The sequence below is a fragment of the Streptomyces sp. NPDC031445 genome, from assembly GCF_055581365.1.
Genome location: NZ_JBVIJO010000012.1, coordinates 57,120 through 172,462 on the forward strand (window position 1 = coordinate 57,120; position 115,343 = coordinate 172,462).

79 protein-coding genes (1 of these 79 only partly in view) are annotated in these 115,343 nt (G+C 72.3%); 40 read left to right on the forward strand and 39 right to left on the reverse strand.

The features are described 5' to 3' along the window. Positions 1-29: 29 nt before the first annotated feature. The 5 genes from ACZ5DC_RS28410 to ACZ5DC_RS28430 all read left to right on the forward strand — a co-directional run bounded on the left by ACZ5DC_RS28410 (position 30) and on the right by ACZ5DC_RS28430 (position 4,623). Entirely contained in the window at positions 30-1,004 is a 975-nt protein-coding gene (locus ACZ5DC_RS28410; protein WP_468657289.1) for a 2-hydroxyacid dehydrogenase, read from the forward strand. A gap of 4 nt (positions 1,005-1,008) precedes the next feature. After that, positions 1,009-1,965 (forward strand): hypothetical protein, encoded by a 957-nt coding sequence (locus tag ACZ5DC_RS28415; RefSeq protein ID WP_468657291.1) that lies wholly within the window; start codon positions 1,009-1,011, stop codon positions 1,963-1,965. Then, positions 1,962-2,798: a prephenate dehydratase gene (locus ACZ5DC_RS28420; RefSeq protein WP_468657293.1), complete on the forward strand. Its 837-nt coding sequence runs from the start codon at positions 1,962-1,964 to the stop codon at positions 2,796-2,798. Before ACZ5DC_RS28415 ends, ACZ5DC_RS28420 begins: the two co-directional genes overlap by 4 nt. A 246-nt stretch (positions 2,799-3,044) precedes the next feature. Beyond that, the gene (locus tag ACZ5DC_RS28425) at positions 3,045-3,695 is read left to right on the forward strand and encodes an HAD-IA family hydrolase (protein ID WP_468657295.1); all 651 of its coding nucleotides are present in this window, start codon (positions 3,045-3,047) and stop codon (positions 3,693-3,695) included. 10 nt (positions 3,696-3,705) lie between these two features. After that, complete coding sequence (locus ACZ5DC_RS28430; RefSeq protein ID WP_468657297.1) at positions 3,706-4,623, forward strand: TIGR03619 family F420-dependent LLM class oxidoreductase; 918 nt, start codon at positions 3,706-3,708, stop codon at positions 4,621-4,623. 16 nt (positions 4,624-4,639) lie between these two features. Here the strand turns inward: ACZ5DC_RS28430 and ACZ5DC_RS28435 are convergent, their stop codons facing one another. From ACZ5DC_RS28435 to ACZ5DC_RS28445, 3 genes are all read right to left on the reverse strand, one after another. Beyond that, positions 4,640-5,089 (reverse strand): hypothetical protein, encoded by a 450-nt coding sequence (locus ACZ5DC_RS28435; protein ID WP_468657299.1) that lies wholly within the window; start codon positions 5,087-5,089, stop codon positions 4,640-4,642. A 180-nt stretch (positions 5,090-5,269) separates the two neighbouring features. After that, on the reverse strand, positions 5,270-8,926 hold the full coding sequence (locus ACZ5DC_RS28440; protein ID WP_468657301.1) for a S8 family serine peptidase: 3,657 nt from the start codon (positions 8,924-8,926) through the stop codon (positions 5,270-5,272). A 572-nt stretch (positions 8,927-9,498) separates the two neighbouring features. Next, on the reverse strand, positions 9,499-9,987 hold the full coding sequence (locus ACZ5DC_RS28445; protein ID WP_468657670.1) for a TetR/AcrR family transcriptional regulator: 489 nt from the start codon (positions 9,985-9,987) through the stop codon (positions 9,499-9,501). Positions 9,988-10,223: 236 nt separating this feature from the next. Here ACZ5DC_RS28445 and ACZ5DC_RS28450 point away from each other — a divergent pair, with 236 nt between their 5' ends. Then, positions 10,224-11,765 (forward strand): MDR family MFS transporter, encoded by a 1,542-nt coding sequence (locus ACZ5DC_RS28450; protein WP_468657303.1) that lies wholly within the window; start codon positions 10,224-10,226, stop codon positions 11,763-11,765. A gap of 92 nt (positions 11,766-11,857) precedes the next feature. Here the strand turns inward: ACZ5DC_RS28450 and ACZ5DC_RS28455 are convergent, their stop codons facing one another. The 3 genes from ACZ5DC_RS28455 to ACZ5DC_RS28465 all read right to left on the reverse strand — a co-directional run bounded on the left by ACZ5DC_RS28455 (position 11,858) and on the right by ACZ5DC_RS28465 (position 17,121). After that, positions 11,858-12,346 (reverse strand): SRPBCC family protein, encoded by a 489-nt coding sequence (locus tag ACZ5DC_RS28455; protein WP_468657305.1) that lies wholly within the window; start codon positions 12,344-12,346, stop codon positions 11,858-11,860. 160 nt (positions 12,347-12,506) lie between these two features. Beyond that, positions 12,507-15,299: an ATP-binding protein gene (locus ACZ5DC_RS28460; RefSeq protein ID WP_468657307.1), complete on the reverse strand. Its 2,793-nt coding sequence runs from the start codon at positions 15,297-15,299 to the stop codon at positions 12,507-12,509. Positions 15,300-15,606: 307 nt separating this feature from the next. Further along, positions 15,607-17,121: a GMC family oxidoreductase gene (locus ACZ5DC_RS28465; protein WP_468657309.1), complete on the reverse strand. Its 1,515-nt coding sequence runs from the start codon at positions 17,119-17,121 to the stop codon at positions 15,607-15,609. Positions 17,122-17,294: 173 nt separating this feature from the next. Between ACZ5DC_RS28465 and ACZ5DC_RS28470 the strand changes: the two genes are divergently transcribed. Beyond that, positions 17,295-18,095: a GNAT family N-acetyltransferase gene (locus ACZ5DC_RS28470; RefSeq protein WP_468657311.1), complete on the forward strand. Its 801-nt coding sequence runs from the start codon at positions 17,295-17,297 to the stop codon at positions 18,093-18,095. A gap of 261 nt (positions 18,096-18,356) precedes the next feature. Beyond that, positions 18,357-19,250 (forward strand): Bax inhibitor-1/YccA family membrane protein, encoded by an 894-nt coding sequence (locus ACZ5DC_RS28475; RefSeq protein ID WP_468657313.1) that lies wholly within the window; start codon positions 18,357-18,359, stop codon positions 19,248-19,250. On the opposite strand, the gene ACZ5DC_RS28480 is transcribed toward ACZ5DC_RS28475, so the two are convergent. Together ACZ5DC_RS28480 and ACZ5DC_RS28485 are read right to left on the reverse strand one after the other, a co-directional pair. Continuing rightward, the gene (locus ACZ5DC_RS28480) at positions 19,244-19,957 is read right to left on the reverse strand and encodes a hypothetical protein (RefSeq protein ID WP_468657315.1); all 714 of its coding nucleotides are present in this window, start codon (positions 19,955-19,957) and stop codon (positions 19,244-19,246) included. The two genes, ACZ5DC_RS28475 and ACZ5DC_RS28480, sit on opposite strands and share 7 nt — an antisense overlap. Beyond that, the gene (locus tag ACZ5DC_RS28485; protein ID WP_468657317.1) at positions 19,954-20,544 is read right to left on the reverse strand and encodes a TetR/AcrR family transcriptional regulator; all 591 of its coding nucleotides are present in this window, start codon (positions 20,542-20,544) and stop codon (positions 19,954-19,956) included. Before ACZ5DC_RS28485 ends, ACZ5DC_RS28480 begins: the two co-directional genes overlap by 4 nt. 283 nt (positions 20,545-20,827) lie before the next feature. Here ACZ5DC_RS28485 and ACZ5DC_RS28490 point away from each other — a divergent pair, with 283 nt between their 5' ends. Together ACZ5DC_RS28490 and ACZ5DC_RS28495 are read left to right on the forward strand one after the other, a co-directional pair. Beyond that, positions 20,828-21,226: a hypothetical protein gene (locus ACZ5DC_RS28490; RefSeq protein WP_468657319.1), complete on the forward strand. Its 399-nt coding sequence runs from the start codon at positions 20,828-20,830 to the stop codon at positions 21,224-21,226. 188 nt (positions 21,227-21,414) lie between these two features. Continuing rightward, entirely contained in the window at positions 21,415-21,780 is a 366-nt protein-coding gene (locus tag ACZ5DC_RS28495; RefSeq protein ID WP_468657321.1) for a hypothetical protein, read from the forward strand. A gap of 408 nt (positions 21,781-22,188) precedes the next feature. On the opposite strand, the gene ACZ5DC_RS28500 is transcribed toward ACZ5DC_RS28495, so the two are convergent. The 6 genes from ACZ5DC_RS28500 to ACZ5DC_RS28525 form a co-directional block, all read right to left on the reverse strand. After that, positions 22,189-23,070: a helix-turn-helix domain-containing protein gene (locus ACZ5DC_RS28500; protein WP_468657323.1), complete on the reverse strand. Its 882-nt coding sequence runs from the start codon at positions 23,068-23,070 to the stop codon at positions 22,189-22,191. 135 nt (positions 23,071-23,205) lie between these two features. Further along, on the reverse strand, positions 23,206-24,066 hold the full coding sequence (locus ACZ5DC_RS28505) for an alpha/beta fold hydrolase (RefSeq protein WP_468657325.1): 861 nt from the start codon (positions 24,064-24,066) through the stop codon (positions 23,206-23,208). A gap of 330 nt (positions 24,067-24,396) precedes the next feature. Further along, entirely contained in the window at positions 24,397-25,155 is a 759-nt protein-coding gene (locus ACZ5DC_RS28510) for a creatininase family protein (protein ID WP_366755360.1), read from the reverse strand. A 65-nt stretch (positions 25,156-25,220) separates the two neighbouring features. Further along, the gene (locus tag ACZ5DC_RS28515; RefSeq protein WP_468657327.1) at positions 25,221-26,285 is read right to left on the reverse strand and encodes an alpha/beta fold hydrolase; all 1,065 of its coding nucleotides are present in this window, start codon (positions 26,283-26,285) and stop codon (positions 25,221-25,223) included. A 449-nt stretch (positions 26,286-26,734) separates the two neighbouring features. Beyond that, a complete protein-coding gene (locus ACZ5DC_RS28520) occupies positions 26,735-29,503 on the reverse strand; it encodes a helix-turn-helix transcriptional regulator (RefSeq protein WP_468657672.1) in 2,769 nt (922 codons plus the stop codon). 256 nt (positions 29,504-29,759) lie between these two features. Further along, positions 29,760-30,248 carry a TetR family transcriptional regulator gene (locus ACZ5DC_RS28525; protein ID WP_366753399.1) on the reverse strand — a complete coding sequence of 163 codons (489 nt, stop codon included), beginning with the start codon at positions 30,246-30,248 and terminating at the stop codon, positions 29,760-29,762. Between the two features lie 195 nt (positions 30,249-30,443). Here ACZ5DC_RS28525 and ACZ5DC_RS28530 point away from each other — a divergent pair, with 195 nt between their 5' ends. Beyond that, positions 30,444-31,886: an aldehyde dehydrogenase gene (locus ACZ5DC_RS28530; RefSeq protein WP_468657329.1), complete on the forward strand. Its 1,443-nt coding sequence runs from the start codon at positions 30,444-30,446 to the stop codon at positions 31,884-31,886. Between the two features lie 228 nt (positions 31,887-32,114). Here ACZ5DC_RS28530 and rpmF read toward each other — a convergent pair whose 3' ends face one another. Next, positions 32,115-32,288 carry a 50S ribosomal protein L32 gene (rpmF, locus tag ACZ5DC_RS28535; RefSeq protein WP_225812071.1) on the reverse strand — a complete coding sequence of 58 codons (174 nt, stop codon included), beginning with the start codon at positions 32,286-32,288 and terminating at the stop codon, positions 32,115-32,117. Positions 32,289-32,935: 647 nt separating this feature from the next. On the opposite strand from rpmF, the gene ACZ5DC_RS28540 reads away from it, so the two are divergent. From ACZ5DC_RS28540 to ACZ5DC_RS28565, 6 genes are all read left to right on the forward strand, one after another. Then, positions 32,936-33,871, forward strand: coding sequence for an SDR family NAD(P)-dependent oxidoreductase (locus ACZ5DC_RS28540; RefSeq protein ID WP_468657331.1), 936 nt, complete (start codon positions 32,936-32,938; stop codon positions 33,869-33,871). A gap of 82 nt (positions 33,872-33,953) precedes the next feature. Then, positions 33,954-34,664, forward strand: a complete 711-nt coding sequence (locus ACZ5DC_RS28545) for an alpha/beta hydrolase (RefSeq protein ID WP_468657333.1) — start codon at positions 33,954-33,956, stop codon at positions 34,662-34,664. 56 nt (positions 34,665-34,720) lie between these two features. After that, positions 34,721-35,353, forward strand: coding sequence for a TetR/AcrR family transcriptional regulator (locus ACZ5DC_RS28550; protein WP_468657335.1), 633 nt, complete (start codon positions 34,721-34,723; stop codon positions 35,351-35,353). Positions 35,354-35,522: 169 nt separating this feature from the next. Continuing rightward, positions 35,523-36,563 (forward strand): alpha/beta fold hydrolase, encoded by a 1,041-nt coding sequence (locus tag ACZ5DC_RS28555; protein ID WP_468657337.1) that lies wholly within the window; start codon positions 35,523-35,525, stop codon positions 36,561-36,563. Between the two features lie 112 nt (positions 36,564-36,675). Further along, entirely contained in the window at positions 36,676-36,873 is a 198-nt protein-coding gene (locus tag ACZ5DC_RS28560; protein ID WP_366753266.1) for a hypothetical protein, read from the forward strand. Between the two features lie 338 nt (positions 36,874-37,211). Continuing rightward, a complete protein-coding gene (locus ACZ5DC_RS28565) occupies positions 37,212-40,001 on the forward strand; it encodes a helix-turn-helix transcriptional regulator (protein ID WP_468657339.1) in 2,790 nt (929 codons plus the stop codon). A gap of 26 nt (positions 40,002-40,027) precedes the next feature. Here the strand turns inward: ACZ5DC_RS28565 and ACZ5DC_RS28570 are convergent, their stop codons facing one another. Then, complete coding sequence (locus tag ACZ5DC_RS28570) at positions 40,028-41,452, reverse strand: hypothetical protein (protein WP_468657341.1); 1,425 nt, start codon at positions 41,450-41,452, stop codon at positions 40,028-40,030. Between the two features lie 205 nt (positions 41,453-41,657). Between ACZ5DC_RS28570 and ACZ5DC_RS28575 the strand changes: the two genes are divergently transcribed. The 4 genes from ACZ5DC_RS28575 to ACZ5DC_RS28590 are packed head-to-tail and all read left to right on the forward strand — an operon-like array spanning position 41,658 to position 48,581. Then, complete coding sequence (locus ACZ5DC_RS28575; RefSeq protein WP_468657343.1) at positions 41,658-43,529, forward strand: RNase A-like domain-containing protein; 1,872 nt, start codon at positions 41,658-41,660, stop codon at positions 43,527-43,529. Between the two features lie 2 nt (positions 43,530-43,531). Next, on the forward strand, positions 43,532-43,816 hold the full coding sequence (locus ACZ5DC_RS28580; RefSeq protein WP_468657345.1) for a contact-dependent growth inhibition system immunity protein: 285 nt from the start codon (positions 43,532-43,534) through the stop codon (positions 43,814-43,816). A 55-nt stretch (positions 43,817-43,871) separates the two neighbouring features. Beyond that, positions 43,872-44,165 (forward strand): WXG100 family type VII secretion target, encoded by a 294-nt coding sequence (locus tag ACZ5DC_RS28585; RefSeq protein ID WP_030646291.1) that lies wholly within the window; start codon positions 43,872-43,874, stop codon positions 44,163-44,165. Positions 44,166-44,201: 36 nt separating this feature from the next. Beyond that, positions 44,202-48,581 (forward strand): FtsK/SpoIIIE domain-containing protein, encoded by a 4,380-nt coding sequence (locus tag ACZ5DC_RS28590; RefSeq protein WP_468657347.1) that lies wholly within the window; start codon positions 44,202-44,204, stop codon positions 48,579-48,581. 973 nt (positions 48,582-49,554) lie between these two features. Here ACZ5DC_RS28590 and ACZ5DC_RS28595 read toward each other — a convergent pair. Then, positions 49,555-50,223: a hypothetical protein gene (locus ACZ5DC_RS28595; RefSeq protein WP_468657349.1), complete on the reverse strand. Its 669-nt coding sequence runs from the start codon at positions 50,221-50,223 to the stop codon at positions 49,555-49,557. A 150-nt stretch (positions 50,224-50,373) separates the two neighbouring features. Here ACZ5DC_RS28595 and ACZ5DC_RS28600 point away from each other — a divergent pair, with 150 nt between their 5' ends. The 4 genes from ACZ5DC_RS28600 (at position 50,374) to ACZ5DC_RS28615 (ending at position 53,444) form a co-directional block, all read left to right on the forward strand. Next, positions 50,374-50,670, forward strand: coding sequence for a hypothetical protein (locus ACZ5DC_RS28600; RefSeq protein ID WP_468657351.1), 297 nt, complete (start codon positions 50,374-50,376; stop codon positions 50,668-50,670). 10 nt (positions 50,671-50,680) lie between these two features. After that, a complete protein-coding gene (locus ACZ5DC_RS28605) occupies positions 50,681-51,313 on the forward strand; it encodes a hypothetical protein (RefSeq protein WP_468657353.1) in 633 nt (210 codons plus the stop codon). A gap of 158 nt (positions 51,314-51,471) precedes the next feature. Next, positions 51,472-52,935, forward strand: a complete 1,464-nt coding sequence (locus tag ACZ5DC_RS28610) for a catalase (RefSeq protein ID WP_468657355.1) — start codon at positions 51,472-51,474, stop codon at positions 52,933-52,935. A 122-nt stretch (positions 52,936-53,057) separates the two neighbouring features. Then, positions 53,058-53,444 (forward strand): ankyrin repeat domain-containing protein, encoded by a 387-nt coding sequence (locus ACZ5DC_RS28615; RefSeq protein ID WP_468657357.1) that lies wholly within the window; start codon positions 53,058-53,060, stop codon positions 53,442-53,444. Between the two features lie 70 nt (positions 53,445-53,514). On the opposite strand, the gene ACZ5DC_RS28620 is transcribed toward ACZ5DC_RS28615, so the two are convergent. Then, positions 53,515-53,874, reverse strand: a complete 360-nt coding sequence (locus ACZ5DC_RS28620; protein ID WP_468657359.1) for a hypothetical protein — start codon at positions 53,872-53,874, stop codon at positions 53,515-53,517. Between the two features lie 185 nt (positions 53,875-54,059). Continuing rightward, complete coding sequence (locus ACZ5DC_RS28625) at positions 54,060-55,031, reverse strand: Lrp/AsnC family transcriptional regulator (RefSeq protein ID WP_468657361.1); 972 nt, start codon at positions 55,029-55,031, stop codon at positions 54,060-54,062. A gap of 176 nt (positions 55,032-55,207) precedes the next feature. On the opposite strand from ACZ5DC_RS28625, the gene ACZ5DC_RS28630 reads away from it, so the two are divergent. The 3 genes from ACZ5DC_RS28630 to ACZ5DC_RS28640 all read left to right on the forward strand — a co-directional run bounded on the left by ACZ5DC_RS28630 (position 55,208) and on the right by ACZ5DC_RS28640 (position 57,273). Next, the gene (locus tag ACZ5DC_RS28630; protein ID WP_468657363.1) at positions 55,208-55,798 is read left to right on the forward strand and encodes an NADPH-dependent FMN reductase; all 591 of its coding nucleotides are present in this window, start codon (positions 55,208-55,210) and stop codon (positions 55,796-55,798) included. Between the two features lie 32 nt (positions 55,799-55,830). Further along, positions 55,831-56,715 carry an MBL fold metallo-hydrolase gene (locus ACZ5DC_RS28635; RefSeq protein WP_468657365.1) on the forward strand — a complete coding sequence of 295 codons (885 nt, stop codon included), beginning with the start codon at positions 55,831-55,833 and terminating at the stop codon, positions 56,713-56,715. A 129-nt stretch (positions 56,716-56,844) separates the two neighbouring features. Continuing rightward, a complete protein-coding gene (locus ACZ5DC_RS28640; protein ID WP_468657367.1) occupies positions 56,845-57,273 on the forward strand; it encodes an organic hydroperoxide resistance protein in 429 nt (142 codons plus the stop codon). A 454-nt stretch (positions 57,274-57,727) separates the two neighbouring features. Here ACZ5DC_RS28640 and ACZ5DC_RS28645 read toward each other — a convergent pair whose 3' ends face one another. Beyond that, positions 57,728-58,594, reverse strand: coding sequence for an SGNH/GDSL hydrolase family protein (locus ACZ5DC_RS28645; RefSeq protein WP_468657674.1), 867 nt, complete (start codon positions 58,592-58,594; stop codon positions 57,728-57,730). 337 nt (positions 58,595-58,931) lie between these two features. After that, positions 58,932-59,483 (reverse strand): hypothetical protein, encoded by a 552-nt coding sequence (locus ACZ5DC_RS28650; RefSeq protein ID WP_468657369.1) that lies wholly within the window; start codon positions 59,481-59,483, stop codon positions 58,932-58,934. A 441-nt stretch (positions 59,484-59,924) separates the two neighbouring features. Between ACZ5DC_RS28650 and ACZ5DC_RS28655 the strand changes: the two genes are divergently transcribed. The 3 genes from ACZ5DC_RS28655 (at position 59,925) to ACZ5DC_RS28665 (ending at position 61,977) form a co-directional block, all read left to right on the forward strand. Beyond that, positions 59,925-60,533 (forward strand): hypothetical protein, encoded by a 609-nt coding sequence (locus ACZ5DC_RS28655; RefSeq protein WP_468657371.1) that lies wholly within the window; start codon positions 59,925-59,927, stop codon positions 60,531-60,533. Positions 60,534-60,698: 165 nt separating this feature from the next. Next, complete coding sequence (locus ACZ5DC_RS28660) at positions 60,699-61,241, forward strand: SigE family RNA polymerase sigma factor (protein WP_468657373.1); 543 nt, start codon at positions 60,699-60,701, stop codon at positions 61,239-61,241. Then, complete coding sequence (locus ACZ5DC_RS28665; RefSeq protein ID WP_468657375.1) at positions 61,222-61,977, forward strand: hypothetical protein; 756 nt, start codon at positions 61,222-61,224, stop codon at positions 61,975-61,977. The genes ACZ5DC_RS28660 and ACZ5DC_RS28665 overlap by 20 nt, the downstream gene beginning before the upstream one ends. Positions 61,978-63,163: 1,186 nt before the next feature. Here the strand turns inward: ACZ5DC_RS28665 and ACZ5DC_RS28670 are convergent. Together ACZ5DC_RS28670 and ACZ5DC_RS28675 are read right to left on the reverse strand one after the other, a co-directional pair. Continuing rightward, positions 63,164-64,102, reverse strand: a complete 939-nt coding sequence (locus tag ACZ5DC_RS28670; protein ID WP_468657377.1) for an alpha/beta fold hydrolase — start codon at positions 64,100-64,102, stop codon at positions 63,164-63,166. Between the two features lie 113 nt (positions 64,103-64,215). After that, on the reverse strand, positions 64,216-65,181 hold the full coding sequence (locus tag ACZ5DC_RS28675) for an RNA polymerase sigma factor (protein ID WP_468657379.1): 966 nt from the start codon (positions 65,179-65,181) through the stop codon (positions 64,216-64,218). A gap of 486 nt (positions 65,182-65,667) precedes the next feature. On the opposite strand from ACZ5DC_RS28675, the gene ACZ5DC_RS28680 reads away from it, so the two are divergent. Then, positions 65,668-66,687, forward strand: a complete 1,020-nt coding sequence (locus ACZ5DC_RS28680; protein WP_468657381.1) for a M28 family peptidase — start codon at positions 65,668-65,670, stop codon at positions 66,685-66,687. A gap of 33 nt (positions 66,688-66,720) precedes the next feature. Here ACZ5DC_RS28680 and ACZ5DC_RS28685 read toward each other — a convergent pair whose 3' ends face one another. After that, positions 66,721-69,486, reverse strand: a complete 2,766-nt coding sequence (locus tag ACZ5DC_RS28685; protein WP_468657383.1) for a helix-turn-helix transcriptional regulator — start codon at positions 69,484-69,486, stop codon at positions 66,721-66,723. A gap of 657 nt (positions 69,487-70,143) precedes the next feature. On the opposite strand from ACZ5DC_RS28685, the gene ACZ5DC_RS28690 reads away from it, so the two are divergent. The 3 genes from ACZ5DC_RS28690 to ACZ5DC_RS28700 all read left to right on the forward strand — a co-directional run bounded on the left by ACZ5DC_RS28690 (position 70,144) and on the right by ACZ5DC_RS28700 (position 73,422). Next, positions 70,144-71,538: an FAD-binding protein gene (locus ACZ5DC_RS28690; RefSeq protein ID WP_468657385.1), complete on the forward strand. Its 1,395-nt coding sequence runs from the start codon at positions 70,144-70,146 to the stop codon at positions 71,536-71,538. A gap of 161 nt (positions 71,539-71,699) precedes the next feature. Next, positions 71,700-72,347 carry a peptide deformylase gene (locus tag ACZ5DC_RS28695; protein ID WP_468657387.1) on the forward strand — a complete coding sequence of 216 codons (648 nt, stop codon included), beginning with the start codon at positions 71,700-71,702 and terminating at the stop codon, positions 72,345-72,347. A gap of 172 nt (positions 72,348-72,519) precedes the next feature. Further along, complete coding sequence (locus ACZ5DC_RS28700) at positions 72,520-73,422, forward strand: Bax inhibitor-1/YccA family membrane protein (RefSeq protein ID WP_468657389.1); 903 nt, start codon at positions 72,520-72,522, stop codon at positions 73,420-73,422. 54 nt (positions 73,423-73,476) lie between these two features. Here ACZ5DC_RS28700 and ACZ5DC_RS28705 read toward each other — a convergent pair whose 3' ends face one another. The 3 genes from ACZ5DC_RS28705 to ACZ5DC_RS28715 form a co-directional block, all read right to left on the reverse strand. Then, positions 73,477-74,334 carry an oxidoreductase gene (locus tag ACZ5DC_RS28705; protein WP_468657391.1) on the reverse strand — a complete coding sequence of 286 codons (858 nt, stop codon included), beginning with the start codon at positions 74,332-74,334 and terminating at the stop codon, positions 73,477-73,479. Between the two features lie 104 nt (positions 74,335-74,438). Further along, positions 74,439-75,278, reverse strand: a complete 840-nt coding sequence (locus ACZ5DC_RS28710; RefSeq protein WP_468657393.1) for an oxidoreductase — start codon at positions 75,276-75,278, stop codon at positions 74,439-74,441. A 327-nt stretch (positions 75,279-75,605) separates the two neighbouring features. Beyond that, complete coding sequence (locus tag ACZ5DC_RS28715) at positions 75,606-75,971, reverse strand: hypothetical protein (protein ID WP_468657395.1); 366 nt, start codon at positions 75,969-75,971, stop codon at positions 75,606-75,608. Positions 75,972-76,258: 287 nt separating this feature from the next. Between ACZ5DC_RS28715 and ACZ5DC_RS28720 the strand changes: the two genes are divergently transcribed. After that, complete coding sequence (locus ACZ5DC_RS28720; protein WP_468657397.1) at positions 76,259-77,194, forward strand: pyridoxamine 5'-phosphate oxidase family protein; 936 nt, start codon at positions 76,259-76,261, stop codon at positions 77,192-77,194. 489 nt (positions 77,195-77,683) lie between these two features. Next, entirely contained in the window at positions 77,684-78,568 is an 885-nt protein-coding gene (locus ACZ5DC_RS28725) for a L,D-transpeptidase family protein (RefSeq protein WP_468657399.1), read from the forward strand. A gap of 85 nt (positions 78,569-78,653) precedes the next feature. Here ACZ5DC_RS28725 and ACZ5DC_RS28730 read toward each other — a convergent pair whose 3' ends face one another. Then, entirely contained in the window at positions 78,654-80,354 is a 1,701-nt protein-coding gene (locus tag ACZ5DC_RS28730) for an amidohydrolase (protein ID WP_468657401.1), read from the reverse strand. Positions 80,355-80,959: 605 nt separating this feature from the next. On the opposite strand from ACZ5DC_RS28730, the gene ACZ5DC_RS28735 reads away from it, so the two are divergent. Beyond that, a complete protein-coding gene (locus ACZ5DC_RS28735; RefSeq protein WP_468657403.1) occupies positions 80,960-81,715 on the forward strand; it encodes a dienelactone hydrolase family protein in 756 nt (251 codons plus the stop codon). Between the two features lie 62 nt (positions 81,716-81,777). On the opposite strand, the gene ACZ5DC_RS28740 is transcribed toward ACZ5DC_RS28735, so the two are convergent. From ACZ5DC_RS28740 to ACZ5DC_RS28750, 3 genes are all read right to left on the reverse strand, one after another. Beyond that, a complete protein-coding gene (locus ACZ5DC_RS28740) occupies positions 81,778-82,584 on the reverse strand; it encodes a mycofactocin-coupled SDR family oxidoreductase (protein ID WP_468657405.1) in 807 nt (268 codons plus the stop codon). 255 nt (positions 82,585-82,839) lie between these two features. Further along, positions 82,840-83,589: a type VII secretion system-associated protein gene (locus tag ACZ5DC_RS28745; RefSeq protein WP_468657407.1), complete on the reverse strand. Its 750-nt coding sequence runs from the start codon at positions 83,587-83,589 to the stop codon at positions 82,840-82,842. A gap of 56 nt (positions 83,590-83,645) precedes the next feature. Continuing rightward, positions 83,646-103,490 (reverse strand): hypothetical protein, encoded by a 19,845-nt coding sequence (locus ACZ5DC_RS28750; protein WP_468657409.1) that lies wholly within the window; start codon positions 103,488-103,490, stop codon positions 83,646-83,648. 413 nt (positions 103,491-103,903) lie between these two features. Between ACZ5DC_RS28750 and ACZ5DC_RS28755 the strand changes: the two genes are divergently transcribed. After that, positions 103,904-105,253, forward strand: a complete 1,350-nt coding sequence (locus ACZ5DC_RS28755) for a ricin-type beta-trefoil lectin domain protein (protein WP_468657411.1) — start codon at positions 103,904-103,906, stop codon at positions 105,251-105,253. A gap of 102 nt (positions 105,254-105,355) precedes the next feature. On the opposite strand, the gene ACZ5DC_RS28760 is transcribed toward ACZ5DC_RS28755, so the two are convergent. From ACZ5DC_RS28760 to eccD, 8 genes are all read right to left on the reverse strand, one after another. Next, on the reverse strand, positions 105,356-105,700 hold the full coding sequence (locus ACZ5DC_RS28760; protein WP_468657413.1) for a hypothetical protein: 345 nt from the start codon (positions 105,698-105,700) through the stop codon (positions 105,356-105,358). Further along, on the reverse strand, positions 105,693-106,115 hold the full coding sequence (locus tag ACZ5DC_RS28765; protein WP_468657415.1) for a YbaB/EbfC family nucleoid-associated protein: 423 nt from the start codon (positions 106,113-106,115) through the stop codon (positions 105,693-105,695). Before ACZ5DC_RS28765 ends, ACZ5DC_RS28760 begins: the two co-directional genes overlap by 8 nt. A 29-nt stretch (positions 106,116-106,144) precedes the next feature. Next, positions 106,145-109,036, reverse strand: a complete 2,892-nt coding sequence (locus ACZ5DC_RS28770; RefSeq protein WP_468657417.1) for an AAWKG family protein — start codon at positions 109,034-109,036, stop codon at positions 106,145-106,147. A 31-nt stretch (positions 109,037-109,067) separates the two neighbouring features. Continuing rightward, complete coding sequence (locus tag ACZ5DC_RS28775; RefSeq protein ID WP_366753302.1) at positions 109,068-109,535, reverse strand: type VII secretion system-associated protein; 468 nt, start codon at positions 109,533-109,535, stop codon at positions 109,068-109,070. 39 nt (positions 109,536-109,574) lie between these two features. Next, positions 109,575-109,880 (reverse strand): WXG100 family type VII secretion target, encoded by a 306-nt coding sequence (locus ACZ5DC_RS28780; RefSeq protein WP_366753303.1) that lies wholly within the window; start codon positions 109,878-109,880, stop codon positions 109,575-109,577. Between the two features lie 66 nt (positions 109,881-109,946). Continuing rightward, positions 109,947-110,339, reverse strand: coding sequence for a hypothetical protein (locus ACZ5DC_RS28785; protein ID WP_366753304.1), 393 nt, complete (start codon positions 110,337-110,339; stop codon positions 109,947-109,949). Positions 110,340-110,484: 145 nt separating this feature from the next. After that, the gene (gene eccB / locus ACZ5DC_RS28790) at positions 110,485-111,990 is read right to left on the reverse strand and encodes a type VII secretion protein EccB (protein ID WP_468657420.1); all 1,506 of its coding nucleotides are present in this window, start codon (positions 111,988-111,990) and stop codon (positions 110,485-110,487) included. 17 nt (positions 111,991-112,007) lie between these two features. Beyond that, positions 112,008-113,408: a type VII secretion integral membrane protein EccD gene (gene eccD / locus ACZ5DC_RS28795; RefSeq protein WP_468657422.1), complete on the reverse strand. Its 1,401-nt coding sequence runs from the start codon at positions 113,406-113,408 to the stop codon at positions 112,008-112,010. A 407-nt stretch (positions 113,409-113,815) separates the two neighbouring features. Here eccD and eccCa point away from each other — a divergent pair, with 407 nt between their 5' ends. Next, positions 113,816-115,343, forward strand: partial view of a type VII secretion protein EccCa gene (eccCa, locus tag ACZ5DC_RS28800; RefSeq protein ID WP_468657424.1) — the 5' end (the start) only. 2,507 nt of this gene lie beyond the right edge of the window; the window shows 1,528 of its 4,035 coding nt (coding positions 1-1,528); it begins with the start codon at positions 113,816-113,818; the stop codon falls past the right edge of the window.

A 115,343-nucleotide genomic window follows, 5' to 3' on the forward strand; every position in this document is an offset into this window, starting at 1 on the left:
GCACCTGAGCGGGAAGAAGCTGATGCACGATGAAGGACGGCACGACCGTCTGGCTCCCGTACCACCGCAGCCGGATATCCGGCCTGCCGGACGGGCTCACCTACGCGTACTGGGACGGGTCCGGCCCGTTGCCGGGTGACCCCGCCGAGGTCCGCTTCCTCGTGGGCCCGCCGGTCCCGGGCGCCGAACGGGTGCTGCGCCCCGTCCTGCCGCGGATGCGCAACCTGGAGGTGCTCCAGCTGCTCAGTTCCGGCTACGACCACATGCTGCCGCTGCTGGACGCGATGCCGCCCGGAACCCGGCTGAGCACCGGGCGCGGCGTGCACCGCGAGGCCACCGCCGAACTGGCAGTCACCCTGCTGCTGGCCCTGTCCCGGGGACTCGACGTGTTCGGTGCCCGCCAGGCCGAGGGGACGTGGCAGCCCGAGTACCGCACCTCGCTGGTCGGCAAGCGCGTCCTGGTCATCGGCTACGGCGCCGTCGGCGCGGCCGTCGCCGCCCGGCTCGGCGCGTTCCGGTGCGAGACGGTCCTCGTGGGCAGCAGCTCGCGCACCACCCCGGCCGGACGTGTGCACGGGGCGGCGGAGCTGCGCGAGCTGCTGCCCACGGCGGACGCGGTGGTGCTGTGCGCGCCGCTGACCGAGCGGACGCGCGGCATGTTCGGCGCGGACGCGCTGGCCCTCCTGAAGGAGGGCGCCCTGCTGGTGAACGTCGCCCGCGGGGAGCTGGTGGACACCGGCGCGCTGGTCCAGGAGGTGCGCGCGGGCCGTATCCGGGTCGCGCTCGACGTCACCGATCCGGAGCCGCTGCCGCCCGGCCATCCGCTGTGGCACCTGCCCGGCGTCCTGATCACCCCGCACGTGGCGGCCTTCACCGACGCGTTCCCGGCGATGACCGAGGACTTCCTGCGCCGGCAACTGCGCCGGTACGCACGGGGCGAGGAGCTGCACAACGTCGTCCTGACGACGGCGGCCGACGGTGACGATGTCGTACGGGCGGCGTGAGCCCATGACGACGTCCACGCACGGTGACCATCTGCGGGTGCTGGGACCCGGCACCGGGCTCGCGCAGGTGTTCGCGTCCTACGAGGGCCACGCCCACGGCGATCCGTCCGCCGCCTGGGAGGCCTTCACCACCGCCTGGAACTGGGCCGCGCCGCTGGCCACCGCCGTAGCCGGCGCGGACGTCCCGGACACCCCGGTGGCGCGGCCGGCCGCCGACGGCGGCTTCACCCTGTCCGGACGGTGGCGCCTGCCGGCGCACGACGGGACCGGATCCTGGCTGGCGCTGCCGCTCACCGGCGGCGAACGGCCCTCCCGGCCGGTCATGGCCTCGCATGGCGGCCCGGACCTGTTCGCGGTGCCCTCCGAGGTGCTGCGGGGCGCGGTCCACGCCGTCCCGGGCGAGGCCGCCGGGCCCGGACCGGTGTTCCGGCTGGAGGGCGTGCACGTGCCCGCGGGGTTCGCCACCCACGCGGCGGCCGCCCCGCTGCGCGCCGCGGACGCGCCGTTCCTGTGGACGGCGGTCGCGGCCCAGGCCCTGGGAGCGGCCCGGCGCATCACCGACGCACTGGCCGCCCCGGCCACGACGACCGCCCCGGCCACGGCGTCCGGCGCGGCATGGGGGCCGGTGAGGCCCGCCACCGTGGCCGCCGAACTGGCCGCCGTGCTGCACGACGAGCGGCTGAGCCTGGCGGCTGCCCTGCACGGCGCGCCCTCCGCGCGGCTGGGCCTGCCCGCGCCCGCCGAGGAGCGGCTCGCCGCGCGTGTGCTGCGGGCCGGGAACGCCGTCCACCAGGTGGTCGCGTCGGCCCTCGACCACGCGCTGGCGGCGTATGGGTACGCCGGTGAGCACCCCCTGGTGCACCTGGTGGAAGCCAGTGCACCGATACTTCAGCAGGTGCGGTACGCGACGCAGCTTCTGCCGCCCGACGACGGAACCTCCCGGAAAGGTGCAAATCTGTGACAACCGTCACATATCAGGGTGAACCTGGTTCCAACTCCGCGACCGCCGCACGTGCCCTGTACCCCGGGAGCGCCGAACTGCCCTGCACGAGCTTCGAGCAGGCCCTGGACGCGGTGACACGCGGCGCCGCCGACGTCGCCGTGATCCCGGTGGACAACTCCGCGGCCGGACGCGTCGCGGACGTGCACCATCTGCTGCCCGAGTCGGGACTGTCCATCGTCGCCGAGTACTTCCTCGCCATCCGCTTCGACCTGATGGGGGTGCCCGGCGCGACCCTGGACCAGGTCGAGTGCGTACGCAGCCACGTCCATGCCCTGGGGCAGTGCCGCAAGCTGCTGCGGGAGGGCGGCTGGCGCACCCTCGTCAGCGACGACACGGCCGGGGCGGCGCGCGAGGTGGCCGAGCTGGGCGACCCGCGGCACGCCGCGCTCGCCCCGCCCGCCGCGGCCGGGCTCCACGGCCTGGAGGTGCTGCGCTCCGGCGTCGAGGACGACCCGGACAACACCACGCGGTTCGTCGTGCTGTCCCGGGACGCCGCCCAGGCCCCCGCCACCGGGGAGCCGACGATGACGAGCCTGTTCTTCAGCGTGCGCAACATCCCCAGTGCGCTGTACAAGGCACTCGGCGGGTTCGCCAGCAGTGGCGTGAACCTCACCAAGATCGAGAGCTACCAGATCGGCGCGGGGCTCAACGCCAGCCGCTTCTACGTCGAGATCGAGGGGCACCCCGACGACGAGCGCGTCGCCCTCGCCCTGCACGAACTGCGGTTCTTCTCCTCCGAGGTGCGCGTCCTGGGTGTGTACCCGGCACATCCGCACCGGCTGAAGGGCTGAACCGGCCCGGGTGACGCGCGGGGGGACCCGTGCGGCCGGGGCCGGGGCTCTTCGCCGCCGTCGCCGGGGCGGCGAAGAGCCCCTTCACCAGGACAACGCAGTAGCCGCCCGCGGGGTTCACGGAGGGGGCGGGCGTCGCACATGTGCCTGCCCGGCGAGAAACATGGTCAGGCGGGAAGCACAGTCCGGCGAGAAACATGGTGACCTGGTGGCAGCCGGGACCGGGCGGCCTTCTAGGGTGTGTGCATGATCCAGCACCGCAAGGGCCTCGTCCTCGACTTCGGTGGTGTGCTGACGACACCTCTGCTGCCCGCCGCGCTCGCCTTCGAACAGCGCGCGGGACTGGCGGAGGGCACGCTGCTCACCGGCCTGTACCTGAATCCCGAGGGGATCCGGCTCACCGAGGAACTGGAGCGCGGCACGCTCAGCCAGACCCAGTGGAACGAGGCGGCCGGACGGCTGCTCGGCATCGCGCCGGACAACCTGATGGGCCGCATCTTCGCCGACCTGCGCCCCGAGACCACGGTGATCGCCGCGGCCGCCGCCGCGCGCCGGGCCGGGGTGAAGGTCGGCATCCTCTCGAACTCCGTCGGCCTGAGCCCGTGGAACCTCTACGACGGGTACGAGGTGGACGACCGCTACGACGCCGTGGTGCTCTCCGAACTCCACGGCACGCGCAAACCCGAGCCGGAGATCTTCCGGCTCGTGCTGGAGCGACTCGGCCTGCCGGCCGAGGAGTGCGTCTTCGTCGACGACACCGAGCAGTACCTTCCCCCCGCGGCGGCACTCGGCTTCACCACCGTCCACGCGGTGCAGCCCGCGCGAACGGTCGCCGCCCTGGAAAACCTGCTCGGCGTCGCGCTGACGGACGTGCGTCCCGAGCGGACGACACCTTGAGGAGACACACATGCGACTAGGTCTGGCCCTCCCCACCTTCGGCCCCGACGCCACGCCGGACGGCATGCTGCGCGTCTGCCGCACCGCGGAGGAGATGGGGTACGACTCCCTGTGGACGGGCGACCGGGTCCTCGCCCCCCGTGTTCCGGGCGCCCCGTACCCGAGCCGCGACGGCGTGATGCCCCGCGTCTACGAGAACCACATGGACCCCCTGGTGGCGCTCACCTTCGCCGCTTCGCACACGAGCCGCGTCCGCCTGGGCACGAGCACGCTGAACGGCCTGTGGCAGCCGCCGATCATGCTGGCGCGTTCGCTGACCACCCTCGACGTCCTCAGCCAGGGGCGGCTCACCGTGGGCATCGGCCTGGGCTGGATGCCCGACGAGTACACCGCGGTCTCCGTACCGTGGCAGGGCCGGGGCGCGCGGCTCGACGAGACGCTGGACGTGCTGGAGGGGTACTGGGCCGACGACGTCTTCGCCCACGAGGGACCGCTGTTCACGGTCCCGGAGACCGTGGTGGGGCTCAAGCCGTGCCAGCGGCCCGGGCCCCCCGTGCTGCTCGCGGCGTTCACCCCCCGGGGCCTGCGGCGCATCGGGCGCAGGCTCGACGGCTGGCTGCCCGGCGCGATGCCGCTCGCGCACCTGATGGGCATGTGGGACACCGTCCTGAAGGAGGCGGCGCGCGCGGAGCGGGACCCGTCCACCCTGCACATCGCCCTGCGCGTCAACCTCGAACTGACCGAGACGAGGACCGGCCCGGAGCAGATGCCCCGTGCGGGCACGCTGGAGCAGTTCGTCGACTACGCGCGGGCCGCGGCCGAGGCAGGGGTGCACGAACTGTTCGTGGACTTCGGGCAGTCGCGCACCTCCCTCAGCGAACGGGTCGACCTGGCCGGCCGCTTCCTCGAAGGGGTCCGCGCGGGCTGATCGCCGGGCGTTCCGGTCAGCGCAGCGCCCGGTACACCGACGCCGCCGTGAAGCCGTACGCCAGGTGCGGGACGATGTCCGACACCCACGACGTGAGGCTCCAGGTGGTGGGGTCGGTCACCTTCAGGGCGGTGGCCGGCAGGTCGCTGCCGGCCATGGCCGCGGCGGCGAGCAGCGGCCCGGCCGCCCAGACCGGGAGGTTCCCGTCGCGCCGCGCCAACCCGTACGCCGCTCCGACCCCGAGGCCGGTGACGTAGCCGAGCAGCGCGCCGAGGGCCTCCTCGCGGTGCTCCTCGTCCTCACCTTCCCCCAGCGGCACCCCGGCTCCGCCGGCGAGCTTCCCCGCGATCGTCGCCGGCACGTTGCTGGACCCCCTGCCGCGCAGCAGCATGTCCCCGTACGAGACGACGTTCAGCGCGGCGGTGCCGGCTGCTCCGGCGAGCAGGCCCTTGGTGAGTGACCGCATGAGATCTCCTTGGCGTGACACAGGGGAGTGGGAACCCTCCAGCGATACGACAAAAGAGACATTACCCGTATTGTCGTACTGAAGCAGTGTCATGTGTCTGACGCGGGAGACGTAGAGTCGTCACACCTGTGGGCGTGGGACGCGGTGCCGGGGCGGCCGGCCAGGCCGCCCCGGCACCCGCTACTTCAGCCCGAAGGCCCGTACGACGCTCTGCCGCACGCTGTTGCCGCGGGCGTCGCGCGCGTCCACGCGCAGGCTGGCGAACCGGGCGGTGCGGGGGGCGTCGAGCCGCGTCCGCCACCCGGTGCCCGCGTGCCGCAGCGCCGCGGGCCGCCAGGTGACCCCGTCGTCGTACGAGACCTCCAGGCCCACCGTCCCGATCGCGGCGGTACCGGTGGACCCCGGCAGGTGTGAGGCGGTCACCGTCAGGCCCGCGTGCCGCCCCGCCCGTCCGGAGGCGTCGGTGGCGACCCCGTAGTCGAGCTGGATCAGCGGCAGTTGGGCCTGCTCGCCCGCCGCTCCCGCCCGCGAGGTGAAGGCCCACTCGGTCCGGGTGGCGGTGGAGTAGGGCGCGGCCCAGGCGTCACGGGAGTTCTCCGAGACCAGACGGTAGGGGAGCGGTGCCGGGCTCAGCCCGGACACGGTCATGGTGAGCTGGTAGCGGCCCATCTCGCGGACGAGCTCGTCACCCTGGTAGAGCCGCACCTGGTTGTCGACGCCGAAGTTGCCGTACGTACCGCCCAGATGACCGGTGCCCGAGTCGCCCCAGCCGGGGACGGACACGTACAGCTTGTCGTCCTGGCGGACCGGAGCGTTCCCGTCGAGGAGCCGGGGCCGCTGGACCGGCCCGAACCAGCTGACCCGGGCGGCGGATCCGGCGCGGTAGGTGACGGCGGGGGCGTACTGCTGCTGCTCGGCCGGGATCTGCGCCCGGTCCGACCAGGGCTCGCCCGCCGTGACCCAGTCCGTGCGGTCACCCCGGGCCGGGGCGTCCGAGGGGTTCAGGGCGCTGCCGCCCGCCGGTGTGACGTCGTCGCGGTTCTCCAGCGCCCGCCCGGCACGGTAGTTGCGGAACGAGACGTCGACGCGGGCCAGTTCGCGCCGGTCGGTCCGGTGGACGAGGTCGGCGGGGACGGCGCCCCGGTAGTCGTGGGCGAGATCGTAGACGTACTCGGTGACGGGGTGCGAGGTGACCGAGAGCGGGGCAGGGGCGTGGCCGGACGTCCGGGCGATGAGCCGTTCGCCCTCGTCGTGGGTGAGCGTGGCGACGGTCAGCGGCGGGGGATCCGCCGGCAGCCAGGGGGAGTCCTCCCACGGTTGCAGCCGGCCGTCACCGTCGTTCACGACCAGGAGCAGCCGGGCGCCCGCCGCGGCCGCCGCCGCGGCCTGCCGGGGCACGGGCACCGTGTCGTCGCGGCGTACCACGGCGGCCTTCCCCCGGACGTCGAGCGAGTCGTACGCGGCGGGGGCGCCGTCGCCCGCGAAGACCGCGCCGAGGCGGTGGTGTCCCTCGGGCAGCGGGGTCGCTCCGGGCGCGGCGCGCAGATCGTCGAAGACCCCGTCGCCGGAGGCCACCGACAGCGCCGGCTGCCGCAGCCGCCACCGCGTACCGAACACGAACTCGCCCTCGCGCACCGCGCGTCCGGTGGGCAGGGCCCAGACGCTGTCGTAGGAGGCGTCGGTCCAGCGGGAGGACGAGGACCAGTCGTCGTCGGCGAAGCCGCGGTAGAGGTTCACGCGGGAGCCGTCGGGTGTGCTCGGGTCCGGCGTCACGGCCCTCACCTGGCGGGCCTTGGTCCCGTCGAAGACCGCCGTGCGGTCCTGGCTCAGGTCGATGTCGGTGACGGCCAGCAGGCCCTGTCCGACCGAGTGCGGACCGTGGGCGCCCTCCAGGGGCGTGTCCAGCCACGCGGTGTAGGAACCCGGCGGCAGCCGGAGGTCCGCGGTCCCGGAGCCGTCGAGCGCCAGGGGCAGCCAGAACTTCTTCGCCGTGAGGATGACGGTGCCGCCGGCCGGCCGTCCGGCGCGGTCCGTCGCCTTCAGCGTGAGCCGGTGGCGCTCGCCCTCCTTGGCCGCGCTCAGCGACGTACGGGCGCGGACGGTGCCCGAGTCGTCGGCCGCCGTCAGGAAGGCGGCCGACGCCCGGTCGGCGACGACCTGGTCGTAGTGCGCCGTCACGGTGACCGCGGCGGTGCCGTGCGCCGGGACGGACAGCCGGTCGGCGGAGACGGTGAACGGACCGCCGGCCGTCAGCCGCAGGGCGACCGGCCGGTCGGACGTGTTGGTGTACGTCACCTTCCGTTCGGCGGTCGTGCCGGCGGGGGTCGGCCAGGAGCGGAAGCCGAAGTCGGCGCCGCCGGTCGCGAACACGGTCGCCGTCGTGGTGGCGGCGATGTCCAGGCGGCCGGTGCCGGCCTCGAACGGGGTGTACCGGGGCGTCGCCGCCGTCGTGCTGACGAGGGCGTCCTTGAGCTGACGTCCGCTGAAGTCCGGGTGCTCCGCGGCCAGCAGGGCCGCGGCTCCGGCGACGTGCGGCGTCGCCATCGAGGTGCCGCTCAGGGTCTGGTACGGGCCCGAGCCCTCCGGCGCGTACTGGGAGCGCGCGGCGAGGATGTCCACGCCGGGGGCGGTGAGGTCCGGCTTGACGCCCCGGTCACCGGGACGCGGGCCGCGGCTGGAGAAGCCGGCGAGCGTGTCGGAGCCGTCGACGGCGCCCACGGTCAGGGCGGCATCGGCCACCCCGGGAGCGCCCACGGTGTAGCCGTCGGGGCCGGAGTTGCCCGCGGCGACCGTGAACAGCGCCCCGGTCTCCTCGCTGAGCCGGTCGACGGCCATGCTCAGCGGGTCGGAGCCGTCGGTGGACGGGCCTCCCAGGCTCATGCTGATGATCTTCGCGTGCTGGTCGCGGGCCGCCCACTCCATGCCGGCCAGCACCCAGGAGTCCTGGCCGGAGCCGTCGTCGGAGAGCACCTTGCCGATGTGCAGCCGGGCGCCCGGCGCGACCCCCTTCTCCCGTCCGCCGGACGCGGCACCGGTGCCGGCGACGGTGGAGGCCACGTGCGTGCCGTGGCCGTTCGCGTCGGTCACGGACTCGCCGGGCACGAAGCCCGCGGTGGCGGCGATCCTGCCGGCGAGGTCGGGGTGTCCGGTGTCCACACCGGTGTCGAGGACCGCGACGTCCACGCCTTCGCCGGTGTCGCCGGAGGCCCACACCCGCGGCGCTCCCACCTGCGCGGTGCTGTCGGCGAGGGCGGCCTTCACCTTGCCGTCCAGCCAGATCTTGGCGATGCCGCCCTGGAGCCGGGGCCGCCGGCCGGCGGCCCGTGCCGCGGCGCCGCCGGTGACCGACGTCCAGAACGCCGCCGAGCGGTCCACGGCCAGCGCCGCGCCGCCGATGCTGTCCAGCGCGCGCGTCGTGCGGGCCCCCCGCGGTGCCGTCCGGCGACCGGGGTCCGCGTCGGTGTAGGTGACGATGAGCGGCAGCCGGTCGCGGTGCGCGTCGTCGTAGCAGTCGGCCAACAGCCGGGTGACATCGAACAGTTCGCGGTCCAGCAGGCCGGCGGCGACGTACGGCAGCGCGTCGCGGGGATAGACGTAGGTGTTCCGCCCGCTGCGGTGGGTCTCGAAACCGGTGTAGCGGCCTTCGGGGTCCTGCACCAGGTGGCTCAGGGTGCCGTCGGGGGCCCGTACGACGGTGACCGTGTCACCGGTCACCAGGGTCACCCGGGGTGCGCCGGGCGGGACCGCCGCCGGGGCGGTGGCAGCGGCGGGCGACGGGACGGGCGGTTCGGCGGCCGGGAAGGCCGGGGCGGGTGACGCCGCCAGCACCGCGAACACGGCACACAGCGTCGTCCACCCGCGTCTGCGCCAAGGCAGAGGCGGCACGACAGGTCCCTTCGTAGGACGTGGTACGGGATGCCTGAATCATTCGGCAGCCGGCCCCGCGCACATGTCACCGCGCTCTGGCGCGGTTGTGCCGTGACGCCAAGTGGACACGGGAAGCGGGCCGGTGCGGACCGGTCCGACCCGGAATGTGTGTGCGCCCTCGCTGGTTTCCCTGGAACACCCACCCCGTCCGCCCCCTCAGCGCCGCGCGCGCCGCGGGGCGGGTACGGCCGGTCGAACGCATCGATGGGAGAAGCCTTGAAGCGCACCGACTCCGCCCCTGAGCCGTCCCGACTCCGTCGCGTCCGCCTCCCCGGGACCGTGGCCCCGGCCCCGTCGTCGGCGCCCCGGCGCCACCATGACGAGGAGACACAGCAGTCCTCGGCGCCGGACACGGCCCGGCAGGTCGTGGAATGAGCTGAGCGGCGGCGGACGACCTCACCGCCGCGGCGGCGGTCGACGGGCCCCGGGTGGCACATGTGTCCCTGTGCCACCCGGGGCCCGTCGGTGTGTCCGAGGGTGTGTCAGGAGGCCCCGACGCCGTTCAGCAGGGTGTCGACGACGAGGTCGGCGGCCTGTCCGGGGCTCAGCTCGGGCATCTGCCGGGACACCAGGTGCATCAGCTGGGGCAGCAGCGCGCCGGCCCACCCCTCGGGCAGACCGGGGCGCAGCAGACCCTCGTCGGTGGCGCGGGCGAGGAAGACGTCGACCTCGCGGATGGCCGCGTCGCGGCGTGCGGGGACGGCGTCGTCGGCGAGCATCCGGCTCAGGTCGACCGGCCAGGTGCGGTTCACGACGATGATGTTCTCGACGTAGCGGTGCAGGGCGACGGCGACGGGTGCCTCGCGGAGCCGGGCGTCCTCGATGGCCTCCTCGATGGCCGTGAGGCGGGCGTCGTAGATGGCGGCGAGGAGTTCCTCGCGGGAGGCGAAGCGCCGGTAGACGGTGCGCCGGTCCACGCCCGCCTCGGCGGCGATGCTCGCGATGCTCGCGCCGGGATCGGCGGCGAGCATACGGGCTCCGGTGGTCAGGACGGCTTCCAGGTTGCGTGCTGCGTCGGCTCTCACCGCACCGAGTCTAGGCCAGGAAATGTGGAGCCTCGCACAGTTAGGGCCACTGGAATGTGTAAGTGCATCGAGTAAGTGCTACATTGAAGTGACAGATAAGCGAGGTATTGCGATCGCGCTGAGGCTCTTGTCTTGTGCCACGGCCGGCGCGCCCGCCCACCACTTCCAGAAAGGCACCTGCGATGCCGAAGACACAGCAGTCCTCCTCACCCCGCAAGGGGGGTGTCGCCGCCGCGATGAGCGCGCTGATCCTCGCGGTCCTGCTGGCGGCCCTGGACCAGACGATCGTCTCGACGGCGCTGCCCCGGATAGCGGAGGACCTGAACGGGTTCGACGACATCGCGTGGGTCAGCGCCGCGTACCTGCTCGCCTCGACGGCGGTCACCCCGCTGTGGGGCAAGCTCGGCGACATGTTCGGCCGCAAGCGCCTGTACCTGGCCTCGACGTCGATCTTCCTGATCGCGTCGGTGGCCTGCGGCCTCGCCCAGAACCTGCCCGAGCTGATCGGCGCCCGGGTGCTCCAGGGCGTGGGCGGCGGCGGCATGATCGTACTGACCTTCGCCCTGGTCGGTGACATCGTCGCGCCGGGCGAACGCGGCCGGTACCAGGGCATGTTCGGTTCGGTCTACGGCGTCGCCAGCATCGTCGGCCCCCTGCTCGGCGGTGTCTTCACCGACCAGCTGTCCTGGCGGTGGGCCTTCCTGGTCAACCTGCCCTTCGGCATCGTCGCCCTGGCCGTCGCCGCCCGTGCGCTGCCCACCGCGACCCGCGGCGCCAAGGCCCGCGTCGACTACGCCGGCGCCACCCTCCTGGCCGGCATCGCCACCGGCCTGGTCCTGATCACCTCCTTCGGTGAGCGCTGGGGCTGGGGTTCGCCGGCCATCGTCGGCCTGATCGTCGCCACCGTCGCCCTCGGCGCGCTGCTGGCGCCGGTCGAGCGCCGCGCCGCCGCCCCGGTCCTCCCCCCGGCCATGCTGGGCTCGCGGACCGTGGTCTTCTCCTCGCTGATCGGGTTCTTCGCCAACGCCGCGATGTTCGCCGTCCTGGTCTACCTGCCGACCTACCTCCAGATCGTCCACGGTGTCTCCGCCACCCTGTCCGGCATCTACATGCTGCCGCTGGTCGCCGGCCTGGTCGTCAGCCAGTCCCTGGCCGGACGCTGGGCCGCGCACGTCGAGCGGCTGCGGGTGATCCTGCTCGCGGGGCTGGCCGCCAACCTCGCCGGACTGCTCCTGCTGGGCACGATCGGGGCCGGCACCGGCACCCTGGTGCTGAGCGTCTACTTCCTGATCACCGGCGTCGGTATCGGCATGGTGCCCATGGTCGTGCTGACCACCGTCCAGAACAGCGTGCCCGCCACCGACCTCGGCGCCGCCAGCGCCGTGGTCACCTTCGCCCGCTCCATCGGCGCGGCCTTCGGCGTCGCCGTCTTCGGCACCCTGCTCAACACCGGCTTCGCCCACCGCACCCACGCCCTGCCCACCGGCGGCGGCTTCGACGCCACCCGCCCCGACACCATCGGACGGCTGCCCGCCGCGCTGCGCGAGACCGCGCTGGACGCCTTCGCCCACGCCACGGCCACGGGGTACCTCTGGATCGCGCCCGCCCTCGCCGTCGGCATCGTCCTCGCCGTCCTCCTCCGGCCCGCCCGGAAGTCCGCCCCCGCCGCCCCCGCGGCCGACGACGCCCGCCTCACCGCCGAGGACACCGCCAAGGCCGCCTGATCCCCCCGCAGCACGTCCTCGAACGGCCGACGCCCGCACCGGGTGCCGGCCGTCGGCGTGTCCGGACGCCCACAGCCGCCGGGCGGTGCCCGCTACGCGTCCCGCTCGTCCGGCGCGCTCTCCGAGAGCCGCTTCAGCTGCGCGATCCACAGGGTGTTCAGGCGCCGTGCCCACAGGGGGGACAGCGCGGCGAGGGACTTGGCCACGGGACCGCGGACGACGTTCTCCGTCACGACATGGGTGCCGCCCGCCACGGCGGTGAACAGCCACGCCTGGTACAGCTGCACGCCCGCGCCGACGCCCGACCAGCCGAGCCGGCGGTGCGGTTCGTGCTCTCCCACGAAGATCTCGAAACGCTGCTCGTGGAAGACCACGTCGAAGGTCCGGGGAAGCGTCCCGGTCCGCGCCCCGGTGATGCCCGGGACCCAGTCCGGCCACCGCGTCACATCGGCGAGCAGGGCGAAGGCCGTGGCGGGCGGGGCGTGCACCACGGCCTGCGCCTGGCAGAAACCGTGGGCCTGGTCGGGCGAGAAGCCCGACGGCCAGTGGATGTCCGGATGACCATCCGGGGCATCGAGCATCCGGTTCCCCTCTCGCGCGGCCCGGCGGCTCAGGTACGGCCGCCGTGGAAGGACGGTCCGAGCAGGCCGTTCCCGCCTCCACTCTGCGGTGCCGCGCGCGGAGCGGCATACGTCAAATGACTGAGCGGACGCCTCGTCGCCCGCCTGGTCCGGCGGGCGCTCAGTCGTCCTGCTCGAGGTCGAGGCCGGAGAGCGCGTCTCTCAGCGCGGCCCGCGAGGTGATGCCCAGCTTGGGATAGATCTGGTAGAGGTGCGTGCCGATCGTGCGGTGGGACAGGAACAGCCGCTCCGCGATCTGCTTGTTGGTCAGTCCCGTCGCCGCCAGCGTGGCGATCTGCAGTTCCTGCGCGGTCAGCGCCACGGGGCCCGGCCTGGTGGCGGCCGGCGCGGACAGCCCGCTCGCGCGCAGCTCGGCCGCCGTGCGGGCCGCCCAGGGCTTGGCCCCCAGCCGCTGGAACACCTCCAGCGCCTGGGTCAGCTGTTCCCTGGCCTCCGCGGTGGCACGCAGGCGCCGGAGGCGTTCACCGTGGAAGAGGCGCACCCGTGCCGCGTCGAAGGGCCAGCGCTCCGGTCCCGGCAGGGACAGGGCGCGGTCGAAGAGGGCGACGGACTCCTCGCCGGTGGCCGTCAGCGCCTCGCAGGCCAGGACGAGCAGCTCCAGCCGGGGCGACAGCCCGGCCATCGACGAGGCGCGCATCGCCGCCGCGTGGGCCGCGGCCTCCTCCTCCCGGCCGGTCCGGATGGCGGCCTCGACCAGGTCCATCGTGCCCCACATGGCGATCGGCACGTAGGGGGCCACGGTCCCGGGCGTGCTGAGCGCGCAGGCGTGCTGATAGGCGGTCTCGAAGTCGCCGCTGCCCAGGGCGGCCAGTGCCCTGGCGTGGCAGGCGAAGAACCGGGCGCCGTGGGCCCCGCGGGGCGTCGCCCACCGGACGATGTCCTCGGTCAGTGCCGCGGCGGTCTCCGCGTCGCCCTGCGCCGCGGCCACGGCGGCCTGGATGTAGTCGAAGTACCACGCGAAGAAGCGGTAGTCGTGGTTGGTGCACAGCGTGTGCCCCTCGGCGGCCAGTTGCGCGGCGTCGTCCCAGCGGCCCAGGTGGTAGTAGTCCAGACCCAGGTGCATCAGCGCGCCCAGGTGCCGGCGGACGGGCGCGGTGCCGGCGCGGCCCTGCTCGATCAGCCGGCGCGTGGCCCACCGGAAGTCGCCGAGCCGGTCGGGGAAGACCGAGGCGGTGCCGACGCGCACCACGCGGGTCGGATCGTCCCCGACGGTGGCGATCAGCTCCGCCAGGCGGGGCAGGGCCGGGGCACCGGTGCGTGCCGGGTCGGCGAAGGTCTGGGAGATGACCGAGAGCAGCTCCGGCGGCCCGGGGACCAGCCGGTCCATGAAGACGAACAGCGGCTCCCACAGCTCGGCGGCACCGGCGTACCAGCACAGCAGCACCAACAGGTGCAGGGCCTCGATCAGGGCGTCGTCACCGGCGTCCCAGCCGTGGTCCCCGGACTCGATCGCCCCGACCAGCAGCCGGTACGCGGTGTCGATGTCGCCGTCCCTGTTGATCAGCAGGAACGCGGACGCGGCCGCCGCGTGCAGCGACTGCTGTCCGGTGCCGGGATGGACGAGCCGGGCCCCGGCGAGCAGTCGCGAGGCGTCCTCCAGTTCACCGCTGGAGTCCACGCCGACGTAGGCCGCCTCGGCCAGCCGGCGGCTCTCGTCCGCCGCCGTGGGACTCAGCCCGGCGGCCCGGGTCAGCGCCGTCACCGCGCCGAGGGCGTCCCCGCGCCGCAGCCGGCGGCGCGCGGCCTCCTCCAGCAGGGCCGCGACGGTCTCGTCCGGGCCCACCGCCGCCTCGCCCAGGTGCCAGGCGCGGCGCTCCAGCTGCTCGCCGAGCACGCCGGCGAGCGCCTGGTGGGCCCGCCTGCGTTCCGAGGCGGTCGCCAGCTCCACCACCGCGGAGCCGATCAGCGGGTGCCGGAAGGACAGCCGCCGGTTGTCCGCCGAGATCGTCACCAGCCGGTCGCGTTCGGCAGGGGCCAGGTCGTCGACGCCGGCCCGGCCGGCCGCGGCGGCCTCGATCGCGGCCAGGTCGCCGGTGCCGTCGAGGGCCGCGATCAGCAGCAGCTCACGGCTGCGATCCGGCAGCGCGGCCACGCGCGAGGCGAACATGGTCTGCAGGCGCTCGGTCAGGGGCAGCACGGTGGGCACCGCCGCCAGGGTCGCCCGCTGCTCGGTGGAGAGCGCCACCGGCAGCTCCACCAGCGCCAGCGGGTTGCCGCGTGCCTCCGCGGCGATGCGGCGCCGTACCGCGGGGGAGATGTCGGGGTGGGCGAGCGCGAGCAGCTCGGCCGACGACGCGTCGTCGAGCGGCCTGAGCCGGTGCTCGGTCAGGCCGCTCGACTCGAAGAAGCTGTCGGAGCCCTCACGGGAGGCCGCGAGGAAGCCGATCCGGCTGCCGACGAGCCGGCGGGCCACGAAACCGAGCACGGCGGTGGTCGCCCGGTCCAGCCACGGCAGGTCGTCCACGACGACCAGCAGCGGCGTCTCGGCGGAGATCAGCCGCAACAGCAGCAGCACCGCGGTCGCGGTCAGGAGGCGGTCGGGAGCCGGTCCGCTGCCGATGCCGACGGCGACCCGCAGGGCGTCGCGGTGCGGGTTGTCCAGGACGTCCAGGTAGTCGAAGAGGGGCACGAGGAGCTGGTTGAGGCCCGCGTAACTGATGTCCGCCTCGAACTGCACGCCGGCCGCGCGCAGCACCCGGACGCCGTTGTGCACGGCGCCCGCGGCCACCGCGTCGAGCACGGCGCTCTTGCCCACCCCGGCCTCGCCCGACAGCAGCAGCGCCGCTCCCTGGACCTCGGAGTCGGCGAAGAAGGACTGGATGAACGAGAGATCCGCTTCGCGTCCGACGAGCCGTGTCGAGGCCGGGCAGACGGTCGGATCCAGGTCATTCATCGGGCTGCCTCCAACGGCCGTGGTACGGAGGCCCGGTGTTCCGTGCCGACCTGGCTGTGCCTGCGCCCGGCTCCGTGCGGCCCATGCAATCACTGGAGTCTAAAGGACGTCCATAATCGGCCAATCCTTTTGGGCTGCCGTTCGCCGCCCCGTCTCGCGGCCGGGGCGCGGCCGGTCCCGCGCGGAGCAGTACTTATTACGGCGTAATAGCCGGGGCCGGGGAGACGCCGGGGCGGGCACGGGGTGACGCGCCGTGGCCGGAACCGGTGCGGGCCGTACCGTGCGCGCCGTGCGCCGCGCCACGGGGTCAGGAACGGCGCAGCAGATCGGCGGCGCGCTCGGCGATCGCGTACACGGTGGCGTTGGTGTTGTTGGAGGGGATGGCGGGGATGACGGAGGCGTCGGCGACCCGCAGGCCGTCCAGCCCGCGCACGCGCAGCGCGGAGTCGACGACACTGGCGTCGTCCTCGCCCATCATGCAGGTGCCCACGGGGTGGCAGTACGAGCTGAAGTACCGGCGGGCGTGGTCGGCGATGGACTCCTCGTCCACCGCGGCGAGCCCGGGACTGACCTCCTCGATCCCCCACGCGGCGAGCGCGGAGGACCAGGCGATCCGGCGGGCCGTCCTGATGCCCGACAGCACCGCCCGGACGTCCTCCTCCTCGGTGAAGTAGCGGGGGTCGATCGCCGGCGGCGCGTAGGGGTCGGCCGAGGTGATCCGCACCGTGCCGCGGCTCGCCGGCCGCATCGGCGAGATGCCGATGGTGAAGCCGTTGTCCACCGGGGCGACCGGATTGGGCACCGGGATGTCGATGAAGATGATCTGCACGTCGGGACCCGCGGCGTCGGGCGTGCTGCGCAGCAGCCCCAGGATCTCGCCGTGGTTGTTGCGGGCCGGGGGCACCGGCCGCTGGGCCCGGTAGACGAGGTTGGCCCGCGGGTGGTCGTGCAGGTTGTGCCCCACGCCCGGCAGCGCGTGGAAGACCTCGACCCCGGCCTGCCTCAGCTCGTTCTCGGCGCCGATGCCCGAGCGCTGGAGGATCAGGGCCGACCCGATGGCCCCCGCCGTCAGCACCACCTCTCCGGCCGCCCGCACGGTGTGGGTGCGTCCGTGGGCGCCGTACTCCACGCCGACGCAGCGCTGTCCCTCGAAGAGCAGCCGGTGTGCCGCCGCGTCCGTGATCACATGGAGGTTGGGGCGGTTCAGCGCCGGGGTGAGGTAGGCGTCGGCGGCGCTCTGCCGGCGCCCGCCGACGATGTTGAGGTCGACCGGGGCGAAGCCCTCCTCCAGGCCGCCGCTGATGTCGTGGGCGCGGCGGTGTCCGGTCTCCAGGGCGCCCTCGAGGCAGGCGAGCAGGATCTCGTTGGGGTGCTGCGCCGGCGCCACGGTGAGCGGGCCGGAGGTGCCGCGCCCGGGGGCCCCGCTGAGGGCGGTCTCGCTGCGCTGGAAGTAGGGGAGCAGGTCGTCGAAGGTCCAGCCCTTGGCGCCGTGCTCGCTCCAGCTGTCGTAGCCGGTGCGGTGGCCGCGGGCGAAGACCATGGCGTTGATGGCGGACGAACCGCCCAGGCCCCGGCCTCGCGGCAGCGGCACGGGGGCGCCGGAGACCCGCTGGACCACGGTCGTGTCGCCCCAGCCGGCTTCCGAGGCGGCGAGCGAGGGCCAGGCCGGCGGGTGGGCCACCGCGTCCGGAAGCTCGGCGGGGCCGGCCTCCAGCAGCAGCACGTGGAGGTCCGGGTCCTGGGTCAGACGTGCGGCGAGCACGCAGCCGGCCGTTCCGCCGCCGACGATGACGACGTCATAGGCGGGGTCGTGTGAAGACATGGTGGGTCCTTCTGGCTGAATCAGTGATCCGCAATCAACGGTATCATCGGTACATATCAGTGTTCCGTAAACACATGTACCGGGTCGGCGCACCTTCCCGAAGGCGGCACACGTATTCCATTGCCGCGGGCGGGGTAGGACGTACGCACACAACAGAAGGTGAGGGAGTTGCGGTGACGGATCTCGCGGCTGCGGTCGAATCGGTGGAGCAGCTCTCCACGGTCTGGCGCGCCATGGTGCTCGACCGGGACGCGGAAGCGGACGTACGGGACCTGCCGGGTCTCGCCGTCCGCTGGGCCGACTGCCGGTTCGCCTTCTGGAACGCGATCACCCTGAACGAGGCCGGGGCGGACGCGGAACTGCTGGACCTGCGCCTGGGCCAGGCCGCCGACATCATGCGGGCCAAGGAGCGGCCCGGCTTCCTGTGGCTCTTCGAGGACCTGCTCGACGACGACGCCCGCGCGGCGCTGGACGAGGCGGCGGCACGCGCCGGCCTGGTCCATGCCTTCCCCGGCACCGGCATGGCCGGCGACCTGCTGCCCATCCCCGAGCCCCGCCACCCGGACCTCACCTTCCAGCGGGTGACCACCGACGCCGGGCTGCGCGCCTACGCGGACATCAACTCGCGCGCCTACGGCTTCGACCTGGAGGACGGCCGCGACGGGCTGGCCGGCTCCACGCTGTGGAAGCGGGAGGTGTACGCCTACCTGGCACTGCGGGACGGCGTCCCGGTCGCGTGCGCCGCGACCGTCGAGGCGCGGGGCCGCCTGTTCGTGGTGCTGGTCGCCACCGAACCGGACCAGCAACGCCGGGGGTACGGGGAGGCGGTGACCCGCAAGGCGCTGTACGAGGGTGCCCGCGCCACCGGGCTGACCCGGGCCACCCTGCACGCGACCGTCGCCGGGGCACCCGTGTACCCGAGGATCGGTTTCGAGCCGAACTCCCCGATGCGCTTCTACGCGCTGGCGGACTGAGCCGGCAGCACGTGTGGCGCACACCGGCAGCGCCGCGACCGGCGGACCGGCGGCACACCCCGCCCCTTCCCCGCACGGGGCCGCCGTGACTGCCCGTCGCGGGCGCGGCAACCGCTCCCGCGCACCGTCAAGTGACTGATGCGCGCGGTTTGTCCCCTGCGGCAGGCTGAGGCAAGGCCGGCGCTCCGGCGAGCCCGTCGGCTCCGGGACCGCCCACGACTGCCGGGAGCGGCACGTCCGACACGGAGAAGAGGACCTGGCGTGACACCGATCGAGCAGCACCCCTCGCTGACGAGCAGCAATCCGATACTCTCCCGGCCGCAGTTCGAACGGCGGGGCGGACAGAAGACGGCGGCCAGGGACCCGCGGGCGGGGATCGCCGTCGCACGGGACCGGATCAGGGTGGGCAGCGACTGGGAGCAGGCGCACGCCGAGGAGGCCGCCCCGCTGCCCGTCCATGTCGGCGACCTCATGACCATGGACGGCGTCCTGCCCCGCGCCGCCGCCGGTCTCGCGGTCACGGCCCTCACGGCCGTGCTGTCGTGGACCCTGCTGCCGCTCGCCGCGCTCGGTACGGGCGCGTCGTACGGCGTCGCCGCCGGCGCCGGGCTGCTCGCGGCGGCGCTCGTGGTGGTCCAGCGCCGCGGGGACCCGCCGTCCGCGCCCCTGGCCCTGTCGTTCGCGGCGTTCCAGGGCGTGTTCCTCGGCGTGCTGTCGACGACGGCCTCCCGCCACCTGTCACCGGGTCTCTTCGTGCAGACCGTGCTCGGGACGATGGCGGCCTCCGCCGCGCTCCTCCTCGCCCGGGCACTGCACTGGATGCGGGCGGACCGCCGGTTCTACGGCGTGGCGGGCGCCGCGCTGCTCGGAGTGGGCCTCCTCGCCCTGGCGGACTGGTTCCTCCACCCCCTCATGGGCGCGGACGGCCTGGGCCTGCGTCCCCTCGGCCTCGGCGCCGTCATGGGGGTGCTGGGCGTCACCCTCGGGGTGTCCTTCCTGCCCCTGCACTTGCGGCAGGTGGAGAACGGCATCACGTACGGCGCGTCCCGCGACCAGTCCTGGCCGGCCGCCTTCGGGCTCACGCTGACCCTGGTGTGGCTGTACGTGGAGACCGCGCGACTGCTCACCCTCTTCCCGGGCGACGAACTCTACTGAGCCTTGATCAGCACCGTGGCCAGCAGTCCGGCGCCGTACGCGACGCAGTAGTAGCGCAGGACCGGCTGCCGGGGCGAGAGCCCGAGCAGCACCAGCGCGAACACCGCCGTCAGGCCGACCGCGAACGGATCGAACCCGGCGTTCTCGAAGGCCAGGTTGGCGGTGATGCCCGCGGCGATGAACAGGGTGTTCACGCTGATCAGGACGTTGTCCCAGGCACGCGGCGCACGGTCGGTCGGGAAGAGGAACTGGGCCAGCATGACCGTGGTGTTCAGCACCGTGAACCCGGCGAGGAAGACGGCGTCGGAGAACACGTCGTCGTTGAAGGCGACGACACGGCAGATCGAGGGCAGGCTCCCGGCGCAGAACCGTCCGTGCAGGTAGTTGGTCACCTCGTGGTCGCCGAGGCTCAGGGCGTACAGATACGCGCCGGCCGTGAACAGGGCACCGAGCGCGAGCAGGCCGCCGCGCCGCCGCGGCCGGCCGTCCCGCACCAGGTGGGCGGTGACCAGGTAGTACAGCAGGACGGTGCACAGACCGAGGGCCATGTTGTCGATCTCGACCCAGCGCAGGAACCGGTTGTCCGCGACGAACGCGAGGGTGCCGCCGGCCTTCCTGTTGACGGAGATGAGCACGACCACCAGCGAGTCGAGGGTGAGCAGCAGATGCAGCCTGCCGTGCGCGAGGCGGGGCCCGGGGAGGTTCACGTCCCGCGCCGGGTCCCGCCGGGGCCCTCGGCGTCCTGCGCGGCGGACGCGGGGCACATCCCGCGGATGAGCACGTCGAACAGCCGCGCGGCGCGGGTGCGCTCCTCGCCCTGGGGGCCGACGTGCCACAGGGGGCCGAGCAGTACGAGCACGTCCTCGGCCGTCGTTCCGGGAAGGATGGTGCCGGCGGCCTCGTTGGCGCGCACCAGCGACGTCAGGGCGTCCAGCAGCGGCCGGTACGGCTCACGGCACTGCTCGGTCATGGCGGCGGTGGCCCCCCGCATCGCCTCCGCGAACTCGGGTGTGCTCCGCCCGAGGTCCAGCAGGCGCTCCAGCCACACCCGCAGCGCGTGCGGCGGGGTCAGGGTCGTCAGCAGCGCGGGCACCGCGGTGACCAGCTCGTCCACCTCCGTCCCGTACACCTCCAGCATCAGCGACTCGCGGGTCGGGAAGTGCCGGTAGAGCGTCCCCTGGCCCACGCCCGCCCTGCGCGCGATGGACTTCAAGGAGGTGTCGCCGGGGCAGGCGAGTGCCTCCGTCGCCGCCTCCAGGATGCGCAGCCGGTTGGAGCGTGCGTCCGATCTCATCGATGCTCCGGTCTCTTTCCGTGGTGATGCCATGTGTGCGGCTCGGGCGGCGCCCGCCCGGCAGGGTGGTGACATGCCGCACACATGGCTGTGGTCTCCCGGCACTCCGCGTCGTGACACCCGCACTCGTCGAGCCGGTGCAGCGAACACCTGCGAGACACATATCCTGAGGGAAATCTACACTCCGCCGCCGTTCCGCGGGCGGTCCGCCCGTGCGGGCACGTCGTCCGGCGAGCGGGACGGACACACACCACCGGCACCGAGCAGAAGGCCCTCGATACCCATGTCCCATGACGCAGTCGCTCCTGCCGCCGTCCCGCGGCCGCACACGTCGGCGGTGGATCGGCTCGGCGAGCTGACCGCCGCCCTCGCCGGGGACCTCGACGGGGGCGGGTGGGCCCCGGCGGCGCTGGAACGGACCCTGGCCTCCCGCCTGCTCGTGGCCTGCGCCGGGGACGGACAGTTCACCCCGGAACGCCTGCGCGAGACCCTCTGGGAGGGCAGCGTCGCCCTGGCGTACGCCGGCGGCGGCCGGCTGGCCCGGCTCCTCGCCCAGCTGTGCGCGGTCACCGCACAGCCGGCACCGGACGCCGAACCCGCGCTGTCCGCCGGCGCCCGCCTGCTGGAACGGGTCGCCCACGGCATATCCGCGGGCGACCGGGACCCCGGAGCAGTCAGATGACGGATGTGTCCGAAACCGCGTCTCCGGAAGACTAATGCCATGAATCACACACCGGGCCTGAAGGGGGAGAGAACATGACGAGGTACCACAGGTGCGGCCGGCCCTGCTGCGACCCTTCGCCGGTCAGGCCGTCGTCCTCCGGGCGCCGGCCCAGGAGCGCCCGTGCGGGCCGGCCCGTTCTCACCCTGGTGCGGGGCACGGAGACCCGCGGGACCGTCGAACTGTCCACGCTGACGCGCGAGCCCATGCCGGCCGACGTCCGGGGCGCGATCGTCACGCCGGTCGACGGCAGGCTCATGGCCACCTGGATGCCGCTGAGCGCACCGTCCCGCGTCCCGCAGGGCCGGGTCCTGCTCTCCTGGACGCACGCGGGCGAGGACCGGACCGACGTCACCGCGCACCTGGGCCTCGCCGGGGCCCAGGTGCTGCTCGCGGTCTGGCCCGGCCTGCGCGGTGAGTGGTCGGGCGTCGTCCGCCCCACCGTCGCCGAGGTGACGGAGCTGCATGCCGCGCTGCGGCTCGCCACGGTGGTCCTGGACCGGCTGGCCGACTGACGGCCGGCCGGCGGGGGCGTCCGGTGAGGCGCCCCGCCACCCCGCGGCCCTCCTCGCGCTGACGGCGCAGTCTGCTGAGCTGTGCGGTGCCGGTTGCGGACCTCGCGCGTCGGGCGGCCGGTTGTCGCGACGGTGTGCGTGGCCGTGAGCCTGTCGGGGCGGGTGCCCCGGGTCCGGGCTCCGGTGGTCGCGATGCCGTGCGGGGGCGCCGGGGCGGGGCCGTCGGCCGACGGGGGCCGTTACGGAATGCTGTGCGGTGCCGGTTGCGGACCTCGGCGTCGGGCGGCCGGCTGTTACGGCGGTCTGTGGCTGTGAGCTGGTCGACCGGGGTGTCCCGGGTCAGGGCTCCGGTGGTCGCGATGCCGTGCGGGGGCGCCGGGGCGGGGCCGCCGGCCCACGTGCTGGCGACTAGGGAGTTCCGTGCTGCGCCGGGTCCGGGTTCGCGTGCGCTGTGGTCCAGGAGGTGAGGATGCGCAGGGCGTCGTGGGAGGGAGTGCCGGGTTCGGCGGTCAGCACGATGAGGCGCTGCCCGGAGCCGTCGGGGCTGGCCCAGGTGTCGCAGTCGAGGGTGAGGTCGCCGACCAGGGGGTGGCGGTAGAGCTTGGTGCCGTAGCTGGCCGTGATGACGCGGTGCTCGGCCCACCAGGTGCGGAAGTCGGGGTCCTCGGCGGACAGGTCACGGACGAGGTGGGCTAGTTCGGGGTCGTCGGGGTCGGCCGCGGCCTCCATGCGCAGGGCGGCCACCGCGTCGCGGGCGTCGTGGTGCCAGTCCCGGTGCAGGGCCCGGACGGCCGGGTGGGTGAACAGCAGCCGGATGTAGTTGCGGCGGGCCGCGGGGAGTGCGGCGAAGTCGGTGTAGAGGGCCGTGGCGGCCGGGTTCCAGGCCAGCACGTCCAGAGGTCTGCCGAGGACGAGCGCGGGGGTGTGGGTGAGCTGTTCGAGCAGGCGGCGCATGGGCGGCCGTACGGGCTGGGCGGCCCGGCGCCGGGTCCTCGGCCGGTCGTCGTTGCGGCCGGCGAGTTCGTAGAGGTACGTCTGCTGGTCGTCGTCGAGGCGCAGGGCGCGGGCCAGGGTGGCCAGCACGGGGGCGGAGGCGCGGACACGGCCCTGTTCGAGGCGGGTGTAGTAGTCCACGCTGATCGCGGCGAGCCGGGCGACCTCCTCGCGGCGCAGCCCCGCGACGCGGCGGGCGGAGTCCGTCCCGGGCAGGCCGCACTCCTGCGGCGTCAGCTGCGCCCGACGCGCCCTGAGGAAGTTCCCCAGCCGACGGGAGTCGGGATGTGGGTTCATGTCGTCCATTCTCACGGAGTGGGCCGTTGTCACGGAGCGGGCCGGACACGAGGGCCGTACGGCCGTGCCCGGTACCGCCGTATCAAGCGGTACCGGGCTCGGGGAACCTGTCGGGGCGGTCCGGCGCCGCGGGGGTCAGCGGACGGTGGTGCGGGCGGCCCGCTCGATCACGTCGGCGACGAGGTGCGGGTGGGAGACGGCGACGGAGTGGGAGGCCGCCACCTCGGTGGTGTGGGCGTGGGCGCGCTTGGCCATGAAGCGCTGGACGGCGGCGGGGATGTTGAGGTCCTGGGTGGTGACGATGTCCCAGCTGGGCTTGGTCTTCCAGGCGGCGCTGGTGGCCTTCTCCTCCAGGGCGGCCTGCGCGATGGGGCGCTGTTCGGCGGCCATGAGGGCGGCCTTGCCGGCGGGGACGTCGGCGGCGAACTGGTGGTGGAACTTGGCCTGCTGGATGTACAGGTCGGTGGCGGTGGTGCCGTCGGCCTGCTTGTAGGTGACCGGGTCGAGGGCGCCCGGGAGGGTGGAGCCCGGGTACTTGTTGGTCAGCCCCAGGGCGGTCTCGCCGGGCGCCGGGAGGAAGGCGGCCACGTAGACGAGCGCCTTGACCTGCGGGTCGTTGGTGGCGGCCTCGCTGATGACGCTGCCGCCGTAGGAGTGGCCGACGAGGATCTTGGGGCCCTTGACGTGGTCCAGGAGGGTCCGCAGGGCCGCGGCGTCGGAGGCGGGGCTGCGCAGCGGGTTGGCGGCGGCCACGACGGGGTAGCCGTCGGCGCGCAGGTCCGCGATGACGCCGTTCCAGCTGGAGCCGTCGGCGAAGGCGCCGTGTTCCAGGACGATGGTCGGCTTGACGTGTCTGCCGGCTCCGGCGTCCTCGGCGGTCTTCGTCGCTCCGTTGGCGGTGCCGCTGAGGGCGAACGCGCCGAGCGCGAGACCCGCCGTGAGCGTCGAGACCGCACCCGTCACCACTCGCTTGCGCCCACCCTTGATGCTGACCACGACTGACCCCTTTCAGGTGTTCCGTTGACGGGCGGCCCGGCTTCGCCGGTTTCGTCACCGCCCTGACTGGTGATGAATCTTTCATGTCGATCGTCACCTGTCAAGCAGGTGACGCATGTTTCGGGAGCCCCCCGGACCGGTGGCTCCCCGGACGCGGCGCGTCCGGACAGGGGTGCGGCCGGGCAGGGCGTCGCCCCACCCGGCCGCAGGTCCCCGGGGCCGGACGCACACGTGTCCTGTGTCCCAGGTGCGTTTGTCCATGGCCCGCGTGTCATGGGCCCGCGTGACATCGGTGTGTGTCACCGGCCCGAGCCGTCCGGCAGGCGTGCGTCACCGCGCCCACGGATCGCGCTGGATGATGTCGGCCAGGGCCCTCGCGCAGCCGGAGAGCATCGTCTCCCCCTTCTGCGGGCTCGCCACCCGGGCGTCGCCCGCGACCCCGGACTTCGTGATCCGGTCGAAGGACACGGCCATGTACACCGGCTCGGTGGACTCCGCGGGCAGGGTGATCCGCGGTCCGTGCGCCTCGGCCAGGTGCTCGTGGTGGATCAGCTCGGGGTGGGCGGCCATCATCATGGACGTCTCCCCCTCACAGGCGTGCATGAGCCCGTCCTGCGTCTCCAGGGTGTCCCGCACCACCTCCCGTCCGGCGCCGAAGTAGCTGGCGAACGCGATCGGCGTCGCCAGCTCGGCGGTCAGCTCGGTCGTGAGGGCGTTGAGCGCGGTCATGTTTCCGCCGTGCCCGTTGACGATCAGGATGCGGGAGAAACCCGCCCGGGTCACGGAGCGGCAGATGTCACGCAGCAGCGCGTGCAGGGTGGCCAGGGAGAGGGTGAGGGTGCCGCCGAACGCCATGTGGTGCTCCGACAGCCCCGTCGGGATCGAGGGCGTCACCACCACACCGGTGTGTTCGGACGCCAGCAGCGCCGCCCTCCGGCACACCTCGGCGGCCAGGAAGTCGTCCACGCCGGTGGGCAGATGAGGGCCGTGCTGCTCCGTGGCCCCCACGGGCAGCAGCACGACCGCGTCCTGGGCCGCGAGGGCACGCAGCTGTGCGGCGGTCAGACGGTTCCACTGGACTTCGCTCATCTGTGACTCCTCCTGGGAGTGACCGGTGGGGGGTGCGGTTTACCGGGTCGGTGTCGGGCGAGGGCTTAGAGGTGATCGGCGTCGACGACTGCCTGGGCGAAGGTGGTGGGCGCTTCCTGCGGCAGGTTGTGGCCGATGTCCGCGACGGTGCGGTGCTCGTACTTGCCCGTGAAGTGGTCGCGGTAGGCGGAGCCGTTCCCGGGCGGGGTGAAGGGGTCGAGAGCCGGGTCCAGGGTGATGGTGGGGACGTGGATGGGGGGCTGGGCGGCCAGCAGCTTCTCGTAGCGGTCGTAGCGGGGCTCGCCCTCGATGAGACCGATGCGCCAGTTGTAGTTGTAGAGCACGATGGCGGCGTAGTCGGGGTTGTGGAACGCCTGCGCGGTGCGGTCGAAGGTGGCGTCGGAGAAGTTCCAGTTGGGGGAGACCAGGGTCCACACGTAGCGGCACAGCGGTATGCGGTCCTTGACCTCCTCCATGGCCTTCTTGCCGCGGGGGGTGGCGAAGTACCACTGGTACCACCAGAGGTGCTCGACGGCCGGGGCGGCGGGTGCGAGCTGCGCCTTGACGTTGGTGATGAGGTAGCCGCTGGTGGACACCAGGGCCTTGACGCGCTCGGGCCACAGGGCGGCGATGATGTCGGCGGTGCGCGAGCCCCAGTCGAAGCCGGCGAAGACCGCCCGGTGGATCTTCAGCGCGTCCATCAGGGCGATGATGTCCAGGGCGATGGCCGACTGCTCGGCGTTGCGCGGGGTGCGGCTGGACAGGAAGCGGGTGCTGCCGTGGCCCCGCAGGTAGGGGACGATGACGCGGTAGCCCAGGTCGGCGAGGAGCGGGGCGACGTCGACGTAGCTGTGGATGTCGTAGGGCCAGCCGTGCAGGAGGATGACCACCGGGCCGTGGGCGGGGCCGGCCTCGGCGTAGCCGATGTCGAGGACGCCCGCCTTGACCTGCTTCAGCGTGGGGAACGTGGTGTGCGTGCCGGGGGTGATGGTCGGCACGGTGGGCACGGGCCTGCCGCTCGACCGGTGCGCGGTGGCGGCGGACGCCTGGTTCTGCAGGCCGGACAGGGAGACGGCGGCCGCGCCGGTGCCCAGGCCGACGGCCTTGTTGAAAGTACGCCTGTTGATCATCTGAGACCCTCCGTGGTGCGTGTTCGATGACCCGTCCGGGCCCGGGGAACCTTCGCTCACATCGGCGGTACGGGATCACTGCGACTGCTGGCGCGATGACCCTCGCACACGGCCCGTCACCTGTCAAACAGGTGACGAAGAGGTGTTCCCGGTAGGCGGGAGAGGGGGACCGTCTCCTTTCCGTGCCGGACCGGCGGCACATACTCTGGTCTGTCGCGAATCAGGACACATCAGTCACATGACGGTGCGATGCGGTGACGGGGCCGGGGGTCCGGCCCGCCTCCCGCGACGCCCCGGCGCCCCGCGACGACGGCGCAGGTGGCGGCGCGGGTGACGGGCCCGGGCCGCCCCGTACGCCGCTCACCTCGTCCGCGGCCCGGAATCCGGGGCCTAAGTCATTCGACTGAGAGGACTCCCGGGGCCGTCGCCGGGTCACACGTTTGTTCATCTCAGGTCTCCTCCTCCAGCTTGGCCAGGGCGTCGCGCAGGGCGGCGCGGGAGGTGATGCCGAGTTTGGGGAAGACCCGGTAGAGGTGGGAGCTGACCGTGCGCGGTGACAGGTGCATCCGCTGGCCGATCTCCTTGTTGGTCAGGCCGCCGGCGGCGAGGTCGGCGATCCTGCGTTCCTGCCACGTCAGCTCGGCGAGCTGCGCGGGAGTCACGCGGGTGGCCAGCCCCGATGCCCTGAGTTCCGCCCGTGCCCGTTCGGTCCAGGCGGCAGCCCCGAGCCGTTCGAACGTCTCCGCGGCCTGGACGAGGAGCGGGCGGGCGTTCCTGGAGCCCTGGGTGTGGCGGAGGTGGATGCCGTGGGCGAGGCGGATGCGGGCGAGTTCGAAGGGGAAGGTGGGGGCGGCGGGGTGGGTTTCGGCGTGGTGGTAGTGGTGGTCGGCTTCGGTGGGGTCGGTGGTGGTCATGGCGAGGGCGCCGTGGGTGATGAGGGCGAGGCGGGGTGAGATGTCGGGGAGGTGTGCGTGGTGGGCGGCGAGGGCGTGGGTGCGGGCTTGGTCGGTGCGGCCGGTGTGCATGGCTGCTTCGACGAGGTCGAGGAGGGTGCGGGGGGCTTGGTGGGCGTAGGGGGTGAAGGTGCCGGGGGGTGTGATGCCGATGGCGTGGAGGTAGGCGGCTTCGTAGTCGCCTTCGCTGAGGGCGGCGGTGGTGCCGATGGCGTCGGCGATCTGGGTGAGGAAGCCGACGCCGCGGGGGCGGGCCCAGGCGTCGACGGCGGCCTGGAGTTCGCGTGCCCGTTCCACGTCGCCGCGCATCGCCGCGAGCAGACCCAGATACGCCCGCGTGTGATGGGCGAGCAGCGCGTAGCCGTGGGACGACGTCAGCTCCAGGTCGCGCCGGCCCGTGCGCTCGGCCTCGTCCCACTCGCCGACCGCCATCTGGTCGAGCATCACCAGGTGCAGCATGGTCATGCTGTTGCGGACGAAGCCCGTCTCGGCCTCGCGGTCGACGGTGCGCTGGAGGTGCGGCCGGTACCGGCTGAGGGTGTCCACGTGGTACGCGGCGACCGACAGCCGGGTGATGTCCCAGGGCTCCATGACCGGCAGGTCGGCGAAGGCGCGTTCCACCCGCTCCGCCACACCGGCACCGTGCCGGACCACGTCCCCCCACGCGTCCCGGTAGATCAGGGAACGCGAGGGAACCGCGTCGCCCAGGGAGCCGAGCAGGGCGCGGGTCTCCGCCCACTGGGCGGGGTCGCCCGCGTACTGGTCGACCGCGAGCAGCAGGTTGACCAGCCGGGTGAGCACCTCGGACGCCTCGCCCGGCGCACGCACGCGCAGCTCCGTGATCGCCGCCACCACCTGGCGGTGCGAGTGCCGTACGTTCCCGTCCTCGAAGAACGCCAGATAGGCCGAGGTGACCACGGAAGCGGGGGACTCGTCCGCGCCCACCACGTGATCGGAGCGGATGAGGCGCTGCGCCTGTTCGAAGAGGCCCGCGTGCCCGGCGGCGAAGGCCGCGTCACCGAGTCTGCGCGACCGCTCCGCGCGGTTCTCGCTCAGCTCCGCGGCCCGGGTCAGCCAGGCCACGGCGGCGACGGCGCTGCCGCGCCGGGTCGCGGAGTCGGCCGCCGCCTCCAGCGCGGCCGCCACCTCCTCGTCCGGGTCGACGGCCGAGGCGGCCAGGTGCGTGGCGCTCCTCTCGACGTCGTCGCGGTGCACACGCGCGAGGACGGCGTGCGCGGCCCGGCGCTCATTGGGCGTCGCCGTCTGGACCACGGTGGTGCGCACCAGCGGGTGCCGGAACACGAAGTCGCCGCTGACCGGGTCGATGCTCAGCAGGCCCGCTGCCAGCGCCTCCTCGGCGTCGCGCATGCGGTAGCGCCTCGCTCCGGGCGCGGGCACGGTCCCCGGTGTCGCTCCGACACCGTCGAGAGCGCCGCGCAGCAGCTCCTGGCGCACGTCGTCGCGCAGGCCCTTGATCCGGGTGCCGTACACGTGCTGCAGGCGCCGGGGCACCGGCAGCGGCACCGAGGCATCGGCTGGGCCGGGGAGCCGCGCGGCCCCGCCTGAGGTGCGGTCGCCTCCCGTGCGGTCGCCGTCGATGGGGGCGGAGAGTTCGAGCAGCGCCAGGGGGTTGCCCCGGGCCTGGTCCAGCACCAGCCGGCGGACGTGCGGATCCAGACCGGGGCGGTGCTCGTCGAGCAGTCGCCGCGCGGCCTCGTCGGGGAGGGACCTGACCGGCAGCTCGGGCAGGGCGGCGGTGTCGAAACCGGAGGCCACGTCCGAGCGCAGCCCGACGACGAACTTCACCGGGCTCCCGGTGAGCCTGCGCCCCACGAACCCGATCACCGCCGCACTGGAGGCGTCCAGCCACTGGCCGTCGTCCAGGAGCAGCAGCAGCGGCCTCGCCGAGGAGGCCAGGGACAGCAGGTCGAGGACGGCGATGCCGAGCGACATCACCGACGGCGGCTTTCCGTCACTGCGCCCGAAGACGGTGGCGAACACGTCGCGGTGCACCTGGTCGAGGCGGTCGACGGCGGGAAGCAGGGGGTGGACCAGCTGGTGCAGGCCCGCGAACGGCAGCCCGGACTCCGCCTCTGCCCCCACGGCCCGGACCACCTGGTGTCCCGCGCCCGAGGCCAGCCGGGCGACATGGTCGAGCAGGGCGCTCTTGCCCACCCCGGTCTCCCCTCGCAGAACGAGGGCCTGCCGCTCCGCGGTCGTCACGAAAGCGGACAGCTGCCGCAGCTCGTCGTCCCGGCCGATCATCGTTACGAGCGACTCCACGGCGCCCCACTCCCTTTCCCACCGGACCCGCCTCGTGCGTTCACCTTCCGAGCCTATGTGTGCGGGGTCCTGCTCTCGCGGTGGGAGCACGGAAATACGTGGCCGGACGTCGTGTGAACGAGTGTGACAGGGTTCTGTGAGCGACTGTGCACGGGGTTCTGTGAGCGACTGTGCTGGGGTGACGGCGGAGCGGTGGGGCGGCGCGGGGCGCCGTGGTGCTTCCCTTCACTTCTCCGCCTCAGGACGCTCCGACGCCGTGCAGAAACGTGTCGACCACCACGTCGGCGGCCTTCCCCGGCGCCAGGTGCCGCTGCCGGTGCGCCACCAGGTTCACCAGCTCGGGCAGCAGCGGCCCCGCCCAGCCCTCCGGCTGGTCGCGGCGCAGGAGCCCCTCCTCGGTGGCCCGGCGCAGAAAGGCGTCGACCTCGGCGATACAGGCGTCCCGGCGCCGGCGGATGGCGTCGTCGGTGAGCATGCGGGCGAGGTCGACGGGCCAGGTGCGGTTGACGGCGATGATGTTCTCGACGTAGCGGTGCAGGGCGACGGCGACGGGTGCCTCGCGGAGCCGGGCGTCCTCGATGGCCCGCTCGATGGCGGTGACGCGCGATTCGTAGATGGCGGCGAGGAGTTCCTCGCGGCAGGTGAAGCGCCGGTAGACGGTGCGCCGGTCCACGCCCGCCTCGGCGGCGATGCTCGCGATGCTCGCGCCGGGGTCGGCGGCGAGCATGCGTGCTCCGGTGGTCAGAACGGTTTCCAGGTTGCGTGCAGCGTCGGCTCTCATCCCCTAAGAGTATCTCTACTGAGGCTAATCTTGACTGTCTCGCCATTCATATGTGCATCTAACTCATGGAAATGCTACATTGAAGTGGCAGTTGGGGACGAGAGGTCCGCACCAACCCGGAGCACGGAAGAGAGAGAGCGCATGATCACCTACGACCGGCTTTTCATCGGAGGATCCTGGGTCGAGCCGAGCGACCCGGAGCTGCTCGACGTCCTCTCGCCGCACGACCGGTCGGTGGTCGCCCGCGCCGCCCAGGCGCGGCCGGCGGACATCGACCGCGCGGTCGCCGCGGCACGGAAGTCCTTCGACGAGGGCGGGTGGCGGCTGACCCCGCCGGCGGAGCGGATCGCGGTCCTGCGGCGCTTCAACGCGCTGCGCGAGGAGAACGCGGAGAAGATCGCACACCTGATCTCGCTGGAGAACGGATCGGCCGGCTGGTTCACCCGCGCCGGACAGCCCGGCCTGACCCGGCAGGCGAACGCCTACCTGAAGGCCGCGGAGGAGTTCGGCTGGGAGGAGACGCTCGTCCCCTCCGACCCGGCGTCCCCGGTGCGCAGCGTGGTGCGCCGTGAGGCGGTCGGCGTCGTGGCCGCGGTGATCCCCTGGAACTCGCCGTTCTCCTCGGCCACCTCCAAGATCATCCCGGCTCTGGTCGCGGGCAACTCGGTGATCCTCAAGGTCTCCCCGGAGAACTCGCTGAGCATGGGGTTCCTGGCCGAACTCCTGGAGCGGGTGGGTCTGCCCGAGGGCGTGATCAGCGTCCTGCCCGCGGACCGGGAGACCAGCGAGTACCTGGTCTCGCACCAGGACGTCGACAAGATCGCCTTCACCGGCTCGACGCGGGCCGGCCGGCGCATCGCCTCGATCGCGGGTGAGCAGCTCAAGCGGGTCAGCCTGGAGCTGGGCGGCAAGTCCGCCGCCATCATCCTGCCGGACGCCGACATCGAGAAGGCGGTCGCGGGCCTGAAGTTCGGCTCCCTGCTCAACAACGGCGAGTCGTGCATCGCCCAGACCCGCATCCTGGCCCCTCGCAGCCGGTACGAGGAGGTCGTGACCGCACTGAAGGAGCTGGTGGAGTCGTTGAAGGTCGGCGACCCGAACGACCCCGACACCTTCATCGGCCCGATGATCCGCCCCGACCAGCAGCAGCGGGTGCGCGACTACATCCAGCTCGGCATCGAGGAGGGCGCCCGCCTGGTCACCGGCGGCCCGCAGATCCCCGAGGGCCTGGAGAAGGGCAACTACGTCACGCCCACCGTCTTCGCCGACGTCGACAACTCCATGCGGATCGCGCAGGAGGAGATCTTCGGGCCGGTCCTGGTGGTCATCGCCTACGACGACGAGGACGACGCCGTCCGCATCGCCAACGACTCCGAGTACGGCCTCTCCGGCGGCGTCTGGTCCTCCGACGAGGAGCACGCCCTGGCGGTCGCCCGCCGTGTCCGCACCGGCACCATCACGGTCAACGGCGCCTCCGTCGCCTTCGACGGCCCCTTCGGCGGCTTCAAGGCCAGCGGCATCGGCCGCGAGTACGGCGCGGTCGGCCTCGGCACCTACACCGAGTACAAGACGATCACCGTCTGACCCCGGTCGTACGACCCCGTCGCCGGCGAGCACCGCAGACGGACGAACCCGGAACCACGGAAAACGACGCACAGCACCGCCGACGGCGGCAGGTGGCCCCGACCACCTGCCGCCGGCGCGGCGTTCCCGCCGCACGGGTGCGTTGGGAACCGAGTCCTCCTCGTCGGTGGACACGTGTTCCGACGGGCCCGGCCGGACCGGACCCGTCGCTCACGCGCGCGGCGCGGGTCAGGCCGGCGGCAGCACCTGGCGGCCCCGGTACGTTCCGCAGTGCCGGCAGGCGGCGTGCGGCGGCGTCGGCAGACCGCACGCCGGGTTGGCGCACTTCACGAGCAGCGGCCGAGCCGCCTTCCAGTGTGCTCGGCGGTGACGTGTCCGGGCGCGGGACTTCTTGTGCATCATGGGCGGTGATCCGATTCCGTGTGTCATCGCTCCGACCGGCAGGGCACACAGGAGTCCGACGGTGCGCGCAGACGTTCCCCAGGGCGTCCTGATCGGACGGGTTGTCCCGGGGCAGCGCGAGGGTTCGTCGGAGCAGGGGCCGGTGAAGGTCAGAGCCGCTGGGCGCGGGCGCAGCGGGCCCGCTGGACGTGGGCAACGTGAGCACGTGTCCGCCACGCCGGGTCCTGAAGGGGGTTTCCGGCCGTCCGACACCTGTGAGGGGATCCCGCGAGGCGGGCGAGGTGTGCGAGGCGGCTGGGCCTGGACCGGCGCCGATGGGCGGTGGGCTCAGGCTAGGCTCTGTCGACTTCGATCAGCACGCCCAGGAGGCTAGCAACTGCCGGGCCGGCCCGCAAAACACCCCGGGCCTCTGTGCAGCGGAAACACACCGTCCGCCCCGGCAGCGCGCGGAGCGGGCCCGGCCGTCTCGGACGCCGGAAGCCCATCATCGGAAAACGGAAACATCCATGTATGTCCGGCAGGCGTGCAATGTCAGGCGACAGTCTGTCCATACACGCTGTATGGTTTTCCGTAGGATGTCTTGGCGAAGCGACACGTGTGCGACGTCCCGCCAAGCGCTACCACTCCTCTGAAGGCAGGGCACCGCTATGACACTGACCACCACTCCGTTCGGAATGCGCGCCACCGCCGCGGAGGTGCTCGACGGAGTCGATCTGACCGGACGCCGGATGATCGTCACCGGAGGGGCCTCCGGTCTCGGTGCCGAGACGGTGCGCGCGCTCGCCGGGGCGGGGGCGCAGGTGACCGTCGCCACCCGGAACCCCGCTGACGCCGAGCCGCTGGTCAAGGAGTTCCCGGGCACGCGGGCCGTCGCACTCGACCTCGCCGACCCGGCCTCCGTCCGTGCCTTCTGCGACGACTGGAGCGGTCCGGTCGACGCCCTCGTCGCCAACGCCGGCGTGATGATGCTCCCGGCCCGGCAGGTCAACGCGCAGGGCTGGGAGATGCAGCTCGCCATCAACTACCTCGGCCACTTCGCCCTGGCCGTCGGCCTGCGCCCGGCCCTCGCGGCGGCCGGGAAGTCGCGCGTGGTCGTGGTCAGCTCCGGCGCCCAGCTGCGCGCGGGCTTCGACTTCGAGGACCCGCAGTTCGAGCGGCGCCCCTACGACCCGTTCGTCGCCTACGCGCAGTCGAAGACAGCCGACGTGCTGCTCGCCGTCGGCATCAGCCGTCGGTGGGCCGAACACGGCATCGCCGCCAACGCCTGCGCCCCGGGGTTCATCCACACCAACCTGCAGCGCCACCTCGACCAGGCGACCATGCAGGCCTTCGGTGCCATGGACGCGGAGGGCGAACTCGTCACCCCCGACTACTACAAGACCCCGGCCCAGGGCGCCGCCACCACGGTGCTGCTGGCCGCGTCACCGCTGCTCGAAGGTGTGAGCGGGAGCTACTTCGAGGACAACCAGGAGTCGGAGGTCGTCGACGGGGGCCCCGAGGTGATGGCGGGCGTCGCCAAGTGGTCGGTCGACCCCGCCGCCGCGGACCGGCTGTGGGAGTACGCCCTTCCCGCCGTGCGCTGACCCGCTGCCCGCATCCACCGCGGGGGCGACCCGCACGGCCACACGTCGATACGACGGCCACACGTCGATACGAAGGAACGAGATGAACGACCGTACACGAAGCCCCCAGTTCCTCCTCGTGCACGGGGCGTGGCACGGAGCCTGGTGCTGGCGCGGGCTCCAGGACGTCCTCGCCGACCGGGGCTGGACCAGCCACACGGTCGACCTGCCGAGCGTCGTCCCCGAGGGGTCCGGCGGCAAGCTCCCCGGTCTGCTGGACGACGCCCGCGTGATCCGCGAGAAGATCGACGCCGTCCGGGCCCCCCTGGTGGTCGTCGGGCACTCCTACGGGGGCGCTCCGATCACCCAGGCGACCCCGGGAGCCGCCAACGTGTGCCACATCGTGTACGTGTCCGCCTTCGCGCTGGACGAAGGGGAGAGCCTGATGACGTGCTTCGGCGGCGAGCAGCCGGACCCCGCCACGGTGCAGGGGGTCGTCCCCGTCCGGGAGGACCCGGCGGAGACGCTCTACCACGACGTGCCCGAGCAGGAGAGGGAGGCCGCTCTGGCGCGGCTGCGGCCCCAGACCGCGCTCTCCTTCGCCGAGCCGGTGGACCGCGCCGGATGGAAGACGCTTCCCTCCAGCTACGTCCTGTGCGAGGACGACCGCAGCCTCCCCCCGTCCTACCAGGAGCCGTTCGCCGAGCGGACGGGTGCCACGTACCGCCTCCCCAGCGGCCACACTCCGCTGCTCTCCATGCCCGGCAAGCTGGCCGATCTCCTCGAACAGATCGCGCACGGCGTTCCGGCATAGGGTCTTGGAGCGGCCTGCGAGCCGCGGAACCGCAGCATGTGACCGGAAGGTGCCCGATGAGACCCGTGACCCGACGCCAGACCGACCACCATGCCGCGCGGTCGGCCGCGACCCGGGCGCAGGTGGTGTCGGCCCTGGAGCGGCTGCTCGACTCCGGTGAGGTGTTCTCCGAGATCAGCGTCCAGCGGATCCTGGAGGAGGCGGGCGTGTCCCGGGCGACGTTCTACGCGCACTTCCACGGCAAGTCGGACGTCCTGGTGCGGCTCACCGACGAGCTGCGGGAGTCGCTGCTGGCCCTGGCACGGCAGTGGGACCCGGGCGCCGGGGACGGGGCCGACCGGTTCGCCCGGTTCTTCGAGGAGGTCATCACGATCCACCGCGCCCACCAGGGTGTGCTCACCGCGGTCCGCGAGGCGGCGGCCTACGACTCCGAGATCGGCGATTTCTACACCGCCGACCTCGAAGGTTTCGACGAGACGGTGCTGAGGACGCTGCTGTCCGAACAGGCCGCCGGGTCGACGCCGGCCGACCTCGACGCCGTCGCCGCGAGCCGGATCATCGTCTGGGGAGGCGCCCAGGCGATCGCGCACCACATCCGTGTCGACGACGGCAGCGGTGACACCGCCTTCGCCCGCGAGCTGGCCCGGATCTGGTGGCACGGTGCCTACCGGCGCCCCGCCGGGCAGTAGACCGTGCCGCGGACACCCCGGGCACACGTGTTCCCGGCAACTCCACGGCACCACCGTGCCGTTGGGCTCCTTGACAGCGAGGTCCGACGCGCAGATGCTCGTTACCAGTTCAGGCGGTGACGCACGTGTGTGTGTCCCGCGCGCTCCGGACCGGACACGAGGAAGCGACATGATCAGCAGGCGGAGACTGACCCAGGCCATGACGGCGGCGGCGACGGCGGGGGCCGCCGGTCTCGCCGGGGCCGGCCGGGCGTCGGCGGACACGGGCACGGCGGCCGCCGAGGCGTCGGCCGGACCGGCCGCACACGCTCTCGGGCCGGTGCGCACCGCCCGCACCGACGTCCTGGACATCGCCTACCACGCGGTCGGCCCGGCCCAGGGGAAGCCGGTGATCCTCCTGCACGGCTGGCCCTTCAGCCCCGTCGGCTCCTACGCCGAGGTGGCCCCCGTCCTCGCCCGGCGCGGATACCGCTGCTATATCCCCTACCTGCGCGGCCACGGAGAGACCCGGTTCCTGCGCGAGGACACCTTCCGCTCCGGTGAGCAGGCCGCCCTCGGCGCGGACCTCGTCGCCTTCATGGACGCGCTGCGCATCCCGCGGGCCCTGTACGCCGGGTATGACTGGGGCGGACGGGCCGCCGACGTGGCCGCCGCGCTGTGGCCGCGGCGCTGCACCGGCCTGGTCTGCGTGAACGGCTATCTCATCCAGAACCTCGCCGTCGCCGAGGAGCCGCTGACGCCCTCGATCGAGTCGGGCTACTGGTACTTCTTCTACTTCCTCACCGAGCGGGGGCGTAAGGGACTCCTGCGCAACCGGGAGGACCTCGCCCGCGTCGTCTGGCACCGCAACTCGCCGGCATGGCAGTTCACCGAGGCGGAGTTCGCGCAGGCGGCCGAGTTGTGGAGCAACCCCGACTACGTCGACGTGGTGATCCACAGCTACCGGCACCGCCTGGCCGCCGCGCCGGGCGACCCCCGGTACGCCGGACTGGAGCGCAGGCTGCTGGACCAGCCGGCGATCACCGTTCCCACGGTCACCCTGGACGGGCAGGCCGACGGCGTCGTCCCGGCGACCGACGGAAGCGGGTACGCCGCCCACTTCACGGGCCCCTGGACGCACCACGTGGTCCCCGGCGCCGGACACAACCTGCCCCAGGAGCGGCCCGAGGCGTTCATCGCCGCGGTGTCGGAGGCCGACGCCATGGGGTGACCGGTGACACATGCGTCACCGGCTTGACGGGTGACGGGCAGTGGGGCACGCTGGTGAGTGTCCTCGGCGGAAGTGAGGACACCATCCACGGTCGACGAAGTGGAGCACGGTCATGAACAAGGAATCCACCAGCGACGCCGCCGCCGCGGCACTGCGGCACGCCCGCTTCGGGCACCTTCCCGAGCGCATCCGCCTCGAGGACATGACCCAGGGGGTGAAGGCCGAGGAAGGCGGCGGGGCGAACGCCTCGTACAACCCCGAGGGCTCGTGGCAGTACTTCTCGTGCCTCGCGCTGGACCTGGGACTGTAGATCCGGGCCCAGCCGGCGCCCCCGCGACGGTCGGCGCGTCAGCGCGTCGCCCGCCGCGTCGGCGAGTCCGGGAGCCACCGCGGCCACCGCGACACCCCGGCGCCGCACACCCGCTCACCGCGCCCCGCCGGGCGCCACACACAGGTCCACCGCGACACCCCCGGTTCCGCACACCCAGCCCGTGTGACAGGTGACATACCGAGACGTCCAGGTCGCCAAGCGGACACACGGTACCGGACGATCCGATACGCTGTCGGGTCGTGTGTTGACACGGCGCGGACCGATGTACAGCACGGGGCAGGTCCCCTTTCATCGCAGCACTTGGAGACAGCAGCCCGATGAGCGCCCTGGACCACCAGGCCGGTTCCCCCGCAGGACCGCTGATCGGGCGGGACCGGGACCTGGAGTTCATACGGTCCCACCTCAACGGCTCCCCGGTCCACGGCGCGTCCCTGCTGCTGACGGGCGAGCCCGGCATGGGCAAGACCGCGGTCCTCGACACGGTGGCGGCCGAAGCCAGGCGCCAGGGCACCCGCGTGCTGCGGGCGAGCGGCGCGCAGTTCGAGGCGGACATCGGCTACGCCGGTCTCAACCAGCTGCTCGTGCCGCTCTTCGACTCCTTCGACCGGCTGGACAGCGGCCACCGCGACGCCCTCCGGGTGGCGGTCGGCATCGGCAGCGGCCCGCCCCCCAACCGTCTGCTGACGTCCACCGCGGCCCTGCTGCTGCTGCGCCTGACCGCCGAGGACACGCCGTTGCTGGTCGTCGTCGACGACCTGCCGTGGCTGGACCGGGCCACCTCCTCGGTCCTGGGCTTCGTGGCACGGCGGCTCATCGGCAGCCGTATCAGCTTCCTGGCGGCCTCCCGCGTCACCTCCGACAGCTTCTTCGAGTCGAGCGGCCTCACCGAACACCGGCTGCGGCCGCTGGACGAAGCGGCGTCGGCCGAGTTGCTCACCCGCACACACCCCGGGATGTCCCTCGCGGTGCGGCGCCGGGTCGTGGCCGCGGCACACGGCAACCCCCTCGCGCTGCTGGAACTGTCCGCGGCCCTGGAGGCCGAGCAGCGCGCGGCACCGACGGCGGTGCCCTCCGTGCTGCCGCTGAGCGAGCGCCTGCAGACGCTGTTCGCCGCGCGCGTGGCCCATCTGCCGCAGCCCACCCGGGAGCTGCTGCTGACAGCGGCGCTGGAAGGCACGGGCCACCTGGCCGTGATCGAGGCCGCCGGAGCCGGCCGTGCCGTGATCGACGACCTGGAACCCGCGGAACGCGACGGGCTGATCGTGATCTCCGCCCCCTCCCGGCGGCTGTCCTTCCGGCACCCGCTGATCGGATCCGCGGTGGTGGCGCAGGCGACGGCAGCGGACCGCCGCCGGGCGCACCGGGCACTCGCCGCCGTACTCACCGACCAGCCGGAACGCCGCGCCTGCCACCTCGGAGAAGCGGCCACCGGCCCGGACGAGACCGTCGCCGGCCTCCTGGAACAGGCCGCCCTGCTCCGCCTGGCACGCGGGGACGCGCTGGGCGCGGTCACGGCGCTCACCCGCGCCGCGGGGCTCAGCCCGGCACCGGCCGACGAAGGCCGCCGGCTGGCCCAGGCCGCCTACATCGGCGCCGACGCCTGCGGTGAGCTGGCGGACGCCTCACGCCTGCTGGCCGGAGCCCGGCGGGCCGATCCCGGCGCCGGGGAATCGCTGTACGCGGCGGCGACCTCCGCCCTCCTCCTGATCAACAAGGAGGGCGACATCGACACCGCGCACCGGCTGCTGGTCGGCGCGATCGAGTCGGGGGGACACGGCTGGGACGCGTCCGACGACGCCCTCGTCGAGGCCCTGTTCACCCTGACCACTCTGTGCTGGTACAGCGGCGACCCGCAGAAGTGGCGGCCCCTGTTCCGGGCGCTCGACCGGCTCGCACCCGCACCCCCCGAGCTGCTGCGGGTGTGCGCCCAGACCTTCGCGGACCCCGCTCGCACCGGGCACCGGGCACTGGAGGCGCTCGACGCACTGCTGGCGGACGTCGGCCAGGACCCGACCCGCGTCATCCGCGTCGGCACCTGCGCCGTCTACCCCGAGCGGCTGGCGGACGTGCGGGAGGCGTCCCAGCGCCTCGTCGACCAGGGCCGGGCCGGCACCGCGCCCGTGCGCCGGCACCTGGCCGCACTGCTGCACCTGTGCCTGGACCACTACCAGACGGGCCGCTGGGACGAGGCCGTACGCCTGGCCGGTGAGGGCCTCGTCCTGTGCGAGCAGCACGGCTACCGCTCCTTCGCCTGCAAACTCCAGTACGTGCAGGCGCTGGTGGCCGCGGCACGGGGCGACGCGGAGACGAGCACGGCCCTGTCCGAGGAGATCGCCGGCTGGGCCGTCCCGCGCGGGGCAAACGGTGTGCACGCCCTCGCCTTCCACACCAGGACGCTGACCGCCCTCGGATCCGGCGACTTCGAGGCCGCCTACCGGCAGGCCACCGCCCTCGGCCCGCCCGGAACCCTCGCCCCCTACCTGCCGCAGGCCCTGGCCGTCACCATGGACCTGGTGGAGGCGGCCGTCAGGACAGGGCGCCCCGCCGAGGCCGCCGCCCACGCGGCGGCCATGCGGGAGTCCGCGATGGCCGACCTGGCGCCGCGCCTCGGCGTGCTCGTGCTCGCCTGCGAGGCCCTGACCACACCCGGCGACGACGCTTTCGCCCTGTTCGACGAGGCGCTCGGCCGGGCCGAACCCGGCGCCTGGCCGTTCGACGTCGCACGGATACGCCTGTTCCACGGCGAACGCCTTCGCCGCCGGCGCTTCACCAGGGAAGCACGCGAGCAGCTGGCCCTGGCGTTGCGGACGTTCGAGGAGCTGGGCGCGGCCCCCTGGGCGTCCCGCGCCATGGCCGAACTGCGCCCCGGCGGCCAGGGCGCGTCGGCCGCCGCCCAGCCGGGGAAGGGCGCGCTGACGGCTCAGGAGTGGGAGATCGCCACACTGGCGGCGACGGGACTGACCAACAAGCAGATCGCCGAGAGGCTGTTCCTGTCGCATCGCACCATAGGCACGCACCTGTACCAGATCTACCCCAAGCTCGGCATCAGCTCCCGGGCCGCGCTGCGCGACGCCCTGGCCGCCCTCGACCTGAACGACGTCGGCTGACGTGCGCCGCACCAGGACGGCAGGGCTCACGCCGGGACGGTGAGGCGCAGGCCCAGTACGGGGAGGTCCACGTCCCCGTCCGCGTCGGTGTGCCACCGCCAGTGCGCGCCGCCGACATCGCCGTACACCAGTCCCGTCCACCCCGCGCCGCCCGGCCCGCAGAGCGCCGCGAGGTCCGCCGCCTCCCGCTCGGACGGGGTGCCCGTCACGACGACCAGGCCCCGCACCGGCCGTCGTGACGCGGCGGCGCGCACCGTTCCGCCCTCGGGCTCACCCCGGCTCGCCGGCGGTGCGGCGGGGCGCGGGACCTGGACCAGGCCGCCCGGCACCTTCAGGGGAACGCTGTCCGGACCGGCAAGCACGGTCACCGGGACGCCGGGGCGGCTCAGGGCGATCTCCGCCAGCAGGTTGCCCAGGACGTCCCCGGCCACCGACGGGTCACCGGTCACGCTGAGGACCCCGTCCAGCCGGCTGAGGTCGACGCACACCGGCTCGCCCGCGGAGTCGCAGCCCACCCGCACCAGACAGGCCTCGGTGACCGGGTCCGGCGCCGGAGCCGGGGTCCCGCCGGCGGGGCGCCGCCAGTGCGCACCGCCGGCGCGCTGCCAGGGCGGGGCGATCGTGTCGGAGGCCTCCAGCCACACCGTCGCCCCGGCCTCGTCCGCCCGCACCGCGTACACCGGCCTCTCCCGGCCCGCCGGGCCGGCGGTCACCTCGCCGAGCACGGCGTACGCGCGCCGCAGCGACGCGGTGTCGGCGGCGAGCCGCCGGCCCAGTGCCCGGCGCGCCGTCAGCCGCCGGCGCCGCCGTACCGGCGCTCCCAGCGCACGGACCGCCCGGGCCACGGCGGCGGCCGTGGCGCGTGTCCGGCCCCTGGCCACGATGGCGCCGGTGACCAGCGCGAGCAGCACGGCGCCGGCCACGGCTGTCGCCGCGGCCAGCGGAATGGTGAACACGGTCGTCGTCGTCCCGGCCCCGCCGTCCGGCGGTGGCGTGGCGGCCGTCCCGGTGCCCGGGGATGATCCCGTCGCACCCTGGCCGTCCCTGGCCAGCCGTACGTCGGGTCCCGAGGCGTCCGGCGGCAGGCGCAGGATCCAGCCCGGGTGCAGCGGCTCGTCGGGGCTGGTGAGGGCGGAGCCGTCCCGCTGGATCTGACCGCGGTTCAGCGTGAAGATGTCCCCGGACCGGGACGCGTCGCCGAGTGTGTCGGCGGCGACCGTCCGCAACGTGTCGAGCGGGGCGCCGGTCCGCGCGGGATCGGGGACGACGAACACCTTGACCAGGCCGTCGCCGTCCGCCCGGTCCGCCGCGTTCGCCGCCGAGGCCGCGCCGAGTGCGGTGCAGCAGACGATCAGCAGGAGCGTCAGGACACGCAGCACCGGGTGCGCGGCGCCGCGCCCGATGACGTGTCGCGGACCGCGTCCAGGCGGTCCGCCCGAGGTGTTGCTCATGGTGTCCACCGTGTCCCTCACTGCGTGTGCCGACCTGGGGATGCCGGCACATGTGTGCCGACGGGCATGCCGGTGTGTGCCGGTGCCTTCTGTCCTCTACACGGAACTGCTCCCCCCGAGTGTTCGAGGCGAATGTGAACTTTCGACCTCGCTGGTCCCGTGTACCAGGCGACAACCTGTTTGGGCGCCACGGCGAGGAATGTACATGGCACGTCGGTATGCGAGTCCCGAGGACTTCCGGATCGTCGGCATGGACTCGGACCCGACGCCGGGTGACCCGGACCTGATCCAGGGCGTCGTACAGCGCTACCGGGACATCGGTGACGCCGCCGAGAAGGCACTGAACGTGCTGAAGCGGGACGGCACGATCGCGCAGGGCCGGGGATCGGCGATGGACCAGCTGAAGAAGAAGATCGGCGACGATCTTCCGGACAAACTGACCAAGACGGCGACCTCGTACCACGACGCCGCCCAGGCCTACAGCGACTACGCGCCCCGGCTGCGGGAGGCGCAGGACGCCTTCGACCGGGCCGTGGACCGGGCCCGCGCCGCCGCGCCCCAGGCCGACCAGGCGCCGCAGCAGCTCGGTGAGAACCCGACGGACGAGCAGAAGGCCGAGGTCCGCAGGACCCAGGACGCCATCGACGCGGGCAAGACCGAGCTGAACGCGGCCAAAGGGCTGGCCGAGCAGGCGAAGGCGATGCGCCAGAGTGCGCAGCGGGCGTGTGCCGACGTACTGGACCGGGCGGCCAAGGAGGCCATTCCGGAGCGGAACGTCTTCCAGAAGATCGCGGACTTCTTCAAGGACTTCCCGTTCGTCCAGATCCTGCTGAGCCTGCTGGTCGCCGTGGTCTCCGTGTTCTTCCCGGTGGCCGGACTCCTGCTCGGCGGGGCGCTGTTCGTCCTCAGTCAGGTCTCCGCGATAGCCGACGGTGATTTCAGCCTCGGCGACTTCCTCACCGGCCTGCTCGGGTTCGTACCGGGCGGGGCGCTGCTGAAGGCGGGCGGCGCCGCGGTCAAGGCCGGAGCGGGTGCCGTGGCCAAGGCCTTGCCGGGTGTGGGCAAGGCGGCGGGCGGCAGCATCAAGGGCCTCAAGTCCTCCCTCGGCAGCGCCAAGACCATCGGCGCGGCGACGGGCGGCACCGGTGGCCGCGTCGTGGGGGAGGCGGCCGAGGAGTTCGGCAAGGAGGCCGGTTCCGAGGCGGCGAGCGAGGCGATCGACGGCCAACCGCTGGACGCGGGGGCCATCCTCGGCGCAGGCGCGCTCGGCGCCCTCGGTGGCGGACTGCTCGGCGCGGCCGTCCCCAAGAAGACGGCCGGTGCGCCGTCCGGCACGACGACCCGTGCCTCGGGGGCGGGCGGCGGGGCCCGCGGCGGCGGCCGGAGGCCCGGCGGCGGCCGTGGCGGCGGGGCCGCGGCGGGTCCGCCGCCCATCCCCGTGAAGACGGCCTCCACCACGAGCGGCCCGCCCCGCACCACCACGACACCGTCGGCGAGCACCGCGCCGGCGACGACCGCGCCCGCCGCCACCGCCCCGGCCACCAGCGCACCGGCGACGACCGCGCCCGCCACCACCGCCCCGGCCACCAGCGCACCGGCGACGACCGCGCCCGCCACCACCGCCCCGGCCACCAGCGCACCGGCGACGACCGCACCCGCCGCCACCGCCCCGGCCGTCACCGCGCCCGCCATCGCGCCCATCGCGCCCATCGCGCTCGGCGCGCACGAGGCGCCGCCGGGAGGCCGGGGCGGTCACACCATCGCCCGCCACGTGGGCAAGACGCTCACGGACCTCAAGGCCCGTAACATCCCCCTGGCGTCGACGTTCAACGACCTGGCCGCGGCGGAGCGGGCCACCAACGCGAACATCGCCGGCAACGCCGCCGCCGTCAGCGCGTTCACCGGCGGTGCCGGGCCGAACCGCCTTGCCATCAGCGGCCCCATGAACGCGGCCGACGGAGTGGTGTTCAAGCGCGCCACCAACACGACCGTGCCCCCGGGGACGGTCACCACCGTTCTCCAGCGAAGCAAGAACCCGCCCGGGTTCACCATCGTCACCTCATTTCCGGGACCCTGAACATGCACACCCAGATCACCTACCTGGCCAGTTCCTACTTCCACCAGGACTACGACCTGGAGGCGGACAGCCCCCTCGGGGTCGTCGAGCTGTACCGGGAGTCCGAGGACCCCGCGACGGCCCAGGCCCTGGCCGCCGAGATCACCGCCCTCCTCGCGTCCCCGGACACCACCGAGGACCGCCTCGCCGAGATCTGGCTCGACGAGGCGCAGTCCGCCTACGACCCGCGCCAGGACGGCGTCTCCGTACGGGACTGGCTCAGCCGGGTCGCCGGCGCGCTGTCCTGACCCACCGACCCCCACGACAAGCACCACGAGCGTCAACAGGAAAAGGAGCACCACCATGCCCAGCTACAGCGTCAACTCCGACGAGACCAGCAGCACCTCCCAGGCCCTGCTCAACGACTTCGCGCAACTCCAGGACAAGCTCACCGAGGTCAAGGGCAAGATCTCCAACCTGCTCGCCAACGGCTACAGCACGCCCGCCGCCCAGCAGAAGTTCTCCCCCTTCTTCGACGAGTTCGCCAAGGGCTTCGACCAGGTCAACCAGGGCCTCCAGGGGATCGGCCAGTACGTGCGGTCCGTCGGCGAGGCCTTCTCACAGACCGACGACCAGCTCGGTTCGAACCTCGGCTGACCCGCGCGCACCCGACACCAGGGAGACGACGAAGCAGTGCGACTGACCGTCAGCGTCCGAGACGCCCAGGCACCGGGTACCTCCACCACGGTCGCCGTCGACACCGAGCCCTCCGCACCCGTGGGCCGGTTCGCGGCCGAACTGGCACGCGCCGTGGGGGGTACGGCGTCCGCCGAGCCGGTGCTCTACCTCGGCTCCGAGCCCGTCGACCCGCGGTTGTCGATCCAGGCGGCCGGGGTGCGCGACGGCATGGACCTCGGGCTCGGCGGCCCCCTGCCGAGCCGGGCCGAGCCCGAGGGCCGTACCGAGGTCCGGGTGGTGTCGGGGCCCGGGGCGGGAACGGTCTTCCGTCTCGTGCCCGGCGAGTACGACATCGGCAGCGCACCCACCTGCCGCGTCCGGCTGGCCGGAGCCGCGCCCGCCCTCGCCGCCCGGGTCCGGGTCCGGGCCGACGGGAACGCCGAACTGCCGGTGACGGGCACGGCACTGCTGGACGGGAAGAGTGCCGGGGCCGGGTCGGCGTGGCGGGCGGGCAGCCTGCTCGCCGTCGGCGACATCCTGCTGGAGCTGACCTCGCGCCGCACCAACCGGGCGCCGCTGACCCCGGCGCAGGACGGCCTGGGCCTGGAGTTCAACCGGCCGCCGCGGTTCCTGCCGCCGGCCGCGGGCGCCCGGTTCCGGCTTCCCGCACCGCCGGTCAAACCGGACAAGCGGCCGATCCCGCTGCTGCCGGTCCTGCTGCTGCCCGCCGCGAGCGCCGTCGTCACCATCCTCGTCACCCACCGCTGGACCTTCGTCTTCATCGCCCTGCTCTCGCCCCTCGCCGCACTGGTCACCCGGTTCGGCAGCCGCAAGCAGGCCATGGTCGCGTACCTGGAGAAGAAGGAGGAGTACGAGGCGACCCTGGCCCGGGTGCGCGCCGACATCGACGCCGCGGTCCTGGAGGAACAGCACAACCTGCGGCTGTCCCTGCCGGACCCGGCCGCCCTCCTGCAGATGGCGGTCCAGCCTTCCGACCGGCTGTGGGAGCGCCGATGGCAGGACCCCGACTTCCTGTCCGTGCGCGTCGGCACCACCGACCTGCCCTCCTCGCTGGGCGTGGACGACCCCACCCAGGACGAGCACCGGCGCACCACCGTGCCGGTACTGGACCAGGTGCCCGTCGCCGTGCCCCTGCGCGAGGCCGGGGTCGCCGGCGTGGCCGGACCGGGCGCCGCCGGGCTGGCGGGCTGGCTCACCGCCCAGGCCGCCGCCCTGCACAGCCCCGCCGACCTGCGGATCGTCGTACTCGCCGGTCCGGACGGCGAGCACGCCTGGAACTGGACCCGCTGGCTGCCCCACACCCAGCCGCGGGGCGAGGACACCTACGCGCTGGTGGGCAGCACGGCGGAGTCACTGGCCCGGCGCATCGGCGAACTCGGCCAGACCGTCGCGGCCCGCGCCGCCGCCGGACCCGGCCTCCAGCGGGGCGGCGCGAACGGCCACCCCGACATCCTCGTCGTCCTCGAACAGGCCCGCCGGGCGCGCTCGCTGCCCGGGGTGATCGGCCTGCTGCGCGACGGACCGGCGGTGGGGGTGCACACCCTCTGCGTCGACCGGGAGGAACGGCTGCTGCCGGAGGAGTGCGGCGCCGTCGTCGTCACCGAGGGCACCGTCGCCACGGTCCGCGCGGGCCGCGGCGCGACGGTGGAACAGGTGCGCGTCGACTCGCCGGAGCACACCTGGTACGAGCACTTCGCGCGCGCCCTCGCCCCGCTGCGCGGCGTCGGCGACAGCGACGAGAGCGCGCTGCCCGGCTCCGTGCGCCTGCTGGACCTGCTGCGGATCGAGCCGCCCACCGCCGAGGCGCTGGCGGCCGGCTGGGCACTGGGCGGCCGCAGCACCCGGGCCGTGCTCGGAGTCGGCTACGACGGCGAGTTCGCCGTCGACCTGGTCCGCGACGGCCCGCACGCGCTCATCGCCGGCACCACCGGCTCCGGCAAGTCCGAGCTGCTCCAGACCCTCGTCGCCACCCTCGCCGTGGTCAACCGGCCCGACGAGATGACGTTCGTGCTGATCGACTACAAGGGCGGCAGCGCCTTCGCCGAGTGCGCCGAACTGCCGCACACCGTGGGCCTGGTCACCGACCTCGACACCCACCTGGTGGAACGCGCCCTGGTGTCCCTGGGCGCCGAGCTGCGCCGCCGGGAGGCGCAGCTCGCGCGGGCCGGCGCCAAGGACCTGGAGGACTACCTCGACAAGCGCTCGCGCGGCGGTGACGTACTGCCGCCGCTGCCCCGGCTGCTGCTGGTCGTGGACGAGTTCGCGTCCATGGTCCGGGAACTGCCCGACTTCATCTCCGGCCTGGTCAACATCGCCCAGCGCGGCCGGTCGCTCGGCATCCACATGGTCCTGGCGACCCAGCGCCCCGGCGGCGCGGTCACCCCGGACATCCGCGCCAACACCAACCTGCGCATCGCGCTGCGCACCACCGACACCACCGAGAGCCGGGACATCATCGACGCCCCCGACTCCGGCGAGATCTCCCCGGCCAACCCCGGCCGCGCCTACGCCCGGCTGGGCCCGTCGGCGCTGCTGCCGTTCCAGTCCGGCCGGGTCGGCGGCCGGCGGCCGGGCGGCGCGGCCGCCGAGGGCACCCGGACACCGGTCACGGCCCACACGGTGTCGTGGCCGCAGCTCGGCGGCCCGCTGCCCGCCGGCCGCTCGCGCGGCGCCTCGGGCCTGTCGGGCCTTGAGGCCGTCACCGACCTCGCCGTCCTGGTGGAGGCGCTGGCCGGTGCGGCGCGGCGCGCCGGGGTGCCGCCGCAGCCCAGCCCCTGGCTGCCGCCGCTGCCCGGCCTGCTCGTCTGGACGCCGCCGGCCGCCCCCGCGCCCCCCGCCGAACGGCGGGCCGCACTGCCCGCGGTGGCGTACGGCATGGCCGACCTGCCCGCCCGGCAGAGCCGCGAGCCGCTGCTCCTCGACCTTCAGCGGACCGGCCACCTGCACATCATCGGCTCGCCACGCAGCGGACGCTCCCAGACCCTGCGCACCATGGCCGCGGCGCTGGCCCGGGCACACGGCGCCGACGACGTGCACCTCTACGGCATCGACTGCGGCAACGGCGCCCTGAACGCGCTGACCGCGCTGCCCCACTGCGGCGCGGTCGTCGACCGCAACCAGACCGAGCGCCTGGGCCGCCTGCTGGACCGGCTGAACGCCGAACTCACCTCCCGCCAGGCGGTCCTGGGCGCCCGGGGCACCGCCGACCTGGCCGAGTTGCGCGCGGCACAGAACCCGGGCGAGCGGCTCGCGCACATCGTCCTCATGGTCGACCGGTTCGAGGTCTTCGACCGCGAGTTCACCTCGTTCGACAACGGCAGCTACATGGAGCGCATGCTCCGCCTGCTGCGCGACGGCGCGGGCGCCGGCATCCACGTCGTGCTCGCCGGCGACCGGGTCCTGGCCGGCGGCCGGTTCTCCGGCACGACGGAGGAGAAGATCGCCCTCCGGCTCAACGACCGCCAGGACTACTCCAGCGTCGGCATCCCCGCCAAGTCCGCCCCGGGCGACCCGGCCCCGGGACGCGGCATCCGCACCCAGGACCTGAGCGAGGCGCAGATCGCGGTCCTCGGCGAGGACCTGGCGGGCACCGCGCAGGCCGAGATCCTGGCCGGGCTGGGACGGGAGCTGACCGAGCGCGAGTCGGCGGTGCCCGCCGCCCGCCGGCCGATCCGGCTGGACGTGCTGCCGGACCGGATCGGCTACGCCGACGCCCTCGCCCTGCACACCCACGGCGGGCCGATGCGGCCGATGGTCGCCGTCGGCGGCGACACCCTGACCTCCCTGGGACCCGACCTGGCGGACGTGCCCACCTTCGTCATCGCCGGGCCGCCGCGCACCGGCCGCAGCACCGCCCTGCTCACCGCGGCCCACTCGCTGCTGGCCGCCGGTACCGGTCTGATCGTGCTGGCGCCGCGCCGCTCGCCCCTGCGCACGCTGCGGGACCGGCCCGGGGTGGCCGCCGTCATCACCGACGCGGAGGTGACGGTCGGCGAGTTCCGGGAGGCGCTGGGGGACGTTCCGGAGGAGCACGGGGTGATCGTCGTGGACGACGCGGAACTCTTCATGGGCGCCGAGATCGACTCCGACCTGGCCCTGCTCGCCCGGGGCGGCGCCGGGACCGGCTGGGGCCTGCTGGCGGCCGGCAACGCCGAGTCGCTGTCGCTGAGCCTGGCCGGCTGGATGGGGCAGGTCAAGCGGAACCGCACCGGCATGCTGCTCTCCCCGCAGGGGCTCGCCGACGGCGAGGTCGTCGGGGTGAAGCTGACCCGGGGCGTCGTGGGGCAGGCGCCCCGGCCCGGCCGGGGCCTGCTGCACCTGGGCGACGGCACGCTCAGCACCGTCCAGGTGCCGTTCACCGACCCACAGCCGTGAGGCGCACCCTTGCGCGCGCGCCGCTTGCCGGGGGCGGGTATGTCGGTGTGCGAGACGTTTCCGGGGCGGACTGCTGGTGTGCGGTTTGCCCCCCCCGGGGGCAGGTACGTCGGTGCGTGCGCTGCGCCCGGGGCGGGCGCGTTGGTGCGCGGGTTGCTTGCCGGGGGCGGGTATGTCGGTGGGCGAGACGTTTCCAAGGCGGCTCACCGGTGTGCGGGTCGTCCCCTGGGGGCGGGTACGTCGGTTGGCGGGCCGCGCCCGGGGCGGGGGCGTTGGTGCGCGGGTTGCTTGCCGGGGGCGGGTATGTCGGTGGGCGAGACGTTTCCGGGGCGGGCTCACCGGTGTGCGGTTTGCCTACGTGGGCGGGTATATCGGTGGGCGAGACGTCTCCTGGGCGGGCTCACCGGTGTGCGAGTTGCCCCCGGAGGCGGGTACGTCGGTTCGCGAGCCGCGGCCCGAGGCGGACTCGCCGGTGCGCAGGTCCTCCCCTGGAGGCGGGTACGTCGGTGCGCGAGCCGCGGCTCGAGGCGGACGCCTTGGTGTGTGAGCCGTGCCCGAGTCGGGACACCTTGGTGTGCGAGCCGTGTCCGAGGCGGACACCTTGGTGTGCGAGCCGTGCCCGAGGCGGACTCACCGGCGTGCGAGTCGCCCCCCGGCGGATACGTCGGTGTGTGAGCCGTGTCCGAGGCGGACGCCTTGGTGTGCGAGCCGTGCCCGAGGTGGACTCACCGGCGTGCGAGTCGCCCCCCGGCGGATACGTCGGTGTGTGAGCCGTGCCCGAGTCGGACACCTTGGTGTGCGAGCCGTGTCCGAGGCGGACTCGCCGGTGCGTGAGTCGCCCCCCGTCGGATACGTCGGTGCGCCAGCCGTGTCCGAGGCGGACGCCTTGGTGTGCGAGCCGCCCAGCGGAGACGAACCCACTGCTGCGCGAGCCGCCCCCCTCGGACGCCAGGACCGGCGGACCGCCGGTCCGCTAGCGCGTGACCCTCTCCCCGGACGGGCCGACGGCGAACCACTTGCCGTCGAGTCCCTGGCCGTTCAGGTCGCCCGGACCGCTGTCGCCCGCGAAGCGGTAGACGGGCAGCCCGCCCACGGTCACCTGGACCTGCCCGTCCGTCCGGCGGATCGCGCCGACGGCCTTCGGGTCCACGCCCGCCAGGTAGACGTTCCCGCCCTCCTGGACGGTCACCGGCGGCCACTTCTGGGCGCAGGCGCCCTCACAGGCGGATCGCGAGGGGTCGGCGCCGTCGTCGTCGAAGCGGTACAGCGCCGCCTGGTTGATGTTGATCAGGTGCGGCCCCGACAGCTGTGGCGACGTCACCGCCGACAACTGCACCCACCTGGGCGGCGCCTCCTGCGGGGCCGCGCCGACGACCGTGCCGCCGTTGCCGGTCAGACCGGCCTGCCGCGCGGTGGAGCCGACCACCTCCAGCGCGGCGTTCCCGGTGCTGGGCGGGGGACTCGTGGCCGGGGCGGAGGACACCGGGGACGGGGCCGGTTCGCTGCCGCCGATCTGGATCGTCTTGCCGCAGGCGGACAGACCGCCCACCGCACCGAGGACGAGGGCCGAGGCGACCGCGGCCCGGCGCAGCCGACGGGACGCGGCGGGGCCTGGCCGCACGGGAAGGGAAGAGGACCTCATGCCTGCAACACGAGCGGGGCGGGCGCAAGAGTTCATCCCGGACATCCCCGTATGGGGGCCTTTGCCGTAACCGGGTGAACGATTCACCGGCCGACGTACGTGTGTCATTCGGGGGTTCGTCCACACCGCGCGCGAAACGAGGGGACCGGGATGGCTTCGGACGTCAACATACCCGGCAGCGAACTGCAGGAGGCCCAGGACATGCTGGGCTTCGTGCACGACTACATCGACATCGGGCACCACACCTTCGACTTCGACGCGGCGTTCGGCCCCGAGCTGTCGCACGGCTCCGCCCGGAACTTCGAGAAGCGCTGGACGGACGGCAAGCACCAGTTGCAGAAGCAGGTGAAGGGGATCAGGGACGCCATCGGCGACATCCTCGACTCCTTCGAGAAGACCGACCAGGACGCCGCGTCGAACCTCGACGACGGCTCCGGTGCGAGGTGACCGGTCCCCGATGAGCAGCGCACGGCACTTCCTGCTGGACATCCCCGACCTGTGGGACCAGGCCGACCTCAGCGGCGAGGAACTCGCCCGGACCCGGGCGAGGGCCCTCGCGACGACCGACGACCCGCGCCGGCGAGCCCGGATCAACGACATGTTCCGCCAGGGCCGCGAGGTGACCCGGGCGGCCCGCAGGCACGGAGCCCTGCTGGCCGCGGGCACCGCCACGCTCTACACCGACGGCCTCTTCATGGCCTACGGCATGGTGTTCGCCGTCACCACCCCGGCGGGCCAGGAGCTGACGCTGCCGGTGCTCTCCGCGCAGCTCGGCGTGCACACGGCGACGGGTGCCGCCCCCAGGGACCGGGTCATCACCTCGGTCGACCTCCCCCACGTGGGGAAGGCGGCCCGGGTCACCGGCACCGAGACCACCCGGCTGACCGGTGACATCGACGTCAGACTGCTGACGATGCACACCATGGTGCCCGTGCCCGGCAGCGCGGACGACTTCCTCGTGGTCACCCTCGCCAGCCCCAACCTGCCGCTGAAGGAGGAGGTGTACGACCTCTTCGACGCCATCACGAGCACCTTCCGCTTCGTCACGGCCGACGGCCGGCAGGCCGGGGGGCGGGGGACACCGCGCTGACGTCCGGAACACCTACGCCGCCACATCACACTTGACGTGCATATGTTCCACCATAGGATGTGTGTCGGTGCAAACCGCAGGGCGGCTCGCGCGGGCTCGTTCCGCCTGGTTGCCACGCGTTGAACACACGTGAGGGACCACTCAGCGAGGAGCGAGCTTTGCCCGAGAACAACCAGAGGCCGTTGACCACGGCCGCCGGCGCACCGGTTCCCGACAACCAGAACTCCCTGACGTCCGGGCCGCGTGGCCCGATGCTCCTCCAGGACGTGTGGTTCCTGGAGAAGCTCGCCCACTTCGACCGCGAGGTGATTCCCGAGCGCCGGATGCACGCCAAGGGCTCGGGCGCGTTCGGGACCTTCACGGTGACCCACGACATCACGCGCTACACGAGCGCGAAGATCTTCTCGGAAGTCGGCAGGACGACCGAGCTGTTCGCCCGCTTCTCCACCGTCGCGGGCGAGCGCGGCGCGGCCGACGCCGAGCGCGACATCCGCGGCTTCGCCCTCAAGTTCTACACGGACGAGGGCAACTGGGACCTGGTCGGGAACAACACCCCGGTGTTCTTCTTCCGCGACCCGCTGAAGTTCCCCGACCTCAACCACGCGGTGAAGCGCGACCCGCGCACCAACCTCCGGGACCCCGAGAACAACTGGGACTTCTGGACGCACCTCCCCGAAGCCCTGCACCAGGTCACCATCGTGATGTCCGACCGGGGCATCCCCGCCTCCTACCGGCACATGCACGGTTTCGGATCGCACACCTACAGCCTGGTCAACGCCGACGGCGAGCGGTTCTGGGTCAAGTTCCACCACCGCACCCAGCAGGGCATCAGGAACCTCACCGACGCCGAGGCCGAGGCCCTCATCGGCAAGGACCGCGAGTCCCACCAGCGTGACCTCTTCGACGCGATCGAGCGGGGCGACTTCCCCAAGTGGAAGCTGTTCATCCAGGTCATGCCGGAGGCCGACGCGGAGAGCTACCGCTTCCACCCCTTCGACCTCACCAAGGTCTGGTCGAAGAAGGACTACCCGTTGATCGAGGTCGGTGAGTGGGAGCTCAACCGCAACCCCGACAACTACTTCGCGGACGTCGAGCAGGCCGCTTTCAGCCCCGCGAACGTGGTTCCCGGCATCGGTTTCTCCCCCGACCGGATGCTGCAGGGCCGTCTCTTCTCCTACGGCGACGCCCAGCGCTACCGCCTCGGCGTGAACCACCACCAGATCCCCGTCAACGCCCCGAAGAACCCGGCGAACAGCTACCACCGCGACGGCGGCATGCGCGTCGACGGCAACCAGGGGGCGACGCCGGGCATCGAGCCCAACTCCTACGGGCGCTGGCAGGAACAGCCCGCCTACCGTGAGCCGAGCCAGACCGTGGGCGCCGTCGCCGACCGGTTCGACTTCCGCGCGGACGACGACAACTACTTCGAGCAGCCCGGCGACCTGTTCCGCCTGATGAGCCCCGAACAGCGGCAGGCCCTCTTCGAGAACACGGCCCGTGCGATCAACGGCGCGTCCCAGCGCACCGTCGAACGGCACATCGCCCACTGCACCCAGGCCGACCCGGCCTACGGCGAGGGTGTCCGCAAGGCCATCGAGGCCCTGGCCGCCGGCGACCTCTGACACCCCGCCCCGCACGGCATCCGCGAGACACCCGCCCGGCCCGGCGCGAGCACGGAACACGCTCGCGCCGGGCCGGCCCGTGAACGGAACCGCTGTGACCGCACGACCCGGAGAAGAGGCACATGACCAGCGGCGGACTGACCGCTGAGCAGACGCGACGCGTCATGGCCATCGCCATGGACCTGGCCCGGCAGGGCAGCACCGGACCACTGGTGGAGTTCGTGGAGCACGGGCTCCCGGTGGACACCTCCGACGCGGCCGGCAACACCCTCCTGATGCTCGCCGCGTATCACGGCCACGCCGACACCGTACGGGCCCTGATCGCGCTCGGCGCCGACCCCGACCTGCGCAACGCCCGCGACCAGTCACCCATCGCCGGTGCCCTGTTCAAGGGCGCGGACGACGTCGTGGCCGTGCTGTGGCAGGCCGGCGCGGACCTGGACTCCGGCACGCCGACCGCACGGGCGGCCGCCGCCCTGTTCGGCCGCGCCCACCTGCTGGCGGACTGACGGCCCCCCGCCCCGGTGGGTCGCACCACCGGGGCGGGGGGCCGTGGCACAGCGACCACCGGGCAGGGTGTTACGCGCTGACCACCCGGTAGCTCAGCATCGCCCAGGGCAGGTTCTGCTGGGCCAGCGAGCCGGTGCCCCAGGGGTACCGGGCGGTGCAGTCGGGCCCGGAGTAGAGCAGGACGGCCGCGGAGCCGGAAACGACCTGCGTCGAAAGGGCCGGCTGCGACAACGTGTGACACGTGCCGACGTCGTTCAGGTCGACCGTGGTCACCGTCCCCGTGCCGTCGGGACCCGAGTAGAGGTACGCCCCTTCCTGCAGAGGGGGCCAGCCGGCCGCGTGCGCCGCTCCGGTGCTGAAGCCGATCAGAGCCGCGGTCACGGCCGCGGCGACCGCCGCGCCGCGGACTCTCGCCTTGGGGCTGAACATGCCACCAACCTCTCCGTGTCGTGGCGACATCGTCGGAACGTGTCACCAGACTCTCTGGTTCACATGCAGGGACACGAGAATCTTGCAGCTTCAACCATGCGAGCGAAAGAGCGGAACTGGCCACACGCCACATGACGTGTGTCGCAGAACCGACACATCATCACCCGGCCGTCCGTACGAGTCGTTCAGAAACCCGGCCGGGTCAGGCCGGTGCGTTTGACGGTGGCCAGGACCGGTGTGGTGTCGACGGAGGTGATCTGCCTCATGGCTCCTATGGTGTCGGTCAGGAAGCGGTAGAGCGCGTCCAGGTCGGTGGTGGTGACCATGACCAGGAGGTTGGCGGGTCCGGTGGTCGCGGCGGTGAAGCGCACGGCGGGTTCGCGGCTGAGCCGTTCGCCGGCGGCCTGGAGGGCGCTGGGCTCGACGGACAGCCACAGTTGGGCCTTGGTGCGCAGTCCGAGCAGGGCCAGGTCGGTCTCGGTGACCAGCCGTACCGTGCCGTCGTGCAGCAGTGCCTCCAGGCGGCGCCGGGCGGTGCGCGGTGTGGTGCCGGTCCGCTCGGCGAGCGTGGCGTAGTCGGCGCGGGCGTTCTCGGTCAGGGCCTGGATCAGTGCCAGGTCCGCGGCGGGCAGCGGGGCCGCCGGCGGGGAGCTCAGCGGGAACGGCCGTACTCCGAGGCGCGCGGCCTCTTCGTCGTCCAGCAGCCGGGCACCCCAGTTGAGCGAGGCGGGGAAGACCCGCAGCAGGGTGTGGGAGGTCCAGCCGTGGACGGCGTCGGTGGCCGGCAGGTCGCGCAGCATGAGGCGGTTGCGTGCCTCGGGGCCGTCCAGGAACAGGATGGTGCTGATCTCGTCGCCGCCGCCGAGGATGTCGACCCACAGGGTGTCGGCGCGGCGCGCCAAGGTGGAGGCGACCGTCCGGATGCGCTCGGGACGGCAGCGGATGCGCAGGGCCATGGGCACCAGGTGGGGGAAGCGGATCGGATTGCGCTCGACGGTGGCGCGCAGCGTGCCGTCGGCGTACAGCGGACCGACGCGGCGGACCACGGTGCGTTCGGACAGTCCCAGGCACGCGGCGACGGCCCGCCAGGAGGCGCGTGGTGAAGCGATCAGCGCGGCGGCGATCCGCTGATCGGTCTCGTCCAGGCTTTGTCGCACAATCAGCACTTTAGCCCGTTCGTCTGGCGCACAGCAGGATTTTCGGCAGTCATTTCTGGCGTGGTACCGGCGGGGTGTCGAGGATGGATCACGCGGCGGCCGACGGGCCGGCGCACCATCCACCATCCGTCCACGGCGGCACACCCGGGACGGCCCGAACCGCGGAGGAAACCCCCGTGACACCCCTCAACGTCCTCGCCCTGTCGGGGAGCCTGCGCCGCGGCTCCCTGAACACCACCCTGCTGCGGGAGGCCGAACGCCTGTGCCCGCAGCACCACTTCGACCACTACGACGGGCTCGGCCGGCTGCCCCACTTCAACGAGGACCAGGAACACCCGGCGCCGTCCGAGGTCGTCGAGCTGCGCCGGCGCGTCCGGGAGGCGGACGCGGTGCTGATCGCCTCGCCCGAATACAACGCCTCGATGCCCGGGGCGCTGAAGAACGCCCTCGACTGGCTGTCCCGCCCGGCCGGCGACGACGGACCGGCGCTCGCGCTGAAGCCGGTCGCCGTCATCGGGGCCTCTCCCGGTCCTTTCGGCACCGTCCGGGCCCAGCTGGCCCTGCGCCAGGTGCTGCACAAGATGAACGCCCACGTCGTGCAGCAACCCGAGTTCCTGCTGTTCCAGGCGCACCAGCAGCTCGGTGCCGACGGCCGCCTCCCGGACGGCTCCCCGGCCCGGCAGCTGCTGTGCGCGGTGCTCGACGCCCTCGCCCGGCTCGCCGCCGGCGAGCGGCAGCAGGTCCCGGCGGGCGCAGCCGTCCGCTGACCGCGGCGACCCGCAGAAGGAGGGGAGACGACATGAACATCGGAACGCTGAACCGGCAGTCCGCCGTCCGGTCGATCGTACTGGGTGACGTACGTCTGACGTATGTCGTGGACGGTGCGATGGCCATGCTGCCGTCGGGTTTCTTCCCTGGTTTCGCCGCGGACTACTGGGACGCCCGTCCGGAGCTGCTCGACGAGGAGGGCCGGGTGCCCATGTCGGCGGGCGGCCTGCTGGTCGAACGCGACGGCCGCCGCCTGCTGATCGACGCCGGAATGGGGCCCGTGCGCGGGCCGGTCCACGTCTCCGGCGAACTGGTGGGACACAGCGACTGCGGTGCGCTGCCCCGGGTGCTCGCCGCGCTGGGGCACACGCCCGAGGACATCGAGGCGGTGGCCTTCACCCACCTGCACGTCGATCACACCGGCTGGGCGTTCACACCGGAGAAGACGTTCCCGAAGGCCCGCTACCTCGTCGCCGACCGGGAATGGGCCCCGCACGGCTGTGGCACGGCTGTCCCGGGCGCTCCGGCAGCGGACGTCCTCGCACTCCTGCGCGCGGCCCACACGTCCGTCGCCGACGGCGAGGAGATCTTTCCCGGTGTGCGCGCGCTCATCACTCCGGGCCATTCCCCGGGACACACCTCGTACGTCATATCCGCCGGGAGCGAGCGGCTGATCGTGCTCGGGGACGTGTTCCACACGCCGGCGCAGCTGGCCCACCCCGAGTGGCCCTCGCGGCCGGACGTGGACCAGGGCGGGGTGGTGGCCGCACGAAGGCGCCTCGCGGCGGAACTCGGGCGGCCGGGAACGCTCGGCTTCGCGTTCCACTTCGGCGACCAGGTGTTCGGACACCTGAGCGGCACCGACTGGACACCGGTCCCCGCTCCGGCGCTCCTGCCGACACCGAGGACGTTCTGACCGCAATCACCACCTTGACTGGTGATGCATGGCCCTGCCATGATTGCGTCACCACCCCAACCGGTGACAGGACAGGTGTCCGGCCGGAGGTGCCCGCACACCACTCGTTCCAGATCGGGAGCAGCAGCCATGGCAGTCAGCTACACCGCCGTCGTCGACGTCGACGGAGAGGGCCGCAACGGCGGCCACGTCCGCTCCTCCGACGGCCTGCTCCAGACCAGCCTCGCCCTGCCCAGCGAACTGGGCGGCGCCGGCACCGCGACCAACCCCGAACAGCTCCTGGCCGCCGGCTGGGCGGCCTGCTTCCTCGGCGCCCTGCGCCGCGCCGCCACCACCCGCAAGATCCGCCTGACCAGCACCACCATCACCGCCGAGATCACCCTCACCCACGGCGACGACGGCGAGTTCACCCTCTCCGCCGTCCTCAACCCCGTCCTCGGCGGCGTCGACCAGAACACGGCCGAGGAACTCGCCCACGCCGCCCACCAGATCTGCCCGTACTCCAAGGCCACCCGCGACAACATCCCCGTCACCATCAACACCACCGCCGCCGCCTGACACCCACACACCCACCAGACCGCGGGTCCCGTGCCCCTTCCCCCGGCACGGGACCCGCACCCCCCTTCACACCCACAGCCCCGACCGGACAGCGAGGGCAGGACATGACGGCCATGGCACACACCGACCTACGGCACACCGGCCACCTCCGTGCCCTCCTCCGTCGTGCCGCCGCCGCTCCCGGCGAGCGGCCGGCCCCGGCGGCACCGGGCTCCGCCGGGCCGACCGGGACCCAGGTGTGGAACTGGACGGAGAGCGTCGTGCTCACGGGATGCGGCCCCGGGCCGTCCAGCCTCCTCTGACAGCGCGCGGCGCCCGCCCCGCGGAACAGCGAAGGCCGGTCCGGTACGCGAGGTACCGGACCGGCCCGAGGCGCGGACCGGGCGGCCGGGCCGGAGGGGACGGGGCGTCACACGTCCCCGGCCGGTCCGGCGCCCGTGCCATGCCGTGAAGGTCAGCGGTGCCAGGAGTGGCGCGGGAGCGCGGCTCCGACGGCCGAGGCCATCACACGCTCACCCGTGGCGTTCGGGTGCACCGGCGCCGCCGGAGTCTCGGGGGCGAAGGTCTCGATCCATCGCTCGCCGGCCGGCGCGCACAGGTCGTGGCCGACGGTGGGCGTGTACGTGTTCACGTACCGCGCCCCGCTCCTGCGGGCCTGGCGGGCCAGCATCGCGTTGAGTTCCTTCTCCTTGTCGCGGAGCCAGGCGAAGTCACCCATGGCGAGCGGCACGGTCTTGCTGGTGCAGCCCACGCCGTCGTCGGGGAAGAGGTCGGGGTAGCCGACCACCAGGACCCTGGCGTGCGGCGCACGCTCGTGGATGCCGCGCAGCACCTGGGCGACCTCGGGCCCGGTGTGGGCGATCGCGTCCGAGATCCGGTCCGCCCCGGTGCCCGCGAAGTGGGTCCGGCAGGGGGCGCCGGCCGGATCGGCCGCCGTCAGCTGGGCGCAGGTGCCCAGGACGGTCGAGAAGCCGATGTCGTTGCCACCGACCGTCACGGTGACCAGGTCGGTCCCGCGGTGGACGGCGTCGAGCTGGGCCGGCACACCGTCGGCCCGGGGCGCCGTCATGTCGGCGGTGGTGGCACCCGAGCAGCTGACGTCGGTCAGCGTGGCGCTCTTGGACTGCGCGACCAGCGAGGGGTAGTTCTGGCTGGAGCGCAGGCAGGTGGCGTCGACCTGGGTGGGCACGAGCGGCGCGGAGGCGTACGAGTCGCCGAGAGCGACGTAGTCCGCCTCGCCCCGGCCCGCCGTCACCGTGCTTGCGGCGGCCGTCCCGGCGGGGGCGAGGGCGGCCCCGGCGGAGAGCAGTACCGCACCCACCGTGAGCGCGCGTCCCGCGCGGGTGGTGGGAAACAGTTTCCTCAAGGTCTGTCCTTCCGTGATCGGTGGAGGGTCTCTGCCCGGGGCGGTCCCCGGGCGAGCACCCACCCTTCACACGTATCGGAAGGGGCCCTGGTGTCGTGTGCTTCGGTAACGAATTGGGCAATGCGGTACGGCGCCGGCACACCTCGTCCGGCCGGCGCGCGGAGAACTCGGGCGAGGACAGGGGAAGCGCGGCCGGGCAGACGCGGCCGGGCCGTACGAGGGGTTCGACCCGTCCCGCGAGCGCGGCGGTGCCCGGCTGGTGGACAGCCTGCCCGCGGGACGGGCGCTGATGTCAGGCGCCGGGCTCCAGCAGGGTGTACATGACCGAACGCTGCTGCTTGTGACGCCGGATGCGGCCCTTGGCGACCAGCGACTCAAGGGTGTTGCGCACCACCTGCGGGGTGGGGGCGCGGTCCGGGTGCTTCGCCATCAGCTCGTCCCGCAGCTCCTTCGCCGACTGCGGCTCGTCGTGGTGGCCGAGCAGATCCGTGAGCAGGTCACCGAGCAGAGGCTGACGCGACTTCCCCTTCGCGCCCGCCTGCGCCGCGCCGCCCGCGGTGGCGGTCCTGGCCGGTGCCGGCCGCCGTGAGCCGCCTCCGCCCGGGGCGCGCTTCGCCTTCCCGACGGCCGGCTCGTCCTGCAACTGCTCCGGCAGACGCGACGCGTCCGCGAAGCCCTCGTACCGCTCGGCGAGGTTCAAGATGTCGGCCAGGAGTGCCTCCTCCTGCTTCAACACTTCGATCTTCGACGCCAGCTCCTGCTGCCGTCGGCGGTTCTCCTCCAGGTCCGATGCGGCTTGTTCCACGTACCGCGATCGGAGTGTGGCGGCTGACTGTGTGGTCACGACCATTCACTCCTCGATATGGATGACGTGTGCATGGTACCCACGCAGGGGGTCCCGTGCCGGAAAGTGTCGACGCCGGACGGTTCGCCGGGCATGTTCACTGTTCACGATAAGTGCTGATGTGCACTCGCGGGGAAAGTGATGCCGACGTTTCCTACCCACATGAGCCGTCTTCCGAACGGAATACCTGGTAGATGTGCCGACCCGTGCGCGGTAACACATCTCACGTCGATGGGGCAGCCTTCCAGGGCCGATGGGGCAGGGCCCGCAGGGCGGCCCGCGCTTCGTCGCCCAGCGATATGTGTGCCAGGATGCATGTGACCGGGTGGCAGACGGATGAACTCCGTGCGGGGCTGCTCCGTTCATCCTCATGACAGGCTTCCGGCCGCCGGGCGACCGCTCGCCCTCACGAGGCGACGAGCTGGTGAGAGGAGGAGCCCCTTGCACGTTCTCATCCCCGACGATCCCGTCTTCTTCGCGAAGTTCGAGAGCCTTGAGGAACCCCTTCTCCGGCACCTCCACCGACTGCACAGCGAGGGCCTGCGGACCGACGACGAGGACGTCATCTCGGACGCCTACGACAGCTGGGTGCACGTACTGGTGCAACTTCCGCTGTGGTTCGAGTGGTACGCCGCGAGCCAGTCCGCCGGCGCCGCACAGGGCGGCCGGGTGCAGGTCAGGTACGCGCTGTACGGTCCGGGCGGCGACCAGCTGACGAGCCTGTACCCGGTGGAGGTCACGGCGAGTGACCTCGGCAATCTGCTCGCCTGTCTGGAGCTGTTCACGTCCACCGGGACACCCGCTGCCCCATCAGGGCGGGAGCCGGTCCTCCCCGACGGTCTCCGGCGCGTCCTGGAGGTCCTGCTGCTGACGCCGTCGGACGGCCTGCTCAGCACCCTGCGGCGGGCGGTGGGCCCCGAGCCGGTCGTCTCGGTGACGCTGTCCGCCGAGCAGGAGACGGACTACCGGCACTTCTGCGAGAACATCGTCGCCATACTCAGCTCGGGCGACGCGTTCGCCTACCGCAACCACCGCGCCCTGTACTTCTGACGGGGAGCGCGGCTTCCGTCCGTCACGCGGGGTCCGCGAGCCATGTGTATCCACCAGGTGTGCCGTTGGCGACGCAGGTGTCGCGCGTTCCGTGCGGGCCGGCAACCGTGAAGGGTGTTCATGCGTGTGGAAGGGTGCGGGGCCACCTTCGGGGACGGGAGTGAGATGAGCACGGCGGGGAGGGCCGACGCGACCTTCGAGGAGTTCGTGACGGCACGCGGACCCAGACTTCTGCGGGTCGCCTGGCTCCTGACGGGTGACGCACACCTCGCGGAGGACCTGTTGCAGACGGTGCTGGCGAAGGTGTGGCCCAAGTGGCGCAGGATCGGCGCGGAGAACCCGGAGGCGTACGTACGCAAGGCCCTGGTCAACACCCACCTGTCCTGGTGGCAGCGGCGCTGGCGGGGCGAGATCCCGCACGCACACGAGCGGATGCCCGAGAGCGCGGGGACCGGTGACCCGTTCGACGCCGTGGACCTGGAGCAGTCACTCGCCCTGGTCGTCCGGCGGCTGCCCGCCCGGCAGCGGGCGGTGGTGGTCCTGCGGTACTTCGAGGAACTGAGCGTGGAGGAGACCGCGCAGGTGCTGGGCTGTCACCCCGGCACGGTGAAGAGCCAGGCGGCCAAGGCGCTGAGGACACTGCGGGCGGAACTCGAGACCGTGCCCGGGGTATGGAAGGGGATCAGTCATGGCCGCCGAGCCGGATGAGGAGCAGTGGAACGAGGTGGAGCGCGCGGTCCGCAGCCTCCTGGAGGCTGCGGTTCCGGCGCCCGGCCCCGCGTCCGGGCGGATGGCCGGTATCCGGCGGAAGGCGCGGCGCCGGCGCCGACTCAGGGCGGCGGCGTTCGCGGCCGCCCTGACCGCCGTCGCCGGTCTCGCCCTCGTACTGCCGGGACTGCGCGACGCGGGTCCGCCGCACGGGACGGCGTCGACGGCGTCCCCCGTGTCGTCACCGGTCGCCCCCGTACGCGGCCCCGCCGTATCGGTGCGCCTGCTCGGGCCGGAGCGGGCGGTCGACGTCACTCTGCCGCGAGGGTGGTACGCCCTGTCCGTCGACGACGCCCGCGGAGGACCGGTGGCGTTCCTCGCGTCCCAGCCGCTGTCCCCGCCCGCCCGCGGCGCGTGTGTGAGCGACACGCGGGACGCCGTGGGCACCTGCCGGCCGCTCACGCGGCTGGCCGATGGGGAGGTGCTCATCGTCCTGCGGCCGGCCGGTGAGAGGGAGGAGTCGGCGGGCATGACCGCGGCGCCCGTGACACCTTCGGCGGACGGCTGCGAAAGCGTGGGAGCGCAGGGCCGGTCGCGGCTGTGGAAGGCGGGCCGTCCCGGGTCCGCCGATGTCGTCGCCCTGGAGATGTCCGAGTGCTCGCGCATCCCGGTCGCCACGGTGACGAGCGACGCCATGGCCGACCTGCTGAACAGCGTCAGACCGGCCGGCACTTGACCCACGTGCCCGCGCCGCGCGAACGGCTCCCGGCGGGGCGTCCGCCGCGCACCGGGGGCACGGGGCAGGACGTCGCGCCGGACCCGACGTGCGGCCGGCCCCGCGCGTCCGCTCCGCGCAGTGCCCGCCGGTCCGCCCCCGGCCCCCGGCCGCGTCGCACAGCGAGGGTCCACTGCTCCCGAGAAGCGGCCCTGCCGGGGTGCCTGTGGGGCAGGTTTGCTGGGGTCCCTGGGGCGCGTGGGGCAGGTTCGCTGGGGCCCCTGTGGGGCGTGCCCCCGCCGGAGTCCCGTCGAGCGTGCCCCGCCGGGGCCCCGTGGAGTATGCCTCCGTCGGGCTCCCGAGGAGCAGCCCTGCTGGGGCCCTGTGGGGCGTGACCCCGCCGGAGTTCCGTCGAGCGTGCCCCGCCGGTGCCTTCGTGGAGCGTGCCCCTGCCGGGGCCCCGTGGAGTATGCCTTCGTCGGGCTCCCGAGGAGCAGCCCTGCTGGGGCCCTGTGGGGCGTGGCCTCGCCGGAGTTCCGTTGAGCGTGCCCCGCCGGTGCCTTCGTGGAGCGTGCCCCTGCCGGGGCCCCGTGGAGTATGCCTTCGTCGGGCTCCCGAGGAGCAGCCTGCTGGGGCCCCTGTGGGGCGTGGCCTCGCCGGAGTTCCGTTGAGCGTGCCCCGCCGGGCCTCCGTGGAGCATGCCTCCGTCGGGCCCCCGAGGAGCAGCCCCGCTGGAGTCTCCGTGGGGCGTGCCCCCCGCCGAAGTTCCGTTGAGCGTGCCCCTGCCGGGGCCCCGTGGAGTATGCCTCCGCCGGGCCCCCGCGGAGCATCCTCGCTGGAGTCCGCGTGGAGCGTGGCCCCCGCCGCAGTCCCCGTCGAGTGCGCCCCGCCAGGGTGCCCGTGAGCAGCCTTGCCGGCGTCCCCGTCGAGTGCGCCCCGCTGGGGGCCCCGCGGAGCAGCCCCGCCGGGGCCTTCGTCGAGCGTGTCCCCGCTGGGGCACCCGTGGAGTTGGAGCATGCCTCCGTCGGGCCCGCGGAGCAGCCTTGCTGGAGTCTCCGTGGGGCGTGCCCCCCGCCAGAGTCCCGTCGAGCGTGCCCCGCCGGGCCTCCGTGGAGCGTGCCCCCGCCGGGGCCCCCGCGGAGCAGCCCCGCCGGGTCTCCGTCGAGCGTGCCCCCGTCGGGGCCCCGCATGGCATGGCGGGCCGGCGTTACGCGGTGCCGCCCCGCGGTGCCGTCTCGCGGACGAAGGCGAGGACCGCGTCCGTGAACCTTCCGGGTTCCTCGACGTGCCCCATGTGGCCGCTGTCCTCCAGCACCAGCAGCCGCGAGTCGGGGATCAGCTCGTCCAGTTCCAGGCCCCAGCGCACGCCGCAGATCACGTCGTGACGGCCCACGACCACCAGGGCCGGCACCGTCAGTCCCTTGAGCGCGGCACGGTCGTCGACGACGTCCGGGGTGAGGTCTTCGTCCAGGCCGGAGATGTACGTGGCCCGGATCGCGTCCCGGAAGGGCGCGTACTTCTCCTCGTTCCCCCAGTAGTCGGCGAAGTACGACGGCAGCACACCCCGGGCGACCGCCACGGTGTCCTCGTCACTGGACATGGCGGACATCGCCCCGAACGCGGCCAGCACACCCGGCAGTCCCGGGTGGCCGGCGTGTTTCGCCACGAACGCCTCCACCATGCGGGCCGCCTCCGCGCCGTGCTCGGGCCCCGTGACGGGAGCGCCCTCGTAGAGCACGACACCGGCCAGCTGCCCGGACCGGTGCAGGGCGTGGTAGGCCGCCACGAAGGCGCCGTGCGAGTGCCCCAGCAGGTGCACCCGGGACACCCCCAGCCGGTTGATCAGCGTCTCGAGGAAGCTGCTGTAGCGCTCCCGGGTGTACCCGTGCGGGTGCGAGGGCAGACGGCTGTCCTCGGCGGTGCCGACGGGCTCGACGTACACCATGGTCAGGTGCTCCTCGAGGGCGGGCATCCGCATGTACTCCCAGTGGATGCCGGGCCCGCCCGAGTGGGCCACGCACACCGGACCGGCGCCGTGGACGTGGTAACGCTGCACCAGTCCGGCCAGCCGGTAGGTGTGGGTGCCGGGGGAGAGCGGGTCGGTGTCGGGGGTCGAGCCGTCGTGGTGCGTGTGGAACGCGGTCATCGGGGCCTCCATGAGCCGTGTGGACGCGGGTTGCACCGACACGACACCGCCGGAACCGGAAAGTTGGATCCGAACGAGGTGACCTGCGTCACACCTCTCGGGGAGGTGTGGGCTCAGGCCGTCACGGGCTCGGGGAGCGCCTCGGGGTGGGGGCTGTGGTACAGGGAGACCCGGTCGACGCGGCCCGCGTCCAGCGTCATGATCCAGGCGACGCCCGGCGGGCAGTGGTCCGGGTCGTCCGCCGGGCTGATCAGCTCCATCTCCCACACGACGAGGGACCGGCCGGCCACGATGTGACGGGGCCGCTGGCGCACCCCCGCCGAGAGGTCGAGGTCCATGCCCGACAGCAGCAGGTCGGCACCGCCGAGCCGTTCCCCGCCGACCAGCAGCGAGACCCCGGGGGAGTAGCGGTCCCTGACCACCTTGCCGAACTCGCCGCGCTCGGCGGCCGCCAGCGTGTCGTGTGCCTCCCGCCAGCTCTCCGCCGTACGGCGCAGCACGTCCTCGTGCCCGGAGTCCGCCGTGTCCGCGAGGGTCCGGGCCAGTGCGGCGCGCGCCTGGTGCAGGCGGCTGCGCACGGTGCGCACCGGCACCGCGCAGGCCTCGGCGATCTGCTGGTAGGAGGTGATCCCGGTGGAGAAGTAGCGCAGCACCACCGGCAGCCGCAGGGTCGGGGACAGCGACTCGACCGCCTCCCAGATCCAGTCCCGCAGCGCGTGGCTCTCCAGCACCTGCTCGGGAGTCCCGCCGTCCTGCGGCAGCGGCAGCTCGTCCAGGGGTTCCGTCCGCCGGGAGTCCCGCAGCAGGCCGCGGCAGTGGTTGCGTACGACCATGCGCAGCCACGGTCCCACCGCTTCGGGATCGCGTACGTCCACGATCCGCCGCAGCGCCACCAGCGCCGCCTCCTGCAGGACGTCGTCCACGTCCGGGCCCGGCCCCAGCAGGCTGAGTGCCACCGCGCGCATCCTCGGCCGGTGCCGCTCCAGCAGCAGCGCCAGGGCCGACACGTCGCCCGCCTGGGCGGCCCGGGTCAGGGCGGCGTCCTCCCACGTCCCGGTACTCTCCTGCGACCCGCCCATACCCGTCCTTCACACCGAGACACTGACACTTCTCCCGACTCTAACGCCCCGAAGAACAGGTGTCTCAGTGGGTCCGCGGCCCGCGGCACCCACCCGGCTCACGCGCGTCCTTGCCCGCAGCGACATGTGTGACGACAGGGTCAGACGTCGCCCGGTCGCCGCGTGGCGTGCGAAGGGGCTGGTCCTGTGACACGCCCGGGGAGCCGACGACGCTCCCGGGGACGGACGGGGGTGGAGCGGCCGCCCCCACGTCAGGGAAGAACGTGTGGACGGCCGCTCCCTTCCTGCGGCCGGGCCAGCCGATGAACACACCGGCCGCAGGAGTCCTCCTCTGGATCAACGGGCCGGAAACCGGCGCGGGTTCACGGATCGGCCGACTAAAATTCGCCCGGAGCGCTCCCCTCCCGTCGCTCTTGACCGTTGCCGGGTGTGCCCGGCCGTCGGCCGGCGCGCTGTCCCTGATCCCCGTGGTGACCGGAGTACCGGATGACGAACGACCCGACGACGGCGCCCGGCCGGAGCCCCCGCCCGGACGCCGGCAGGCTGCGGCGGCACGTGGAGTTCCTGGCCGCGGGCCCGCGCAGCCGGCGCCGGGCGCCGGACATGATGGAACGTGCCGAGGCGTACGTGCACGCCGAACTGACCGCGGCGGGCTGGCTGGTGCGGCGGCAGCCGTTCGACGTGCGCTGGCAGGCCGGCGCCACCGACCGGCACGGACACCGGGCCCTCGCCCTCAAGCCCCGGCTCCACCGGCGGCTGCGCGGCGCGAACCTCATCGCCGAGCTGCCCGGTCGCGGTGCCGGGCCGGCCGTGGTGATCGGTGCGCACCTGGACAGCGTCAGCGGCAGCCCGGGCGCCGACGACAACGCCTCGGGGGTCGCGGTGGTCCTGGAGACGGCACGCCTGCTGGCCGCGTCGCCCGTCGCCCCGCGCGTCGTCCTGGCCGTGTTCGACATGGAGGAGCTGGGTCTCATCGGCTCCCGCCAGGCCGCCCGGGAACTGGTCGGCGACGGCGGTGTGCGCGGGATGATCTGTCTGGAGTCGGTCGGCTACTTCGCCGACGACCCGGGGACGCAGCGTCTGCCCGCCGGCTTCGGGCGCGTCTTCCCCGAAGCGTCCGCCGCGACCCGTGACGAGGGCTACCGGGGCGACTTCACCCTGGTGGTGCACCGCCGTTCCTCGGCCGCCGCGGCCGAGGTGTGGAAGCGGGCCGCCGCGGCGGCCTCGCCGTCCGTCAGCGGCCTGCTGCTGCGCGACCCGCGTCCCGACGGGCTGCTCGGGCTGCTGATCGGACTCGCCGTGCCTCCGGCCAACCACCTGGGGCGCAGCGATCACGCGCCGTTCTGGAACCGGGGCGTTCCCGCGCTCATGCTCACGGACACCGCGAACTTCCGGAACCCCCACTACCACCGGGGCACGGACGTGCCGGAGACGCTCGACTACGACCGGCTCGCCACCGTCACCGAGGCCACCGCGGTGACGGCCGTGTCGTGGGCGTCACCGTGACCCGCGTCCCTGGAACGGGTCCGCGGTTCCCCCTCACACGCTCTGCTCGTCGCGGAGCTTGCCCAGGGCGTCGCGCAGGGCGGCCCGGGAGCTGATGCCCAGCTTGGGGAAGACCCGGTAGAGGTGGGAGCTGACCGTGCGCGGTGACAGGTGCATCCGCTGGCCGATCTCCTTGTTGGTCAGGCCGCCGGCGGCGAGGTCGGCGATCCGGCGTTCCTGCCAGGTCAGTGCGGCGAGGTGGGCGGCGGAGGGGTGGGCGGGGGTGCCGGTGGTCCGCAGTTCGGCACGGGCCCGTTCGGTCCACGTGGTCGCGCCGAGGCGTTCGAACGCCTCCGCCGCCAGGGTCAGGGGCGGACGTGCGGCCTTGCGTCCCTGGGCGTGGCGCAGCCGGATGCCGCGGGCGAGGCGGATCCGGGCCAGCTCGAAGGGGAAGCGGGTTCCGGCGGGCTGGTTCTCGGCCCGGTCGTAGAACTGTTCGGCCTCGGCGGGATCGACGGCGGTCATGGCGAGGGCGCCGTAGGTGACGAGGGCCAGGCGGGGTGAGATCTCGGGCAGCCGCGCCCGCTGGGCGGCCAGGGCGTGCCCGCGGGCCTGCTCGGAGCGGCCGGTGTGCAGGGCGGCCTCGACGAGGTCGAGCAGGGTACGGGACGCCTGGTGGGAGTAGGGCTCGAAGGCGCCGGGGGGTGTGATGCCGATGGCGTGGAGGTAGGCGGCTTCGTAGTCGCCCTCGCTGAGGGCGGCGGTGGTGCCGATGGCGTCGGCGATCTGGGTGAGGAAGCCGATGCCCCGGGGGCGGGCCCAGGCGTCGACGGCGGCCTGGAGCTCCCGCGCCCGCTCCACCTCGCCGCGCATCGCCGCCAGCAGCCCCAGGTACGCCTTGCTGTGATGGGCGAACAACGTGTGCTGCTGGGATGTCATCAGCTCCAGCCCGCGCTGCCCGGTGCGCTCGGCCTCGTCCCACTCGCCGACGGCGATCTGGTCCAGCATGATCAGGTGCAGCATGGTCATGCCGGAGACCTGGGCCCCGGTCTCCAGCTCGCGGTCGACGATGCGCTGGAGGTGCGGCCGGTACTGGCTGAGCGTGTCCACGTGGTAGGCGGCGACCGACAGCCTGCTGATGTCCCAGGGATCCAGCGTGCCGAGGTCAGCGAAGGCCCGCTCCACCCGCTCGTGCACGCCCGCTCCCCTGCGCACCACGTCGCCCCAGGCGTCCTGGTAGAGGCGCGAATGCGGGGACACCAGGTCGCCCAGCGAGTCGATGAGCCGGTGCGCCCGCTCCCAGGACGCCGCGTCGCTCGCGTACTGGTTGATGGCCAGCAGCAGGTTCACCAGCCGGGTCAGGACCTCGGCCGGCTCGGTCGCACCGCTGTCACGGACGCCCTCGATCGCCGCGAGCACCTGGTGCTGGGAGGAGCGGACGTCCCCGTCTTCGTAGAGCGCGACGTAGGCCGATGCCACCACCGAGGCGGGAGTATCGATTCTTCCCGCGGTCGAGCCGGAGCCGACGAGCTGCTGGGCCTGGTCGAGCCGGCCGGCGTGCCCGGCGATGAACGCGGCGTCGCCGAGTCTGCGGGAGCGCTCCTCGTGGTTCTCGCTCAGCTCCGCCGCCCGGGTCAGCCAGGCGACGGCGGCCCGCGCGCCGCCCCGTCGGGTGGCCGACTCGGCGGCCGTCTCCAGCGCGGCGGCGACCTCCTCGTCCGGGTCGACCGCCGAGGCCCCGAGGTGGTACGCGCGCCGTTCCACGTCGGCGCGGTGCACCTCCGCCAGGGACGCGTGCGCCGCCCGCCGCTCGTTCGGGGTGGCGATCTGCACGGCGGTCGACCGGACCAGGGGGTGCCGGAACACGAAGTCGCCGTTGAGCGGGTCGATGTCCAGCAGACCGCAGGCCGCGGCCTCGTCGGCGTCCCTCATGCGGTAGCGCGCGCCACGGGCACCGCCGGCCGTGGTGCCCGCCGCGACACCGTCCAGGGCGCCGCGCAGCAGCTCCGCCCGTACGGCGTCCCCGAGACCCTCGATACGTGCGCCGTAGACGTGCTGGAGCCGCAGGGGCAGCGGGACGCCGGTGTAGCCGAACGACTCCCCGGAGCCGTGGGCGGAGAGGTTGCCGCGCACATAGGGCGGCAGCTCCAGCAGGGCGAGCGGGTTGCCCTGGGCCTCGTCGAGGACCAGCCGGCGCAGTTGGGGGTCCAGGCCCGGGTGGCGCATGTCCAGCAGCTGCTCGGAGGCCTTCTCCGACAGCGTGGTCACCGGCACAGCGGGCAGCGCTGCGGTGTCGAAGCCGGAGGCGAGGTCGGAGCGCAGGCCGACCGCGAGCTTCACCGAGCTGCCGGTGAGCCGGCGGCCCACGAACCCGCACACCTCGATGCTGGAGGCGTCCAGCCACTGGCCGTCGTCCAGCACCAGCAGGAGCGGCTTCTGCGACGCCGCGAGCGAGAGCAGGTCGAGGACGGCGATGCCGAGGGTCATGACCGAGGGGGGCGGCCCCTCGCTCCGGCCGAAGACGACGTCGAAGACCCCTCGGTGGCCGATGTCGAGCCGGTCGATGTAGGACAGCAGCGGGTACAGGAACTGGTGCAGGCCGGCGAAGGGCAGCTCCGACTCGGCCTCGACCCCGGCGGCCCGGATCACGCGGTGTTTCTCGGCCGCGGCGAGGTCGGCGACGTAGTCCAGCAGGGCGCTCTTGCCGACACCCGTGTCGCCCCGCAGGACGAGGGCCCGCCCCTCGGGGGCGGCCACGAAGGCGGAGAGCACCTCCTGCTCGTGTTCGCGGCCGACTATCGCTCCGATGCTCGGTTCCACCGTCCCCCACTCCCTCCAGCGCTGACCTCACACCCAGTGCGGATCGGCCCACCTGTGCGCACGGGTGCTCCGGGCGCAGTGCGAGGCTACGCCGCCGCCTCCGCTCCGTCGCGGCGACGGCCGCCCGGCCGGTACCGCACCGGCCGCCACCTTGCCACCCCATTCGGAACAGCAGCCTAAATGACCATGGGGTTTCCGTCACGCGGTATGGCCGAAATGTTTCTTGTGCTCCCTCTGTGCGGGTGACTGCCGGCAGCGGGCGGACGAGCGGTTCCGGGCACGGGTGTGCGCGTTCGCCGAGTGACATGTGGTGTGAGCCGGGAGGCGACGCGACCCGGCGGCGGGGCGGTGGCGAGAGCAAGTCCTCCGCCCAGGGTGTCCAGGAGGAGAGCGGTGGTCCGGCCGGCAGCCGCTGCACGGCGAGCGCCCCGGCCGCGTCCTCGCCGATGACCGGTTCACGTGTGCGTGTGAGTGAGGTGGGCGGCCCCGGCAAGGACCGATTCCGTCGACATGTGAGACGGGCCCCGCCGGAGTGAACGATGAGGTGTGTCCGACTCGTTCCGGTGACGTCAGGGTGTGTCCCTGTGCGTTCCGCCTGCTGGGACACGGATGGTCTCCGCGGGACGCTCCGCATGTGCGCAGTGAGGTGTGATCAGCGTGGCGAGTGTCAATTTCCGGCCGGAAGACCTGGCGGACCTGCGTGGGTCCGTGCGCGGCCCCGTTCTGGAGCCGGGAGCCGAGGGCTACGAGGAGGAGTGCGCCACGTTCAACCTGACCTGCGCCCTCCGTCCGGCCGTGGTGGTCGGGGCGGCCGACGCCTCCGACGTGCGGGCCGCGGTCCGGTTCGCCGGACGGCACGGCCTGCCCGTCGCGGTGAAGTCCGCGGCCCACCAGGTGGTCTCGTCGGCCGAGGGCGGCCTGCTGATCACGACGCGGCGGATGCGGGGCATCGTCGTCGACGAGCGGGAACGCCTCGTGCGGGTCGAGGCGGGTGTCCGGTGGGACGACGTGCTGCCGCGCACCGCCGAGCACGGCCTGGCCCCCCTCGTCGGCTCGGCGCCCGGCGTCGGCGTCGTCGGCTACACCCTGGGCGGCGGCCAGAGCCCGCTGCTGGGGCGGAGCCTGGGCTACGCGGCCGACCACGTCCGCCGGCTGACCATGGTCACCGCGGACGGGGAGCTGCGCGAGGTGACCCCGGTGAGCGAACCCGACCTGTTCTGGGCCGTGCGCGGCGGCAAGGGCAACTTCGGTGTGGTGACCGAGATCGAGTTCGAGGTGTTCCCGGTCTCCCGCTTCTACGGCGGCTGCATCTACTTCCCCGGTGAGCACCTGGCGCAGGTGCTCACCGCCTGGCGCGCCTGGCTGCCCACGGTGGGGGAGGACATGACCTCCTCCGTGGCCGTCCAGCGACTGCCCGACATCCCGGTGCTGCCCGAACCGCTGCGCGGCGCCTTCGTCGTCAGCCTGCGGATCGGCTACCTGGGCCCGGCCGCCGACGGCGCCGACCTGATCGCGCCGCTGCGCGCGGCCGCGCCGGCGCTGATCGACCTGGTGGGGGAGAAGCCCTACTCGGCCATCGGGGAGATCCACATGGACCCGGTGGACCCGATCCCGTACTGCGACCGCAGTGTCTGCCTGGACGAGTTCACCGAGGAAACGGAACGGGCACTGCTGGAGCTGGTCGGCGCGGAGTCGGGGTGCACGCTGGCGAACGTGGAGATCCGGGCGCTCGGCGGTGCCTTCGACCGGGAGCCGGCCGTCCTCAACGCGGTGTCGAGCCGTGGCCTGCCGTACGTGCTCTTCGCCTTCGCGGTGGGGGCGCCGGGCCATGAGGACGCGCTGCGGGCCGACCTCGCCAAGCTGGTCGACGGGCTGCGGCCGTGGGCGGCGCGGCGGAACATGGTGAACTTCCTCTCCCCGGACGAGGCGACCGACGCCGAGGGGGTGCGCGAGGCGTACGGGCCGGAGCGGTTCGAGCGGCTCACCGCGGTGAAGAAGCAGTACGACCCGGACAACGTCTTCCGCTTCAACCACAACGTCCTCCCCGCCTGATCCCGGCGTGCCGCAGGCGCCCTTCACCGGCCGTCCGGGCCGACCGGCGGCCGGTGCCGGCCCGGCCGGGTGAACCGGGGGCTCCCTCGCCTACGTGTGGAAGATGATCAGGACATGTGTGAAGCACACCTGTCCCCGCGTCCACCCGGGAAGTAGGACCCATGTCCGCTCCGCAGCCGACACCCGCCCCCCTCACCCGGCTGGTGGAGGAACTCCTCCAGCACGGCGGCCCGTTGCCCATCGTGGCCGCCGGTGACCCGGTGCTGCGCCGGACCGCCGAACCGTACGACGGCCAGCTCGACGACGCGCTGCTCGACCGGTTCACGGCCGCGCTGCGCGAGACCATGCTCGCGGCTCCGGGGGTCGGACTGGCCGCGCCCCAGGTCGGCGTCCCGTTGAGGATCGCGGTGCTGGAGGACGGGGCGCGCGGGCCGAGGGAAGCCCTGGAGGCGCGGGGCCGGACCCCGCAGCCCTTCCGGGTGCTGGTCAACCCCTCGTACGAACCCGAGGGCGAGGCCAGGGCCGCGTTCTTCGAGGGATGCCTGAGCGTGCCGGGCTGGCAGGCGGTGACCGCCCGGTACGCCCGGGTGCGGCTGCGCGGGCAGGACGAGCGCGGTCGCGCCGTCGACGAGGTGTTCACCGGCTGGCCCGCCCGCATCGTGCAGCACGAGACCGACCACCTGAACGGCACGCTCTACCTGGACGTGGCCGAACCGCGGTCGCTGTCCACCGCCGAGGCCGTCGCGCGGCACTGGTCGCAGCCCACCGCCGAGACGGCCGCCGAGGCGCTGGGATTCGAGCTGCCGTGACCGCCCGTCGGGCAGCGGGCGCACCCGGCCTCCCGACGTCGAGCGGCTGACGGGCGGGGGACGCCCCCCGCGGGCCGGGCGGCGGGCGGCGGCCGGAATATCCGGCGGGCTCCGCGCCGGCGGGACTGCCCGGGGCGCGGTACGTCCGAGGCGGCGGAGAAGAGGAACAGGCGTGACACCGACGGTGCGGCAGCCCGCGTTGAAGAGCAGCAATCCGATCCTGTCCCGCCCGCAGTTCGGGCGCGGGGGCGGGCGCAAGACGGCGGTCCCGGAGGCGGGTGCCGGGCTTCCCGTGGCACCGGAGCGGATCATGCCCGGCACGGATGTGGAAGCGGTGCCCTCGCCCGATCCCGCTCCGCCGCCGCTCGTCGTGGGCGACCTGATGACGATGGACGCTGTCCTGTCCCGGGCGGCGGCCGGGCTCGGGGTCACGACCCTCATGGCCGTCCTGTCGTGGACGCTGCTGCCGCTCGTCCCGGTCGGGGCGGCGGCGTCGTACGGCATCGCCGGCGGCGCCGGACTGCTCGCCGCGGCGCTGGTACTCGTCCAGCGCCGCGGCGACCCGGCCTCCCCGGCCCGGACGCTGACGTTCGCGGCGTCGCAGGGCGTGTTCCTCGGCGTGCTCTCGACGACGGTGTCCGGCCGGCTCTCGCCGGGTGTCTTCGTGCAGACCGTGCTGGGCACGATGGCGGCCGGTGCCGGTGTCCTCCTCGCCCACGCCCTGCACTGGCTACGGGCGCACCGCCGGTTCCACGGCCTCACCGGAGCCGCGCTGCTGGCGGCGGCCCTCCTGGCGTGCGCCGACTGGCTCCTCCTCCCCCTCATCGGCGCACAGGGGCTCGGACTGCGTCCGTGGGGACTCGGCGTGCTGACGGGCGTCGTGGGGGTGACCCTCGGGACGGTCTTCCTGGCGCTGCACCTCGGGCAGGTCGAGAACGGCATCGCCCACGGCACGTCCCGCGACCACTCCTGGACCGCCGCGTTCGGCATCACGCTGACCCTGGCCTGGCTGTACGTGGAGACCGTACGGCTGTTCGCCCCCCTACCGGGAGACGAACCCCACTGGCCGGCGTGAGCGGGAGGGGACGGCGCCGTCCCGGGCTCGCGAGGCCGCGTGCCTCCGGAGGAGTCAGAGCACCGCGTTGTCGGCGGCCCCCGGGAAGTCCGTGCTCAGGGCCAGCTCCCGGCCGGCCTCGAACTCGGCCCGCAGCTGTTCGAGCTTCACGCCGATCCGCCGCTGGGCGTCGCTGCCCAGGACGACCCAGTGGGCCGGCTGCGGGGCGTTGACGGCGTCGTAGACCGCCTCGGCGGCGCGCTCCGGGTCACCGGGGAACATGTCCGGCGTGAGGCTGCCCATCATCGCGCGGAATGCGCCGGCCGTGGCGGCGTAGTCCTCGATGCTCTCGCCGGACACCTTCGTCCGGTTCTCGATGCCGGTGCGGAACGAGCCCGGCTGGATGATCATCGCGTGCAGGCCGATCGGCTCGATCTCCTGCCACAGGGCCTCCGTGAAGCCCTCCAGCGCGAACTTGCTCGCGGAGTAGTAGCCGTTGGCGGGCAGGCTCGCGAGGCCGTCCATGGAGGAGACGTTGACGACGGTGCCGCTGCCCCGGCCGCGCATCCCGGGCAGGACCGCCCGGGTGAGGGCCACCGCGCCGAAGAAGTTGACCTCGAACAGCCTGCGGTAGTCGCTCTCGTCCTGCTCCTCCAGGGCGCCGACGAAATCGATCGCGGCGTTGTTGACGAGGACGTCGATGCCGCCGAAGCGCTCCTCGGCGGCACGGACCGCGGCTGCGCGGTCGGCGGCCTCGGTGACGTCCAGCTTGGCCGCCAACGCGGTCTCCGGGTAGCGCGCGGCCAGTTCGGTGGTGGCCCGCGTGGAGCTGGCGGTCGCCACCACCTGGTCGCCGCGGTCCAGCACGTGTTCGGCCAGGGCCTTGCCCAGGCCGCTGGACGCGCCGGTGATGAGCCAGGTCTTGCGAGACATGGGTGATCTCCTTGGTAGGGGTGGGAAAAGGTGCCGTGGGGAGGAGGGCGGAGGGGAGGATCGGGGGTGCGGGGGAGACGTCCGGGGGCGTCTCGTCGGCGTGCCTACTCCCCGGCCGGGAAGTCCGCCGCGCGGCTGGCCGCGGCCCACTTGCGGGTCTCCGCGGCGCGGGCCTCACCCGCTTCCATGGCCATGGTCACCGCCTGGGCGCCGAGCAGGAGCCGGCGCGGCGGGTCGTCGTCGCGTACGGCGTCGATGAGCACCTGGGCGGCACGGACCGGGTCGCCGGGCTGGTTGCCGCTGTTCTCCGCCCGGTACTTGTTCATGGCGCCGACCGTCTCCTCGTAGTCGGGCCCCACGGCGTGCAGCTCCATCGAGGAGCCCTGCCAGTCCGTGCGGAAGGCACCCGGTTCCACGATGACGACCTTCACCCCGAACGGCGCGACCTCGCCCGCCAGGACCTCGGAGAAGCCCTCCACGGCGAACTTCGCGCTCTGGTAGGCACCCATGCCCGGAGTGCCGCCGACCCGGCCGCCCAGCGAGGAGAACTGCACGAACGTGCCCGAGCGCTGCGCGCGCAGCACCGGCAGGGCGGCCCGCGTGACGTTGACGACCCCGAAGAAGTTCGCCTCGAACTGGGCGCGGAAGTCGTCCTCCGCCATCTCCTCGATGGGGGCGCTGTTGGCGTACCCGGCGTTGTTCACCACCACGTCCAGGCCGCCGAAGGCGTCGACGCCCGCCCGCACCGCCTCCCGGGCGGCGACGGGGTCGGTGACGTCGAGGGCCACCGCGCGCACCTGCTCGCCGTGGCGGGAGACCAGGTCCGCGAGCTGCTCCGGACGCCGCGCCGTCGCCACCAGCCGGTCGCCGGCCGCCAGAACCGCCTCCGCCAGTGCGCGCCCGAACCCCCGGGACGCGCCCGTGATCAGCCATGTGCTCACCATGTTGTACCTCTGTCCGTTCTGCAGACGACGTGACTGTGCGAGTAGGGCATCCCGGGGCGAGGCGTGCGAGACCGCACAAGACGCCGGCACAGGGGGCGTCTCGCCCGACATACGTATCAACGGGACGTTTCCCAGTCTGGTCCCGCGGTCCGCGACGGACGACCGTCGTTTGACTGTCCGCCCCGGCGGCGGGGACGGTCCCGGGTACGCCTAAGTCACGGGCCCGGCCGCCGTCCGGCGGGGCGAGGCTCCGGCGGGGAAAACACACATGCCCGGGCCCGCGCCGTCGACGGCGCGGGCCCGGGCACTTCGCGGGTTGCGGGTTCGTTACGCGGGGACCACCCGGTAGCTCAGCATCGGGCGGGGAAGGTCGGTCTGGGTCAGCGTGCCGCTGCGCCATGCCGTGGCGCCGCCGCAGCCGGCCGAGGTGTACAGCTCCACGGAGGCCGAGCCGTTGGCTATCTGGATCGACCGCGCCGCCTGGGACAGCGTGTGGCACGTCCCGAGGTCGCCGAGGTCGACCTTCGTCACCGATCCCGTCCCGGTGGTGCCCGAGTAGAGGTAGGCGCCTTCCTGCAGCGGAGGCCAGCCGGCGGCGTTCGCCGCGCCGGCACCGAGGCCGATCAGGGCCGCCGCCATGCCTGCGGCGACGGCAGTGCTCCGTAGCTTCAGCTGCGTCCTCATGGTGGACATGCGATCCTCCCATTCCTCGTGCGCCGGAGCCGTGGCGGCCTCGGCGCCCCCGTTCGGTCGAATGCGGCCGGACCGGTCCGGTCGAACGCGGCCGGCCCCCAGATCCTTGCACATTCAAACATGTAGGCGAGAGTGCGGATTCGGTCATCCGCACATGTGTGGCTGATAGCCTGCCCGCAGCGGGCGGCCCCGCGTGCCGAACTGGCATCCGGCGATCGGCAGTTGACCACCACCCGTCATCGACACGTGTTCCCCGACCCACGTCTGCCCACCGGAAGAGAAGAACCGTGACAGTTCTCGACGCGGCCCCTCTGGACGTCCTGGACGCCTATCGGACCTGCGAGTTCGCCACTCTCGGACGCGACGGCACCCCAGCCGCCTGGCCGACGGCCGCACGCCGGAACGAGAACGGCACCCTGCTGCTGACCACCTCCCTCGCCTTCGCGCAGAAGGCGCTGAACATCCGCCGCGACGGACGCGTCGGCCTGCTCTTCTCCGACCCCATGGGCAGCGGCCTCACCGACGCGCCGCAGATCTTCGTGGGCGGCAGGGCGGAATGCCCCGACGAGATCATGACGGGCCCCGAAGGCGCCGAGGACTACTGGCGGATGCTCTTCGAACGGCAGCCGCACAGCCGGTCGTACGTCTCCGCCCCCGCGCGGTGGACGATGGACTGGTACTACCTGCGACTGCTGATCACGGTGACGCCCGAGCAGGTCGCCGTCCGGCCTCCGCTCACCGTGCCCGGGCCGCGCGAGAGCCGGCCGGACGCCGGCCCGGGCCCGCTGCCGGGAGCCGAGCAGCTGTCCCGTTACGCCAGCGCCGTGCTGGCGGCCCGCGACGCGTCCGGAGCGCCCGTGCTCGCCCGTACCCGGCCGGCGCCCGCCGACGGCGGCTACGTCGTGGACCTGCCCGCCGACTGCGCCGCGGTGCCCGGACCCGCCTCGCTGCTGGTGCACCGTCACGACGCGCTGCTGAACAACATGCACAACGCGCTGGTCCGCGGCCGGCTGGAGACAGCCGGTGACCGACTGCTGCTGGTGCCGGAGAAGGTCGTGGAACCGATGGGCTCCGGGCGCGCCGGTGACGCCCTGGGCGTGCTGCGCCGTACGAAGCGGGCGACCGACCGCTATCTCGAACGGCGCGCGCTGCCCCGGCCCAAGGTGCGCTGGGACGAGTTCCGCGCCCTGGCCGCCGCCGTTCGCCGGGGGAGCGGCGACTGAGACCGCCGGACCGTCGTGACGGTGTGACCGAACCGCACCGGCACCGACTTCACACCGGTCGCGCGGTCGGTGCCGGCGTCCTGGCAGGCGTAGATCGGGTCGAAGCCGCCGATCCGCACACCCACCGCGCAGCCGAGGAGCACCGCGTCCCGGTACCAGGCGCCGGTCACGGCAGCCGGCCCTTGCTCCACCGAAGGTCGCAAGGTGGCGACAGGTGTGAGGATCGCGTCGGCCCGTCCGCGACTGCTCGTACCAGCCGTGTGTGCCCCCGGGGACACCCGCATGCGACGTGGGTCAGCGCCGTGCCCGCTTCGCACCCGGGACCGTGATCGCTGTAACGTGTGATCGCCGGCCCGCATGCGGCGGGCAGGGGCCCTCACGCGTATGACCTGCCCGCGGTCCGGCGGGCGCGACCCGGGCAGCACCGCACCTGTTCGTGCGAACGCCCACTCCGACCGAGAACCGTCGAGAAACGGGGATGTCCCAGACATGTCGTCATCCGACCAGCGTGGACACGGAGGCCGGCACCGCAAGTCCGCGCCCAAGGGCCGGCTGCTCGCCGGAACCGGCACACGGCTGCCGCTGCCGGTGGTCGCCCTGGTGGCCACCTTCTCCGTCGGTGCCTGCGGCGGCCCGGGCGGGGCCACCGGCGCGACGGCGGCCCAGGGCGGCCAGGGCGCCGTCCGGGTGGACCGGACACCGGACGGGACCCCTACCGCACGGCCGTCCGCCCCGGACGCCACCCCTGTGCGGGCGGCGCAGCACGCCGACGGTGCCCGCGGGGGCCTCGCCGCCCTTCCCGGTCTCGGGCCCGCTACGGCCGCCCGTGTTCCCGCCGACGCACAGCAGGTCGTGCTGGTCACCGGCGAGGGCAAGGATTCCTCCCGCTCCCAGGTGGTGCTGTACCGGAAGACCGCGACCGGCTGGCAGGGCGGCGCCGTCTGGCGGGCCCACAACGCCCTCCACGGCTGGACAAAGGACCACCACCTCGGTGATCTCCGCTCGCCCATCGGCGTGTTCACCCTCAGCGACGCCGGCGGTCTGCTGCCCGACCCGGGCACGAAACTGCCGTACACGCGCTCGGGCGGGTTCACGGCCGGCGGTACCGGCTTCGAGGGCGAATCCCTCGCCGGGTCCTTCGACTACGTCGTCGCCATCGACTACAACCGCGTGACCGGCAGGTCCCCGCTCGACTGGAGCCGCCCGCAGGGCGCCGACAAGGGCGGCGGAATATGGCTGCACGTCGACCACGGCGGCCCGACCCACGCGTGTGTGAGCCTGTCCGAGGCACATATGAGGCAACTGCTGCGCACCCTCGATCCCGCGCTGCATCCGGTGGTCGTCATGGGGGACGCCGCCTCGCTGGCACGGTGACCGCCGCGTCCACCGGCGGGACACGCACCCGCCCGTGGCCGGGAGGAACCGGCCACGGGCGGGTGCGTGCGCGGCGCGACGGACGTCAGGTGACGGGCGGCAGGTTGGGGCCGGTGGTGCCGAGCTGCTCGGTGGACACCACCGGGGGCACCGGCCAGGTCACGCCCTTCGGCGGCCAGCTCTGCCCGGTCGCCTTCAGGAAGCCGGCCGGCGGCTCGTACAGCGGCGGCTGGTTGCCGTCCGGGATCATCGACGCCCACGCGACGCCCTCGGTACGGTCCTTGAACTCCTGCTTCATCGCGTCCAGCCGCTCCGGCTGCTCGATCAGGTCGATCGCGGCCGCGGCCAGGTAGCGGGCGGCCGACAGCAGGGCCTGGTGGCCGATGTTGGTGGCCGCCGTCGCCGTGACGCCCCAGTTATGGTTCGGGATGCCGGGCGGGTAGGCCGCGGACAGCAGCACGGCGGTGGGCGCCTGCCAGCTGATGTCGGCGGTGTCGGTGGCCAGCCCGCCGGTGTACGCGGCCGCCGGGGGAGCGAGCGGGGTCAGCTCGGTCGGCATGCCCACCTCGGGCTTGCCCAGCGACTTCTGGATGCTCTTGGCCAGGGCGTGGTCGGCGTCGGTGAAACTGGGGGCGCCGATCTGCTGCATGTTGTCGTTGAGCAGCTCCGCGCCGGCCTTGTTGGCCAGCAGGTTCCACGTGGCGGAGTGGAACTTGTGCACCAGGCGGGTCTGGCTGGCCTGGGCGGCGGCCTTCCCGCACTCCACGATCTTGTCGTAGAGCACCCGGGCGCGGGCCGGGCTGCCCTCGCGGACGAAGAACCAGATGGAGCACATGTCCGGGGTCACGTTGGGCGCGCCGCCGCCGTTGATGATCGCGTAGTGGAACCGCCCGGACGGGGCGACGTTCTTCTCCCGCAGGTACTCCGACATCGTCGCCATCAGCAGCGCACCGTCCAGACCGCTCTTGTTGCCGAGCGGGGTGCCGCCGTGACCGGAGGCACCGAGGAAGGTGAAGGTGGCCGAGATCAGCGCGCTGGTGGTGTTCCAGAACGGCACCGTGATGTTGAACGGGTGCCAGTCCAGGAACGCGTCGAGCCCGTCGTACACGCCCTCCTTGACGGCGTACGCCTTGCCGACGAGCTGTTCCTCGCCCGCGCTGCCGAACAGCTTGACCCGGGCCTTCAGGCCGCCCGCCCGGATCGCCTGGGCGACGGCGATCGCGGCCGCGGTGCCGCCCGCGCCGAGGGTGTTGTGGGCGTCACCGTGGCCGGCGCCGTAAGTGGGGCCGTAGGCGTCGTAGTTGTACACCAGGGGGTCGTGGCTGCCCACACCCTTCTTCTGGGACAGGCCGGGCAGCGCGTCGTACTCGGCGTTGAAGCCGAGGACGGGACCCTCCGTGCCGTACGTGGCGACGAAGGCGGTCGGGAAGCCCCCCGCGCCCCACTCGACGGTGAAGCCGTTGTCCTTCAGCAGCCTGGCGTGGGCGAGGGAGGACTTCCACTCGCGCAGCGACAGCTCCGCGTGCTGCCACACCTCGTCGCTCAGCTTCGTGACCGCGCCCTCGTTGGCCGAGATCCAGTCGAGCGCCGTCTGCTTGGCGGCTGTGTTCTTCGCCAGCCCCTTGGGGGCACGGTACGAGGTCGGAGAGACACCGGTCTTCTCGTCGTACCCGAGCGTCGCGGCGAGCACCGGGTCGGCCTGGAGCAGGGTCGCGGTGGTCGCGGTGGCGCCCAGCCCGAACATCTTCAGCAGGCGTCGGCGGCCGGGGTGGAAGTCGTCGTTCACGTCAGTCTTGTCCTCGCGGTGTGAGGGCAGAGCCGGGCCACCGGCTCCGTGACATGTGGTCGTGGCATGTCGCCGGACGATCATATGTGTCCACGCGGCGAAACATCAGGCGTTCCCGGCTCCAACCCGGTTGTGTGTACGATGAGTTCGCAGCGGAGCCCGGAGGCGGGCGGACCGTTCCGGAGCCGAGCCGGCAGCTGTGAACCTTCCGGGGTGCCTGATCCGTTGCCGTATGGGAAGCTCCGCCGCACGATCGAGGTGCGGCGGATCCGGCGGCCGTTCCCTCTCCCCCGGCGGAACGGCCGCCTCCCGCCGCCCGCGCCACCGCGCTGCACGTCGTCCCCTGGAGCCGCGATGAGGCGACCCCGGCCCCCGGGCGGTCGCCGCCATGGTCACCGGCCAGGCCGGCATGCCGGTGCCGTGTCCGGCATGTGGTCCGAGCAGAGGCCCGTTCGAGCCGAGACCCGCCGAAGCGGAGAAACATATGTCGATCGGCCATGGCGAACGGGAATCGCGGGACGCACAGGTGTGTTCGACATGTGTGAGCAGGGCGGTGTGCCGTGGTGCCGCCGCCCGTCCCGACCGCACCGAAAGGCAGCCCCGCCATGAGCGCCCTGAGCCGAACCTCCGTGGACATCGCCACCGCCGACGGTACCGCCGACGCGTACCTCGTCCACCCTGACGACGGGACGGCGCACCCGGGTGTGCTCCTGTACCAGGACGCGTTCGGGCTGCGCCCGCATCTGAAGGCGATGGCCGACCGGCTGGCGGCGTCCGGATACGCGGTGCTGGTCCCGAACGTCTTCTACCGGCACGGCCCCGCCCCGGTCGTGGAACTGCCCGAGTTCATCGACATGGAGGCCCGCCCGGACATCGTGGAGAAGATCGTCCCGGTCATGGAGTCGCTCACGCCGGACCTGACCGAGCGTGACGCCGGGGCCTACCTGGCCTGGCTCGCGGACGCCCCCGCGGTCGCGGAGGGACCGGTGGGCGTCACCGGCTACTGCATGGGCGCCCGGCTCGCGCTGTACACGGCCGGCACCCATCCCGACCGGGTCGCCGCGGCGGCCGGCTTCCACGGCGGCTGGCTGGCGAGCGAGGCGCCCGACAGCCCGCACCTGCTCGCCGGCCGGGTCGGAGCCGAGCTGTACTTCGCGCACGCCGACGACGACCCGTCGATGCCCGAGGACCAGGTCAGGCGCCTTGAGCAGGCACTCACCGAGGCAGGCGTCAAGCACCGGTGCGAGGTCTACGAGGGCGCGCACCACGGCTACACCCAGTCCGACACCGCCGCCTACGACCCCGCTGCGGCCGAGCGCCACTGGACCGAGCTCCTCTCCCTTCTCGCCCGCACCCTCTGAGGGCGCGGAGCGCGGGTCATGTTCGGGATGCCGGTCCCTTCGGTCCCTGCGGCGGTGCACGGTCAGTGACTGATCAGGCCGGCGTTCACGGGCATGGCCGTACCGGTGACGTACCGTGACGCCTCGGACGCCAGGTACAGCACCGCGTTGCTGACGTCCGCGGGTTCGACGGTGTCGGCCCCGAAACCGTGGCGGAACGCGGACTCCCCGCGGGTGCCCGCCTGGACGTCCGCCACCGCGTGCAGCGTCTGCGGCATGCCCGTTCCGGACACGCCGGTCGGGCGGACCGCGTTGACGCGGATGCGCTCCTCGATCAGTTCCGCGGACAGCGAGCGCACCAGTCCGAAGACACCGTGCTGGGAGGCCGTGTACGCCTCCGCGCAGGGCAGGCCCTCGACGCTGGCGACCGAGCCGGTGACCACGACCGAACCGCCGCCGCTGGCCCGCAGATGGGGAATCGTGGCGACCACCGTGTTCCAGGTGCCCGTGAGGTTCACACCCAGCACGGCCTCCCACTGCTGCCCGTCCGTGTCGTCCCAGCGTCCGAACGCCGCCACACCCGCGTTGGCCACCACGATGTCCAGGCCCCCGAGTGCGGCGACCCCGGCCTGAACCGCCTCGGTGAGGGCCTGCCGGTCCCGGACGTCCACCTCGGCCGTCACGACCCGGCGACCCGCCTCCACCACCAGGTTCCCGGTGGTGCGCAGATCGTCGAGGGTGGCCATCGGGTAGTCGATGCCGGCGACCGGTGCGCAGATGTCCAGCGCGATGATGTCGGCACCCTCCTCGGCGAGGCGGACGGCGTGGCTGCGGCCCAGCCCGCGTGCCGCGCCCGTGACCAGTGCGATCTTGTTCTCCACACGTCCCACTACCGTCTCCTCGAAGAAGATGTGTGTCCGCCGCCCAGGGGGCGAGGCCGGCCACCGAGCCGGTGCGCGAGCGGCGGGCCGGTCCGGCCGGCTTGGGGAGCCGGGGTTCCGGCCCGCTCACCAGGGACACGGAATCCGGGGGCGGCGGGGATCACATGTCCGTCGCGGTGCACGCGAGGCGGCGACCGGCCGCCGTCCCGGCTGCCAAGGCGCGGACTTCACGGTGCCCGGGCCTCCTCGGCCGGGTCGGTGGGGTCAGGGACCGACGGGGGCCTGAAGTGACTCCTCGGCTTCCGCGGACTGTGTGGGCACGGGCACGAAGGCCGGTTCGAGACCCGGTGACAGGTCTTCCGGACGCTCGGCTTCGGCCGATGCCCGGGCCAGCGTTTCCCGCAACGCCTCGGTCCGCACGCGCATGGCGACCGGGCCGGCGGGGTTGAGGTAGAACTCGTGGCCGTCCGGGAGCCCGTCCAGCAGCTCGGCGACGGGCGCCGTACGCGCGGTCAGACGACCGACGCCCAGCATCTGGTCCGCGGCCGTGTAGACGGGGACCACCTCGGCGCCGTCCTGGGAGAGGGCGGTGACGAAGGACCCGTCCAGCGTGGTGAGGACGGCGACCTCCTCGGCGTCGACGAGGGCCTCCAGGACTGCTTCGACCGGCCCGTGTCCGGTGGCAGCCCACTGCATCGCCTGGTCGACCGGGTCCGTCGGTTCGGGCCAGCCCAGCGCCAGCGGCGACGGCCGGTACGCGTCGTTCGCGCGCCAGGCGACGATCAGCCCCCTGGAATCGGTCTGCCACTCACCGACGATTGCCCACGACGGCACGTCGTCCTCGTCCGCCCAGACGGGATCGACCTCCGTGAGCCACTGGCCGCGCGCGAGACGGGCGGCGCTGATGATCTCCGGCGGCGGGATGGGCAGGGCGATGGAGTCGGAGTCGTCATGTGCGTCGTCGGTGGGTGCCGGATCCATGTTCCGCCCGGCAAGTGCGTGCTGTTCCGTCATGCGCAGTTCCTGTCACATAGAAAATGGGTGGCGATCGACTCGGTGCGGGATTGGCCCTACCTGTTCGGCAGCGCTCCTCCGAAGGCCGTGTACATGGCCATGATCTCCGGGTCCACACGTTGTCCCTTGACCAGACGCAGGAATACCTCCGCAACGAATTCCAGCGCGTTCTGCCCGGCGTATCCGGGCATCGCGGCACTGGTGGTGGCGCTGGCGGCGAGCCCTTGCGTCTCGGCGTCGATCCACTTCGCGGCACCCACTTCTTCGTAGAGAGCGAGGTTCCGGGTGAAGTGCAGAGCGTGACCGATCTCATGTATGAGGGCGTCCTCGCTCACGTGGCTCTTGGCGAGGATCATGATCGTCGACGGGGGCAGGAAGAGGGCCACCCGGCCGTCATGGAGAAGTGACGGTATGCCGTCGGTGTCGATCTTGTGTTCCTCCACCACCTTGTTCTCGTTGATGACGTAGTGCGTGTTGTTGTAGCGCGAGACGCGCACTTCCAGTTCAGGTACGTCGAACCTGGCGAGGATCCGCCGGACTGCCGCCGTGTATGTCTCCACCGCATGGCTCGTGAATGCGTTGCTGGAATCCGAGTGCACCGTGAACCGGGCGTTCCCGACCTTGTACCTGATGGCATCCTGCCTCCGCGACGCGGCGTCCTGGTGGCTGTTCGGGTGCCTCTCCTGATACGCGAAGAACGATTTCAGCGCCGGATGGTGGTTCGCCAGGTAGCCCTGCTCATAACCCGACAAGGGGGCTGAGCGCTGTGTGACGGACCCCTTCCCCAGGGCCTTCGTAAGAAGTCGGTGGCGCTCCCTGTAGGTGTCTTCCCAGGTGCGGAAGTACTCCAGAACGACAGTGCCTTCCCTCCCCGTCGGGTGATTCCTGTAGCGCGGTGCTTCACTCCACGGCTTGGCGCTCTCGGGCTTCATGACCAAGTATTTGTGCAGGTCGGGTGCCATGACTGGCCCCGGGTTCTGTGTCGCCTGGTGCGACACCGCACGCGGAGGCTGCGGGTTCTGCCGCTGCGGATCGTCCGAGCGCCGTGGTGCCCTGTGCGGCACGGCCGTCTGATGGGGCGCCGGGTGACCGGGAGGCTGCGCGTACATCGCGCCCTGGGGGTGGACGTGTGTCGGGGCGTACACCTGCGGACCGCCCTGCGGCGGCGCGCTCACGAAGTAGGGCTGGGACGTGCCGTACGCCTGCTGGCGAGCCGGCTGGACGTGCACCGGGCCCTGCGCGTGGGAGGGATGCCTCTGCGGGCCACCGTGCCACGTCTGGCCCACGCCCATCCCCTGGAACGGGCCGACAAGGCTGTTGACACTGACCTGGCTCGGGTTACGGCGGTGGCCTGTGGCCGGCGCGCCCGTCGGGTGGTGCTGAATGGTGCCGTAAGGGCTTTGCTGGTACTGGTGAGGCGCGGTGTCCGGGCGGGCCGCCGAAGACGACCGGTGCCGGGACGGGCCGGCGGCGTACTGTCCGGCCGCGGACGGCGGGCGCTGCGGCGTCGGGCCGGTCCAGGGCACCTGGTGCCCGGTGTACTGCGGGTGCATCGTGCCCTCGGCGAGGGGCAGGCTGTCGTTCCGCGCACCGTTACGGGAAACCGAACGCCTGAACGTGTCTCCGATGCGGCCGAAGATGCCGCGCGCCTTCGAGCGGCCCCGCTCCGATGTGCTCGCCACCGACACCTGGCTGCGGTGGCTCTCGCGGGTGTCCGAGCGCTCCGGTCTGTACCCGACGTCGAGGTGCCCGACCGAGGTGTTCCTGCCCTGATGCTGATACACGGGTCCCGATGGCGTCTGGTTCCGCGTCCGCTGGTCCAGACGATCCCGCAAGCCCTTCACGGCACTGGTGTATTTGTTGCTCGTCCGCCCTGCGAGTGAGTTCAAGTACGCGTCGACACTGCGATGGACGGCGTCGAGGGACCCGCCGTGGTGGACCCAGGCTTGCAGATCGTCGTGAACGCGGGCGAAGTTCCTGTTCTTCCGTGCTTCCGGCGGAGTGTTCGAGAGCCACTTCGTGAAATAGGCGTCGGGCGCCGTCGCTTGCGTGCTCATGGTCGCGGGATGCGTTCCGTGGACCGGCTGTGCCGAACCCTGGGACATGTCCCCTGCCTTCTGCTTCAGCAGCGGCATACCGCCGCCCAGGCCGGGTCCCTCGTACGGCTGCACCTCGGGCAGTGGTTCGCCGTTCGTGATCTCGTACCAGTGAGCCTCTGCCTCGGACAACTCGTGACCGGCCCGCACGTAATCGTCGTACGCCTGTGCCATGCGTGTGCCGTCGACATCGGTGGACGTGCCCAGGTGCCGCCCGTGCTGTGCCTGTACCTCCTCCAGCACGGACTCCGCGTGGGCCAGGTTGCGCCGGGCTTCGGTGATCGCCGCGCCCGCGTCGATCACCGCCCCTTCGTCCCGGGTGTCGTCATCCCCGTCGTGGGAACGTTCCTTGCCCTTGCCCGCCGGGGTCCTGGCGACGCCCTCCTCGCCCGGCGGCACCGGGCCGGAGCTGTCCTCGGCCAGACCGGTCCCGCCGGCATCGGCGGGGGTTTCGCGGACATGAGGCGACGTGAGGATGGAGAAGACCGAGTCGACGATGGCCGGCACGGTCGTCTCGCCGGAGGGCGGGACGCCGTCAGCGGGTGTGCGTGATGCTTCCGCACGAGGCTGGTCGCGCGGGTCGGGCGAGAGGCCGCCGCTGCCGGGTTCCTGTGCCGGCGGCTGCCTGTGCGGATGTTCGCCGACAGAGTCGTCCAGGCCGGTGGTGCCGGAGCGACGCGGCTGTTCCGGGGCGTCGACGGTGAGGGGCGCGCGATCGGCGAAGGTGCCGACCACCAGGTCCCGGACCTGGACAGTCGTGGCGTCGATGACGGCGATGTGCTGGTCCGGCCCCACGATGACGTCCACCATCAGCCCCGCGGAGGCACCCGGCCGCTGCTCGCCCGGCTCGCGGAAACTGCGTTCGGCGCCTTCGGCAGTGGTGGAGAACACCACGAACGCGGTCGAGTCGACATCGTTGTGCCGGGGGAACTCCTCCTGGCCGACGGGGAGCAGGTTCACCGGCTCACCCTCGTATCCCGCCCGCGGTGCGGTCAGGGGCTGTACGCGATGGAGGACCAGTCCTCCGTTGAGGAACCTGGTGACCAGCCCTGCCACGTCGGGGCTGACGGTTCCGCCGCTGATCTGGCTGTCGCTGATGTACACGCTTCCGCCGTCGGCGGTGTCGAAACGGTGGAACCCCCCCTCGCCGATCATCGGCCGGGTCACGTCGCCGAGGAGCACACCTTCGCTCACCGGCGTGGTCTGGGTGCCGGCTGTGTCATGACCGAGGCCGGCGGCCGTGTGGGGGTCCGGGTCTTCCGTGTGCGTGCGTTCGCCGCGGTCCGCCTCGTCCCCGGGTCCGCCATGACCGTCGTCGTCGGCGGCGTCCGTGAGCGGGCCGGCCGTCCGCCGGGTGTTCCGGAACTGTTGCCGCACCCAGTCGGAGAAGCGGGTGTCGAGTTCCTCCGGGTCGTGGCCGGTGGCACGGAGGGTCTCTGTGGCAGTGGTGAGTTCCTGGTCGTGCTGTTCCAGGGCGGTGCCGGCCTGGTGGGCGTCGGGGCCGACGGCCGTGCCGCGGTCGTCGCGCGGGGCGGTGCCGTGCTCGTCCCGGGCGATCTGGCGGGCGTGGTGGGCGCGTACGTACCGCGACCAGGCGTCCAGTCGTGTGGCGGGCTGGTCGGGGGAGGCGGGCCGCCAGTCGGGCAGACGGGTGCCGTGCTGGTCCAGTTCCAGTTCCGTGGCCCAGTGCCGGGGGTCGATGCGCAGGGCGCGCAGGAGGCTCTCGCCGTCGGCGGCGGCCTCGTTGCCGAGGATGAGGTCGTCCGCCTCGCGTGCGATCTCGTCGGGGAACCGTCCGTCCCTGGCGACGTGTTCGCGCAGTTCGTTCTCCGTCAGCGGTGCGAGCTGCCGGTAGCGGCTCCAGCTGTCGTCGTAGCGGAAGCCGTAGCGGTGTCCGTGGACGGAATCCCAGTACGCGGCGGAACGCAGGAGTTCGTGCAGCGAGTGGTGGCCCAGGACGAGGCTGTGTCCCAGCAGGCCCAGCCGCAGGCCGTCGAGATCGAAGTTCCGGCCGGTGTGTACCTGGAGCCGCCAGGCCATCTCCAGCAGCAGCGTCATCGAACCGGACGTACCCGTGGCGACGAGGGCCCCGGTGCCCTGGCCCTGCGTGTGCAACGGCGCCTCCACCGGGAGATGACTGGTGTCGGCGGCCCTGAACCAGTGGAGGTATTCCCGGCCCGACGCGTCGGACCTGACCGCCAGCGCGCGTTCGGCGTCGCTCAACGGAGGCACGACGTCTTCCGGGCGGAGCCGCGGCGAGTCGTCGTCGCGGCCGCGCCGCCAGGAACGCTCGTGCTGGATCTCGGGAAAGTCGGAGTAGCCGGGCAGAGGGATGTGCGACCGCAGCGCCTGGGCGTTGGACGCGTTGAAGAGCATGGTGGCCAGTTCCCGGACGTTGCCGGAACGGATCACCTCCCGCAGGACCCCTACGTCTCTTCCGACGCTGCCGGCCATGCTTCGTGAGGTCGATCCCAGCAGGGGAAGCCGGTCGGGGTTGTGTGCTTCGAGGACGTCCCAGACGGCCTTCGCCACCTCGCGGAGCGACCGCAGTGCCCTGGGGTGCTGGACCAGATAGCGGCCGAGGTCGTTCTCGAACTCCGCGGACGCTTCCGCATACCGGATGGCAGCCAGATCCGTGGCCGCCTGCACCGGGTTCGGGGAGGGAACACCCGTCTGCGGGACGGAACGCTCGGGAGGTTCGTATCCCCAGAAGGTGATGAGGGACTGTTCGATCTGGTGGGCCATTTCGTCCGCGGAGTTCCCGCCGTCGAAGATCCTCGCCGCGTCCCGCAGGATCGCAGGCGGGAATCCCTGCTCCAGCAGGAGCCTGGGCAGCACGACTCTGATGTTGATCCACTCGTTACCGGTCGTGAACGGGTGGACCACCATGAGCGAGCGCACCGTACGGGCGATGGTGCTCAGAATCGCGTGGTCATCGCCGCTGTCAAGCGTGTCGAGGGTCCTGTAGTGCCTGCTGAAGACGGCATCGATCAGAGCGGGGGCTTCGCGGACGTCGTACGCGTTGTGCAGGACCGCGCCCCCTTGTGGGGAGCTGCTGACGACGGTGAGGGGAGGGTTCTGCTTGTCGAGATCGCTCCTGCCGTCCATGGCCACGACGAGCTTCCGCCCCAGGAACTGTTCGTCGAAGAGTTCCGCGCTGAGGTGTGCCGAACCGATGGGGAAGGCGGACCGGGAATCACCCGACCACCGGGTCGCGCCGCCCATGTGCTTCGTGAGGAGCTTGTGGAGACGCTCGTATCCTCGCGCGTCCATGTGCTGGGTGAGGGCGGACGGGTCGTCCAGGGCCTCTCGGTAGACCGCGGTGATGCCACGCAGGTAGCCGGGGTGCCTGCGTTCGTAGTACGCCCCGGGATCGCCACCGGTGGTCGCGTCGTTCTGTGCGGCTTGCGTCGCTGCACCGTGGTCGCTCCGGTCGATGAAGAACGTCCACCAGTCCTTCTCCGGGGCGAAGCCGGAGAGTGCGTCCAGCGCCTGCTCGGTGTCCGCTGATTCGTCCTCGGTCCGTGCGGGCTCGGGGGAGAGGGCGGTGGCGGGAACCGGGTGACCGGCCCGGCCGTCATCCGCCTCCTCGCGTCCGGCGGGTTCCGAGGGCGGACGCGAGGCGGGGCCGAGTCGTTCCTCCAGGAGGCTGTTGAGGCGTTCGGCGATGGTGTCCACCGAGAAGCTGCCTTGGAAGAGGACGTGGAAATCTTCGTGGTAGACGGGGGGATAGCCGTGTTGGAGGAGGAGTTTGGGAAGGACGAGGCGGATGTTGAGGCGGCTGTTGGCGTCGGTGAAGGGGTGGATCACCATCAAGGCGCGGATGGTCCGGGCGATGGCCTTGAGGTGGGCGGTCCGGTTGTCCCCGGCGCCTGCGATCTCCTGGTAGTACCGGTCGTAGATGGCGTCGACCAGCCGTGGTGCCTTGGCGGGTGCGTGGTTCGTGTTGAGTACGCCGAAGCCCTTGGCGTAGGTGGTGATGGGCTCGCTGTCGAGGTCGGGTGAGTAGGGTGCGACCAGCCGCTGGCCCAGCAGTTCCTCTTCGAGGATGTCAGGGCTCAGGTCGGCGTACCGGACGATCCGGCCCCTGTCGTCGCGCGTCTCGTTCCGCAACGGGAAGCTGGTCTTGTTCTCCGACCAGGTGAACTTGCCCTGGATGCCGCCGGTGAGGATGCCGTGGATCCTGCGGTGTTCGGTGGCGTCCATGCGCTTGGCGAGGGATTCCTGGTCGTCCAGGACTTCGCGGTAGGCGCGGATCATGTTCTTCTGGTAGCCGGGGGAGCCCTTGATGGCGGGGGTGCCCGCGTCGAAGTACAGGCCGGGGTCCCGGTGGAGTTCCGGCCGGTAGCCGGCGTGCTGCACCGCGTCGTTGTGCACGGACGGGTCGATGTAGAGCCGCCACCAGTCCTTCTCCGGCATGTGCTCGGACAGCGGCTTCGGCTTCGTTCCTCCGGGGACGTCGGAGGGATGCGACTCCTCCTCGCCGCCGGTCATGGCCCTGGCGATCGCGTGGGCGATCTCCGCTGCGGTGTGGTCGCCGTGGAACATGGTCTGGAGTTCCACCGACGTGACGGGCATGAAGCCTTGCTCAAGCAGCAGTTTGGGCAGAACCACATGTTCGTTGAGCGTGTCGGCCTCTTGGGCGAGCCGGAGAACGGTGAGTGCGCGGGTGGTGCGGGCGATGGTCGTCAGGACTCCCATCTCGTCCGCTGGGTCGGTGGCCGCGATCTCCTGGTAGTGCCGGGTGAAGACCGCGTCGATCAGGCGCGGGATCTGGTCGCCTCGGTAGTTGGCGACGAGGAAGGTTCCGTTCTCGTCGCTGACGACCCGTACGACGGAGTCGTCCGTCCCGGCGGGGTCCGCGCCCCTGCTGATCAGTGGCCGGCCCAGCAGCGTCTCTTCGAAGAGGTCGGAACTCACGTGTCCCGACTCGGGGGCGGGGCCGCCCCAGCCCTGCTGCGACCACGGGATCCGGTCGTCGCCGTCGAGGCCGTTGACGAGGGTGTACAGCCGGGCGTACTGCCCGGAGTCCAGGGGCGTGGCCATGGCCTGGGGGTCGTCGAGTATCGTGTGGTAGACGTCCAGCATCCGCTGCTTGTGGCCGGGCGAGTACCTCTCGTAGTAGTCGCCCGGATCACCCCGGTGGCCGGCGTCGCTCCACTCGCGCTGCACCGTCGCCTGATGCGACGCGGGGACGTAGATCTCCCACCAGTTCCGCTCGGCGACCATCTCCGACAGGAGCGCCGCGCCCCCCGGTTCCTCACCGGTGTCCGACGGCACCGGCGCGGTGGCCTCCGCGGCCCCGTCGTCCTGCTGCCGCGCACCGTGCGGGGGTGCGTCCGGATCCGCTGCGACCGCCGCGTCCGCGTTCGGTTCACCGCGGAGGGCGTCGGCGCCGGCGTGGTCCGGACGAGCACCGCCGGCCGTCCTGACGGGAACACCGGTGGCTTCCACGGCGATGATCTGGTCGGCCTTTTCGCGGGTGGTCATGCGCTGCCATACGGCCTGGTCGAAGTGTGCCGCCGCCTGCCGCAGGGACTCCTCGAAGCCGCTGTCGGAGACATCGCCGTGCCGGACGCCGCGCTTCGCCGCGTACGCCATTTTCAGATCGGTACGCGGATCGAGGGAACCACGCGTCGCGGGCCCGGTCGTGGCGTCTGCTTCGTCCGGTGTGCGCAGGGGGGTGTCCTGGTCCGCCGAGCCCGAGACACGCGGCGGTACTTCGGAGACCCGGGCCGGGGACCCGTCACCGTGGGTCGTGCCGGTGGGGTCGTCGAGGGTGAGGTGGGTCTTGATGACGCCCTTGAGTATCTGGTAGCCACTGGCGTCCTGGGCGTGCACACGCAGGGGGCGGTTGACTTCGAAGTCCTGCGGGGTCTGCTCCAGGATCTTGTAGGAGCCGTGTTCCGCGAGCCCGTCGAACACCTGCCGCTCAAGGGCGTTGCCGAGAGCGGAACCCTTGCCGGCGAGCGCGGTCTCCGTGTCGAGGGAGAGCGTGGCCGCGTTGTTGCCCCACTCGATGCGCTTGCTGGAGTTGTAGTACCAGTCGCGGGGACGGAGCACCCAACTCCGCGGGGCCCGGATCGAGTCCATGGTCGCGTTGAGCAGTCTGACGTAGCCGGCTTGGTGCATGGCCAGGGCTTTGACCCTGCCGTCGAAACCGCGCTCGGCCAGGTAGGCACCCAGGTAGTGCTGTGCGGAGAACAACGAGAGACCGCTTTGCGTGTAGTCGATCAGCAGGATGTCCTTGCCCGCTTCCAGATGCGGTCGGACGAACTCGTCGAAGTGCGCGGAGAGCATCCGGCGCTGGCCGTCGGTGAGCGGCGGGAACGCTTTGTACGCGTCCCGGAAGATCGACCGTTCGCCGTCCGCCGGAGCAGGGCGGAAGCTGGACAGCGGAATCGACTGGGCCGGGTGGCCGGTCGCCTGGAGGGCGGCGATGATCGCCGCGGGGCTGCGGCCCAGCCCCAGGTAGAAGTGCCCCTCGGGCGGATACTTCGCCGTGATCAGGGCCGACGTCTCGACGACGGCGTCGATCACCGTGTCCTGACTTTCCTGAAGCTGGCGGTAGGCGGCCAGCCTCAGGTCCCTGAGCAACTGCCCCGCGCCGTGTTCCTCGTAGACGACCTCGCCGTCGCGGACTCCGTACAGGTGGTCGTCGACCACGTCGCGTACCGGGCCCGGGGGAACGTACAGCCCCGCTTCCTTCAGCCAGTCCCTGACCCTCCTGGGTGTCAGACCGGCCTTTTGGCCGTCGAGCACACGGAAGACACTCGTCGAAGGCTCGTACGGACGCCACGAGAACGTGGTCATCGAACTGCCGTCGGGCCGGGTGAACCGGCTGGGCACCAGCCGCTCGCTCGGAATTCTCCACGGCACCGCCTCGGCACCGGAAGACGTCCCGGTCGTGGCCGGCCGGGTACTGCCGCCGGGCACCCGCGCGGGCGCTGGCCCGTCGCCGGGCGTGGGCCCGGACGACGAGCCCGTCGCCGGCGCGTCCGACGGAGCGGGACCGCCGCCTTCCACCGGTTGTCCGGGACCGGCGCCGGGACCCTTGGGCACCGCCGGGGGAAGGTCCAGCTCGTCGCGCCGCGCACGGGCGTGACGGTCGGCCAGGGCGGCGGCCGTCACGGGGTCGTTCCGGTGCTGGGCCAGGATGCCGGCCACCTCCGTCAGCACCGTGTAGGCGGCGGGATGAGTGTCGGCCAGCCCCCCGCCGATCCGCGGCGGCATGTCGATCACGGAACCGACGATCCCGGACGCCCGCGTGACGATATGGCGGTACGAGTCGCCCAGTTCCTCCTGCAACCGCTCGTGAGCCCGGTCCGCCTGTTCCGGCGACAGCAACCGCACACCCTCGTCCGTCTCCGGCCCCTCGGACGGGACCTGACGGCCCTTGCCCTTGTCCGCCGACCGCGTGTCCGGCCCCTGCTGGGCGCCCTGTCCGGCCGGGTCCGGCTCACGGGACGGCGAGTGTGTCTCCAGCCACTGCCCCTGGAGCCAGGCGGAGAAGCGCCCGTCGAGTTCTCCGGGGTCGTGTCCCGTGCTGCGCAACGCCTCCTCGGCGGAGGCGAGGTGCCGGGTGTGTTCCTCCACCTGTGCGGTCGCTCGCCGCCATTCCCGCTCGCCGTGGCCGTCCGGGCCGGCCTCGGTGACGGTGTCCTGTCCGGGGGGACGCAGCAGGTTCCTCTGTTCGACGGCGATGTCCAGGGCGTTCTGTGCCCGCAGGTACTGCGACCAGGCGTCCAGACGTGTGGCCGGCATGCCGGCGGACTCCGGATGCCAACCGGGCAGAGGGTTGCCGTGCCCGTCGCGTTCGAGTTCGGCGGCCCACCGCCGGGGGTCGATCCCGAGCGCGTGCAGGATCGTCTTGCCGTCGGCGGCGGACGGGTCGTCGAGGCGGGGGTCGCGCACGCCCAGGGCGATCTCGTCGGGGAACAGCCCGTTCTCGGCGACGTGCTCGCGCAGTTCGGACTCGGTCAGCGGCGCCAGATGCCGGTACCGGTTCCACGCGTTCTCGTAGCGGAGCCCGAGATGACCGTCGTGCGCCCTGTCCCACAGCTCCGCCGACCGCATCAGCTCATGCAGCGTGTGATGGCCCGCCTGAAGGTTGTGGCCGATCAGACCGAGCCGCACCTCGTCCAGGTCGAAGTGCCGGCCGGTCACTTCCTGCAGACGCCACACCGTCTCCAGGACCAGCGCCAGGGAACCGGAGGTGCCGGTGGCGACCAGGGCTCCGGTGCCCTGCCCCGCCTGGTGCAACGGGCTGTCCAGTGGCAGCTGCTGCCTGTCACTGGCCGCCGACCACAGCAGGTACTCCCGCCCGGCGGCGTCGGTCCGCACCGACATGGCCCGCTCGGCCTCGCTGAGCGGAGGCACCACGTCCTCGGGGCGCGTCGGGGGCCGCCGGCCGAAGAAGGGCTGCCGCCAGAAGCGTTCTTCCTTGATCTCCGGGAAGTCGCCGTAGCCGGGTGCCTTGATGAAGGGACTCAGAGCCGAATGGGACGTGGCGTTGTACAGCAGTGTGGACAGTTCGCGCAGATTGCCGGAACTGACCACCCTGCGCAGGGTTTCGACATCGACTCCGACACCGCCGACCGCGGAGTCGGAAAGCGAACCCAGCATATATAGTTTGCCCGGGTTGTTCTCCTGGAGAACATCCCATACCGCCTGGGCGGCCTTCCGGGTCGCTTCCAGCGCCTGGGGGCGCTCCATCAGGTACCGGCCGAGCCGCTTTTCGAACGAGGCCGCCGCCGTGGCGTACTCGATGGCGGCCAGGTCGCTTTCCGGCGCCGGATCGTCCGCTGCTTCCTCATGTGTGGCCAGCTCGGGGTCCAGCCGAAATGCCGGACCGCCGAGTTTCTCCGCGATGAGGCCGTCCATGATGTCGGTGATCTTCTCCAGTGAATATCCACCCTGGAAGATCTGATGGAAGGCGGATGAATACACGGGCGGCAAGCCGTTTTCGAGCAGGAGCTTGGGCAGGATCACGCGCATGTTGAGCCTGCTGTTCGCGTCGGTGAACGCGTGGATCACCATGAGGGTGCGGACGGCGCGCCCGATGGCGGTGACGACCGCGCGCCGGTCGCCGGGAGCCGCTTTGCCGACTTCCTCGTAGTAGCGGTCGTAGACGGCGTCGACGAGGCGGGGCGCGCCGCCCTCCGCGTGTCTGGTCATCATGAGACCGCTGGTGAAGGAGGTGATCGGCTGTTCGCCGTGGACGTTGTAGTTCTTGGCCACGGGGCGGCCCAGCAGTCGCTCCGAGAGCAGGTCGGGGCTCAGTTCGACGGCCCTGCGCAGCGGGAACGCCACGCCGCCTTCCCCGGTCCAGCCGAAATTGCCCTTGACGTCCCTGGTGGCGAGTTCGTGGAGCTTCTTGTGCTCCGTCGAGTTCAACCGCTTGGCGATGAACCTCTTGTCGTCCAGGGCCGCCTTGTAGGCGGCGATCATGCTCTGCTGATAGCCGGGGGAGGGCTTGTAGGTGCTGTCGGGGAGCTGCACATCGAAGTAGCGTCCGGGATCGCGCTGAAGCTCGGGGATCTTGAGGAGGTCCCGCTTCGCCAGCCTGTGGGCGTTTCCGGTGATGTAGAAGTTCCACCAGTCTTTCTCGGGGTAGTAATCGGAAAGCGTCTTGAGTTCTGGTACCGCCTTCTGCTCGGCGGGGTCGGTTTCTTCCTGTGCGTCGTAGATCTTGATGATGGCGCGGGTGATCTCTTCGGCGCTGTGGTCACCCCTGAATATGTGTTCGATATCGGACGAGACGACCGGGGGGAGTCCCTGTTCGAGGAGGAGCTTGGGAAAGAGCAGGTAGTGGTTGACTGTCGCGGAGGGAGGGTCGACGGCGTTGAGGAGGGTGAGGGCCCGGACGGTGCGAGCGATCGACATGATGATCGCGTGTTCGCTCTTCGTGTCTACGCGCTCCATCTCGCGGTAATGGCGTTCGAACACCGCGTCGATCAGGGCCGGCGCCTCGTGGCCTCCGTAGCGGACCATGATGGCGGGAGTGGCCTCGTCCGACACGACGGTGAGCAGGGCGTCACCCGTGTAGGGCCAGGCGTCTCCCAGGTGCCGGGTGATCAGTGGCCGGCCGAGCAGCGTCTCCGAGAAGAGATCGGAGCTCAGGTAGTGGGAATCCGGAAGATCGGTGAGCCAGCCGAGATCGGACCAGCCGAGCGCATCGGCCTCATGGCCCGTCACGACCTGGTGCATACGGACGTAGTCGGCTGAGTTCACCGGCTTGGCCACGGCCTGCGGATCGTCCAGGAACGCGTGGTACGCCTCCGTCATGCGCTGCTGGTAGCCGGGTTCGGCCTGCTCGTAGTAGCCGCCGGGATTACCGAGCATCCTGGGATCCGTCAGGGAGGCGCTCGCTGCCTTGGTGAGGTCATCGGCCTTGATGTAGACGTTCCACCACTGCTCTTCGCCCAGGAAGTCCGAGATCGGCTGCGGACCGAGGAACTCGTCCTCGCCGTCCCCCTCCCCGGATTCCTCGGACACCGGCTCATGGGGCTCCTCGGACGTGTGGGAGGCACCGTCGGGAAGGCGGGAGGGCCCGGCTCCCGGCGTGTGCGGAGCACTGTCGTCGAGCGGGTGCGCGCCGCCGGACCTCCGCAGAGGGCTGCCCGTGGTCTCCACGGCGAGGATGTGCCCGGCCTTCTCCCGGGTGGTCATGCGTCGCCATTCGGCGTCGTCGAAGTGCGCCGCGGTCTTCCGCAGGAACTCGTCGAACGCGCTGTCGGAGACGTCGCCGTGGCGGATGCCGCGCTGCGCGGCGTACGCCATCTTCAGGTCGGTGAGCGGGTCCAGCGGGGTGTGGACGGGGGGTGTTTCCCGCACGGCGTCGCCCGCCGGGGAGGGGGTGTCCTGGTGCGACGCCGCGGTCTTGCTGAGGATGCCCTTGCCGAAGGGTGTGGACGGCTCCCAGTCCATGTGCGCCGCGTGTGTCACCGCCATGTCGTTGCCGGTGCCGACAGCGTCCGGCTGCGGTCCGCGCGGCGCGACTCCGTCACCGCTGGACGTGGCCTGCCCGGCCGTGCCGGTCGTGACTGACTGGTGCTGCCGGGATGCGATCCAGGCCCGCTGCCGCACCGAGCGGCTGCTGTTCCAGATGTGCGGGAAGGAGGGCAGGACGTGGGTGACGAAGTCGTCGTACATCTGGGCCGGGCCGCCGTCGTACTCGTGCGGCTTGTTGCTCAGGAAGCCGTCGGCGTACGTCACGTACGCGGCGGTGGCGGAGTCGACCGTCTCGGGGTGCTGCCGCAGGGGAGCGGTGGCCGCCGCGTACTTCCGCATGACGTGGCGCAGGCGGTCCGCGTCGAAGTCGGCCCGGCTCTGCACGGCGCGCTCGTCGAGCCCCAGCTCCCGTCGGATCAGCTCCACGTCCGCGTGACCGAAGCCGTGTTCCTTGGCGTAGGCCATGACGGGTTTGCGCCACCGGGAGTTCGGGTCGGGCGGCTGGTACGTCCCCCGCAGCTCGGGCTTCACCTCGAAGTCCTTGGAGTACCGTCCGGACGCGGTCGGCGGCTCGGAGACGACGATGCGCTCGTACCCGGGGGCGAGGCCTCCGCTGCTGGTCCGCCCGTAGCCCGCGTCGTGCCACGCCTGCATGCGGACGGAGCCGGTCGAGCCGTCGTCCTCCAGGTAGTGGACGTCGTGACCGATCAGCGCGACGGCCTCCAGGTTCCCGGAGCGGAAGCCGACGTGCTGCACGCCGTGCCGCCGGTTCAGGTGGTCGTACAGGCGGAACTGGCCGGTGCGGGTGTCACCGCCCCAGGCGCTCAGCGCGGCGTCCTTCCCCCGCCAGAAGCCGGTGAGCTGGTGGATGTCCTCGGTGCCGAGTTCGGCGCGCATGTCCCGGACCAGCTCGTCCCACTTGCCCTCCTTGCCCTGGCCGGGGTGCGGGTCGCCGGTGATGATCACCGCCTTGTAGTCCTTCGCCAGGTTCCGCAGGAGCTGCCGCGTGCCCTCGAAGCTGGTGTCGTGCTCCATCCGGCTGCGCAGACCCGACCAGTTCGTGGACTTGCCGGTGAAGCGGGACCACAGCACCAGCACGTCCTTCTCGCCCTCCGGGATCCGCACCCCCCGGCCGGCGAGCCATTCGGTGATCTCGGTGTCGCGGTGGTCGTCCAGCTTCCACGCCGTGCGGATTCTCGTCCGCAGCTCGTCGGAGAAGTGGCGGGCGACGAAACCGGTGCCGTCCGTGACGCCCCACAACTCCTTCTTCCGGTACATGGCGCTGAACTTCTTGTCGATCTTCCACTGCACCTGGGCGATACGGGTGGCCTCCTGGTTCAGCGGTTTCCAGACGTTGCCCTGCTCCAGGCTCGGGAGCTCCAGCCTCCAGATGCGGTCGGGGTGGATCCCGCTCTCCAGGTAGAAGGCCTCGATGGAGCGGGACTTGTCCCGGACCGGGTCGTGTCCGGGAAGGCCGGGACCGGGACCGCCCGCGATGAGCACGTGCATGTGCGGCTCGTTTAGCAGCATCGCGAGGATGCCGAACTGGTCCCCGGACGCGTAACCGGGGTGCATGACCAGCGAGTTCTCAGGTGCGTAGACGGGCGGGCGCAGGGTCTGGCGCACACGTGGGTCCACGGCCGGCGCGTGTGCCGCGGACGGCCTCGGGGCAGGCTGTGCCGACGTGGGCCTCCCGAACGTCCGGGGCCGGCCCGGACCGCGAGAGGGGCCGGCCTGGCTGTTTCTTGCGGGACGGCCGTTGGGTTCCGTGCGTGTGGGGCCGGCGCCGAGGCCCTTGGGTGTGGCGGGGGGCAGGTCGTGAGCGGTGCGGAGGTCGACGGTGTGCTGGTGGGCCAGGGCCGCGCCCGCGTCGGGGTCGTGCAGGTGGTCGGCGAGGATGCGTACGGCGTCGGTGAGGGCCGAGTAGGCGGCGGGGCGGGTGCCGGCGAGGCCCCCGTCGAGGCGCGGGGGCATGTCGATGACGGAGCCGGTGATCGCGGAGGCGTCGGAGACGATCTCGCGGTAGGTGTCCTCGTCCAGCTCCGCCCGAAGCCGCTCGTGGATCGCGTCCGCCTCGTCCGGTGACAGCAGCCTGGTGTTCCCGCCCGGCGCGTCGGGCTCGGTCGCACGGCCCTTGCCCTTGTCCACCGAACCCGGGGCGGCTTCCCCCGGCTCCGAGCCCCGCACGGCCGGCACAGGCTCGGCCGCTCGTCCCGGGCCGGCCGGGGACGGCTCCCGCACAGCCGTCGACAGGGACTGGGCGCGGACGGGCGACGGAGCGGAATCGGCCACGTGCGTGGCGGTGTCGTGCGGGGTGCCGGTCTGACCGCCGATGGTGAGGCGGGTCTTGATGAGGCCCTTCAGCGTGTGATAGCCGGTGGCGTCCTGCGCGTGCCGGACCAGCGGGCGGTTGACTTCGAAGTCCTGCGGGGTCTGCTGCAGAAGCTTGTAGGAACCGTGTTCCGCCAGCCCGTCGAACGCCTCTTGCTTGAAAGCCTGCCCGAGCAGGGGTCCGTTGCCCGCGAGCGCGCTGTCCGCGCCGAGGGGGAAGCTGTCCGCGCCCTTGCCCCATGCGACGCGTTCGCTGGTGTTGTAGTACCAGTCGAGGGGGTTGCGCAGCCAACTGCGCGGGGCCCGGATCGCGTCCATCGTCGCACCGAGATTGCCGGTGTCGATGTCCTGGTGCATGGCGAGTGCCTTGACCTGACCGTCGAATCCCCGCTCTGCCAGGTAGGCGCCCAGGTAGTGCTGTGCGGCGAAGAGCGACAGACCGGTCTGGGTGTAGTCGATGAGCACGATGTCCTTGCCCGCTTCGATGTGCGGGCTGACGAACTCGTCGAAGTGCGCGTGGAGCATCCGCCGCTGCTCGCCGGTGAGCGGGGGATACTTCTTGAACGCGTCATGGAAGATCGACCAGTCGCCTTCTTCCGGAGCGGGGCGGAAGTCGGACAGCGGCACCGACTCGGCCCGGTGACCGGTCGCCTGCAGCGCGGCGATGATCGCGGCGGGGCTGCGGCCCAGTCCCAGGTAGAGGTGTCCGGAGGGCGGGTACTTCTCGGTGATCAAGGAGGACGTTTCGACGACGGCGTCGATCACGGCATCCTGTCCGGCCAGGATCTGCGCATGAGCGGCCGCCCGCAGATCCTTCAGCAACCGTGCCGCGTCGTGCGGTTGGTAGACGACTTCGCCGTCATGGACCCCGTACAGGTGGTCGACGACCGCTTCGCGCACCGGGCCAGGCGGAACGTGCACGCCCTCTTCGGTCAGCCAGTCCCGGACACCCTGGGGTGTGAGACCGGCCTTCCGGCCGTCCAGCACGCGGAAGACAGAGGTCGAAGGCGTGTACGGAACACGCACGTAGTCCGTCTGCGGCTGCCCCGTGGTGGGATCGACCATCTGCTGCCCGGTTGCCGGGTCGGTCTTCGCGACGGGCACGTACCTGCCGTCCGACACCATCCACGGCCGTGGCGCGGGACGGGAGGGCTCCTGAACGGCGTCGGCCCCGGCACCGGCCGTGGGTCCGTGCTCGACCGCGTTCCCGGTGCCGGTTTTGGACGTGGCGCCGTACGTCGACTCCGTGGCGATCGGTGATGGCAGGGGTGGCTCGGCGGCGTGGTGCCCCGAGGACGACGTCTCCGTCACATGCGTACCGGTCCGGCCGGGCTCGTTCGGCTCGTTCAGCCCCTGGGAGCCGCCCGCGAGGACCCGCGGCGGCGCCTGGTCCAGGCCCAGTCCGTCGCGCAGGGCACGGGCGTGGTCGCCGGCCAGCCGGAGGCCCGTCCGGGGGTCGTCGGGGTGCTGGGCCAGAACGACGGCCACCTGGGTCAGGACCGAGTAGGCCGCGGGATCGGCGTCGGCCAGGCCCCTGTCCAGACTGAGCGGCGTGTCGACCACGGATCCGGCGATCCCGGAAGCCTGGAGGACGATACGGCGGTAGACATCGGGGTCCAGCTCCGTCCGAAGCCGCTCGTGGATCGCGTCCGCCTCGTCCGGCGACAGCGGCCTGGTGCTCTCGTCCGGCGCGCCGGGCCCGGTCTGACGGCCCTCGCCCTTGTCCGCGGGAGACGGTGTCTGCGTGCCCGTGTTCGCGTCCGGCCCGGAGACGGTGACACCGGCGGACCGCGCCCGTTCCACGGTGTCTTCCACCTCGCGCGGGGTTCCCCGCAGCAGCTTCTGGGCGACGATCGCCACGTGCCGGTCCACGGGGGACAGGCCGCCGAAGTCGCCGGCGTGCTCATCGAGCCGCGTGAGCAGTCCGTCCGTGTGCTCCGGGGATCCCCCCAGACGTACGTACGCCTCCGTCACCGCGGCCCGCAACGGGGCGGGGAGCCCGTGGTCGGCGGACGTCTTTCCCCAGAGCCGTTCGAACGACCGCAACGCGTCGGTGTCCTCGCGGTCACCGTCGCCCCGGCCGGCCGTCGTGTGCTCGGTTCCCGGACGGGACGTCGTTCCCGGGCCGGTCGCGGAGGGCACGTCACGCTGCGGACCGGTGGTGTCCGGCGAGGCGTCGTCGTGGGCGGGGGTCCGCGACCGGGTCCCGTCCGTCGCGTCGACGGGACCGGCCGCGGCGTCCTGGCCGCGCGTCGTGGTCGTCTCCGGTGCCGGGGCCGGGTGTGGCGTACCGGAAGCGGGCGTGGAGCCGTCCCGTGCCGGTTCCGCGACGTCCGCTCGTTCCGTCGGCTCATCGAGGTGCCCGGCGGACTCCTGCGCCGTGGCCGAGGTCGCCTGCGCCGTGGCCGGCGTCTCGTGCGCGGGGGGCGTCGGCTGTGACCCCGGGTTCTCCGGCTCCCGGCGTCCGGGGCCGCCCGTGCCGCCGGAGGAACTGGTGGACAGCCGCTCGGGCCCGGTCGAGCCCGGCTGCGCCCCGCGGGTCTCCTGACGCGACGTACCGGCCGCCGGCCTGCCGGTGCTGTCGCTCCGGGTCTCCGGGCGGCCCAGGTCCCCTCCGGCCGTGCTCGTGGTGCTGATGCGCGGCGGGGCGGACGGCGGAGTCTGCCCCGCCGCGGGCGCACCCGGACGCTGCGCGGGAGTTCCGGCTGCCGTGCCCGTGCCCGCACCCGCACCGGCGGTCGTGGTGGAGCCGGTGCCGGAGCTGGTGGGCGGCGGCGAGCCCGTCTGCGTCTGGTGGGGGGCGGGGTTGGCGAGAGCCGTCTGAGGCCCTGTCCCACCGAGGCCCTCGGGGAGGTTGACGGCCGGAGCGTTGAAGGCAGGGAAACCGAGACCGGGGGTGTCGACGGACGGGGGTGTGAACGGGTTCGGTGTCGCTTCGCTGTACGTGGGCGGGGGTGTGAACGCCGCGTTGTGGGTCCCACCGAGGCTCCAGTCGCCTCCGGTCGGGTACGGGGTGTACTGGGGCGGGGTGGTGAGGTCGTCGGCGGCTGCCGTGTTGAACTGCCCGGGGGACAGGAGCAGTTGGGGCAGCTTGAGGCTGGGGCTGAGAGAGCTCTTGATGACGCTGTGGACGGCGCCCAGGACGGGATGTTTGGCGTGGCCGAGGACGTCGCCGCCCAGCGCGCCGAACGTGGTCTCCTTGCTGGTGGTGAACTGGCCCTGCTCGATGTAGTTGACGACGGCCTCGGACAGGTTCTGGTGGGCCATGCTGAATCCGGTGTCCAGCATCAGGTGCGGCGGCTTCTCCTTCCACACCGACGGCATCGCCTCGGCCACCCCGTCCGACAGAGCCGTGCGCAGCGGCTGGTACGGCGCCCCGAGCTTCTCCATGGGGTCCAGCGCCGACTTCAGCGCGCCGGCCAGGTTGCCGCCGCCGCCCCCGTGCGCCATGAACGCGTTCGCCCACTCCGCGCCCATCTCCCGGGCGGCATCGGGACCCAGCCGGGAGCCGAAGGCCCGCTCGAACTGGTCGCCGACCGCGTGCTGGAAGGCGTCCTGGGCGTCCTTGGAGACGACACCGTGGGTGAGTTCGACCCGCATCGGCACCGTCAGCTTCGCCAGTTCGGGACCGAACGTGCCGCTCAGATCGGCCAGGTCCTTGACCAGCGGGGCGTCGGCCAGGCCGGCCCCGGTCTTCACGGCGGTCGTGGTCCCGCGCGTCACCGCCCCCGTCAGGTCCGAGACGGCGGACCTGGTGGGAGTCGACGTCGAAGGATGCTTGAGGGCGTTCTCGATCGACTCCTGCATCGACTTGACGGCCGCCGGCGAGAACCCCTTCGAGATCAGCTTCTTGATCGGCCCGGTCACCAGCGGCACTCCCGCACCGATCGCACCCTGGACCGCACCCGAGAGCACCGCGCTGTGCCGGTACTGGTCCCCCTGCGAGGTGTGCTCGCCCCCCAGCGCCAGGATCCACCGCGCCAGCCCGTCCAGCGCCGTCGACAGTGCCACGTTCGTCACCATCGTCATCGCCGCGTGCGTCAGGAACCGCCGCAGCGTGTTCCCGAACAGGATCTTGAACAGTTCCTTCAGCAGCGCCTGTTCGACCGCCGCCCCGATCGGGTTGAACTCCCACATGATCAGGGTGATCGCCCACTCCATCAGGAACGCCAGCACCTGGAGAACGATCATCAGGTTCGTGTAGTCCAGCTGGTACGCGAACTCCCCGGCCCCGTCCGCCAGCTGCGCCGCCGTGTCCCGCAACCCCGAGATGTAGTCCGCCCCGTCCCCCGACAGGAACGTCTTCATCGCGTCCACGTACGCCTTGGGCCAGTCACCGTTCGCCCCCTGCGCCGTTCCGCCCGCGACCTGCGCCACCAGGTTCTGGAACTCGTCCAGGTACTTCACGAGTTCGAGGTGCGGAACCTGGACCTCGTTGCGCATCCGCTCGGACGAACCCAGGGGCACGGACATACCCGCCACGAACACCACGATCGGGTTGTACCAAGGCTCCTCAGTCACAACATCCCCACAGACGCGAACTCATCGATCGGCAACCGGTCACCGGCCCGTCGAGCGTGACACCTCACACAGGACGGAACTCACCATCAGTTATACGCGTCGATACATGTACGGGGTTCACACGTCCCGAATGGGGAGCACCTGCTCAGCGGGATGCGGCCGCACTGCGTCGGCGGGATGAGTCGTAACTCACACGTGCTGTACCCTGCGGTACTCGGATTCGTTGTGTGGTTGTGGGAGTAGGTAGGTGTGCCGAAACCCGACGCACCGGACCCGGTCTGCGCTCCCTCGAAAGGAAGCACATGAAGTCTCCAGATCCGCCGCGGCCCGCCCGCGCGGCTCCGGCAAGCACACCAGTCATCCCGGGCGTGGCAGCCGGCACCGGCCCCGCCCCCTCGGAACCAGTTCCTCCGATGCCCACGGAATCGGCGACGAAGCCGCCGGTGCCCAAGGGCACGCCGGACGGACGCAAGGAACCCACCGGCTCGAAGACCAGGAAGCAGAAGAAGGCGTCGTCGCTCCGGCCCGCGGCCGAGGGCGCGGAGACCGAGGCCGAGAGCGGTACGCGGACGCGGACCGACTCCGGTGAGGCCGAGACGCAGTCCACCGGTGGCGCGGCCGCCTCCTCGCCGCTGTCGTTGCTGTCACCGCGCGGTTCGCGGCGGCGGGCCGGCACCGCCGCGGCCGAGACGGTCACGCCGTCCGGGACGCCGGCCACCGCCGCGGCGGAGGGTGAGGACGGCGCCGGCCGAAGCCGTCGCGACCCGGACGTCCTGGTCTCCGCGAAGGCGGACCCCGGCACCGGTGGCGCCGCCGCCGGCGAGGCCGCCGGTGTGGCCGAAGGCCGGACGCGGACGGTAGCGGCGGGACGAGGCGCCCGTGCTCTGCTGCGCGGCTCCCACCGCACCCTGCTCACCGTCGCCGCGGTCACCGGCGTCGTCCTGGTGGCGGGTGTCCTGGTCGGTCTGCGCGGTGGCGGTGGCGGTGGCGGCGGTCATGACCGCGCCGCACCGGACCCCGCCGCCACCCTGCTCGATCCGGGTTCGGACGGCGGCCCGCAGGCGGGTGTGCCCGGTGCGCTCCCGGCGCCGTCCGCTCACAAGTCGGGTGCCGCCGGCGGCCACGCCTCCACGGGGCACGGCGACCCGAGCCCGGCGGGACACGGCAAGCATGCCGGGACCGTCGCGAGCGGGGGCGGCTCACACGGCTCCTCCTCGGGGTCGTCGGCCTCGCAGGGCCACGGCAAGACGGGGGGCGGCAGTACGTCCTCCACCGCGACCCACCCCGCCACCCATGCCACGAAGGCCCCCGCGGCCCCGCGTCACACGAAGGCTCCGTCCACCTCCGGCGGTTCGGGTGGTTCGGGTGGTTCGGGCGGTTCGGGTGTCATGGTGTTCAGCCACGCCTCCGGCCGCTGCCTCACGGTCGCGGGCGGCCAGGGCAAGGACGGTTCCCCGCTGGAGATCCGTGACTGCTCCGGTTCGGCCGCGCAGAAGTGGACCTTCGCCTCCGACGGTACGATCCGCGCCTTCGGCCTGTGCATGGACGCCGCGGGCGCCTCCACCTCCAACGGTACGGTCGTCCAGCTGGCGAACTGCAACGGCGGCCCCGCCCAGCAGTTCCGGCTCAACTTCAGGCAGGACCTGACCAGCGTCCTCGCCGACAAGTGCGTGGACGTGAAGGACCAGCGGACCGCCAACGGCACACACCTGCAACTGTGGGACTGCGCCGGCACCGACAACCAGAAGTGGTCCAAGAAGTAACCGGACCCGATCACACGAGAGGACCTCACCGCCCCGGTCTCCCGGTGCGATGAGGTCCTCTTCGCTTGGTGCCACCTGCTCGGCGAGCCGCCGACGCGCCCGTCAGACGTGCGAGTGGGGGGTGGGCAGGTCGTGGATGGCGTTCGTGTTGTCGGTCTGGGTCTTCTCGAAGTTCTTGCCCGAGCTCAGGGTGAGGCGCGCGGCGCTCTCCATGGCTTGCGCCAGGTCGCGTATGCCGTCCCTGAGCAGGTTGTGGAACGGCACGTAGTTCTGGACGTACTGCTTGCCGTACGAGTCGTTGCCCCACGGAGGGTCCGCCGGGTCGAAGGCGGTGTCGTCGGCGAACTGCTCGGCGGCGCGGTCCGTCGTCTCCGCGACCTGGTCGGTGGCGCCGGCGCCGGACTGGATACGGCTGGGGTCGGCTGTGAAGACGTTGTCGTCAGCCACGTGTGTCACCTCCGGCGGGCCGCGGGGCGAGGACTTCCTCCAGTGATCCGCCGTCGAGGAGCTTGTCCAGGTCGACGCGGTCGAGGACTCCGCCGTCCAGGGTCGTCGGAGCGCCGGCGCCCGCGGCCTGGACGAGGGCCATGGCACGCGAGGTCACCTGGGCCCGCGACGCCGACATGGCCTCCAGCACGCTGGCCGCCAGTGCCTGCCCGGTCATCTCCTTGAACTTGTTGTTGGGGAAACGCAGCCCCGACGGCGCCCCGTCGGAGCCGACGGTGACCTCCACGGCGCCGTCGCGCGACCGCGCCGTGACGGAGATCGACTGGATCTCCCTCCTGGCCTCCATGAGCGCCTCGCGCGTCTTCATGAACTCGGCCAGGGCCTGCTGCTGCTGTTCTTGCAGTGATGAACTCATGGATTCTCCGTTGGTCGGGTGCGCCGGGTTCAGTGGCCGATCGAGGCGGGCAGCCCGCCCTCCTCGGTGCCCCAGACGTCCTTGCCCTTCCCCTTCCAGGCGGCACTGTCGGTCGCCTGCCGGGAGCCGCCGGCCGGTCCGTAGCCGGACTCGGTGGACGGGCGGCGCGAGCCGAGGAGTTCGTCGGAGTCGGTCTCCTCCTCCTCCCACTCCTCCGGCTCCTCGGGGGTGGCACGGGCGGCGAACGGGGACATGCCGTGCTGGATGACGGCGCCGTCCATGTCGTTGCCGTCGTAGAGGTTGCGCTCCCGGTCGCCGCCGCCCTGGCCGCCCTGCTGGCCGCCCATGCGGTTCATGCCGGCCATCATCATCATCGGGGAGAGCAGCCCCATGGCGCTCTGGCTGTCGGTGTTCGCACCCCCGGTCATCGCGCCCGCGCCGACGCCGGCTCCCGCGCCGGCCCCCACCCCTGCCGTGAGCGCCTTGTTGGCCTCCGTCGCCGCCGCGCTCTGCGGGCTCGGGGTCGTCTGGTACCGCCCGTCCGAGGTGGTCACCAGTCCGCTGCCGTCCGTGTGTTTGTACTCGGTGACGCCGCCGGGGTGCCTGGTGATGGCGGTGCCGTCCGGCGTGTGAGTGGTGACCCCGCCGCCGCCGCTGTAGGTGGGGATGTCGACGGACGGTATGTGCACGTTGCCGCCGCCGGAGTGGGGACTCGTCCCGTACCCCGTCGCCTCGGTCGTGGTGATCTTCCCGTTCGGGTGCAGGGTGGTGGTGCTGCCGTCCGGGTTGCGGGTGATGATGTCGCCCTTGCCGTCGACGGAGATGGTGCTGCCGTCGCCCGTGGTGATGCTCTTTCCGGCGCCGAGGTGGCTGGTGGTGGTGTGCCCCTGCGCGTCCACGCTGGTCACGTCCCCGTTGGGGTGCACGGTGACCTTCGAGCCGTCCGGGTTGTCGGTGGTGAGGCTGCCGTCGGAGTTGACGTGGGAGACGGCGCCGTCGGGAGAGGTCAGCTGTGTCTCGCCGCCCGGCTTGACGATCTCCGACGCACCGTTGTGGAACGTGGTCGTCTTGGTGCCGTCGGGTGCCGTCTGGGTCAGACTGCCGTCCGCGTTGCGGGTGATGCTGGTGCCGTCCGGGTTGCTGAGCGACTCACCGACGCCGAGGTGGCTGGTGGTGGTGTGGCCCTGCGGGTCGACGGTGGTCACGTCGCCGCCGGGTGAGACCGTCCGGCGGGTTCCGTCGGGGAAGGTCGAGGTGATGCTGCCGTCGGCGCCGCGGGTGACCGAGTTGCCGTCCGGGTAGGTGGTCGTCACCCCGGTGGGGGTACGGGTGGTGGTGCTGCCGTCGATGTTGCGGATCGGCAGTCCGGAGCCGAAGTTCGGGAGGCCGCCGCCGTTCGCCGGCATGGTGGTGATGTCCGGTACGCCGCCGCCGAGGCCGCCGTTGCCGGTGAAGTCCGGTGCCTTGGTCGTGAACTGGTTGCCCAGCCCGTTGCCCAGCCCGTGCGAGGCGCCACCGTTGCCGGTGAGGTTCGCCAGGCTGTTGCCGAGGCCGTTCCCGACGTTGTTGAGCCCGTTGCCGAGGCTGTGGAAGCTGTTGCCGAGCCCGTCGCCGAGGCTGTGGAAGCTGTTGCCGAGGCCGTCGCCCAAGCCCTTGAAGCCGTTGTTGACGCCGTCCCCGAGGTGGTTCAGGCCGTCCCCGAGCTTCTTGAGGTTGTCGTTCAGGCTGCTGTTGCCCTTGTCGCCGTTCTCCTGCTGCACGTCCGAGGTCAGCGACGAACCGGTGTCGCTGAAGGAGTACGCCGGATTCCACGACGGGTCGAGCACACGTGACCAGTCCTTCTGGAGGGTTTCCAGCACCTGCCGGGCAGGCGCGTCCAGATTGGTCTCGATGTTGGTGGTCCAGCGGTTCATGGCTTCCTGGACCACCGCGTGCCAGGTGGACGTGGAGGTCAGTCCGCCGAACGCGGTGTCCTCCGAGAAGTTCGACGTGAACGCCGCGCCGATGATCGTGTTGCTCAGGGTGTCGACTTCCTCCAGGATCTGGCGAGAGTTGTGCTCGAAGATCCAGTTCCTCATCTCGCTGAACACCTGGTTGAGTACATCCTGCGGATCGGCGGGAATGTTCTGCTCTGTCTTCGAACCGTCCGGCAGCGAGGTGGTGATGGGCTTTCCCCGCTGCCAGAAGAAATCCGAGTAGATCTTGTACAGGTCCGTGTACGCCTTGTACAGGGACTGTTCGGCCCCGATCAGGTCGTCCCCGTGCAGCGTCTTGCTGACGTATCCCGTGGAAGGGGACCGGTGCTGCGGACTGAACCCCGGCGGCTGAAGCTGCGAGGTGTAGTTCTCGTACTTCTTGTGGAGGTCGTCGACCAGGAGCCAGAACGCGCCTGCGGCGTTCCCCTTCCAGGACGCCTGCTCACTGCCGAGTTGCCGCTTCCACTCCGCGAGGACCTCGGTCTGCTGCTTGAAGAACTCCCCAGCCGCGTCGAACGACCAGGCCAGTTCGGCGAACGTCTTGAGCTGCACGCCGTCCACCGCGGGCGCACCGTCCCCCCTGACGCTGATCTCGCCCTTCAACGAGGAGTAGTTCGTCAGCAGGCTGCTGAGGGAACCGTCCGACCTGTCCCAGTACCCGTGGAACGAAGGATCGTCCAAGTAGGTGATGTCGGCCCGGCACTTGCGTGCCGCCTTGCCGCCGCCACTCGTGAAGAACTCGAAGTGCCAGCCCTTGTTGCCGTCTTTCGGCACGATCCAGGCGAGGAAGTCGTCCTCGCTGTCGAACTGCTTCCCCCCTGCCTTGAACGAGTAATTGATCCAGGGGATACCACTGTCGCCGGTGGCTTTCGTCACGTCGGCGCGTGTGACCAGCGACCAGCCGGTCAACAGGTGGAGGATGTCTTCCCAGCTTTGCGCGGCCATGGTCCTACTACTCCGGGGATGTCGTCGGCGGTCAGAGGTTCAGGGAGTTCTGGCCGTTGCCGGTGCCACTGCCCGCCCCGGTCGCGGAGCCGCCGCCGATGGCTGACTGGTAGTCGCTGATCGCCTTCATGAACTTCTGCGACTCGACCTCCGACAGGTTGTGCGCCTGCGCGTCCTTCATGGTGGTGATGACGTTCCGCAGATCGGCCTGGAGCTTGGTGAATCCGGCCTTGTGACGATTGAGAACCTCGTCGATCGCGGTGGCGGCCTTCTTCGCGTTGTCGCAGATGTTCTTGCCGCCGGTCTGGTCGTCTCCCGCCATCGGGCCGATGGCCAGTACCTGAGGCTTCTTGCTGACGTCGTAGAGCGACGTGGGGTGCGCGTCCGCGGACCGCATGTTGTCGATCACGCGGAGGAAGCCGCTGACGTCGGTGTCGATGAAATTCTGCAGGGCTGCAAAATCCAGTTGGTCCAGATGGTGGTTCTCGCTACCGGGCATGTGCGCCTTCCTACCGCTTCGACGTGTTGTTGAGAGGAGTTACATCCGGATGTCCATGAACCCCTGCGCGTTCGTCTGCACGACCTTCTTGTAGTTGTCCGAGACGTCGTTCAGCGTCGTGAAGAACCGCTCGAGGATGAGCGACAGGTTGTCCACCTCGGTGTGCCAGGTGGGCAGGACCTGCTGGTAGTAGACGTTGCTGTCGGCACCCGTCCAGGCGCCGACGACGGTGCCGATGTTGGTCTCCAGCTCGCTCATCGTCTTCGCGATGGCCCGGGTCTGCTCCTGCATGGCCGCGACCGACTGGCCGACCTGGAGGTGATCAATGTCAATGCCGTCCGACACGGTTTCTCCTTGGAAGTCGTGGGTGTACTGCGATGTGGTGCTGACCGGCCGGCGGCCGGGTCAGGATCAGGGAACCAGCGCCCCGTAGGTGCTGTCCGCGGTGGAGCCGCCCGAGGAGGCGACGCTCGTGACGCCCTGGCCGAAACCCGACAGGCCGCCACCGCTGTTGACCACGGCCTGGAAGTTGGACTCCTGCACGTGCTCGTCGCGCTGCATGCTCTCGCCGAGCGTGTTCTCCATCGCGATGCAGGTGTTCATGATCCGGTCGACCTCTTCCAGCCAGGTGTCGATCACCTGGCCGAACGCGACGCCGTCCCTGCCCTGGTAGTGCGTGGCGAGGGATTCCCGGTGCGACCTGACCACGTCCTGCGTGGACTGGAGGCCCTTGCGGGCCTGCTCCAGAAACCCGATGGACTTGATGTAGGCCTCTTTTGTTGACTTCTGGTTGTTGGTGTCCATGGTTCCTCTCCGCGGAGTCGTGAGGTGCTCCGGAAGGCCGGAGCGGCCGTGCGGCCGACGGGAGGTGTCTCGATGCCGACACCTCCGCCGCCACTGTTGAAGACGAGATACGTGCCTGGACTGGTTCACACTATCCGTTGCGACGTCAACCCGCCTTGGCGTTTCCCTTGTTGCCCTGCTCACACACGGGTGAGCCCGTGGCCGTCGCCCGGCCCGACACCGCGGCCTGCGCCGACAGGTCGGGGCCGGTGGGGAGCATGTCCAGCAGCGGGGCGGGCAGACCGTCCGCGGCGGACAGGTCGTACCCCAACGCCTTCGCGGCGTCCGCCGTGGGCACCCGGTACTTCACCCCGTTGTCCGTGACCAGATACGTGGTGGTTCCCGTGCCGCCTCCCGAACTGTTGAGCGCGCGCACCAGGCTTCCGCTGCCCGGCGCCACCGCGATGCCGTCGACGGGCAGGCAGGCGGGTGCCAGCGCCTTCAGCGGCGGGAGGGCCTCCTCGACGACCGTCTTCCCCGGCACCAGCGAGAGCGTCACCCGGACGCCCGTCGCGCCCTCGGCGTCGAGGCCGACGCACACCCCGGAGGATTCGGGCACGCCCAGCAGGGCCGGCGGGTGCCCCGGAAGCTGTGAACCGGCCCGCCGTACAGCGGCGCCGGTCGCCGAACCCGAGGGCGCCAGCGCGTCGCCGAGTGCCTGCGCCGACAGGACCACCTCCGTCGGGACGGCTCCCCGGTAGGCCTTCTGCCTGACCTTCGGGTCGCCCAGGGCGAGCGCGGCCTGCGTCGGGGTGATCGGGATGAGACCGTCGCCGCCGAGCACGTAGTACCGCTTGGCGGACCCGGGGGTCTGAACGGTGAACACCTGGCCGACCCGGGTGGCCTTGCCGTCCAGCGCCGGACCGCTGCCGCCCAGGCCCGTCACCGGGGGAGCCGCCAGGTCGGGGCCGGCGGGCACGGCGTCGAGGAACGCCGCGGAGACGGCGGTGGCGGTCGCACCGCCGTAGCCGAGCGCCGCCAGCGCCTCCTGACCGCCGGCCACCTTGAACCGGTTGTCCTGCCACAGCAGATAGATGTCGCCGTCGGGCCCCTTGACCAGCACGGCCTGGTCCTCCCGTACGCCCGTGCCCTCTTGCGCGCTGTCGACGGCGAGGACCGTCAGCGGCTTGCGGGCTCCGGAACCGGTCGTGGTGGTGGCCGCGCACACCTGCCAGGGGTGGCTGTTCAGGTTCTCCGTGGTGGGCAGCGAGTCGGGGGCGCCGGGGATGCCGACCTCGGTGCCGTGCCGGGCCGAGCTCAGGGAGTTGGCGGACACCGACACGGTGGTCATGCCGGCACCCAGCAGCAGACGCGCGGAGGGGTAGTTGCGCACGGTGTGGAGCCGGCCGTCGTACACGTACCGGGTGCCGGTCTCCTTCTCGACGATGAGCGCCTTGCCGCTTTCCCAGGTGGTGTTGCCGCCGGGCTTGACCAGGCCGAACACCAGGGACCCGGCGGACACGACGGCGGCGATCACCATTCCGTAGGTCATACCGCGGTTGGTCCGCCGGGTGGGCGGCTCCGCCGCATCGGGATCCGCGCGGAGCAAACCCGAGGTCAGCCGGGACACCAGGAACTGGTGGGCGATGACCTGGTCGCGTCGGGACTGCATGACGACACCTCCTCGGTTCAGCCGAACAGGCCGCGCAGGCGCTGGTACACGTCCAGGACCCACAGGGCGAGAGGGAGCAGTGCGAGGGCCGCGCCGGACTGGATCAGGTCTCCCGCCCGGCCCCAGTACGGCAGCAGCCGCCGACCGGGCACCGTCCAGGAGACGACCGCGGCGAGGGCCGCGCACAGCAGCAGGGCGGCGATGCCGAGGAGTTCCCCGTGCCGGCCGTGCCGGGCGGCCAGTTCGACGATCAGGAGCACCGTGCCGATGCCCGCGGGCAGGCTCAGCGCGATCCGCTGCCAGGAGGTGCCCAGGCTGCGCCCGTGCAGACCGAGCAGCACCGCCAGGACCAGCACGGTGACCGTCTCGGGCAGGCCGGGGTGCCGGGCCATCACGGCGAGACATGCCAGGCAGACCACGCCCACCGCGGCGTACAGACCGGTCATCCAGCGGTCCACGGCGGCGGCGCCGCTCGCGACGTCGTCCTCGGAGCGCGGCTCGATGCCTTCCTGGAGCTGACCGGGGTTGGTGGGCAGCGGGGGCAGCCGCAGCCCCGACAGGGAGAAGGACATCATCGGGATGAAGGCGCCGAGCAGGACGGCGGCCGCGGCGACCGCGGCGGCGGCCCGGTGGGCGGAGACGTCGAGAGCGATCATGAGGGCACCGCCCAGCACCGCCGCCAGCGTCAGGACCCCGCAGGACGCGAACACGACCGGATAGCCGGTCACCACCGCGGTGGCCAGGACCAGGCCCACGGTGCCCGCCGCCCCCGCCGCGAGCAGATGGGCGCCCGCGGTGCGGGCCGAGCCGTCCCCGGCCTGCCCGCCGCCGACCAGCAGCAGACCCGACACCGCCAGGAAGGCGGAGCCGAACAGGCCCAGCAGCACGCCTCCTTGGGGGTCCTCCAGCACGCGGGCGGCGGAGCCCGCCCCGGACAGCGCGAGCAGGGCCGCGCCCGCGGCGAGGGTGATCCGGTCGCCGGGGTCGCCCTTCGCCGTGACGAGCAGCACCAGGCACCCGAGCAGCGCGGTGGCCATGAGCACCCGCAGCACCCAGCGGCTGATCTGCGGGCTCCACGCGTGCGGGAGTTGCTGGACGACGGCCGAGACTGCCTCCAGCAGACTGTCGTAACGCACCGGCGGCAGGGTGTCGGTGTGCGGGCGCAGCAGCAGCGTCTCGCCCTCCCTCAGGTCGAGCGACTCGGGCGTGCCCTCAAGGTCCAGGGCATGGCCGCCGATGCGTTGCAGCACCCAGCCGCCGTGTTCCAGGCCGTGCTCGCTCAGGTCTTCGCCCGCGTGCCCCGCGATCACGGGCAGCAGGTCGGCTATCGGCACGTCGGCCGGGACCGCGAGGTCGAGTGTCTTGTCGGGGGCGCGCACCGTGAGGCGGCACAGCCCGTTCAGCGAGCCTTCGCTCATGGGGGGCAACAGCCTTCCGTGGAGAGATACACGGCCGTGCCGCAGCGTGCTCCGCCGGAACACGTGTGCGGCAGGGCGAAGCGGTCGGGACGCTCCGCCCCACCACGGCGCGAGTGTTCAGTCTGCCGGGTGAAGCGAGGGCGGTCGAGGCCATGCGATGCCTGAGCCGGAAAATACCTGAGAGTCAGATACTCTCATGTCCGGAAGCGTTTCTTCACCCGAGCCCCTGGGAGCACATGTGTCCTCGGGTGGCTGCGATGCCGCCGCGGACCGGCGCCGGGATCGTCCCCCGCGGTGACAGTCACCTGGATGTCACCCTGTGGTGAGCCCGCTCTCCAGGCCCCTCATCACCCCTGCGCGGGGGCCCTGCCGAACCGCCCTGTGCACAGTCGAAGGAGAGCCCAGTCGTGAGTGTGGTTGTCTTCCGCAGGCCGGCCCGCCGGCGCGGCCCGGAACTGCCCGACGGTGAGCTGACGCTCCAGGAACCACCGACGCTCGCGGAGGCGGCCCCGTCGTCCTCGGCCAACATGCTCACCTATCTGCCGATGGCCGGTATGTCCGTCGGTATGGTGCTGCTGTATACACGTATCGGCAGTGGGACGGGCCCGATCATCTATCTGGTGGTCGGGCTGATGCTGCTCTCTATGATCATGATGCTGGTCGGGCAGCTGGTGAAGTCAGGCTCCGAGCGCAAGCAGAAGATGCAGGGGGTACGCCGGGACTACCTGCGCTATCTCGGCGGTGTGCGGCGCCGGGTGCGGTCCGCGGTCACCGAGCAGCAGCGCGCGCTGGCCTGGAAGCACCCCGACCCGGCCGTGCTGTGGTCGTTCGCGAAGACCACCCGGCTGTGGGAACGCCGCGCCTCCGACGACGATTTCGCGGAGGTGCGCATCGCGGTCGGCGAGCAGCGCCTGGCGATGCAGCTGGTCAACAAGACGGCGAAGCCGGTCGAGGACCTCGACCCGCTGTCCGCGCACGCGCTGCGCGCCTTCATCAACGCCTATTCCACCGTGCCCGAGCAGCCCATCGCCGTGTTCCTGCGGGCCTGGGCGCGCATCCTGTTCCGGGGGGAACGCGAGAAGGTGCTCGCGACGGCGCGGGCGCTGCTCGCCCAACTCGCGGTGCTGCACACCCCGCAGGACCTGGTGATCGCCTTCTGCGTGGCGCCGGAGAACCGCGGGGAGTGGGAGTGGTCGAAGTGGCTGCCGCACGCGCTGCACCCCAAGGAGTCCGACGGCGCGGGACCGGCCCGGCTGATCACGTCCACCGTGGCCGAGCTGGAGGATCTGCTGGGCGCGGAACTCACCGACCGCGGTGTCTTCGAGGCGGGTGCGTCACCGACCAAGGACGAGCCCTACGTCGTGGTCGTCCTGGACGGCGGTCAGGTCCCCTCCGGCCACCGCTTCGAACGTGCCGGGTACCGCAACACCGTGCTGCTCGACGTCTGCGAGACGCTGGCCTGGAAGCCCGGCCGGACCGTGCTGCGCCTGCTCGTGGAGGAGGCCGAGGGGACCGGGCTGACGGCCGGGGCGTACGACGAGGTGAAGATCGTGCGGACCGACCGGAACCGCAAGGAGACGGCGATCCCGCTGGGCCGCGCCGACCGGCTCGGCCCCGCCGCCGCACGGTCCCTGGCCGCCCAGCTCGCGCCCATGCGCACCGGCGCCACCGCGCAGGCCGCGCAGCCGCTGTCCACCGACATCCAGCTCACCGCCCTCCTCGGCATCACCGATCTGCACCGCTACTCCGCGCAGGAGTACTGGGAGCGGCGGGCCGGGCAGAACAAGCGGCTGCGCGTGCCCATCGCCGTCGGGGCCGACGGCCGGCCGGTGGAGCTCGACATCAAGGAGTCCGCGCAGGACGGCATGGGCCCGCACGGCATGCTGATCGGCGCCACCGGCTCCGGCAAGAGCGAACTGCTGCGCACCCTGGTCC

What these genes read in the sequence shown, in the direction of transcription:
- ACZ5DC_RS28410 (WP_468657289.1), top strand. Translation starts at nt 30, where the DNA reads ATGAAGGACGGCACGACCGTCTGGCTCCCGTACCACCGCAGCCGGATA.
- ACZ5DC_RS28415 (WP_468657291.1), top strand. Translation starts at nt 1,009, where the DNA reads ATGACGACGTCCACGCACGGTGACCATCTGCGGGTGCTGGGACCCGGC.
- ACZ5DC_RS28425 (WP_468657295.1), top strand. Translation starts at nt 3,045, where the DNA reads ATGATCCAGCACCGCAAGGGCCTCGTCCTCGACTTCGGTGGTGTGCTG.
- ACZ5DC_RS28430 (WP_468657297.1), top strand. Translation starts at nt 3,706, where the DNA reads ATGCGACTAGGTCTGGCCCTCCCCACCTTCGGCCCCGACGCCACGCCG.
- ACZ5DC_RS28435 (WP_468657299.1), bottom strand. Translation starts at nt 5,089, where the DNA reads ATGCGGTCACTCACCAAGGGCCTGCTCGCCGGAGCAGCCGGCACCGCC.
- ACZ5DC_RS28445 (WP_468657670.1), bottom strand. Translation starts at nt 9,987, where the DNA reads ATGCTCGCCGCCGATCCCGGCGCGAGCATCGCGAGCATCGCCGCCGAG.
- ACZ5DC_RS28450 (WP_468657303.1), top strand. Translation starts at nt 10,224, where the DNA reads ATGCCGAAGACACAGCAGTCCTCCTCACCCCGCAAGGGGGGTGTCGCC.
- ACZ5DC_RS28455 (WP_468657305.1), bottom strand. Translation starts at nt 12,346, where the DNA reads ATGCTCGATGCCCCGGATGGTCATCCGGACATCCACTGGCCGTCGGGC.
- ACZ5DC_RS28460 (WP_468657307.1), bottom strand. Translation starts at nt 15,299, where the DNA reads ATGAATGACCTGGATCCGACCGTCTGCCCGGCCTCGACACGGCTCGTC.
- ACZ5DC_RS28465 (WP_468657309.1), bottom strand. Translation starts at nt 17,121, where the DNA reads ATGTCTTCACACGACCCCGCCTATGACGTCGTCATCGTCGGCGGCGGA.
- ACZ5DC_RS28485 (WP_468657317.1), bottom strand. Translation starts at nt 20,544, where the DNA reads ATGAGATCGGACGCACGCTCCAACCGGCTGCGCATCCTGGAGGCGGCG.
- ACZ5DC_RS28490 (WP_468657319.1), top strand. Translation starts at nt 20,828, where the DNA reads ATGTCCCATGACGCAGTCGCTCCTGCCGCCGTCCCGCGGCCGCACACG.
- ACZ5DC_RS28500 (WP_468657323.1), bottom strand. Translation starts at nt 23,070, where the DNA reads ATGAACCCACATCCCGACTCCCGTCGGCTGGGGAACTTCCTCAGGGCG.
- ACZ5DC_RS28510 (WP_366755360.1), bottom strand. Translation starts at nt 25,155, where the DNA reads ATGAGCGAAGTCCAGTGGAACCGTCTGACCGCCGCACAGCTGCGTGCC.
- ACZ5DC_RS28515 (WP_468657327.1), bottom strand. Translation starts at nt 26,285, where the DNA reads ATGATCAACAGGCGTACTTTCAACAAGGCCGTCGGCCTGGGCACCGGC.
- ACZ5DC_RS28520 (WP_468657672.1), bottom strand. Translation starts at nt 29,503, where the DNA reads ATGATCGGCCGGGACGACGAGCTGCGGCAGCTGTCCGCTTTCGTGACG.
- ACZ5DC_RS28525 (WP_366753399.1), bottom strand. Translation starts at nt 30,248, where the DNA reads ATGCTCGCCGCCGACCCCGGCGCGAGCATCGCGAGCATCGCCGCCGAG.
- ACZ5DC_RS28530 (WP_468657329.1), top strand. Translation starts at nt 30,444, where the DNA reads ATGATCACCTACGACCGGCTTTTCATCGGAGGATCCTGGGTCGAGCCG.
- rpmF (WP_225812071.1), bottom strand. Translation starts at nt 32,288, where the DNA reads ATGATGCACAAGAAGTCCCGCGCCCGGACACGTCACCGCCGAGCACAC.
- ACZ5DC_RS28540 (WP_468657331.1), top strand. Translation starts at nt 32,936, where the DNA reads ATGACACTGACCACCACTCCGTTCGGAATGCGCGCCACCGCCGCGGAG.
- ACZ5DC_RS28545 (WP_468657333.1), top strand. Translation starts at nt 33,954, where the DNA reads ATGAACGACCGTACACGAAGCCCCCAGTTCCTCCTCGTGCACGGGGCG.
- ACZ5DC_RS28550 (WP_468657335.1), top strand. Translation starts at nt 34,721, where the DNA reads ATGAGACCCGTGACCCGACGCCAGACCGACCACCATGCCGCGCGGTCG.
- ACZ5DC_RS28555 (WP_468657337.1), top strand. Translation starts at nt 35,523, where the DNA reads ATGATCAGCAGGCGGAGACTGACCCAGGCCATGACGGCGGCGGCGACG.
- ACZ5DC_RS28560 (WP_366753266.1), top strand. Translation starts at nt 36,676, where the DNA reads ATGAACAAGGAATCCACCAGCGACGCCGCCGCCGCGGCACTGCGGCAC.
- ACZ5DC_RS28565 (WP_468657339.1), top strand. Translation starts at nt 37,212, where the DNA reads ATGAGCGCCCTGGACCACCAGGCCGGTTCCCCCGCAGGACCGCTGATC.
- ACZ5DC_RS28570 (WP_468657341.1), bottom strand. Translation starts at nt 41,452, where the DNA reads ATGAGCAACACCTCGGGCGGACCGCCTGGACGCGGTCCGCGACACGTC.
- ACZ5DC_RS28575 (WP_468657343.1), top strand. Translation starts at nt 41,658, where the DNA reads ATGGCACGTCGGTATGCGAGTCCCGAGGACTTCCGGATCGTCGGCATG.
- ACZ5DC_RS28580 (WP_468657345.1), top strand. Translation starts at nt 43,532, where the DNA reads ATGCACACCCAGATCACCTACCTGGCCAGTTCCTACTTCCACCAGGAC.
- ACZ5DC_RS28585 (WP_030646291.1), top strand. Translation starts at nt 43,872, where the DNA reads ATGCCCAGCTACAGCGTCAACTCCGACGAGACCAGCAGCACCTCCCAG.
- ACZ5DC_RS28595 (WP_468657349.1), bottom strand. Translation starts at nt 50,223, where the DNA reads ATGAGGTCCTCTTCCCTTCCCGTGCGGCCAGGCCCCGCCGCGTCCCGT.
- ACZ5DC_RS28600 (WP_468657351.1), top strand. Translation starts at nt 50,374, where the DNA reads ATGGCTTCGGACGTCAACATACCCGGCAGCGAACTGCAGGAGGCCCAG.
- ACZ5DC_RS28605 (WP_468657353.1), top strand. Translation starts at nt 50,681, where the DNA reads ATGAGCAGCGCACGGCACTTCCTGCTGGACATCCCCGACCTGTGGGAC.
- ACZ5DC_RS28615 (WP_468657357.1), top strand. Translation starts at nt 53,058, where the DNA reads ATGACCAGCGGCGGACTGACCGCTGAGCAGACGCGACGCGTCATGGCC.
- ACZ5DC_RS28620 (WP_468657359.1), bottom strand. Translation starts at nt 53,874, where the DNA reads ATGTTCAGCCCCAAGGCGAGAGTCCGCGGCGCGGCGGTCGCCGCGGCC.
- ACZ5DC_RS28635 (WP_468657365.1), top strand. Translation starts at nt 55,831, where the DNA reads ATGAACATCGGAACGCTGAACCGGCAGTCCGCCGTCCGGTCGATCGTA.
- ACZ5DC_RS28640 (WP_468657367.1), top strand. Translation starts at nt 56,845, where the DNA reads ATGGCAGTCAGCTACACCGCCGTCGTCGACGTCGACGGAGAGGGCCGC.
- ACZ5DC_RS28660 (WP_468657373.1), top strand. Translation starts at nt 60,699, where the DNA reads ATGAGCACGGCGGGGAGGGCCGACGCGACCTTCGAGGAGTTCGTGACG.
- ACZ5DC_RS28665 (WP_468657375.1), top strand. Translation starts at nt 61,222, where the DNA reads ATGGCCGCCGAGCCGGATGAGGAGCAGTGGAACGAGGTGGAGCGCGCG.
- ACZ5DC_RS28670 (WP_468657377.1), bottom strand. Translation starts at nt 64,102, where the DNA reads ATGACCGCGTTCCACACGCACCACGACGGCTCGACCCCCGACACCGAC.
- ACZ5DC_RS28675 (WP_468657379.1), bottom strand. Translation starts at nt 65,181, where the DNA reads ATGGGCGGGTCGCAGGAGAGTACCGGGACGTGGGAGGACGCCGCCCTG.
- ACZ5DC_RS28680 (WP_468657381.1), top strand. Translation starts at nt 65,668, where the DNA reads ATGACGAACGACCCGACGACGGCGCCCGGCCGGAGCCCCCGCCCGGAC.
- ACZ5DC_RS28695 (WP_468657387.1), top strand. Translation starts at nt 71,700, where the DNA reads ATGTCCGCTCCGCAGCCGACACCCGCCCCCCTCACCCGGCTGGTGGAG.
- ACZ5DC_RS28705 (WP_468657391.1), bottom strand. Translation starts at nt 74,334, where the DNA reads ATGTCTCGCAAGACCTGGCTCATCACCGGCGCGTCCAGCGGCCTGGGC.
- ACZ5DC_RS28710 (WP_468657393.1), bottom strand. Translation starts at nt 75,278, where the DNA reads ATGGTGAGCACATGGCTGATCACGGGCGCGTCCCGGGGGTTCGGGCGC.
- ACZ5DC_RS28715 (WP_468657395.1), bottom strand. Translation starts at nt 75,971, where the DNA reads ATGTCCACCATGAGGACGCAGCTGAAGCTACGGAGCACTGCCGTCGCC.
- ACZ5DC_RS28725 (WP_468657399.1), top strand. Translation starts at nt 77,684, where the DNA reads ATGTCGTCATCCGACCAGCGTGGACACGGAGGCCGGCACCGCAAGTCC.
- ACZ5DC_RS28735 (WP_468657403.1), top strand. Translation starts at nt 80,960, where the DNA reads ATGAGCGCCCTGAGCCGAACCTCCGTGGACATCGCCACCGCCGACGGT.
- ACZ5DC_RS28745 (WP_468657407.1), bottom strand. Translation starts at nt 83,589, where the DNA reads ATGACGGAACAGCACGCACTTGCCGGGCGGAACATGGATCCGGCACCC.
- ACZ5DC_RS28755 (WP_468657411.1), top strand. Translation starts at nt 103,904, where the DNA reads ATGCCCACGGAATCGGCGACGAAGCCGCCGGTGCCCAAGGGCACGCCG.
- ACZ5DC_RS28765 (WP_468657415.1), bottom strand. Translation starts at nt 106,115, where the DNA reads ATGAGTTCATCACTGCAAGAACAGCAGCAGCAGGCCCTGGCCGAGTTC.
- ACZ5DC_RS28770 (WP_468657417.1), bottom strand. Translation starts at nt 109,036, where the DNA reads ATGGCCGCGCAAAGCTGGGAAGACATCCTCCACCTGTTGACCGGCTGG.
- ACZ5DC_RS28775 (WP_366753302.1), bottom strand. Translation starts at nt 109,535, where the DNA reads ATGCCCGGTAGCGAGAACCACCATCTGGACCAACTGGATTTTGCAGCC.
- ACZ5DC_RS28785 (WP_366753304.1), bottom strand. Translation starts at nt 110,339, where the DNA reads ATGGACACCAACAACCAGAAGTCAACAAAAGAGGCCTACATCAAGTCC.
- eccB (WP_468657420.1), bottom strand. Translation starts at nt 111,990, where the DNA reads ATGCAGTCCCGACGCGACCAGGTCATCGCCCACCAGTTCCTGGTGTCC.
- eccD (WP_468657422.1), bottom strand. Translation starts at nt 113,408, where the DNA reads ATGAGCGAAGGCTCGCTGAACGGGCTGTGCCGCCTCACGGTGCGCGCC.